Consider the following 115,343-nt stretch of genomic DNA (forward strand, 5'->3'; position numbering starts at 1 on the left):
GTTTATTTTCCCTATCGCTGCCATGTCAAACGTAGCGCAAGGAGCCGCGGCTTTAGCGGTTGGTATGAACACCAAAGATATCAAATTGAAAGGCATTGCGATTCCATCGGGTGTAACTGCTCTTTTGGGCATTACCGAGCCGGCTATGTTTGGTGTAAACCTGAAACTTCGCTACCCATTTATTGCTGCGATCATCGGTTCAGCTTGTGCTAGTGCATTTATCACCTTGTTTAATGTCAAAGCACAAGCGTTAGGCGCGGCAGGGCTTCCTGGAGTGATTTCTATTAACCCAGAGAAAATCAGCTACTACATGATTGGCATGCTTATTTCTTTTGTCATTGCCTTTACCTTAACACTTGTTTTGGGTGCCAAAGAGCGCACAAAGCTTGATAAGCAAGCAACAGCGTAACCCCCAAGGCTGTTATGCTCCTAAGCCTGCTCGATGTGAGTGGGCTTATTTCTTCAGCGAATAACACGGATATTGGAAGAAAAAATGAATCGAGTTTGGGTAACAGGCGACGCGGTCGTCGACTTAATTCCTGATGGTGAAGCACACTATCTAAAATGTCCGGGCGGCGCTCCGGCGAATGTGGCTGTTGCCATCGCAAGATTGGGGGGTAACAGCGCCTTTTTTGGCCGTGTGGGTAATGACCCTATGGGGCACTTTATGCAATCCACATTAACCGAAGAGAAAGTGGACACCCGATATTTGCAGTTGGATGAGCAGCAAAGAACATCGACTGTCGTGGTCGATTTAGACTCGCACGGCGAACGCAGTTTTACCTTCATGGTTAAGCCTAGCGCGGATCAATTCATCCAATACTCAGACATTCCAACCTTTTCCGCGGGTGAATGGCTGCATTGTTGCTCAATTGCTCTAGCCAACGAACCGAGTCGCAGCACTACCATTGAAGCGATTAAACGCATCAAAACCAACGGTGGATTTGTCAGTTTTGATCCCAATCTACGCGAAGAGGTTTGGCCTAACCCCGCAGAGATGATCCCGGTGGTGATGAGCGTGGTCGCAATGGCGGATGTGGTTAAGTTTTCCGATGACGAACTGCTCTTGCTCACGCAGCGCCCTAGCCTTGAGCAGGGATTAATCTCAGTGAAAGAACTGAACATTCCGCTGGTTGTCATTACTCAAGGCGCAAAAGGAGCACTGGTGATCACAACAGAGATGCAAACACTAATAGCAGGGAAAGCGGTCACGCCGATAGATACAACTGGCGCAGGCGATGCTTTTGTCGGTGGATTGCTTTGCCAGTTGTCATTACATAAAGAGTGGTTTACTAAGGGTACTATCATAAAGGCCGTGCAATGGGCTAATGGCTGCGGAGCATTAGCCACCACCCAGAAAGGGGCAATGACAGCGCTACCAGATAAGCACATGCTTGATCAATGGATTGGCTAAAATGATAATGCTGCCGTAAGCCACAATGGATAGAAAAACAAAATAGCTAGAGACAATTTTGTGATGTAAATCAATGTAAACTGATGGTTTTCTAAATCTATTTGCTACACTTACAGCATCAACACACAAACAACCACCAGACTTAATGCAAAGATTAGTAAAATATGAACGATGTAAACGATGGGTAGTTAGCTTTTTATATTGCTTGCTGCCTATTATCATTGCTAGCCCAATCATCGCTTGGCAGACACGATCTGATTTGAACAATTATATTAAAGATAAACTCAAAGTAGGTGAAATTCAGTTTAATCGGATCATTCGAAATGCTGAAGTCTCTAACCAACGTGCATCATATTACCTACAGATGGAATGCAAAGAGGTATTTCCATATTTACGAGAGCTTGTTGCCACCACACCCGATATCCGCACATTAAACTTGGCAAAAGATTCAAACGTTTATTGTAATTCATTAGACGGTGAAATCTTCCGTCAAGCTCGGCATTATGTGGAAAATGAACTCTATTTATCTAATAACAGTCGGTTAACTCCCTTTACACCAGTGCTCACTTTTCACCGTCACTATCCTCAAGGCTCAGTGATAAGTGCCGTTAATGGTTACCACATAACCAATATCATTGCTCTATTAAAAGATTATGGAGCGCTCTACTTTGAGGTTGGTGAAAATAATATCAATAGTAAAGGGGCGTTTTCAAACAAACAAACTCACTCAACGATCAGCCTCATCTCCTCCCGCTATCCTTACACATTTTCAGCTAAACTGACGTTAAATGACTATTGGCTTTATTTTAAAAACACCAAACAAACCAGTACGATGTTAGTTCTCCTTATGGGTATTGGTTTAGGCGGCTTTGCTTATTGGAAACTAGGCCAAGCTTCGTCAATGCAGGGAGAAGTGAAACGCGCTATTCAATCCAACGAGTTCATTCCGTATGTACAACCGATTGTTGATGGTAGTGGCCAGCTCAGCCATATTGAAGTGCTTGCCCGCTGGCAACATCCTGTTCATGGATTAGTGAGGCCCGATCTTTTTATTCCCTTAGCGGAGGAATCTGGGCTAATCATTCCTATTACGACTCAGTTAATGGCGCAAGTTGAGCATGAACTTTCATTGCATCAAGCACAATTTCCAGAGCATTTCAGTATTGGATTTAATATTTCAGCCAAGCACTGCGTAGCTTCCAATTTGTTTGATGATTGCAAACGTTTCATTGAAACCTTCAACAATCGTAAACATATTTTGACGTTAGAACTCACCGAAAGAGAGCTCGTCACTGACAGTGATGAAGCAAAAAAACTCTTCCAATCACTGGATAAGATAGGTGTGTTGCTAGCAATTGATGATTTTGGTACAGGGCACTCTAGTTTGAACTATTTGCAAGAGTTCAAGTTTGATATTTTAAAAATCGACAGAAGCTTTATTACCATGATCGGTAGCGATGCGATCTCTAGCCACATTGTTGAAAACTTAGTCGATTTAGCCAAGCGACTTGAGTTAAAAACCATCGCAGAAGGTGTGGAAACCCAAAAGCAGGTTGACTTTTTGAACGAAAGGGAGATTGACTATTTACAAGGTTATTTCTTTTATAAGCCTATGCCGCTCAGTGAGTTTATCACTCTGCTTAAAACCACCTAGATCAATCTCTGGCATTCCAATAGGATGATAACTGGAACTTCAGTGGTTATTTCTTATGACGAGAGGCCAACTGAGCACGGTAGCGAGCTAAATGAAAACGTTTTCGAACGGGCTGTTGAGCAGACAGTTGCTTTAACACTTGGTTGAGTTGTTTATTGTGATGCTGGCTATGATTCGCCGCTGATTGTTCATCATCTTCAATGAAGAAAGACGCAACGCTGGCCGTCAATAAACCAAAAAGTGTTATGCCCGTCAGCATTAAAAAGACCGCAACACCACGGCCAAACGGGGTAACAGGATACATATCACCATACCCTACCGTAGTAATCGTGGTCATTGCCCACCAAATCGCATCAGAAAAATCATTGATTGGGCTATCCGTTCCTTTTTCGACCAAATAGACAAAAGCCGCAGAAAGAAGCACTGTCGATAAACTGGTTAGCCCAATAAAGCTGAGCGTTTTTTGCCTTAATACAGCTTTGGTTTGACGCCATGCTCTTGGCAAAATCAGTAAAATACGCAAAAAACGGAGCGGACGTAGGAATGGCATGGCCACAATTAGCACATCTGGCCAGTTTTTTACCATGTAATGCATAGGGTGTGGGCTGAGTAAGACCTTAACCAGTAACTCCGTTGCAAACAATGCCCAAATAATCCAAAGCAGATGCTCCAGAAAATCAAGCTCTTCAGGCTGTAAAGGTGCAATATCTGGCAGTAATGCGACGATCACATACACTACCGATAGCAGCAGCATCGGAATTTCAGTTTTATGCTCGATCGCAGACAGTAGCTGTAAACGTGTTTTTAATTTCATGATTCAAATACCTTTTTCCGTTTACCTTAGCGCCAAAAATACCAAGAGAGAATCGTATAACCATCCCTTTCATTACCCAATTAGCACCCAACTCAAAATGGAACTCACTATAAACTAGGTAGTTGAGATGTAAAGAATGGTGACCTTAATAGAGCTTAATATCGCCTCGAGGATTATTTTAAGCTCTTCACTACCAACAACTCACTCACAAAAAATCCGAAAACACCATAGGAGCTAAGTTTCAATTGTGATACAATGCGCAACTTTATGGATATCTCTCTATTTTCATATGGACGTGACCCGATACCCAAGCCACTTAGGATGCTGTCGATGACCAGTAAGTGAGGCCGAAAAACATCAATAAAATGGTGTGATTGGCGTCAATGAACGTGATCAATACAACAATGCTGCAAGTGGGACAGGTATAACTCCGTTGTTTTACTCCGAGGTCACTTATTACCATGTCTTTTTTAAAAGATTTAGCCATTCGCAAAAAAATTGCGCTTGCCTTTACTATTATCGCGTTAGTCAATATCGCCTTCGGTTATTACCTATATCGTTCATTGAACGACATACAAGATGACCTACTTAATCTAACGGATGACACACTCCCATCAATGATGATGGTCAATAACGTCAAATACAATATGGCTTCTGTGCGACGTGCTCAAATCAGTTTGCTTTCCGCAACCGATCAAGCCGAAATTACGGAGGACATTCGTTGGATGCAAGAACGTTATGAGGAAATTGATAGTGCGCTAGCCACTTATGAACGCGCCGTTTGGACCGATCATGAACGGTCTATTTTTATGCCTGTTAAGAATCTGTGGCGCGATTATTTAACCGCATTAGGCTCTTTTAATGATGATATCCTCAGTCAAAACAAAGTAAAAGCTCAAGGCGATATTTCAGCCTCTTTGGTTACATTTGAACGTCTAGAGAGTGCGGTTGATGAACTGCTCAATTTAAACCAAACCTTTGTTACCCAAAATCGCTCTGAACTAATGACGCTTATCCAAGCTATCACCTCATTTTCAACCGGTAGCATTGTGGCACTAATAGCATTTATGGTCTTCATTACTCTGTTACTTTCTCGCTTAATCTGTCAGCCATTACACTTGGTTGTGCAGCAAGCGCACGCGATTGCAGAAGGTAATTTAAGCCATCGATTAGCACGTCAGCATATTGGGCAAGATGAGCTAGGTGAATTGGCCGATGCGTGTTCAAGCATGCAAGAGAATTTACGTTCAATGGTGGAAGAGATCATCGCCGGAGCAACTCAACTTTCCCACGCCGTCGACGAAGTCAGCGCCGTCTCTGAACAGACATCACAGGGTATGCAAGAGCAACAGGTCGAGGTCATGCACATTGCGACGGCTATGACACAAATGAAATCGACGGTTGCAGAAGTGGCAAGAAACACAGAAGTCGCCTCTGACGCCGCTCGTGAAAGTAACCAACAATCTATCCTTGGATCAAAACAGATGGATTCCGTCGCGAATGCTATCTCTCTTGTGACCCAAGAAATTGATCAAGCAGAACAACGCGTATTAGAACTTGAGCAGCAAGCGCAGCAAATTAACGTTGTCGTTGACGTGATAAGCAACATCGCCGACCAAACCAACTTACTGGCTCTGAACGCAGCAATTGAAGCGGCTCGTGCTGGTGAACAAGGGCGTGGTTTTGCTGTTGTTGCTGATGAAGTTCGTGCTTTAGCCGGCAAAACCCAGCAATCGACGGGTGACATCGTCAATATAATCCAAAGCCTACAAACATGCGCAGTGCGGGCTCGTGAAGCGACGTCACAAAGCAGTGTACTTATGGGGCAATGTGTTGAGCAAAGTGGCCAGACTCAAATCGCGATTGACCACATAAGTAATCAAAGCGCGCATATTGCTGATATGACCATCCAAATCGCCAGTGCGTGCGGAGAGCAAGATTCGGTTAGCGAGGAGCTCAGTCGCAATATCGAACGCATTAGTGAATCAGCTAAGCAAGTTGCACAAGGTTCTTCCAGCGCTGCTCAAGCGTGCGTCGAACTTAGCCAGTTGGCAGCAATGCTACAAAATACGGTACGTCGCTTCCAAGTCTAACCTCATATCGTGGGTTTAAAAATAACGGCCTCTTTTGAGGCCGTTATAGTATCCATTCTCTTGCTATTTATAGCTTAAATCTGTCGCTTTACCTTTAAAGATTCGGTAAACCACAAAGGTGTACAGCAAGATCATCGGCATCACAATCACGACACCAATGCCCACTACCAATAAGCTAGCCGTAGAGGCGGCTGATTCTTGAGCCGTCATTATCCCGGGGACGACATCAGGGAAGAAGCTATAGGCTAATCCAAGAAAGCTTAATGCAAAAATTAGCATCACGCCAAAAAATGGCCATTGAACTCCCATATCATTCACTACAGGCACTCTTTTTAAATAGCGATCAACCATAAAAATCGTGACTAACACCACCAGCGGAACAGGAGCTAATAACAGCATTTCAGGGAAACTAAACCAACGTTCCGCGACCAGTGGATTAAATAGCGGGTTAACAATACTGACTGAGAAAATACCCAGCGCGGCCAACCAACCCGCGCGGCGTGACCAGCGCGCCGCTCGAATTTGTAACGCGCCTTCGGTCTTTAACACCAGCCAAGCTCCACCGATATAAACATAAGCGGCCGTCACGCACAGCGAACTGAGTAGTGCAAAGCCATAAGCCTGCATCGACTCCTCAAAGCTCATCACATACCGTCCAATCATGTAACCTTGGGTTAATGCGGCAAGTAAAGAACCGGTTTTAAAACACAAGTCCCAGTGGTCTTTATGATCCGCTTTCGCTTTTGCACGGAAATCAAACGCTACACCACGCATAATCAATGCGATCAGCATCAGTGCGGTGGGCAAATACAGCTCTGTCAAAATCAAGCTATGTGCACTTGGAAACGCAATCAATAAAATACCAACACCTAGCACTAGCCATGTTTCATTGGCATCCCAGAAAGGACCAATGGAGGCGATCATTCTATCGCGCTGTTGCTCATTATTTTGGGGTAATAAAATACCGACACCCAAATCATAACCATCAAGTACCGCATACATGAAAACACTAAAACCAAGCAGTAAAAGATAAATTTCCGGTAGATAAGAGATCATAATGGTGCCTTTTGCTCGTCAATCGGTTGAATCGTTATGCCTGTAGAGAACTGCCTTGCTAAATAAAACAGTGTATGGATATAAGCAACTAGCAGCACGGCATAGATGGTTAAATACATCACTAATGACAGCACAACAGAACCACTTCCAATCGCAGTAACTGCATCAGAAGTACGCAATACACCACTAACAAGCCATGGTTGACGGCCAATTTCAGTAACATACCACCCTGCTAATGTGGCTACCCATCCTGAAAACGTCATCGCGACAACGGTATAAAGATAGAACTTGGGTAAGGTTTTTTTACGAATTAAACGCCATGCACCAAACCAACTCACTAGCAGCATCAGCACGCCAATTCCGACCATAATTCGAAAGCCGAAGAACAGTGGCTTAACCGGGGGATGATCCGGTGCAAATTGATTTAAACCCACAATTTCACCGTCGAGGTCATGTGTGAGTATCAAGCTGGCTAATTTAGGAATACCGAGTTCAAAGTGATTGCTACGCGTGGCTTCATCCGGCCAAGCGAACAAGAGTAACGGTGCTCCTTGCTCCGTATCCCACACCCCTTCCATCGCGGCAATTTTAGCGGGTTGGTGTTTTAACGTATTTAAACCGTGTAAATCGCCAACAAAAATTTGTATTGGTATAGCAATGGCCGCGAGAATAATGCCGACTCTAAGGCCCACTTTCGCTGCTTCCAGTTGTGAATTACGCAAAAATTGGTAAGCAGAGATCCCTGCAATGACAAAACTTGCGGTGAGTAAAGAAGCCAGCAACATATGTACAAGCCGATACGGCATAGAAGGATTAAAAATAACCTCCTTCCAACTGGTGACATGAACAATGCCTTCAATCACTTCATAACCAGCAGGTGTATGCATCCAACTATTTAAAACTAAAATCCAAAAAGCAGAGAGTGATGTGCCTATCGCCACCAGCACGGTTGCTAAGGTATGCACCCATTCAGGTACTCTTCCACGCCCAAAAAGCATCACGCCAAGGAAGGTCGCTTCCATAAAAAAGGCCGTCATCACTTCGTAGCCTAACAATGGCCCAGCGACGTTACCGACTCTCTCCATGAATCCTGGCCAGTTAGTCCCAAATTGAAAACTCATCGTGATACCAGAAACAACACCGAGCGCAAAAGTCAGGGCAAAGATCTTGACCCAGAAATAATATAAGTCCAACCACAACTGAGCTTGCGTTCGTACAAAACGCCACTTAAAAAACACCATCACCCATGCAAGCGCAATCGTAATGGTTGGAAATAAAATATGAAAACTGATATTGGCGGCAAACTGGATCCGCGACAACATGAGGGTCTCTAACATCACTCTTTCCTCAATCAAAAAAGACTAGGCAATCAAATAACAACAATTTACTTAATTGTTAATTACGTTGATCGACCTAATTAAGTTCACTGCCTGAGGATTTTCTTACTTAAATTAACTAAGCCTTCTCATCGATTAATGAAAATGAAAAATCCACAGCAGTGCAGCCAATGAGTTGTACCAATCATCAGCTGTAAGACCGAGGAAAAAGATGTATCAAATTACGGAAGAATTATGACAAAAAATAACCGTGCCCCATAACAAGCGTTAGGTTTGAGTAAGCCCCGCTTCAGCACCGCCCCGCGTTAGGGCTTTATCAGGATGGCTCTTAGCTATTGTTTCCTCACTACCTCAAGGTGCACAGCGCACCTCACGGCTAGTTAGTTCGTTAATTCGCTAGTTAGCTAGTTAGTTAGCTAGTTACTGAACACTACACTCGATTTTGTTGATCGGAATACTCGATTGACCAAAACAGACATAAGCGCTAATCGGTTGATTCGCTTTTATTTTAACGTAACCTGCTTGAACGTCATCTTCTCGAAATCGAACCATATTAGACGTCACTTCTGAACCATCGACATAAATCGCCGTGAAATCATCATTCATCCAAGCAACCACTTTGTCGTAACTCTGTTTTGTCTTAAACACGACCTCGGCGCAGCGAATAGGCGGATTGTCACGAACGCTGTACCCGCCAGAATGTTCAACCGCTTCAGAGCCATTGCTCACATCGTGTAACTGGCTGGAAATCACATCACACTGACTGTCAGCCGCATGGACATTAAATGCAATAAGCATGGGGATCACGTAATAGCTTGGCTTCATCATAAACATTACTGACATCACAGGTATTTGTTAAAAAATAATAGCTTTACCCTATTCAAAACCACCCAAAAATAACATCACTTAAAAGTAAACGTGGGTTCAATATCACTGAACACTGGAGTGATGCCGTTCTAAATAGAACATTTGTTATTTTTTTATGTGTATTAATTGGTTCTAGCTATACGGTGTAAACCTAGAATCTAACAGGCTTATTATTGCACCACATCACCATCGTTCAATTTAACTTAACCACAAGGTAAAAAAATCAAGATTGACCAAACAACCCCTTAAATCATATCTTTCACCTACACCTTGACGAAAATCAAAAATCTTGCACTTTTATCGCAAATCTCTTTTCGCTCTAGGTATCCACATATCATAAAAAAACCATCAAAAGGTAGTCAGCATGAAACAACCACTCAAGGCGCTGGTGCTCGCAATCAGTTTGTCGTGCGGTGCCATCGGTGCTTACGCAAACTCGTTAGAGCCGCTCGACAAAGAGTTCACTTTACAAGTTTTAGGATCGGGAGGGCCAATTTCCGATGATCTGCGCTCTTCTTCAGCGGAAGTGATTTGGTGGAAAGGCAAATCTAAAATCATGATTGATGCTGGCGGCGGTGCGTATCTGCGCTTTGGCCAATCCGGCTCTAAACTGGAAGATTTGGATTTTCTAGGCATTACCCATTTCCACACCGACCACGTCGCCGACCTGCCCGCGCTACTTAAAGGTGGCTACTTCTTTAACCGTCAAGATCCGCTGGATATTGCTGGGCCGCAAGCGGGCTCAGCCTTCCCTAGCCTATCGGGCTATATGGACGCACTCTTTAATAGCAAAGATGGCGCTTATGCTTATTTGAACGGTTTGTATGATGGCAGCGATGGTTTGTTCCCAGTCACCATCACCGATGTTCCCTACAAAACCACAACACCAACTAAAGTGTATCAACAAGACGGTTTAACCATTTACGCACTCGGTATTCCTCATGGTGACGTGCCATGTTTGGCTTACCGTATTGAAAGCGATCAGGGCGTTATTGTTATCTCTGCTGATCAAAACGGCAGTCATCAAGCATTTCTCGATTTTGCTCAAGGCGCTGACATCTTAGTCATGCCGATGGCAATTCATGAATCAGCCGATGAAGTTTCGGCATTTATGCACGCTAAGCCTTCAGTGATTGGCGAAATCGCCGCCAAAATCAATCCTAAACTGCTCGTGCTCAACCACTGGATGGGAGTCGGCCTTAAACATAAGTCAGAGTCGACCAAGATCATCAAACAGTTTTATCACGGCGAAGTTATTGCCGCCCGTGATCTCTCAAGCTACCCAATGAGTTCCGTGAAGGAGATAACCCATGAATTGTAAAATTGCTTTATCTATTGCGATGACTTCCGCCATTGCTCTGCATTCAGGTATGAGCTTTGCCGAAACGTCAACGGAAGCACCAGTGAGTGCGCAACCCACCTCGCAAAATGGTGGCAAATGCGCGGCTGGTAAATGTGGTACTGAAAAACGTTTTGAAAAGCAGGATTTAAAAAGCGATCCGCAAGGACGTTTAGTACGCGCCAGAGATGGTAAATGCGGTTTAACCGCAGAGGGAATCGCACCTTCCGCTGAAACCATTACTCTAACCAACAGCAAAATCACTGGTGGTGTATGCGGGCAATAGATCGCACTTCAAAAGGCATCGGCTTGCGTAGCGAACACGTCGATTTGCTATGCCAGTTGCCTGACCATCCCGACATTGATTTCCTTGAGCTTGCTCCGGAGAACTGGATGAATATGGGCGGCCTTAAACGCGAGCAGTTGCAGCAGATAGCAAAGCACTATCCTCTGGTTGCACATGGGCTGAGTTTGTCGATTGGCGATGGTCAGCCACTGAACAAAGCGTTTGTGAAAAAGGTAGCGGCATTTTTAGATGAATTTAACATCGACATTTACAGTGAGCATTTGAGCTTTTCGCGTGATGCCCAAGGGTACTTGTATGAACTGCTGCCTATCCCGCGCTATAAAGAGAGCATTGCTTACTTGGTCGATCGCATTCACTGCGTTCAAGATATTGTGCAACGCCCTTTGGTGCTGGAAAACATCTCCTACTACCACAGCTACGGTAAGGAGATCCCCGAAGGCGAATTTATTGCTGAGATAGTCGAGCGCAGCGGCTGCCAACTGCTGATTGATATCAATAATGTGTATGTAAATAGCCGTAACCACAATTACTGCCCGTTTGACATGCTGGCCACTTTACCGAGCGAAGCGATCGGCTATTACCACATCGCCGGTCACTTAAAAGAGCGCGAAGATTTCTTGCTCGATACCCATGGTAAACCAGTACAGCAAGAGGTGATTGACTTAGCTCGTTATGCTTACGCTCTGCAAGGTAGCCGTCCTTTGCTGCTTGAACGTGATCATCATGTGCCTCCTCTGGTGGTTTTGACTGAAGAGTTGCGCACTATCCATCACGATATTATGCAGCCAGCGCCATCATTAGTTATCGATGTGGAGCGTAGCCATGCTTAAACCACCGATGAACATGAGTATGTCAATGTACGCACTGACCTGCGTGATCCGCTCACCGATTGCGCAAGGCGAACCGCCCTGCCGTTATCGAGAGTTTATTCGAGAGAACATTTATTCTGTCATTACGCACACTTTTCCTCTGTTTTGCGCTCAACTTAACGAGGAAACACTCTACATTTTGACGGACGAATGGTTGGTAATACATGGCGCTATGGAGCCTGAGTTCCATCAGATTGCGACTGAATTTGTTCAGTTTATCCAACAGCATAATGGCCATAATGCCGACATTAACCTCAGTGCTGAGCAAATCGCACTGCTTGAATATGAATGGATCGCTTTCAACGCTGAAATGGATAGCGCCCATGTGCCGGATCTCAACGTGTGGTCGGATGACGCTGAAGCTCAACCGGAGGCGTTTTTCATACAGCTTAACCCAACGTTAAAACTGGTCGAAGTGCCTTTTCTTGTCCATCCAGAATCGGTCACTTTTCTAACTCAAGAACAGAAAACGGTCTGTTATGGGGTATTTCGTCATGCATCGCATCAGGTGGTATCACAAAAACTCAGAGAAGTGGATATCGCCCTGATTCAGATGATTCAAAACGCCCCAGCGCAGTCACTAACGCAACTAGAACAACAGATAGCTCAACACCTATCCAACTTCCATTTTTTGGCGTGGGTTCAAACGTTTCAGCAACAAGGACTCATCAGCCTGTATTTATTAGGAGAAACTCTATGATTCATTCAGCCCTCAATTGGTACGATGGCGTGATCGAAAAATTTAAAAAATTCGATTTTATCGTACTACTTGCGATTCGACTTTTTCTCGTGCCGGTGATTTTTGTCGGCGCTCATTCCAAAGTGGTTGGTTTTGCTGGAACCGTTGCCTGGTTTGGCGCCTCAACCGCCGATGGTGGTTTAAATCTACCTTTTCCTGAACTGCTGGCATTTTTAGCCGCCGCGACGGAAGTGCTCGGCTGTATATGCATCGCACTTGGTCTTTTTACTCGCATTATGGCGATTCCAATGATTTTCATGATGAGCGTGGCGAGCGCAATGGTGCACTGGAAACATGGCTGGGATGCGATTGCCACCAGCAGTATGGAAGCAACCGTGCGCTTAAATGGATTTATTGAATGGTTAGCCGTAAATTTCCCAGGCCGCTACAACTACATCACTGAGCTCGGTGACCCTGTGATGCTCAATAACGGGATGGAATTTGCGGCGACTTACTTTGTGATGCTGATGGTTCTTTTCATTTATGGTGGTGGCCGCTACGTCAGCCTCGACTACTGGCTAAAAAAACCATTCACTCGCACGCCTCAAACCGCTTAACACCTAATGATGCCGACTAACTTGAAGTTGCCACCCGCAGCTTCAAGTGGCAGGCGTTATCAATCACACATTCATCTCTGACTATCTTACCTGCCATTTTGCTGGCGGGAGGGAGACTTTATGCTTACAGATGTGGTGGAACTGTCACGGTTCCAGTTCGCCAGTACGGCGCTTTACCATTTTATTTTTGTTCCGCTGACCATTGGCTTATCATTTTTACTGGCGATCATGGAATCACTGTATGTCATGACCGGCAAAACCGTTTACAAAGACATGACTCGTTTTTGGGGCAAGCTGTTTGGCATCAACTTCGCCGTTGGCGTTGCCACCGGCCTCACTATGGAGTTTCAATTTGGCACCAACTGGGCGTACTACTCTCATTATGTGGGTGACATTTTTGGTGCTCCACTGGCGATTGAAGCTTTAATCGCTTTCTTCCTTGAATCAACACTCGTTGGATTATTTTTCTTCGGCTGGGAGCGCCTTTCTAAGCGTCAGCATTTAAGCGTGACTTGGTTAACCGCTTTAGGCTCTAACTTTTCTGGATTGTGGATTTTGATGGCCAACGGCTGGATGCAAAACCCCGTCGGCGCCGAGTTTAACTATCAAACCATGCGTATGGAAATGACCAACTTTACTGATGTCATTTTTAACCCAGTAACCCAAGTGAAGTTTGTGCACACCGTTGCGGCGGGTTACACCACAGGCGCACTGTTTATCATGGGTATCAGCGCTTACTACCTATTGAAAATGCGCGACCTTCCCTTTGCGCGTCGCTCATTTGCTGTGGCTTGCGCTTTTGGCATGGCATCCATTAGCGCCACTTTATTGCTAGGTGATGAGTCAGGTTACACCTTAGGTGAAGTGCAACAGGTGAAACTGGCCGCCATTGAAGCCGAGTGGGATACCGAACAAGCCCCTGCCTCTTTTACTCTGTTTGGGCTACCTAACCAAGAAACCATGCACACAGACGCGGCGATTAAAGTCCCTTATTTGATGGGTATTATCGCCACGCGTTCATTGGATGAGCCCGTCATCGGCTTAAAAGATTTGATGGCGCGCAGTGAAGAGCGCATTCGCAATGGCATGCTCGCTTACGGGTTATTGGAAGCCTTACGCAATGGTGACGATTCACCGCAAAACGTCGCTCAGTTTGAAACGCTAAAAGAGGATTTGGGATACGGTTTTCTGCTCAAGAAATACACCGATAAAGTAACTGATGCGACTGAAAGCCAAATCAAACAAGCCGCGCAAGATACCATTCCGCAAGTTGCACCTCTGTTTTGGAGCTTCCGCATCATGGTGGCCTGCGGTATGGCGATGTTCGCTGTGATTGGGCTCTGTTTCATCCAACTTTGTCGGCGAAAAATCGGCACTCAGCCTTGGTTACTTAAAGCGGCATTATTCGCCATTCCACTTCCCTGGATTGCCAGTGAAGCGGGATGGTTTGTTGCTGAGTTTGGCCGCCAACCTTGGGCTATCGGTGAAGTGCTTCCGGTTAATATGGCCGTATCTAACCTATCACCTAGCGATTTATGGATTTCACTGGGCCTAGTTTACTTACTCTATAGCGCATTTTTGGTGGTGGAAATGTACCTGATGGTGAAGTTTGCTCGGCGCGGACCAAGCGCCCTACATACCGGACGTTACCATTTTGAAACGCAAGATGGGCACGGATCTCTATCTCACGTACACCATTAAGGGAGAACACAATGTTTGATTACGAAACCTTACGTCTGCTGACTTGGGCGATTGTCGGTGTGCTATTGATTGGTTTTATCATCACCGATGGCTTTGATATGGGCGTTGCAGCGCTACTGCCCATTTTGGGACGCAGTGATGTTGAACGAAGAGTGATGATCAACAGTATCGCGCCTCATTGGGATGGCAACCAAGTATGGCTGATTACCGCTGGCGGTGCGATTTTCGCTATCTGGCCACTGGTGTACGCCACCGCATTTTCTAGTTTCTATTTAGCGATGATGTTGCTACTTGCCGCGTTATGGCTGCGCCCAATAGGTATGGATTATCGCTCGAAAATCGATAATCCCTCATGGCGCAAGGCGTGCGACAACGCACTGTTCATCAGTGGCGTTGTGCCGCCCCTCATCTTTGGCATTGGTTTTGGCAATTTATTGGTAGGAGTCCCTTTTCAGCTCAATAACTTATTGATGCTTGATTACCAAGGCCATTTTTGGGATCTATTCACGCCATTTCCGCTACTGTGTGGCCTGCTCAGCCTTGCCATCGTCGTCACTCAAGGCGCAACGTTTTTACAGCTCAAAACTTGTGATGCGTTACGTGAGCGAGCCCATAACGCGTCGGTGGTCAGTGCCAGCATTGCGGTGGCATTATTTCTCATCGGCGGATTCTTTGCCGCCAACATGACGGGTTATATTATCGTGAGCCCGATTGTCACGGATGCCGCTTCAAACCCCTTGCACAAAGAAGTGGTTAGCGTCGCTCGTCATTTACTGCATAACTATCAAGCACACGCCATGCTGTGGTTGATCCCTTGCGTGGGCATCGCGAGCTTATTGGCGTGCATATGGGCAAGCCTGAAAAGAGCATCTGGCTGGGCATTCTTATTCTCTAGCCTTGCTATTGCATGCATTATTTTAACGGCAGGCGTGGCGCTATTTCCGATGATCATGCCGTCAAGCTTAATGCCATCACACAGTTTGACGATTTGGGATGCCACATCCAGCCAAAAAACACTCAATATCATCACGCTTGTCGCCATCTTAGTGGTGCCAGTTATTCTCAGTTACACCGCGTGGGGTTACTACAAAATGTTCGGTCGATTGAATGATGATTATATTCGCAACCACAGCGTATCGCTGTACTAAAGGAGATGACTGATGTGGTATTTCTGTTGGGTTCTTGGCGTATTACTCGCCTGCGCATTGGGCATAATCAATGGATTGTGGCTTGAGCAAGCTGAGCATTTCGATGAATCGTAACTCACTCATATGCAAGCCGATAACCTGTTAACAAGGTTTAAGATCATCAAGCTTTGAGATAAAAAAATGGCGCAAATTGTAGCGCCATTTTTCATCACATCGTAAGAAACGTATTTACTGAAATTTTGGGCCAGCTGCGGCAACAAAAGCCATTTCAACCAGATAGTCAGGGCTTGCCAATTGCGCTTGAACGCAGGCTCGGCTTGGTGCGCATCCTTCTGGAAACCAGCTATCCCACACTTCATTCAAAGCGGCGAAATGAGCAAAATCCGTGACATAAATCGTCACCGATAACACACGGCTTCTGTCGCTGTCGATCGCCGTTAACTGCTGCTCAGCTTGGGCTAAGATCTGCTCAACCTGCCCTTTCATATCGGCTTTTGTATCGCTATCAGCCACTTCCACAAAGTGGGCAATGCCGTTGAATACGGTGATGTCAGACCAACGTTTACTTGGATTAATACGGTGAATAGTCATGAATGTCTCTCTGTCATAGTGGGGGCTACCAGGCTAAGTTGCACCAAGGCCCAAATCAATAACACATTGTAAAGAAGTCATTGATGGGAAGAAACCTAAGAACACCCCAACAGAGAAACGGATTTTCTAAGCTGCCTGTGCGGCAGTGAACAAAATGAATTGTTGAACATCCTTTACACACACTTTCTAAGCTGCCTGTGCGGCAGTGAACTATAACCAAGTACTTTCTGAAGACTTCATTCGTTTCTAAGCTGCCTGTGCGGCAGTGAACATGAGTTTTGAAAATAAAAGTTTTGTGCCACATTTCTAAGCTGCCTGTGCGGCAGTGAACTTGATTGAAGCATTACGTCAACATCAACTTAATTTCTAAGCTGCCTGTGCGGCAGTGAACCTAGCTCTCGTGTAGACATTACCGCCTCTACTTTTCTAAGCTGCCTGTGCGGCAGTGAACAAAAGCATTGAGACGGTGTCTAGCCTTGGATTTTTCTAAGCTGCCTGTGCGGCAGTGAACTGAACGGATAGCCATTGGCACTTTCATGCCTATTTCTAAGCTGCCTGTGCGGCAGTGAACCCGACTTGTCGGATTGTCCACACTTTTTAGGCTTTCTAAGCTGCCTGTGCGGCAGTGAACTTTAACGCATCTTTTAACCGGAGAAGAGAAATTTTCTAAGCTGCCTGTGCGGCAGTGAACAACGGAGATAAGAAAATGAACGCACTAGAAATTTTCTAAGCTGCCTGTGCGGCAGTGAACATTATTATCACATCAGCTAAGCAATGACGCGATTTCTAAGCTGCCTGTGCGGCAGTGAACCATTGGCTGAAATTGCATTGGGTGTTTTTGTAGTTTCTAAGCTGCCTGTGCGGCAGTGAACTACTCGAAAATGAGCGACCCGCTTTACTTTGATTTCTAAGCTGCCTGTGCGGCAGTGAACTATAGAATAACAACATAAAAATAAGTTACAACAAGCAGTTAGAGCAAAAAATGCATTTTTACCCTATTTTAAATCACCCGATGTAACTATTTGTATTTAAAGATTATTTTTAAAGAGCAAAAAAATAGGGTTAAAACCAAGGAACCGTAGTGGTATGACTTAGCCCATAGGAATCAAACTTTCCGGATACTGGCAGTGGCTGCTTTTCACCAAACTCAAAAAATTTACGATACGTTTGCCCTGTTGAGCCACTCTGTAAATCAAGATAAGGCGCGTTAATGCTCTGATTTGACATCTTCTCTTTATAGCGCTGCTCACCTTCTTTATTGATACTCCCTCGTGCAATTAAGCGCCGCAGCTTTGCACTGCTTAAATTGCGCCGCTTAGCTGAGATCACCCGGTATTGAACTTGCTCAGGAACGCTTAACACTTCACTGATTTGGCAATAACCGACGAGAGGCCCTAACCAGCATAAACCTTGTAGATCATTCAATAAGCTTACCGAACCATGCACACGAAACAACTGCCCGAGCTTTAGGTTTGCTTCTGGAAAGCTCATCGCAATTTGATTGGTATTTAACTTAACCAATGCTTTATGAAACTTCGTAAACACTTTACTGCCCAATTCAGCTTCATTCATCTCCGCATCTGGTCGTAAATGTATGTCAATGTATGAATCCATAGCTACTCCGTGATTTAGGCATTAGAACCGTTCTCTCATTCAGCACCAAACTGCTCCATTTCTGCATCAGTACAATCCACGATAAACTCTTGATTACCTTTTGTTTTTTGAGTTTCACATATTTGTTTACCTATAATAATAAACCTTTCCCTATCCATCTTAAAATTTGGTCCCCCAGTAACCATGCCGATATATCCCATAATTTCTGAGCGACAGAAATCCTTTCTACTCATCGGTGGGCATTTTATGTTTTTACGATTAGGCGATTTAAGTACAACGGTTATTTCATCATTTGTTTTAATAAGATCATTTAATCTATTGTCGATAAACCAATAGACAACACCAGCGGCGATTAGGCTTGTAGCAATAGAAATCAATATTGAGTAAATAAAACCCTCTGACTGTTGAGTACAAAACCCTATGCCAATAATTATTAATAACGGTACAACAAACATTACCAGTAAAAAAAGCCAAATGCGTTTAAGAGTATTCATTACTCCCCCTTCAATTGTTGTAATCGATCTTTGCTGATTTGATAGTTTTTCTTTTTCTTTCCCGGAATATAACCAGCCTCTTTTAAACATGATGCAAGTGATTTGCGATTATCGATATTCCATGCTTCGATAGCCCTATCAATCCATGCTTCAACTTTGTCGCGGAAGCTTTGATTATCACGTTGAGTTTGGTATTTCTCATTTATCACACTAATAACGAGTGATGGCGGCATTTCTAATTCGGCCTTAGCTGCCGCTTCCAATTGCTGCTCGTTTCGACGTTGAGCTTCAGCTTGCCTGTGTTCACGCACATCTTGCGGTAAGCGTTTTTCATATTCATCCAAAAGCCTTTGCATTAACGCTGGGTCAACCTTCATATACCCATAACCTGCGGCAGTTTTAGCACCTATGCCGTTATTTGCTAAGGCTTTTTCTAATAGGGTTTGGCAAAGCTCAATCGCTGCGGGCTCACCTTCGAGCACAAATAAAAAGCTGCCCTGCACTGCGAGTAAATGATTAGGGATCGGGCTGTCTTTATCAGATGGTTCCGCCTGAGTACCGTTGTAATAGGCTTGATGGTGTGTGGTAACGACATCGAGTACAAAGGGTTTATGCTCTTTTTTCGCAGGATCGGGGATCCACCATGCATCATGAAAAGTGACTAAGCCCGATACTCGATAAGGCTGCTCACTATCGGCGGTGCCAAACAGTTGTTCAAGTTCATCGCTATGCCCAGCCAAATGTTGATTTGCCCAAGCGCGAGCAATCCCTTTCACACTCGAACCCGGAATATACGGCATACCATAATTACGGCTAAGGCTACAGCCGGTTTCTAATGCGGCGTTACCCGTTAAGCCTATTAATAGACGGTTTTCCAAAGTCATTGCTGTTTGGCTAAAGCGATTCTCGTCTTGGGAGAGGTCAAACCAACGGTTAAAGGTGTTTTTGTACTCAGATGAAGCGGGCAGTTTTACGATTTCTTCTAAATGCCCTGTCTTCTGATTAGCCTCAAGCAGGCCTTTTTGCAGTAAAAGACTAGGATTGGCGCTATCCGTCTGGCAAAAAGCGGATTGTATTTTATTGCGCACTAAGGCTGTCATTACTTGGCCTCCGCAGGATTATGATGGTCATCATTCACCTCGCCTGTGGCATCAATTTTTAATACGCCTTGCACATAACGGCGCAACCAGCCTGCAATTTCCAGTGCTTCACGGGTATAGCGCATGATTTGATGCAAATCCGATTGAATAATTTCGTTATGTAACGCCTCACCCTTATCATCATCAGCGATATTGGCAAGCTTGGCATCCACCTGTTTAAACACTGCCGTAAGATCCTCAAGCAATGCTTTGTGATGATCTTCACTCTTGGCCAGTAAAAAACCTGTTGCCTGCGCTAAGCCATTTTGCAAAACCATGGTGGGTAATTTATGTGCGAGTGTGGCGTATTTTTTATTCTCTTCAATACTCTTGTCTTTACGGGAATTGATCCGCTCAAACGCGGCAGTGGCAACGATTTGACTGCGTGGTTGCATGCTTTATTCCCCTTTGCCTGACTGGGCAATAAACTGCACTAAGCCATTACCAGTACCCATATTGCCGCCCATTTGCAGCAGGGGTTTGTTATTGATAATGTCGTTAAACATAAGCCGTTTATCACCATTTTGATCGTTCAAACGGGGTGCATCTACCGAGTACACGCCCCATAAGACGCTTTCAGCAGGTAAGCTTTCTTCGGTCCATAATGCTCCTTTATCGACTACGCCAGTTTTTTGATTAATACGAATACGGGTGCGAATTTCGGTGGCGGTTTCGGCCAGAAAGGAGAAAACCGTATCAGGTAATACGATGATGCGCTTGCTGATGTCGCTATAGTAGGCGCTCTCTTTTGCATCAAGCGTTTGAGCAATGTATTCAGCCCATTGTTGGGTGTGTTCACACTCTTGGGCTTTGAGATCTAAATCTTCTAGCACCATCAAGTCATCTTGATGATTAGGATTGCCTTTAGGGTATAAAGCTTGATCTTTGGCAGGTGTTGGAACCGTTAAATCTGATTTTCGATCTTTTTTGTAGCGCTGCAAAATAAATGGACAAGTTGCATAGGCCAAAATACCGTAAACCGTTCGCACTGGTAGTAGCAACAGATGAGCATCGGTTATCGACAACGCACCCGTACAACTGAGCTTACCGTCTTGTTTGTCATAACCAAATAATGACTGACTTAAGTCTGATTCTTTCTGGCTAATATGCGCTTTTAACACGCCGCGCACGGTAGAGCCGGGGACGATCGGCAAATTAGAAGCTCGCTCGCGGGCAATAGGCTGATCGACAATTCCAACGGATTGGCCAGAGCCACAATGCAAAATGGTTTGACTGAATAAGTGATAAACATGAAACGACATAACATAGTCCTTTAAAAATAGCGTTAAATAGTAAATTGATAGGCAGCAGGCAGCGCCAAACCAAAGCCGTTAAGGTTGCTTTGTGGGTCATCACAAAAGTGCGCTAAGCAGAGTGAACGAATGTCTTCATCCGTTGCATCGCCTTTAATTTCAAACCAATAAGTGGCCCCAGCGGGGATCATTTTTTGCGCCGCACGTGGCGTGTTATTTACTAAATCCCAACCTGATTGCGGGATCCAACGCTCTAATGCGGCGGCGCGTAACTTGACGGTTAGGCTTTGACAGCATGGTGGCGTACCGACCAAATCATCATTCAACCAGCTTGGCAACCAACCCTGGTTAAATAACACTGGCGTTAAAAAGGTCAGCGTGAACCCTTTAGCTTTTGTTATTGATTGTGCCAAATCACTGGGTAAAGAGGGCCATAAAGTGCAAGCCTCAACCTCTGCTAAACGCCGCTCGCCGCCCAGATTAAGCAATGGCAAGGTTATGTCACCGTCAATACCAGCCAAAATGCTTACACAAGCGTCCGGAAATGGTTGATGATCAGCACGTTGCTGCCACATGCTTAGCCCTGTGGTTTGAAAAAGCTTGCCCGATTCCACATTGCGACTGTGATTATTAATAGCAATATGCGTGCGAATATCCGGCTCGGCAGGCATCCAACCGTTTTGGCAGATTCGCTCAAAACTGACCGCCTCCCCTTTTCGCCATGCGGCTAAATCGTTAAATGACCACCAGTTAGGGCCGGAAACTGGCTTGCCATCAGGTGCATTTTCAGCAAACAAGGGCAGCAAGCCATTGGGTAGATCGCAACCTTCACCTTCAGCAAACGCCATAGGTTTAGAACGCACTAAATGGGTGAGTTGAGTCTGTTGGTCATAAAAATACTGCACATCGGCAGGCTTAGGCACCAAGATATGTTCTTCGCTTGGGGCGTCGCCATTGATAGGCCGTTTAACCGCGAGCGGACCTGTGACGGCCAGTTTTAACAGCTCGTTATTCAAGGCTTTTCCGTTGCTGCGAGCATGGATATTACGCAGCGCCCCAGCAACCGTTGACGGTGGCGGAAATCGCGCCGCTTGTGCATCAGAGATTTCTTCAAATGGCCTGCCTGAGCGAATAATCAGAGGGTCTTTAGGTTCAATAAGGTAATACAGCATGATTATTCTTCGCCTCCAATATCTGCGGTGGTTTTAGCACTCAGCCAGCGCGCTAAGATAAGTAGATTGGCGAGTTCGTCTAGTGAGTAACCTGATGCTTGGGCGCGAAGTTGCGATTTGAGCTTCTCCAGAGCAGCCTTCTTTGACTCTTTAATTTGTTCAGGTGTCTTCCCTGATTCTTCAACACTTACATTAAAATCCGCTCGCGCTAACATTCGCTCGAGTTCACTTTCTCGAATGCCTGCTAACTCTTTTTGCCCAGTTGTCCACTTCAAATGAACTGCCATTTCTCGGACCTCTTGCATGATGCGAGTTGGCATCCAACCCTGTGCAAAAGCGTGAGTGAAATCGGTCAGCGCATTTAATGTCTCATCATCATCCCAGCGACAACGCCAGGTGATCTCATGACCTGAACGAATACCTAGATGTATGGCAAGTGCATTACGGGGCTTGTGTTCTTTATTACCTTTATTACCTTTATTACCTTTGGCGTGTTTTTCTGCCGCGATAGCCCGAGCACGCAGTTGGCGCATAGGTTGTACAAAATGCCCAATCGCTAAGCCCACGGATAAGGTTGGATAAAGCGCTTCACTCAGTTTCAACTCGGCTGCAATAACCTTCATCTTTTCTTTAAAATCATCGGCTAACTGTTTAGCACACGTCATTGCTTGAGCTAACGGCACAAAGGCTAATACATCATCACCACCCGCATAAATGGCATGCCCGCCGTGATCTTGTAGCGTTTTGCGCACACTGGTCGCAAATTTATGTAGGGCTTTAGAAATCGCTTTAGAATCATCATGAGTCTTGGCTTGAGCCAATAATTCCCCCATACGATCGCCATCCGCTTTAAGCAACACACCGTAGGTCATTGGCGAGCCTGACTCTTTGCCAATAGTCGATAAACAGTCAAGCAGCGCCTTTTTTGTACCTTTTTCTAAGTCTTTTTCTTGCTCAATACGACTAGTAAACAAGTATTCGCCATCATATGGGAAAGCCTGATACCTATCCCCATTACCCTTAACGGTTGTGGCTAGGCCTGCTTTTACAAATGACTGATAATTTGACTGAAGGGTATTGAGTTGTTCTGAGCTCAACGAGGATAACCAAGGTTCAACGACCACACGCGAAAACGGTGTGAATTGTTCAAAATGCCCCGCGCTGCGTTTTACTAAGCCTAATATGTCTAGCTCTTCTCCTTGACTAAGTCGCAACTGATGCTGGTATTCTTTGTTATTGACTTGCTCTGTCAGAGTATTATTCGCCCCGTCTAACGTGGATTTAAACAAACCCGACTTTGTGTCTTGAATTGGTTTAAAGTCTTTGGTCTGCTTACGTGCGGCAAGCAACTTTCCCAAACGCTCCGAGGCTTTGCCATACTGGCCTGCCTCAAACTTCACCCACGCGGCATAAATGTCGAGAATGCCGTCTTTTTGTTGTTCAAAACGCGCCCAGTCAATCGTAAAGCTCTCTAATTTTTTATGTCGTATAGTATCGAGAATCTGCATTAAACGCGCTTCGGCGGCCTGTTTTGCATTCTCTACAATGTCACGAACCTGACTAATATCATCGACCTGAATCACTGCCCGAACCACATTGGCAATATTTGCCTCTACTTCTATCTGGCTATCTGAATCGGGATCTTGTGGCTGTAGATCGATATCTGGATTCTTTGGGTTTGGAAAAATCAAACAATCGCTTTGTTCTTCGTGCAGCGACAATGCTACCGCGCGGGAGACTTCCGACAACAACCACGAGCCACACCATAAATCTTGGCTGCGCCGCCCTGCTTCAATAAAACTTTGCACGGGGCCAATGCTAATCGCGACTAAATACTCCATTGTTATTGTCCTTGTTTAAAATAGTCGAGGAAGGCCGAAAGAGGGTCGTCGCCACGTCCGTTCATGGGTTTATCTTTGTCAGCAAGCATCTTTTGCTGCTCTGGCGATGATGACCAATGCATAGGTTTAACGTTAATCTTTTTAGGCTTTGGTGATAGCTCTAACGATTGAGCTAACGCTTCTCGCCAATAGGGCAAAAGTAACGCTGCTGAATGCCATTTATCATTTAAATCTAAATACGATCGAATGATGAGCGGACTGGCCATACGTTCCTTATCTACATCAGCAACCGTCAATGTATGGTCATCAGGCTCCTGCCCCGGACCTTGGTCTTGCTGATAATGAAAAATAATTGGTAAGCCGAAAACAGCACGAGGGAAAAAGTTAGTTTTTACATCATCAGGGGGGTGTTTCTTACTATGTGTATTCGCTAAATTCCTGATTGAATTAGCTTCAGGCCAACGGCTTCTGCCAACTGGTGACTTAGAATTATTTGAAGGTAGGTTTCTGCCGACCTCTAGAGCCTGACGAAAATCTCTTAACTTATCGCAACCGTATTTCCAACAAGCAAGCGCATCACTACGCTCTTCCTTAGAAACCAGAGTCAATATACCGCCTTTCAAAGCCACTTCATCAGCACTAACAGGCTTAATATCAGAATTCTTAACATCAACAGCGCCTAGACCTCGACGTGTTCTACTACCAATACCGCCAAAACTTGCCCACCAACGTATAGCTTCGTTGACTTCGCTAATTTGTTCCTGGCTTAAAGGTTTTTTATCATAAATCTTATAGCGAATCTCCAAGTCAAAACACAGATCAGGTTTCGCTATTTTTTTAGGTTCCTCTCCTATTTTTGTTCCACGATCAATTAACTTTCCTTGTGCAGAAAAAAGCGCATAAGCATGACCAAATTTAGGGTCTGGTTTAGGCACGCTATTGTATTTACTTGGATCTTTACGATGTATTTCGTATTCAAAAGCAGGTACTTCACCATTGAACTTAACATTGGTAATTCTAATCTCCACTCGGCTCGCTTTAGCCTTATCGCTAATCCCCCCCCACATTGCTTCTTCATTTTCTCGCATGACTTTAGGGTCATCAAACGGCCCACAGGCAATACGCCACCAAAAACGTAATTGCCCACGAATAGCACTGGCGCGAATCGGCATGGCAGTATCGACTTTCCCCGCCTCGACTCCACCACCGTACATAGGTGTAACTAAAGTGCATGAATAGCTTTCCCATTCATTTAAATCATCGAGTTCTTCTTTCAATCTTTGCAGATCAATAGTGTTGTTCTGTCTTCGCATTCCACAGTTCCATTCTGCTGAATAAAAAACTAAAGGTGAGGATTTATCCCCTTTAGCCAACTTTATACCGAACGTAACATTGATTAATAAAATAAAGAATCGATACTTATCAATAACCTATTGCATATCAAAAAATAGGGGCATACGTTTTCTAAACTGTGTGGTGGTTAGCTAGTAAAGCAAGTTTGTACGTTTTGGAGGGGCGCAGCCACAACCTGACGAAGTGACCTTTAAAGGGTACAGCGACTACTCAAAATTGATCTGCATTTTTTCTCAGGTATTACTCCTGAGCGACATTTATCTTTCAATCAATAACGATCCATTTCTAAGCTGCCTGTGCGGCAGTGAACTATGAGGGTTTAGTTTCTGCTGCTGAGTTTCTTTTCTAAGCTGCCTGTGCGGCAGTGAACGGGAGGGCTCTAGATTGCTAACGCTTGGTAATTTTCTAAGCTGCCTGTGCGGCAGTGAACCAGGGCGTTTTTTGAGCGGTTTGATTTGGATTTTTCTAAGCTGCCTGTGCGGCAGTGAACATTAACGCAGAAATAGCGCGCTTGCTAGCAACTTTCTAAGCTGCCTGTGCGGCAGTGAACTCAATTGCTTGAAGCGCGGTTTCCGCCGTGGCTTTCTAAGCTGCCTGTGCGGCAGTGAACAAATGGAAAGTTTGTATTCCACGACTATCAATTTTCTAAGCTGCCTGTGCGGCAGTGAACAACTCGCCCACGTTGCCGGAGTTCGCCCACTGTTTCTAAGCTGCCTGTGCGGCAGTGAACTCATTCACCGCCCGTTTAACCACCGTTTAAAATTTCTAAGCTGCCTGTGCGGCAGTGAACTAGAGAAAGTGCCAGCAGGGTCAGTTTCTAGCTTTCTAAGCTGCCTGTGCGGCAGTGAACAAAATGAGTGGCAACAAGAGTTTGAGTGTGATTTTCTAAGCTGCCTGTGCGGCAGTGAACAAAATGAGTGGCAACAAGAGTTTGAGTGTGATTTTCTAAGCTGCCTGTGCGGCAGTGAACATTTTGTCATTGGAAGCCTGCTCTGACGAGATTTTCTAAGCTGCCTGTGCGGCAGTGAACAGAGCCAACACAAACATTTGCTTTCATGGAGTTTTCTAAGCTGCCTGTGCGGCAGTGAACTATAGAATAAATCAATAAAAATAAGTTACAACAGTTAGTTAGGATAAAAATCGCATTTTTACCTTGTTAAAAACCACCCACCGTAACTCTTTGTATTTAAAGCTTATTTTTAAAGAGCAAAAATAAAGGGTAAAAACTTACCCTTTTTAGTTCAGTTTAAAAGTGTGGCACTGTAGCCAATGCTGACTGCCGATTCGCTTTTGCACTCAAACCATAGCAATCGAACTGTCCAACTTGTGATGCGCTTTGTCGCTGCATTTCGATAAACAGCGGAAATTTGCTGTTTTTCTCTGGCGAACGCTGTTTGGTTTGTTGGCTGTGCAAGTAAATAAATGGTAAAGAGCAAAGCGTAGTGGGTTTGGTTTTTTCTAGCTCAAGCAAACACTCTTCTAGCGGTTTACCTGATTTTGCTGCCCAAAGCGTGGCTTTTTGCTGCATGTTTCGCTCTATTCTCTCTGGAGATTTTACGTGCTTACGCATAAAACTGGCGTAAGTGACTTCAGTTGGGACTGGCTTAATGGCTTTAACATGAGCGTAATCTTCCAGCCGAGCTAACCATTTTTCGATGGCTAACTTCTCTAGAATCGCTTGCTCCTTAGCAAACAGACGCAGTTTATTACCGAGCGGAAACCCAACCTTGCCGTATTCTGGAAAACCTATGGCTATTGCCGATTGATTTTCGTCAATTTTATGTTCAACAAAGGCAATATGCACTTGCTGAAACACGTTTTGCCAGATAAAGCCAAGTGAGATATCAACATCGGGTAATAAGGTGATTTCTTGGTAGTAGTTCATTATTGCCACCTACTTATCGCTTTCGCCAAAAACACCACCGCGCACCAATACCGCTACAACGTAATGCTCATCTTCTTCACGTGATAACTCTGATCCTCGCGCCCATTTATCAAAAAATGTATAAAAGTCTTGTTTATCTTTCGGGGTGCGGAAAGCTTTACCTAGGTTAGTAACCGCACCATAAGGTTCAATCGCAATCGCGCCTGCGGTTTGCTCTGGCAAGCTGTAATCAGGATACCAAGTATCAATCGAACGCAGCGCGTTACCGATTTTTTGTGAATGCATCGCAGCGTTATCATTCACTGCATACAAGATTTTGCTCTTCTTACTTTTACTATTGCCTTTGTCTAGTACCAGTTCTTCGCTTGGATACACTTCTTGTGCTTTACCCACTTTAGCGTAGCAATCAATTTGCAGCATCAAGTGATCGGCTTCACTGGTGAGTGCCTGAGCAATTCTGTCGGCCAAACTATTGATCTGTGAATCGTTGTGATCAAAGTGTCGAGTACTGAATTGTTTAGCATTAAAAGTCCACGCCTGCTCTGCCCCTTTGTTCAATGCCTTGACTTGCACTTCAATATCTTCTGCGCCAACGCGGTTGCGCCATAGAAAACGGGCATTGGCAAGGTTGGTGGCATAGCGTTTCGCCAGTTCGAAACAGCCATATTTGGTAATGTACTGCGAAACCGCAGCGCTATAGCTTTGTTTGAACAGCGCATTGTTACACGCCGACGGTTGGGCAAGCCCCCCTAATACTTTGAGTGTGAAATGCAATTTAAGTGTGTCTTGATCTTGACCTAAAGCACAGGCATCAACCCTTTGTAGGTTAGCTTTCTCTACTTCTGCATTAAGTTTTACAGGGTCATTTTGTACCGCCGCTTTTAAGCGGTTTGAAATGGTGCCTCGTACCGATTTTTCTTGTAGTGACAATGGAGTGATTTGTTCTTTCGTCTCCCAATTTGTGCCAAATAAATAAGCGTCGGATGGAACTAATTTCTTTTCAAATGCTAATACAGAAGCCGTGTCGTTATTTTTAGCCATGAGTTGATTCCTTATTGATGTTCATTAATGAGGTTGTTTTGCTGACAAAGGTAGAGGTTATTTTCTAAATCTGAGTGGTAATGCCAGAGCATGTCGTCGAGATGCTTGATTTTATACGCCATAACAAATTCACCTAGTGTGACCACGCTTTCGGCAAAGCGATGTGGCACTGATGGATCTCGCTGATTCTTCGCCTCACCTAATGGCGAAATACCCTGAAAACCAGTGGCAATCGGCACAATCCAACCCGCTGTTTTTCTCTGACTACGCCAAACCACAGTCTCATCCTTTAGTTGTTCACAATGATGATCGACTGTTAGATGACTCAGCAAGGCATCTAAAGCGTCATGGCCTTGTTTCATTGCTTCGATCATCAGATCTCGTCTTTCGAGCAAAACATAGCCGGGCATCAACTGGCGTAGCAGCTTTGCCGTTTCTAGCTCATCGTCGATTTTTACTGTGGTTAGAAATGGCAATTGCAAACTCAGTACATCACCACTCGCTACTTTCATTGTGGCAATCGTATCTTGCAGACGCACAACAAAGTTTTCGTGATCCAATTCATCGTCGTTACCATCACATTCGATCACTAACGACACGTCAAGATGACAACGAGCTTCTTCAATAAATGCCGAACGTGAACCATCCTTATCTAGTGGATTACCTGTCCCAATAATCGAATGTACAAAATCTCCTTCGCCTTTATGAGTTTGTAAATCAAATTGATGGCTCACTACGGCGGCACTACGGAACATTAATTCCTCCAATCCCGTCTGATTGAGTTTGCGCTCTAACGCATGGACAAAGCCTAACCATGCTGTCATTGCCGGAAAGCCAATGGTAAAAGGGCTCGATAAGGCGTTGGCATTATGAATTTTAATATGAGGTAAAATGAGCAATCTCATCGTAGTGCCTCCTTGTTGTTGGTGACAATGCGTTCAATCGCCAATAGTTCTTGGTCGGCTAAGGAAACGGGGTTGGTGATCACTTTTTGGTAGTGGTTAATTAAGCTGCGAGAGATCTGCCGGATAATACTGTCTAGCCATTCATCATCTTCAAAGCGTTGCTGCTCAAACTGAGGATAAAGCCAGATTTGTTGCTCGACCTTTAATTCACTAGACAATTCCCCGTGATACTCTGCGAGTAAAATTCTCACCTGCCACATTTTATCAATAACAAGGTCAACATATTCTTGAATCCGATAATCCCTGCCTTCACGGATATTGATATTGTTGTAATCGATATTAAATAAGCGATGTAGCGCTTCCAATACTTCTTTCCCCTGCCAAGGATTTAAGCTGTCTTTAAAAAAGTCGGTTTTAGGTAAACGTAGATTTCTGGGCTTAAGTTCTGGAGGGGCAGATGCGAGTAGATGAGCTTTACCCGCATTTTGGTTATTGAGTACGCTGATGTTTTGCGGTTTCGTTCCACCGAAACCTATCGTGGTTAAACCAAAAATTTCACGATACCCGTTCGGATGGTATTGGTTGGATTTCTTACACTCTCTTGCTTGTTTTAACTCTTCTCCAAATCGAAGATTATCAATGCGCTTACGTTGTTCAAATAAGTGCCCTGAATGCGTTAAGAGTGAAAGCAAATGATATTCACCATCTTCAATAGGGAAATAAACCTGTTTGATTTTTGAGCTTGAAACCACTTCTTCGTCAGACTCAATCATTTTTAAAAAGCCATCTCGTAACTCGTGGTAATTACAATTGGGTTGATTAAGTAATAATTGAGCGAAATCACTTTCCTGCTCGATGTGCTCCAATAGACGACGGTTATCAAACATCACTAAAGTCAGGAATTTATGTACATCCAGAGCTGCGGCGTTCCCTAATGCATCCAGCTCAACATTAATATTTCCGGAACGTAAAAAGCCGTCAGCTTGGCTTTTGTTTTGCGCGATGATCGACGAAACATATCCATTTTTATTTTTTCTTGCACTTGGGTGGCTAAATGTACAGGGGTGTGATGATAACGATATTTGTCCTGCCCTTTTTGCCGCGTCGGGTAACCAGTTTGCAAGCTGGAACTGCTGTTCGCAGACTCGCTCTTTTTCGCGTACTTCCCACTCTTCCATGTCCGCTTTGATATTTTTCTTTCGCCAAGCCTCTTTGCGTTCGGCAAAAAAGGTACTTATCGCTGGATCTAGCACTTTCGTTCCCTCCATCATTTCACCTTAACCAGCCCAAACTGGTCGTTATATGTGTATTCATCTTGTTCACCTCGATTAATCAAGCTGATTTCACCAAACTTTAGTGAGGTGATAAATTCATGTTCTTTACTTTGACTGTATTGGCTAATCAGATCGCCATAGTTACGTTGTAACCATAATTTTTGCTGTTGTTCAAGATTGATCGGTTGATGCTTAATATTGAGTGTTAACTCAATGGCATTTAAACCACCGTGGTCATCGCGTTGGCAGAACTCCAGACCACGATCCTTTTTCAGCAGGTAGAGCTGCATGCTCGGTTCACTTTTCCTAAAGCGCTTAAAATATTGCGGCAATGCGGTTAGCCACCAGTAACCGTGAATATGACCATGCAAATGATCGCACCAGTCGCTTCCTGACGAAGCAGAACGGCTTTCTCGATTAAACCGCTCTTTGCGAGTGGGTGCTGATTCAACCGGCTTGTTGATCTGTTCAACGCCGAATGTTCTGGCGGTGGCAAAATGTTCAAGGTCGGCAAGGTTATTCTTAGCGTCTAAATTCTCCCGTTTTTGAATACGAGGAATGGCATCGATTGAGCGTAAAAGTCGCTTTTCATTAACCAGTTGTTTTAGATCGTGGCTATTTAACTGGGTGGCTTTATCCGTCTCATAACCGGGATGATTAAACACCCTGTCCTCACTACCGCTAAAGCCTTTCACATTGTATTGCAGCAGGGCGATATTAGGTTTATCCACTTCACCAGAACGATGACGCCTTACCCGCCCCGCCATTTGGATAATGGAGCGGAAAGAGGATGGTTCAATCACCGCCCAATCAAAATCGTGGTCACGCCCCACTTCTTCAACTGGCGTTGCCACTAAGATAAAGATAAGGTTTTTCGCCTTACAAGCTTCTAAATGCTGGCGAATCACTGGATCTTTGAACGCTATAGGTTCTTCACCCTCTTTTTCTTTACGTTTCAACACTCCATCAAGGTGCTTTTCTTGCTCATGGCGTAACAATAAAACTTGCTGACTGTGGTAAGCCATGCCGCGTACTTCGGTATCTTCAGGCCAATCACACGAAAGCAAATATTGGGTTAATTTCACACAAGGTTGGATATTCGCCACCCTGACGACCCCAAAAGAAACCTTCGTTTGAGTCTGATGGTCAAGAGTGAAATGATGCAGATGCTTAGCTAAAATGGCCTGCTTAACGTGGTCAAAGTATTGCTCTTCAATGGACAACTCTGCATGTTTACTACAAATAAAAATTTCAGCTTTGCGTTTGGCGGGTTGCTGTTTCAACTTGGCAATTCGTTTAGTAATAAACTCTTGCTGAAGGGCTTGATATTGTTCTAAATCACTATCATCACTACCAACCAGATCAGGCTGAGTGCTAAACTCATCCACATAAACACAATTAACGCTTGCCGATTGATCACGGCTAGCAGCAAAAATCGCCCAGCCTTGTCGATATGCGTTGTATAAACCCAGTGCAAGATCCGGTGGAATAGTCGCAGAGGAGATCATTACTTTGCGCCCTAACATGGCCGCCAAATGGACTAAACGCCCAATCGCTATCAGATCATCTCCGGTAAAATCATCTATTTCATCGATCACTAAATCCGACGACATTAAACGTAAACAAGGCAAAATATAGCGTCCACCGCGTTTAGTTTCGGTAGCTGCCATAATGTGATCTATCGTGCAGACGAGCACGGGTGCATACAGCAATTTCCGATCTTTATCTTTAGTTAATACAGTCGTGAGTTCATCTTCTGGTAAAACCCCTCGCCAGTGCAGTTCGTCGGTTTCATCTTGCAAGCTTTCGAGTGATTCAGAACCTAGCTCCTCTTGCTCAAGATCTTTATCCTCTTTGTCTACGGGTTTGCCCGACTGGTGCAGCTCAAAAACCGCTTTGGATCCAATCAATACGGCTAAATCACTGTCTTTTAGCTTAAGCCGCTCTTGGTACTCATCCCCGGTTTGCAAAGTGAGTGTTCGCAAGCCAAGTGCCAAGATAAATCGCAGGCTTTCACACTCTTCAGATAACGCCTGCATAATTTTGGCGTTGGCGATGGTTTTGCCACAACCGGTACTGGCCATGTTCACCACAAAATAGCCTTGGCTTTTATCTTCTGTGTGTTCACGCCACTCATTGATTTTGCGTACCGCTTTGTCTTGCCAACGGAATGCTTTAGGTGTGTTGGCCTTAGGTGCAAGCTCGCTGAGCTCGGTGGCTTTTAGCGGCTCCGTTTCAAAAAACGGCAGTAACTTCACTGTGTTCACCGCGGCTTTAGCGACATTCACTAAGTGTTCGTCGAGCCTTTGTTTCAGCGCTTTGGTAGTTCGATCGGTATTGGCGTATAACTCACATTGAGTTTGCCACTGTGGATCATTTTCTTGGGAGGAATAAAAATGATCACCTAGCATCAAGCATAACCTTGCATGATGTAAAATAATTCGCCAGCTACCGTCCGCCATTGCTTGCTCAATTAACGGTAGGTGATGTAATAAATCTTTTGCTCTGCGTTGAAGCTGAGTCGTCCAATGTTTCGAATTTGATACTAAACCTTGGGGAAATTCAAAGCATTTTGATAGCAGGATACTGTAATCATCAAAGCGGTTTTCATAACCCCATGCTTGGGTTATTTTGCTGAGAAAATCCGTTAAGCTCGTATTACTTCTTTCTCTTTGTCGATTGCACAATTCCTTATCTTTAGGTAAAGGCAACCTGTGATGAGAAACAATTAACCAAATAATCAATGATGCTGCATTTGGCAACTCAGCCAATAGTTTTTCTTGTTTTACTAACTCAATTGGCCTTAGAAGAGATTCCTCAATACCATCGTTGACAATCATCGTGAGCCACTGTTCATCGCCGTTTTTACTGGTCACGCTATTCACAAATTGATGAAACAAAAGGCAAGAAATCCATTCGTGGCGTAGCGGGTCACCTTTATGCTTGGTTTTCATTTCTGGATTTAACTTTTCCTGAAAAAGTAACGATGCTTTACCCCAATCATGCAGCAAAGCGGCCATGCCGGTGATCGCCTTAATCAGGGGTAAATATTTCCAATCACTTTCGTATTCACTGTTTAAGAGATCTTTCTCAGTACTATTAACAGGCACCACACCTTCCACATTAAATTTCTTTTTATTGCCCACCACCCACAACAACTGGCTGCGGGAACGAGAGCGGATCCAATGGCAACTGACGGCGGTGCTGCGGGTGGCGGTTTGGCCTAGCATTTTTTTGACGGTTAATAGCCCTTCTTCGGTGATCAAAGTTTGCCAAGTGTTATCGCCAATTCGGTTGGCGAAGGCATCCAGTACGCGGCGGGTTTTCTTGAGGGCGTTTTTCTCACACTGAGAGACGAAGGTGACCATCATAAAGCGTGATCCTCACTCCCTTCTTCATCTTTGCCTTGCAGTGCGACGTGTTTCACTGTGTCGAACATAAAGTCGAGCGCTTTGTGTTCAATGAAGGCTTGCAGGATTTGCTGGCGAAACTCTTGTTCGGTGGCGTTTTCTTTGGCGCAAACGAATGCCCACGGCAGCACAATCGCATCTTTGATTAAATCCGCCACATCAAACACCAAAGCGCCGCGGCGGGTTTTGCCATGCATGACGGCAAAGCCGTGCGGAATGCCAAGCACCCACAAGCAGCTTGCCGCAAGCCCATAGGCTAAGTAGTTGCCGTGGTTTAAAAAATCGTTGGCTTTGTCGGTGGATTTTTTGTCCGGCTGATGCTGGCGAGTAAAACCGTCTTTACCGGTATTATTAGCGGCGTACTTGTATAAGGCTTTGGTCAGTTGTGCTTCGGTGAGCAATAAGTCGGATTGTTTGCTGGCGGCGTCAGTGCGTTGGTGAAAGGTTTCAAGAGATTGCTGTATCACTTCATCTTGAACATTAAATTTCTCTAGGGTTAATTCTCTGTCGGAGCGCCAAACGCGCTGTAAGTAATCAATCCGCGCATTTTGAAACTGCTTCGCGGCAGCCAAGCGTTTTTGATCATCAAACCAGAACGATAGCCAACCTTGTAGATATTCGGTGGGCCGGTATTCGCTTTGCGGCGTAAACCATTCTACTTCACACGCCATGTGCAGTGGCGTGCCACCCCCGCCACAAAAACCCACCAACACACCTGCCTGTGAGAGCATCCGCATCGCTGCCTGAGTAATGGAGGTGCCGTTACCGAGCATCAGTACGGTGGTATTGGCTATCGGGATATTGAAGTAGAGGTTTTCTTTATCAGCTTCCGTTAAATAGAGCACACGGCCATCTTTTTGCATCACTCGGCAATATTCCAAGTAATACATATTGGCGCGTTTGGAATGCAGTATGGTTTTTAAATCGGAGGGGGAGAAATCATCCATGTTATCTTGGTTGCACTCAAGCTAATTGCTATGAGTTAAATACCATATTATTTTTTCTAAACGATGACTACTATAAGATAAGCATTCGATGATCTAGGCTAAGGAATGCTTGATGATCTGCATCGTCTGAGTCACAAAAAGCTGACTCTGGCTACCACCATTTTTAGGTTTGAGCTTTTCAGAGAGAACTTAATCACTAAGATGACGTGCAACGGTTGATTCATGGATAGGAAGTGCTTGAGAAATCATGACCTGACTTCGCCCTCTGATCTGATGCCAGCAAAACGACTTTTATACGGTCACGTACTCGACCATCGCGATTGGAATCATGCAGCTGTTCGAGTTGCCGTTTTTGTTCAGGAGTGAGTATGATTTTTATGGTGCGTAGCATGATCTTGTTTTTGTTGGAAATCAAGCACCTTCATGATCACAGGTATACACCAGAAATGTGTCTATGGATTAAGAAATTTAATTTTCACAATTTATCAAAAAAATCCATAAATTTTATCGTGAACGTTTCCGTGTTGGATGCGATAATAAAACCACCATTATAAATGCATAGAGATTCTAATGAAAATAATATCAACGGCTTCAAGTTCTATATCTTCTATCACTCAAAAAAGCATTTCAAAAATAATTAATCTTGCTGAAAAAATAAAATCAATAAGGCAGCATAAAACAACATCATTGAATATTAATTTGAGTAAAAATGCTAAAAATGCCAAATCCCACGCTAATTTAATCAAGCTAGTGAATAACAGCAATGATTACCTATCAAGAAATAAAGGGGAAAATGTTACATTAATAAAATCGTTACCTACAGGTTCCAGCCATGGAAAAAGTTTAGCACCTCAAATACCAGAACAGCTTAAAACAGACAAATAAAAACCGCCTATCAAAAAACGGCCTCTTTCTAAAAGTGATTAAGAGGCCGTTTTTATAGGCGGTACTTATAGATTGAATGATTCAAATCATATATTTCTGCCTACCAGCTTTTAAATCAGTTCTTAACTTGATGAATAACATTATTAAAGAATCGTAATTTATCAGCTAACTCAATCTCAGCATTAAAAGTGTTTACAGGAAATTCCGATATCATAATAAGTTTATCTTTCTTTAAATTCATAAAAACACTTTCATCCAAAAACAATAATTCCATTATTTTCTGAGACTTAGCGCGAATAACTCGTTGATCAAACACTGGGATCTCCACAAAGGTCTGCAATAAGTTATCTTGTAAATGAATGAAAATCTCCTCACCTCCCACTAATTCAATACCAATGGGATCATCACCTTCAATTCTTGAAAGCAGATGAGGTTGAACACCTAAATTATCCACTAAAGCTTTATAAACAACTTCTCTCAGTTTTTTCATTTTCTAACCCTATAATTGATGAAAAAGCAGGTGGAACTGTTCATATATACTTCCTCCAACTTGTGTAAGTAAAATAATAAAAACCACTAATTTCGCAGCCATTGGCAATCCTGGATCTTGAACACTAAAGACTGTTTGCAATAAGCCAACAACTACACCAGTTATGACAAAGCTTAAAGAAAAAATAATAATTGCATTTTTCACAATATCTAGACATGCAGCCGTGACATCAAGTACGGTCATAATATTCCTCTAAAAAACTGGTTACTTTTTTATTTTCAAATGTAAATAGATAGTATTTTCTAGCAAAAAAAACTCGGTAACTATTTACCTGAGGATATTGCCAAAAAAAAGCTGGTGATAATGAGTAATTGAGATTATTTGAACTCATCACAGGAAAAGTTTGTAAGAACGAATGAGTGAAATTGCCACTGTCCACATACTTAATTTTTGGCTCTATTCCAAAAATATTTGTATGTGTACCATTCAAATGATTGGGCGCATCTATAGATATTTGAGGCGGTTGAATATCTTTTATTGCAGAGAAGGCTACCGGCCATTTCTGATTATGGGACGAATAGATCGATTTGGCATGAAGTGGCATAAAAGCAGAAGACTCAAGAGGTAACTTTACTCCTTGCGATTGGATGCTCACACGATTTAACACCATCAACGGTTTTTCTTTAAGAAGCGGATTTTCACTATGTCCGTACTGCTTTGTATCCTTTAACACCATCAACGGTTTTTCTTTAAGAAGCGGATTTTCGCTATGTCCGTACTGCTTTGTATCCTTTAATACCAATGATGATGTCTCTTTTGTGACAAGAGGCTGTGCGGCACTTTGTTTTGCGTTCGCTCCCGTCATTCTAGTTTTCCGGTCAATACTCTGAGTAGCATCGGTCGGTGTTTGAGGCTTAAGCGATATATCTCGTTGCTGGACTGACATTGTATTCGCGGTCACTTCGGGAGCTACCTCATCACGATGTCTTTTTAAAATATCTTTCTGCTTCTTTTTACTCTTAGTTACTGTGCTTTCACCAGCAAGAACCGGTTTGAGATCGTCTGTAAATTCATTCAGTAGATCCTCAAAATGATTATCTTCTGTCGCCAAAGTATTTAATGAGTTCTGATTAAGCTTATTTAACATTCTTTCTCATACCTTAACTCTTCTCTGATCTCATGAAGTGCATCTTTACGTTTTTCAAGACGTCGTTTTTCAGCTTCAACTTGCTCTATTTCAGAAGCTAAATCCTCTGCTTTTTGTCGAGTGACCGACGCATCGAAAAAAACCGATTCAATACTGGTTTTTATACTCTCTCGACGCATAAAAAGACGGCTCAACGCATTCGTTTCTTTTACCACAGCCAAACTTTTTAGCTCTTGCTGTAATACCTCAATACGCTGCCAATATTCGTCTATATGCTCTTCCAGTTCTTGGCTAAGTTTTCTCAGCTTAACCAAAATCCTCTGTTGTTTATTAATTCGAATATCAATGATCTCAATAATCTGACCAAATTCTTTCCATCGCTTCGAGTGTTTCTTCATATTCAACACCTTCAAAACCTTGTTTTAAAAACTCCATAATTACTGGGTAAAGGTCAATTGCCTTGTCAGTTTCTAAATCATTGCCTTTTTCGTATTCTCCGACTCGAATCAATAGCTCAACATTGAAATAGCGATATACCATATCTTTAATTTTTTCCGATAATCGAATGTATCTTTTATCTTGAATCTTATTTTGTAGACGACTTTTGCTCTTTAATACATCAATCGCTGGGTAACGTCCTGTTGAGGCGATAGTCGTTGAATAAACAAGATGGCCATCAATTAACGATTTCACTTCATGAGCAATAGGATCATCGTCGATTTCTTTTTCAATCAAGACGGTGAAAATACCTGTCACAGAACCGTGAACTGAGTTACCACAACTTTCGACCAAACGAGATAATGCAAGCGACACACCAATTGGAATGCCACCTTTAATTGGTGTCCCATCCAGCATGGCTTGCGCACGAGCAAAACGAGTCAATGAATCAAAATAAATCACCACTTTTTTGCCCTGCGCCATAAAATGGCGAGCAATGGATACGGCAACTAAACCAGAACGCACTTTTTCTAAGGGATTTGCTTCTGATGTGGAGACCACAGTGATTGATTTACGAATGACTTCAGGACCAATCTCTCCCTCTAAAAATTCAATGACTTCACGCGCTCGCTCGCCAATCATGGCAAAAATAACAACGTCAGCTTCCATGTTATTCGCCATAATGGATACCGTTGTTGTTTTGCCGGCTCCCGCGGGAGCAAATAAACCAACACGTTGCCCTTCACCAATAGTAAAAAGGCCATCGATAATCTTAAGTTTGGTCGGAAAAGCCGTTTCGATAGGCGCTCGCATCTGTAGTGGGATTGGCTCAACAATGATCGGTAAATCAATAAATTCACCAGGCTGAGTCAAGTAATCATCACCATAGAGCGACTCTCCGTAGCAGTTGATCACTTTTCCCACTAACGCTTGTTCATTGAGAGGGAAACAGAATCGGCGCGGTGTTATTTCTATTCGTCCACCACGCTGTACGGCACCGGGCTGAAGTAACTTTATCTCCACTCTTGGTTGAGAAACTTTCATCACTTCACCGCGAATTTTTTGCCCTGTAACAGTATGAATAAAACACTCTTGACCGACAAAGGTATTGATAGATACATGGCAGACAACCGTATCTTGATACAATTCTTTTACCTTAAAAAAGTGCTGTAGCATTACTCAATCACCTCAAATGAAACCGACACATAACGTTTGACTTTATGCTTTTTCTGAGAGGTATTTTTGAACAGTTCTCCGAGTAGAGGAATACTCGAAAGCACTGGCACACTGCTCGTTATCGATTGAGTGGCTGTATTATCAAACCCACCGAGAATCACCGTTTGATTTGGCTTAATATAAACTTCCGTTTCTAACGATTGTGAACTCACTTTAGGCGGCTCACTTTTCTTACTTTCACTATCCGTACCACCCAATGACTCTTCTATATATTCTACTTTTGCCTGCACATTGCCCGATGGTAATAGACGCCCAGTCACATACAGACTGTTATCTGCTTCTATTTTTTGAACCTCAACCTGCCGCTCAGAAATCAATGTAATGGTTGCCGTTTCTTTTTTACCAAAGTGGCCCTTTTGATTTTCAAGCACTAAAAGATTGGTTTGATAAACACTGCGAGCAACACCATTGGAAGATAATGCTTGGAAATTTCTTAAAAAATCAGTGGTTTGAGTAAAAGGAGGAACCACAATATCATAAATACCTTTGGTGCCATTCAACCAAGAGCTATCAATACCGAAATTCTCATTACGATCCACGGCCACGTCATACACTGTTAGTGAGAAAAGCAGTTGTTGCCGTTTAATGTCGATCAACGCCGCGATACGCTTTGCTAGTTTAATTTCTTCCGGAGTACCTCGGACTAAAAGTGCATTGGCTGCAGGTAAAGCCTGAACTTTAGACGTTTTTTCTTGCTCGTCTAGTTGCTGCTTTTCGCCTTCACTCAGCTTAACTTTATATGCACGCTGTGCCATTTCTCCATCACTGACATTCTGAAATTGCCCCATATTAGTTATGGCTGCAGCAATCAATGCTTGGGCTCCGGGGAATATGACCGTACTATCAAAAGAACTAACGCTGCGATCAATAACTGAGATAAAGTGAAATTCAATTCTCGCTAGTTCTAAGTTGTTTCCTTTTTCTAAAAACTGGTTTCTATCCACCATATTGGCATAGCTGACGGCATCATTAACGAATTTACGTGTACCGGAAAATAAAATTGAATTACCTCGCTCCGTTAATTTGAGCTTAGTAGTCAAGTTGGTATTAAAGGTTTGTTTCAACTCTTTTAGTAATGCTTGAGATGTAATATTACGCGGCTTATACGAATAATTGATGTAAGTCTTTCCCGCCTCAACCGTCAGCATTCCTCCATAGACATACCAGTCAAAATCATAAATCTCGGAAAGTTGCTTTAATAATTCAGGGCCTTCTCCAGAAAGTGTTTGAGTAAGGGTATAGCGTTGAGTTTTATCATCAAGATCATTGACTAGTTTGACTTGCATATCCTTGGCAATTGCCGATAAAGCCCCTTTTAAATCAATATCTTGCTGTTTAATTAGAAGGCTAGCTTGTGTCATTGTTGCACAAAAAAATAAAACGAGTGGTAGCCATTTAATCTTCATTGAGTATCTCTTTTAAACGTTCTTGACTTTGTTTCATTTGACGCGCAGTTTCATCCATAATCGACTGTGTTAATATCATATCCACAATTTCTTCGTCACTCAGCGTATCCTCTTCCTTGAAGTGAGTGGTTACTTCATTTTGTACTTTCGAAGATCGCAAAACTTCCTGAGCAACCGATGCAAAATCGTCCATATCATTATCAGCTTGAGAAACAACCGATCTATTTATTATTTCTACTCTATTCATAACCTACCTTTTGCATCATTTGTTTGAACACATAAAATTGATCACTAAACAACCAAAGATTGAGGATGATAACAATTACAATCGCTTTAATATTCATTGTAATAAACATAGAGATTGACGCTTTTTTAAAAAAAAGATCGATATAACCACAACCTACGGTTATCGCCATCATTAAAATAATATACTTACCCGATACAATCATCACCATCGATAAACTATCAACGATCATGAAATAAAGTGTTTCAAAAGGATGGTTGATATAGTCACTGTGGGCATGTGTAAACACATCGAAAAGAGGCTGAAAAAGAGTGCCAGCCTCAAGTGCGTACATCAAAAAAATAAGGCTACTGATTTTCGCAAGTGCTTCTGATTCATCGGTAAAACGACGATCCTGAACCGACTGTTCATTCAGTAATAATAACTGTTGAATAACACTACCTACCATACCGCTTAACCAATATGGGACGGAGGAAATAAGTGCAAAAAATACAACACTTAAGACCCACCAAAGCGTTGGGACTTGAGCTAGGTCACTCGCGCTTAGCCCAATCGCAAGTACTATGGAAATCGCTAAACATGTAGTGTTATCCAAATAAAGCCTAGTTGGGTTGTAAATTTTTAGAAACAAAAATAAACCGGTAAATAAACGCCAATCAGGAAAAAGTAATGCTTCCATCTCAAGCAAGCGCCCGGAATAAAAGAGTCCAACTATCTGAAAAATAAAAAACAGCTAGCTTAACTGGCGTTGATATTACCGTAGGTGACAACATCGTCATCCCTACCCCGCTCAGTACCACGGCAATTAAAAAGTCGATACTCACAAATACCATATATAACTTTAATCCGAGCTCAAATCCTTGGTAAAGATCCAAAACTAAACTACCAAAAAAATACTTGAATGTATCCGTGCTTTCATCAAAATTTATCGGGATATCAATCATAGAAAGCAATAGATTTGTCTTTACTTTGGCTCGCTCAAGCAACTCAGGAAAAAACTCAAACATGTGGCTCGCTAAATAGTACATTGTTATATTTTTAGGATTTTTTTCTTCTTCCATACTTGGATCATAAAACAAATCAAATACTTGTTCTTTTTCTGATTGTTCAGAAAAATAAGGTTTTATACGCTCAATCCCTGGTTTGACATCAGGCCATATACTATTCAACGCCATTAATGCGGCTAGCAAATTAACAACAATAGCAGGTGGGATCTGTTGAGTTCCCACAGCATTTTTTATGATATTCAATACAATGTTATATTTAACAAAGCCAGAAAAGCAGATAAAAAATACCGTTGATAGCAATACTAAAACTAATAATAATAGTAAATTTGCACCCGAGTAAGCATTGTCAGGACTGAGTAACTGGAGCATATTACACCGTTGTTTTTTTAAAGACTAACCAAGTGTTTTTTAAAGATTAACCAAGGCACAAGCGATGACGCCTTGCCTTGATAAAACTAGATATTTCTTGCTGAAGCAATAATTGAGTCTTTTACCGATTTTAAAGTTGTAGTTGCTGTTTGTGCTGCAATACTTTGGTCCGACATTAATTTTTGGAGTTGTAAAGAATCAGAAGCTGAAAGATTGAGTACATTACCGTCTTCATCCTTGCTGTGTTCAGTAAGAAACTGCTCAACAGCCTTATCTGCTTGTGAAATAAAAGACTTAAAAGTATCGGTAACTTCTCTTGTTGTTAAACGTCCATCGATTGTAGGTTTTACTACGGTATCGGCCATTATATTCCATCCTCTCTAATATCAGAAAACAAACGCATGAAAAGCGCTATATCCCTTAAGCTAACAGCATATAGCGCCAATTAAAAATGAATAATTGTGATTTTTCCATGACGGGAAAATTCACTTTTATTCACGCATCCGTTTATAAAATATAATGATGCATTAAAACCAAATTACAGTTACGGAAAATTATGTGGCACACTGATTAGTGATGGATCTAAACTGGATGTATCTAATTTTAACTTTTCCGAATTTGAAAGGGTTTCAATCGTCATAACACCTAAGTTTTCTGTCATGATTATCTGACTTTTTTGTTTTACTTTAACCATAGGTAAAATACCCAATGCATGTTGTTGCATTGAAGAAATACGTTGAAATGTAATTTCCGATAACTTAAAAAGATTGCGTTCAGCCAGGCTACTGCGAGAAAGTTGCTGCTCGAAATTATCTAAAATTTTAGAGGTAGATTTGATATTTTCACTTTCCTTAAGCTGTTTAATAAGATTATCCATCAAATGATTTAGCTGTTTTATATCCATCCGATATTTTGCTGTTGCTTTTATAAAAGACTCACGACCAACATTAAGTAGTTGGCTTTGGCTTTGGGATGATGCTTTTATATCCTTAAGTAACATATGATATGACTTTTCATCAATTAACTGACTTAGAGAGCGTGAGTATTTAGGTCTAATATGAATATAACGACGAATATTGTCAGCCCAACGAGAATGCCAGTTAATACTTTGATCATAGTTTATTTTCAAATGCTCTATCTTATCGGCTGCAATCTCTTTGCTAACTTCATGATAGCCAACCTCTATCGCTTTGAGTAATTGAGGCAGTATTTTAAACACCGATGCTTGTAATTGTGGTTTGTCTGTCAAATTTTCTTGTATCCAATGGCTAAGTTGGACCAGATTATCATTTGGGCTCCCCTGCTGCGTGGCTTCATTAGTCTGGTGTGCTGGTCGATAGATATGAACAAGTTGATCATGCCGAGCAGTTCTTAATTTTGCTCCTATGAATCCTTTTTCATCTATTGCAACAGGAAATGCATGGGTGGATGAAAGAGGAAATAGCATCGTTGTAACACCAGAATCTATTGCTATATTTAGACGGCGAATATAATCAATTTGATCATGCAATTTAGTCTCACCGCCAATCAAAAGAGCGCGTTCATGGCGTCTTTCCAGAGAAATTTCGGCTCCTGCTTTAGCATAAAATCGTGGCATTACCATTGACAAATTGGGGGTTGCATCAATACCTAACTGCATTCTGAGTTCGCTATTAGTCGATACGCATCCTTTTAAAGTTACGGTCCTACCACTCGTGTATTGGGGATTATTTAAATGGTAGTCCAGAGCCTTGTCCCAGTCTTCGGTTTTGAAAAGGTAGCTAAGTACACCTGGTAAGTCATCATCGTTCACATCAAATGCGAAACTTTGCTTACTCTCTTTCAGTGCGATTAACGCTAGTGTCGCCTCAAATGGCAATATCGTAACCAAAGAACCACGCTCATAGACTAAGAGTTTTGCTAGATCCTCCAGACCACCACCTGTACCAAGCATTGCAGTAGCGCTCTTTTGGCCCTGATGTATAAACTGAACTTGTGTTTTGCCATCGCCTTGAGCAACCAACTGACAATCATAATTTTTTTCATAATTAGCCACTACTCCTGCAAAATATCCACCTAAAAAGGGTAAGCCAAAATGAGCAATCCCAGCAAAACCAAAGACACCTTGCTGTGCACTTAATGTTAATGAATCTCCTTTAGGTAAAGATTGCATCCGTTGCGCAATTTGAGTGGCAATTTGATGGGTTTGTGAATGCCCTCCTAGAATTGTTGTCCACACTTTTCCTAAACCATTTTGGTGGTTATGGAGTGACTCTGCCATTCGAAATTGGACTTTCCTCATCTTGCGCCAAGCTTTCATAGAAGGAGAACTGATTTGTATCGCTTGCTGTAATTCATCTGTTTTCTCGCGTAATAACTTATGGCTCAAAGTCAGTAACGGGAGAGTTTGCTTATGGATAACCTCGGGAGCGGACTGACATGCAAGATAAAGTCGAACATTAATCAGCGTACGTTCAATATAGGAGATATAAAGCTCAATGTCTTGATAGTGGAACGAAGTGCATTTGGAGTTTATCAATCTTGTCAGGGTATTCTGCATTGTATTGAGAATGTTATTGAACATGAATGAATGCTCTTTGGCATTCGGATGGGTAAGTAAGCACGAAAGCTTAGAGTTTAACATCGACAAACGCTTAGCTAAGGGGGTATCCAATTGATTTGTATCGCTTGCACTCTCAATTACGATTTGTGCTAGTACTTGTTCACTCATTTTTAATGAGTCAAGTAGCCTTTGCTCAACTTGTTGTAAGGGGGATGATTCTCTGTCTGTACTAGTATCAACGTAGAGACTGAGCGCCACTCGAAGCTTTGAGTCAATAGCATCCAAACTCAACTGCGGATTGGTCAAAAACTGCTTATCCCATTCTCTAACTAAATACCGAGTTGTCGCCAACTGTTTGACCAAACGCTTTTCAGCCATTGCGATCTCAAGAGGTAAACGACGATGATCCCACCGCTGCTTCCCCCAAAGCGCCATGACTTGTAGGCCTGGGTCCATCGCTTTCGCGTAAGATTTAACGGCATCGACTTTTCTACCTAGTTGCCACTTTTCATTACCGCGAGATACTCGATGCTTGATTCCATCAATCCAGCTAGACAATGGGACTAATTGGTTGCCAATATGCTTTATTTTATGTCCAACAAATGGGTTCGCATTAGCAAAATGGTTACCGTTATTAACAGCGAAATGCGCAAATGTAACTGGGGGGGTATCAGAAAAAATCACTCGTGCTGTTTTCGATGAGATTGAATCAAAATCCACATGCTGCATATCAAGGTAACGAACCCGTTGTTCGACTATATTTTCTATACTCGCTGCAATGACAACCTGAAGCCACTTACCACACGGTTTAATATGCTGAATATATTCTCCCGTCGATAAAGGCAAAGGTAACTGCTCTTTACTACCGGTGATACTCAATCTTTGGCTATTTAATGGGTCAATACTGACTTGCGTTTCTACACCATCTTTCAAGGTGAGTTTCACTAAAGGATTACCATTAATCATCTTCTGATCAGGGTTTGCTTTTATATGTGTTTCAACCAAAATTTGATTAGTATTGCCCGTTAATTTTGGCTCAAGCTTAAGAGATGCTGGGTATGTGTTGCCAGTATTTATATTGTTATAAACAACTTGCAGGTTACCATGTTTATCAACCCATAAATGAGTAAAATGCTTATCAGGCAGCTCAATCGGAGCAAAAAAACAATCCGCTTTACGATGATGAAATGGCCGATGACGCCATATTTCTCGTAAAAAACCACGGTTTTTCCCCGCGATAAGAATGATTTGTCCATTTTGAATTGACGCCATCATTTTCAGTCCATGATGTTGCTCTACACAGGTAAGATCAACAAAATTTTGAGCGCTGATGTCCTCTCTGCAAATTGGATTGAAAATTAATCGATTGGTTGCTGAATGTGGCTCTGAACTGATACCAGAAAAAGGCTGTACTGATAGTGTTTGCATAGGGTTTACGGATCCAATTAGTCTATTAAAATCACAACCTACCCCTATTTACTTCACTATTAATAGTTACATAATATAATTTTTTAGGAAAATTTACAGTGGGAAATACTAAAAACTATGGCAACTGGTCAGGTACAGAGACAGCCATCATTCAAAACAAGCAATGAACTCTGAGATATTATTACTTGCTTTGAAATAAGCTAACTCGGCTACAGAAACACCATAAAAAACAGAGTAAAAAATGACGCTATCAATACCAGCATAGCCACAATTAAATAGCCTGAATTTTCTTTTAAAAATGAATAATTCTCGTTAATAGCTTCTGAAGAGAATTCATGATTCATTTTTGAATTCAGCGTAGGTCGGTCAATTAACGTCCTTTCACTGCTCACTACGTTTTTTATTTCGAACGCAGGTGGGGTATCAAGCCATAATGCATCGGTAAATGGTTCATCAGCTATCAACATGTACCCCTCTTTGGGGATAGTCTTAATTTCACAAGAAACCTCTTCAAACACAGCGAGGGATTTACGCAAATTTGAAATAGCTTTAGTCAGCGAAGTATCACTAACCAATACTTTACCCCATACTTTCTCATGGATCTCTTCTTTTAAAATAACATGATTACTCTTCTCGCAGAGAAGCTTCAAAATAGCGGCATCTCGACTACCAAGCCCTACTATTTTTTCATCCGTAAAAATCTCACCTTTCAAACTATCAAAAATGACTTGTTGCCCTAAAACATAGTTCCTTTCCATACACCTATTCTCTTCTATTATTTGATATTATTTTCTTTATAAAAGCACCTAAAGTTCTGATAATAATAAAGATATCCCCAATAAACATTGGAAACTTTCAAAAACAGCAATGTACTTTTCTAAACAAAGAAAATTAGTGTTCAAGCGTGTTCACTTTTTCAATAGAAACACAGTATTGATCATCAACTTTGACTAAAGTACCAATCGCAATCAATTCATTGCCACTTTTCAACATCACTTGTGACTGTGTAAAATCCGGAAAAGATTTTATTTGCCCTTTTTGTAACTGTTGGAGCTCATTTAGAGTCATAGTGCAGTGGCCAATAACAACATCAATAGCAATTTTCATGCTTTATCCCTTAGCGATAGCAACAATAGCTCGGCGTACATCACGAATTTCTTCTTGCGTAGAAGAGAGCTCCGTCATGACATTTTTAAACAACTGTTGGTGGCTGTCTAAATCAACTTGAATCGTGTCACAATAGGCGGTCATCGTAGCGTTCATCGCCTGTAGCTCATTATAATTTACCTCATGTTTCTTAGATTTATCGATGTCCTTTCCAGTAATAGCCGCTACTCCTTGGACATCATTCAAAGATGACGAGATAATTTTATTTATTTCATCTAGGTAATTACTTGAAACACTGTCTCCCAACGGAGTCTTTTTATTATTCTCTGTAGGATTGGTATGAGGTAAGTTATCTTGCATGATTAACCCCCATAAACGATTTATTTCAGCAATTGCTTTTGCTTTATTTTCAATATCTTTTGCCATGCGATCAGCCTTTAGAGTTTGATTGCTGGTATATTGTGATAAAATTTGGTCAATCAATGATAAAGCATCTTTTTTATTCGATGTAAAAAGTGTTTTAAAGAAACTCTCCTTTTCATCTTCATTAGACAATTGAGGGATCTCATTATTTAACAATGATATTTTTTCCTTGTCTGCTTCAGAGCTAGGAACAGTGGACATATAAGGGATAATCATTGACATGTTTTTTTCCTTCTATTTCTTAATTAAATAAATACGTGTGTTTAAACCATTTTTAAATACGACTTTATTGGGATTAATGCTTTGAATCACACCTAATAGTGGAACCTCGCTACCTTCCCAATAACGATCCATCGAATTATAAAGATAACGACCAGCAGTCGTTGAATAAAAAATTGAGTAAGGGAAGGCTTTTTCATCAATAATCTCCGCTTCTCCTTCTCGCGGCTTAACATGGCTTAAAACCTGATGTAATCCCGCTTCTCTTAAGAGCTGTGTTGCTATTTTATGATTAGAAACAAACCAGTCATTACCTTTTTTCTTGAAATCAAGTCCATATTGTCCAAGCAGCGCCATAACTCGGTTATCTATCTCGTTGGTTTCCACTTGTATCTGATCTCGTCCTTCGCGTTGAATAAGTTTCCCGACAAGAGGCTTGCCTGAGGATGCCGAGACTAATTCAAGAGTTAACTGAGATGCTTGCAAATAATCATCTTTACTCACAAGGTTGATATGATTAAGCCAGCTAGTAGGTAAACCCGCTAATGACTTTTCGTCAAAAACATACAGTTTGCCCTCTTTAAGATAACCCGAACCTAATTGTTGTAAGTAACCAACGATTACCGACTTCTCTTGCATCTGAAACAAAAAAAACACAAACCCAGTCAGTAAAATATTGAGTAGTAGACTTGATATGATCAAAGCTCGATACTCTCGGAAACGATAACGCCTTAAACTTGGACGACGCGAGCCTTCCTTAAATAAAAAGAAACTTAACCCTTTAAAGCAATACACTCGGTTGGCAACTAAACGCTTAACTTGACGACTTTTATTAAAGCCTTTGAGCACTGGGACTGCCCCATTCAGCTCAAGCAACAATGTTATATCCATTGGTAAACTTTCAGGCACAATTAATGCTTCAAGATTTTTACTCTCTTTGTTTCCTGTGATCTCAAGCGATGAATCAAGCGGCAAGGTGACCCCATGTAAATGTCCGCCAACAAACTCAATCAACCACATAATCTTTGATCTCTGTACTCAAATATTCCGCAAACTTTACACTTTCACTTAAATATCGAACAAGTTCTTGTGGATATTCAGTGATTGGGCGGTGGCGAATAAAATAAAAAGCTCCGTTACTAAGGCGTGCTAAATAGCCATCGGAACTAAGATGAAATTCGCCGTTCAAATGTAAAGCAAGCTCTGCTCGTGTTGTCAACTCAGGCATTTCCACCAAGATCAATAACTGATTGGCTAACCCTACTCGCTGAGCATCTTCAATACGACACTGGCGCTCACCATATTGACAAGACAAGGCTTCACCAAGCTCCACTTTCATTACTGTACCTTGAGTAAATTGAATAAACTCACTGGCTAACAAAGAGAATCGTCTATTTTGCATTGTTTTTTAGCTTTACCTCAATCATAAAACGGCGTTGAGCCACTCGCTCTTGCGCTGTTGAAAGTGCATTTTCAACACTTCCTCTAATATTAATAGGGATGTTTCTAATCCCTTCTTCGACTAAAAATTCACGTACGACTCGTGAACGTTTATCGGACAGTTGTCGATTCACTGCATATGAGCCCGACGAATCAGCAACGCCATAAACTAATAAGCTTTCAATGGGGAGGGTCTGTAGCTGCTTAACCATCCGCAGAAGAGTATGACGTCCTTGATCTGTTAATTGGTACTGGTTAACAACAAATAAGCTCTCAAACTTTAGTAACCAATGAGTACCATCCAGCTCTGTAACCGTAATTCCATCGCTGCGGCTCCATGCAGAAATATCAAATGCTCGGCTTTTTTTGGGAGCGATAATGTTACTAAATGCGGAATAATTGCCCTCACAATTTTTGACTTCGATCAGTCCATAGCTATTAAGATTAGCGATGTAAAATCGGTTAGACGTTCTAGGTTGAGCAATTTCAATGCATCCACGTTGATGGGGAGATCCGTCCTTATATTCGGGCGCTCTCCGTACCCAAAAATGCAGGTTATCTACATCGGCAACATGAGAATAAACCAGATTATAAATATCTGCTTCCCATTCATAGTCAAGTACTACGTTGTCATCGCGTATTTGATTACCACAAGCGGTCAGAGTGAGCAAACTTGAAAAAATAAAAATTGCCTTATATTTTCTTTGCATTCTTTTGCCTTTTAAGTGCAGATAAAATAATAGCGACATCGTGATAAAATTCCTTAGGGATAAAATCTTCACCATTTTTCATTTTTCGATAGAAGGCTCGGGCCAGCAGTTTATTTTCAATGATAGGTACATTCATTTCTTGCAAACGTTTCCGTTCTTCTTGAGCTAATAAATCTGTGCAAATCTGCAAGACAACGGGAGCCCTATCGATATTTAAGTCATAACATATTGGAACCAAAATATGCGTAGGATTGGCAAGAGCAAACGTCGGATGTCGACCTTTAACTATTGGAGAATCCATTACCTCTCGCATCTTACGTTTTCGCTCAGATTTAATTTCTGGTGACCCTTCGGTCTCCTTCATTTCATTCTTCATTTCCGTGAAGGTCATTCTATTTTTTTGATGAAAGTGATAGCGCTCGACCAAGAAATCAACACTGCCAACACATATACCATAAACGATATAAATAATTGAAACCAGAACAATATAAAACATAAACTTATAGAGAAAATCGCTACTATTGTTCGTTTCTTTTAGTATATTTAACTCACCATTAGTAATATCAAAAACATATTTAATCAAAAATAGAAGAAACAGTAATTCTAGAACCTTGCGTAATGCACGAGAAAGCGCTTCTACACCAAAAATATTTTTAAAACCAGTTACAGGATGGATCTTTTCTATTTTAAATCCTAATGATTCAGTATTGATCACCGTATTATTTATCAGCACCCAACTTATTGTCGCCATCACTAGTTTTATGATTAATACACTACCGATAAATAAACCAAGTATGGACATTACAAGATGAAAGCCAACTTGAGCATCGGCATAAAGCATGACTTCAAACCATTCGTCGTTATGCTTAAACATCAGAAAAATCATGCCACTGAATATCAATACAAAAGCGATTAATTCCAACGTTGGCTCGGCGAGCTCAGTTTTTGGGAACTGGCCCTTTTTTTTTAAATCACGTAATTTCTTGTCAGTCGGTGGATATTTTTTGGGTTCTGTTGATTCCATAAGATGTCCTTAAACTTTAACTTGTAAAGCTTCGGAAGAAGCCACATAAGCGGAATCAGCGATATCACCATGACTGCATATTGGTAAAGTTGAAATAACTTGTTGAAAAAAAGCTTTCACGACCGTTATCTCATTATCATTAACCACCAGAATCGGCTTGTTACCATTTAAGGTTGTTAAACGTAAAATTTCGCTTCGAAGCGCTCGTTGTATACCAAGCAGTTGATCAACGTCTTCCATTTCTCCCATCACAAAAGATTCAATTAACTCTGTTAATGATGGCTCCAAAAGCGCAACGTGAATTTGCCTTTCCTCATTAAGCAGTCGAGAGGTAATTTCATATTTAGCTTGATTACGAATGCGCGTCAGCCAATTTTTGGGTTCATTTTCCATCCGTGACCAATAGATCAATGCTTCAAAAAAACTAACCCGGTCAAGATAAAACTCTGGCGATCGAATCATCTCTTTTAATACATCATGAACTCGATTTAGCCCAATAGCGGCATCGACTTCATTCTTAATAACTTCACTTTCCTTGGCTAAATCTGAAATAATGTTGCTGGTGTACTGTAAATTATATTTCTCAATGAAACGCTTACGCATGAAGTAATCTACAATTTGCGAGATATTATTCAATACATCATCACTACGAATAAAAGCGTCGTCGTTCATTATCTCAACTAAATTATTCATATCAGATTGTGCAAAACTAAACATACGGATATCAGAAACAAACACTTCAATATCGTGCTCTTGTCCTTCATCTACGATAATTGCTGGCATACCAACATGTTGACGCCAGATAGACCGCTCCATCATTTCAAGCCGATGCTGAATAACCATTTGCGCCTGACTATCACGCAAAACGAATTTTAAAGTTTCAAAGACTCCACTTCCTTTGGGCTCAAAACTAATTACGATGCCCGAAACATCAGCATGCTTACTGCGTAAAACTAAAGCGAGAATTGTGCACAAGAATGACAAAGGAAGACAAACATACAACAAATTAAAATTGAATATGCCAAATAATAAAATTACAAACCCGATAATTAGTAAACTTTTCCAAAATGAACGAATTTGTGTCATTAGCTGCCCAATGAAAGGCCTAGACTCTTCTTCAGCACCTTTTATACGAGTTAAATAGACACCACACGCCAATGAGAGCAATAGACTCGGAATTTGAGAAACTAGGCCATCTCCAATCGTGAGGACTGAAAATCGGCTGACACTTTCCGATAATGAGAGATCGAATTGGTTAATACCAACATAAATCCCACCAAATAAATTAACTAAACTGATTAAAATTCCTGCGATCGAGTCACCTTTAACAAACTTCATTGCACCATCTAAAGAGCCAAAAAGTTTATTTTCTGTACTTAAATCTGCACGCAGTTTTTGTGCTTGTTCACCACTAATCAAACCGCTTTTTAGATCACCATCGATAGTCATCTGTCGGCCAGGTAATGCATCAAGTGAGAAGCGTGCCCCCACTTCTGCTACGCGTTCTCCTCCTTTCGTGACGACTAAAAATTGAACAATAGTGATGATGACAAAAATCAGTAATCCAGAAATAAGATTACCCCCCATAACAAACTCACCAACAGTTTCGATGACGTGGCCAACATCCTCGTTAGCGATGATGTTTCGAGTTGTTGCTATCGATAGTAATAGACGGAACGTTGTTAATAAGAGCACTACTGTAGGTAAAAAAGTGACTCTTAATGGCTGATCGTTTTCTAGCATAATAACTAACAGTAATATCGAACTGATAAAACTGAGTAAGATTAAAGAATCAATTACCACACCCGGTAAAGTCACCAATATAATAGTGGGCAACAACAGAGTAATAATGACACTACTCGGGTTAAACATTACTGGGTAACGTTTAAAAAACTGAATCATATCTGCCCCAAACCAATATAAAGCTCGTTAACCAGCTCTGCTGTATTGATACTGACGATACTATCTTGGTTTTCGATGGTAAGAGTGACACCGTTATTATCACGCACAAGCTCAACTTTCAGTGCTTTCATTTCATCTTCAACTTCACCATGCAATACCTCAGTAAGGTGACAAATCAAGTTATCGCTTTGACTAAATTTTGTCAGCCGTGATTGGATCGCTGAAATGATCGAATGCTTTATTTCATCTTTCAAAAAGACTAGGTTTTTTTCTTGCTCTAGTAGTAAAGATTCCAAACGCTCTTCTGCAGTATCTAACCAATGCTTTTGCTGTGCTATCCATTGATCAACGACTGCTTGATAAGTTTCATTAATATGAGAATTTAAAGATCGTTCCTTATCTTCAATCATCTCTATTACTTGTTGCTCGACTATCGCTTGATATTCAGACTGACGATCTTCCATTGCCATCAGTAAAGCTCGTGCTTCGTGGTATATATGCAGTTCAGCTTTTTTGATGACGTTACTGTTTCGGTTACGCTTAAAAGTGATTTGCGGAATACCTTTCTCGGCAGGTTCTATTTCGATATACAATGAGCACCTCTCTTTCATTATTGAGAAAGAGATTAATTAGGACTGCCCACCAAAGCAAAAGAAAAAAAAAGACCAAATCTGAACAAATATGATTTGGTCTTTTAATAAGAATTTTACTTATTGATGTTTTTATATTTTATGCACATAGTCACTTATGCTATCTTTAGATTTGCCTCTTGCAACGGCCAGGCCAACTTGCCATCGAGAACATTGAGCGCTTTGTAGTCCTTAGAGCTTAGGTTGCTCTGAAGGTTGTTAAGTCGATTTTTTTGATGTTCCTTTATATCGCATAGATTATTGAATTGACCTTGAGTATAGTTACCTCCAAGGCCGCTGACAGAACCTGCAGTTAACAGCACTATATCAGATGATTGAAATGCATTGTTCCACCTAACCCGGCCATCAGCAGTCACTTTAGTCCAGGAAGATGATATTTTTTTAGATAAATCCATCGGTGATATCGAAGGTGAAGATTCTGAAATTACCTGACTACCCTGGCTAACCGTTGGAGTCGTATCAAGATGAGTATTCTCCACCTTAATTGTTGAAATATCGTTTGTCACTTCTCTTGGGGCTGAACTCTCCCCCTCAGAATTTATCACCACACCAACGTCACCACCACGATGCAAAGCTGCTTTAGGCTGAGGGTTATCCTTTACGCTGGTACGATAGCTGCGCTTCACGTTATCAAATGCCGAAGTTGGTCGCTGAGCATCCGTTGCATCATCCATGCCCTCACTCGTTGGCGCGTTAATTGGGGTTGATTGTGGCGAACCTCCCATTGCTGATGCTGTTTGCGCTTGAACTGGGTTATTCGGCTGTAATACCCAACTTCCTTGCTCTGCTTGCTGCCAACGGTGAGTCCCCGTGGCCCCAATAACCGGCTTTTCTTGCAACTCATCCGCCACCAAACGAGCAGAAGCCTGAGAATGAGCGATTTGTGCACCAATCAACGTATCAAAGTCGCCGCCACGATGATGTTGGGGCGCGTTAGATTGGAGAGGCCCATTCTTTGTAACGCCAGTATCTTCAACACCTTGCACATTTCCCAATGCCGAAGTTGGTCGCTGAGCATCCGTTGCATCATCCGTGCCCTCACTCGCTGGCGCGTTAATTGGGGTTGATTGTGGCGAACCTCCCATTGCTGATGCTGTTTGCGCTTGAACTGGGTTATTCGGCTGTAATACCCAACTTCCTTGCTCTGCTTGCTGCCAACGGTGAGTCCCCGTGGCCCCAATAACCGGCTTTTCTTGCAACTCATCCGCCACCAAACGAGCAGAAGCCTGAGAATGAGCGATTTGTGCACCAATCAACGTATCAAAGTCGCCGCCACGATGATGTTGGGGCGCGTTAGATTGGAGAGGCCCATTCTTTGTAACGCCAGTATCTTCAACACCTTGCACATTTCCCAATGCCGAAGTTGGTCGCTGAGCATCCGTTGCATCATCCGTGCCCTCACTCGCTGGCGCGTTAATTGGAGTTGATTGTGGCGAACCTCCCATTGCTGATGCTGTTTGCGCTTGAACTGGGTTATTCGGCTGTAATACCCAACTTCCTTGCTCTGCTTGCTGCCAACGGTGAGTCCCCGTGGCCCCAATAACCGGCTTTTCTTGCAACTCATCCGCCACCAAACGAGCAGAAGCCTGAGAATGAGCGATTTGTGCACCAATCAACGTATCTAAGTCGCCGCCACGATGATGTTGGGGCGCATTAGATTGGAGAGGCCCGTTCCTTGTAACGCCAGTATCTTCAACACCTTGCACGTTATACGATGCAGAGATTGGTGTCTGAGCTCCGGTTTCATCTTGGTGTAACAAGATCTGGTGACGGAGCGATTCAGGAGCATCAACAATCGCGTTCATTCCATCATGGAAATCAACGTGTATGAGCTCAGCGCCATGAAACTGGTTAATAATATCATCCACATTTTCAACAGTTGCATTAAGCACTGATGGATGAGAAATTAGTTGCCGAGCTTCTTGTCGATTGATCAGTCTTGCGCCTCTCATCGCTGGAGTTGTATTCGTCTCCTTCTCAGTTTGAGAAAAGTTCGATGAACTTTTTGGCTCTGCTGACGAATCATTTTTTTGATCATTTTGATTAAAAAAGTAAACGTTACCATGAGTAGTCGTACTGTTGTCGTTATTAATGACAGGTGCAAAATTAATGACAGGTGCAAAAATAAAGATATTATCTTTACCTTTATTGTCTCGCTCTTTTTCTCGCCCTGCATCTGTCTCATCGGGGATTTTCCCTTCTTCTGAAGAGGGCACGTTAAGATTCCGAGGTGTTTTATGCGGTATATCTTTCAACTGAGGATCTGGTTCTGTCTTTGCTTGACTAGTTTTGTCGCCCGTAAAAAACTCAGAGCCTCCATACATAACCCCACACATCGCATTAATGTAAGCCGCTGCAAAAATTAACCCAAGCGGCCCTGCAAGAATTCCTAAGGTAATGCTACCCACTGCACAAGCGCCTAAATGGATTTTTGCTTTAGATTTGTTATCGTATTTATTCGACTTTGTGTTTACTTTCTTTTTGTTAGATTTTAGTTCAGGTGTTTCAACCGTTTCCGATCTTTCAGATGACAAATCGCTGTCCTGACTGCTCGCTAGTATAGAATCAGTAGGCGATGCACTATTAGGAGAAATGGGAGACGGATTCGTCATTAAATTAGCGGATTGATTTATAAGTAATGACGAACTTGGACTTACTTTTGTTATTTGAGCGTCGACTGCAGGCTGTGAAGAACCGGCCGGGAATATAGGGGAACTGACAGGTGTGAATGACGTCATATTAAAACCTCATTGTCTCTAGTAATTGAATAGTGATGCGGCGAAAATCATCATCTCTTATGCTGCGCTCTTCACAAGCTAAGGTCAGATAACCATCCACACGAATCAAAAAGCCATTTGATGCGGGTTCAAAACAATACAATCTATCAATAACCTGCAATGTATTCTGAACATGAATCAATTGAAAAAAAGGTATTACAGGAAGGAGTACATAATTTGGATACTGATCAAACACGATTCCTTCATTCTGTTCTATGTGCAGTAAGAACTGCTCTACATCATTAAGTTTCACTGGTATCTATTTCGGAAAAACAACAACGATATCGTCATCAGATAAGCCAATTATCTCGTTGGTATCGAGATAAGTTTCAAAAGGAGTGAAACTGACAGCCAAGCGAAGATTCCCATCAAGTTGGCAGGGCTGTATCTCAAGGTAGTCATCGTCAATATCTAACGATTCGATAGCTACATAAAGAGTAACCTGCCAATCATCACAGGTCAGAACACTCTCAAGCAATATAGTGCTGACCGCTTTATCAGGATGATAATGATATCCTTGGTAATGAATACCTTTTGTTGCAGCCGTTTGTGTCATTAGGTAGGCGAGATAATCGCCTTCTAAGTGTTTTACTGGAACGCCAATCAAGCGTTCCACCTCAGAAGCACGGACATAACCGATTGCTTCAATACCGATGTGCACAACACGTATTTCAAGCAGATCTTCTTCAAAATCAGGTTCCCAGCGTGGTGCAATAAAATCAAGCATTATCGATTGATTGTCAAACCGACAGCCTACTATGCTATTGATTTTTTTGCATAAATCAGATGTTAATTGATAGCGGGCCTCGATCATTACTTTTGTCTGTTGTTTCATACTCGTCACCGATTGCGTGAAAGGAGCGCAAGTACATCGCGACTCATTAGATAATCTTTTTCATCAATCCAATCTCGGATCCCTTGCGGTGTCTCACACACCATGTCATACAACAGTTGATAACTCTCTTTTGAGGTCATTGTTGTAAAGTCTGGGCTCTGAACCAGACGCAAAATAAAGGTAATGTTGTGGAACTGGTTTTCCAGAACTCCTTCAACAATGATGGCTTTAACCATTTCCTCTGAGTAATTTCTTAATCGTTCAAACCAAGAAATTACCGCTCTTTTATCGAGATATATCTCAGCGTCAGATAGCCGATTCCAGCTCAAACGTTGAGACTTACTTTTCAAAATCTCATAAGGGTCTAGTGGCTTATTTCCTAACTGACAATGAGTGATACGAGTCTTGTTATTTTTCATCATCTTGCCCATTTTTACGCATTACTTTCGGACCGCTACGTTCTCGTGCATCGTATTTCCGGCACAATGCTAACAACGAAAGCAGGCCTTCGAGATAATGTTCATAAGCAATTAATTGTTGTAACTTATCACTATCCGCTTCCAACCCTTCTTCTAAAACACCCAAAGAATCAATATACTGCTTAAGCTTCTTACGAAGATACTCGGGATATAAATGTTCAGAGTATAAGGCCGCTTGTAGAATAAATAGTTGCGCATCATTGAGTGATTTAAGGTCCACAATAGTGTCAGTAAAACCCTGCCAATCTTTCAAAGCTTTTAACTGATACCCCTGCAATAACCTAGCGAATTGACGCTGATTTTGCGGCGTCATCAACTTGCGACGAATACGAAATAGACGTGGATGCTTTTTTGTTCTTTTCGCTACTTGCTTAACATCTCTTACACGTTTGGGCTGACTTTCCTCTCGTGTCTGCTTAGTAGAAGAAACCTCTGAAACTCTCTCTGCTTTAGAGAAAATAGAAAATGATACACTACGCATAGGTTAAATGAAGCGAGCCGAAGCCCGCTCCTACTCCGTTATCGGTTAGTCGCCAAACTGGCTTTCGCGACTGCATCCAAGATTTCATTCAGCTTCACAGCTTCTTGAGTTAAATCTTGAATATATTGGTCAAGCTGGGCATCAAATTTTTCTTTAAGCTCTTTACTCGCTTGAGATTCTTCTTGTTGGCGAACTTGATCGGCATGCTGAATTTCATTGACATTACCGGTCATGTTGCTGCCCATTTCGCTCATTTGTGCAACTGAGCGATATTTAGCAGTACGAGCTTCTTGTAAGTTGGCCGTAAACTGATTAACCGACTGTGCATCTAGTGAACTCACTGAAGTGTTTTTGCCTTTAGTCAAATCAGTCACATGCTTATCAGTTAAAGTCTTACTCTGCCCCATACGCACTGTTGCAGCGGTAGACATTGCCATTGTTGCAACTCCAGCAGCAAGCGTAATAGCAAATTTACGCTGGGCATCGCCACATTTATCACCAGACATTTTTACCGCTAAGTCATTTGTTGCTACGGCTTCCGTGATACGGTTTTGCATCATTTGAGCACGCAAACGCTGGGATGACTCAATAATTTGCGCAAGTAAAGCCAATAACTCGCTCATTGAAACAGAGCCTTTCTCGACTTTATCGAGTGTGTCTCCATAGTTATTCCACTGTTTTTCGTTAAACGTCAGGCTGTTTTGAGCTTGAGATTTTTCTGAAAGCGTAATGTCTGAAGGCTGGGTATTGAATACAATTGAAGTCATTATTTATCTCCGGATCACATGTTGATCGAAATCATCTTGTCATTGAATTGACGGAAATCACTTTTGGTTTTAAATAGTGATTCAAAGGCATGAGTCACCGCTCGCATCGCTTGCGAAAGCAACATTAAAATCTGTTGTATCTGTGTCTCCAAAGCTTCCTGTTTAGCTTGAGAAATATCCATATCCTTCCTGATATCGGCTGATTTGATACTGTATCCCATGCTGACAACAGAGGTGGCATTAGAACTCACTTCAATCGCCTGATTCACACGAGTAGCACGTAACGCGGCTTTATCACTATTAGTCATCCAATTTTTGAGTGATTCAACCACATCGTCCAGCATTTGCTTGGCTTTAGTCAGCAGTTGGCTTGGTCGCATTGCTTTCATTGAACTCAGCAAGTCAGACATTTTTTCAACCATTTGTGACACTTTGTTCATCAGGTTTGCAGGACTCAAGCTTTTTAAGCTCGCTAACAAGTCATCCATCGAGGACGATACCTTGCCAATGGCTTGACTCAAGCTCGTCAGCTGTTCTTTAATTGCCGAACCGGCCGATTTAATCGCATCAGCCGTACTATCCAATACTTTCAGCAGTTGTGCTTTTAACTGCTTAATGGCATTCAATGCTTGCTCAATCACTTTAGATACCGCATCGGCTGCTTTTGATAAGGCCTCTTTAGTCGCATTCACAACCGTCGTTTTAAAGGCTTTAAGAGCATCGAGCGCCGTATCGAGTAACTTAGTCACTTTAGATGCACTATTTGCAGCTGATTTACCCAACATTCCAGCCAATTTTGCAGGATTCAAATTCACTAACACACTGCGTAACGCGATAATTGCTCGTTCAGCCATCGCTGCAGCTTTAATTGCAGTATCTGCAGCCATTTTTGCGACGTTTCTAACCAGTTGTGCCGGGTTAAAACTGAGCAACATACCAATAATGCCAATGCCAATTTCAAGCCCCATCTTAACTTTATCGCGGGTATCCTGAGGAACACCTTGCGCCTCCATAATTTTGTCCGCAATCTTGGGGATCACAATCGCAGCGACCATGGTAACGATCATAATAGCCGCCATCACTGGATTAAAGGGAGCAATAACAATGGCAGCAATAAAACCCAGTGCCATGGTAAACTTGCTCCAGAAATCTTGCTTCGCCTGGGCTTTTTTCTGGTCTTCAAGCTGCTTTTCACGATCTTTCAACTGATTGATTTGCGATTCTTTTTGTAAATCAATGAGCGATTTTTTCGCTGCAGAGTTTTCCTTCCCTGTCCCTGAAATAGCATTAGCCACCTCTTTCATCTGCTCTTCAACCAAACGCCATAACGCATTCAGAGAGATAGCGCTACCTGGTAGAGGTTGAGTTGGCTTAATTTCATCAGCCACTGAGGACGAGGCTGATTTAGCTTGGGCTTTTTCGTTATCCTCTTCTACCGCATTAACATAAACTTGCGGTGAGATATTATTCATGAATGTACTCATGCATTGTCCCTTCATATGATTGGCTGGGATTATGTGTTGAATATTATTACTACACATTTCTCTTTCTACGAGCGGTATATCCCCCAGCAATGGTATACCCTTTCATTTCATTGTTTACTCTTCGATAAATTAAATATTACGTGCAATTGAAAGTCGTTCATCACGCATGATTGATAACCAATACTTTAAAGTTTCTTGCAACATTTTGACTTGGTCACCAATTCGGTTAACTTCTTTCAGCTCATCTTCGGTTAATATTCGCTGTGGAAAATGATTATAAATACCTTCGAAGTACTTTATCGATAATCCAGCACCTACCCAGTCGATAACTTTTCTTCTATCTTGTTCCACAATTCGCCAGCCTTCACCAGGTGTGTTTTTTTCAAGAAACTCCATTGCCGATGAATATTCAGTATTACTCTTAATATATGCATTTAAATCAGCCATCGAGCCTGTTAGTAATAAATCAACATCCTTTAATTCAAGTGGATTATCTTTCAAATACGCTGCCGTAATGGCAATACGCAGCATAGGCGATAACCCATGTGATGGCTTTTCATCATATTTATCACTGCCAACAAAACCGCCCTCGTTATCAAAGTTGTTCTTTAATTGTGACTTTAAACTATCTTTATTTATAGTGTTCAGAGCCTTACGACAAAGGCTATCTTCCGGCGCATGTGTCAACATGAAATCAAATAATTTGTCAACGTTGTTGGCAAAGTGAGGACCATTCCATCCTTCATGTACACCATGAGACCCCGAACCTGTACTTTCAAGAAAATGACTCATAGTCGTTTTTAGATCTGATGATAAATCTTTATAATATCCATTGGACATAAAATCCATGATAGCCAGCTGAAATATATTTTCTAAATCATGTCCGCTAGGTATCCCCTTCTTTATCAGGCTATCAAACATGATTTGCAATGCGCTGCTAAACGCAGCCTTCCCACCGGTTGAGTCTTGAATTTCTTGCAGCCGCTTTGCATAGGTTTCTATACTTTTCGCAAGAAGCAGCGCAATCGCTTCTTCAGGATTTCCCTCTAGCATTGACTTCACAACTTGACTTTGATGTGCAGCAATCATCCCCATGAATTCAGGATTACTTGGCTGTTTATCCATGGAAGCAACGTGCTTGTCTATTTTTGTTAATGCATCTTGGGCTTGGTTAATTTTCTCTAGATCTTTATCTAAAGATCCATTCTCATCTTGAGCTGCGATATTTTGATAATCAAAATAATATGATGAATCTTCAAATGTATTCGTTTTCATAACACTTCCTACTGTTTATTTATGATTTAAGAACACTCATAACAAAACAGTATGTTAGAGTGACAATAACTCCAATGGTTTGGAATAAGAATCAAAGATATGGCCGCAGTTGCTTATGTAGATAAGTATACCTTTTTGAGTTAAACTCATTCAGATTCTCAGATTTAACGATAAGTAACATCGCCGCTGATTGTAAATGTTCCTTTAATTTATAATGGCATAACGCGATATTTAAAATTGTTTCATCCAAATCATTTGTTGGGTAGGTTTTTAAAATATTAAGTACATCTAGCGCTTTAGTAAACTGACCTTTTTCTAAGTAAATCGCAGCCAAAGAGCCAGGTCCTCGATGGTCATAGGGGTTCAATGATGTATAAGAAGAAAATACAATTTCAGCTTCTTTAAACTGTAATTCATTATAAAACCTTACACCTAAGTCAAAAATTTTCTTAAGTTCATCTATCGTCACTTTTTTAGACTGACGTAATTTAGATAGCTTATGTTCTATGCTTTTACTATCAAGAAGAGCTAAGCTTTCCTCATCTGAGGTATTGAAATCAATCTTTACTTCTTTCATATATATTACCCTGAATTATAATACCTAGTTTAAATTGACTAAATTGATGAGGAATTCATGACTCTTTGGATAAAATTACTCAAACGATAGGGATATTGAACACCAATTGATACCTCTGGTACGTCGATACCTAATCTCATCGCTAATATCAATGCATGTCTTTTGTTATGCTCTCTTAATAATAAAAGTCCAGACAAGATAGTAGATGATGCCGTCGGTATGTGATTTAAACCAAGTACATCTGACCAAAGGTATAGCTTTTGTTCTAACCTTGTTCGTAATAATACAAATTCTTTCTTTTTCGGATGCAAACGAAGTGCTTGGTACTCGACTACTAGCCCCAAAAGCAAGAGTTTCTCTCTAAGTTCATACCTAGACACAGAGAACCAGGCTTCGATTTCATCTTCAGTTAAAGAAGTTAAAACAAAAAACTCATGTGACAACAATCGTTTTTTACTTAGATAGTAATGAAGTATCTTTTGATAACGTTTTTTATATATTTTCATTTGAAAAATTCTGAACAAAATAACTGATTGTTAACTTGTCTTTTTCCGAAATCAATCCTTTTAGAAAATGCTCTATATTATTCTTATTTTCTTGTTCCAATTCTTGAAAACTCATGATGAGGACTGATATTTGTTTATTGACATCACCACTAACAACGACACTTGCTCGCATCACATTTGGAATAACACTTAATTTATTAAAAATCTCTCTACTTTGTAGTAGATTACTTTTAACAGTTTCTAATTTGCTTAAGCTGGCAAACTTAGATTCTAGAAGATCATTGAGATCTTCACGTTGGAAATAAAAATTAAACTTTGTCAATAAACCTCTCGCTTTTCCCTCTTGAGATTGATCGACAAATACTAAAAAATTTTCCTTTTGAGTAGATAACGTTGCTTGAACTTGATAATGAGAGAGCATAACAACAACCTTATTTGCAACATCAGCAGACTCAAAACTGGCAATTTGAGTTGAACCTTGATCACCACAGCCAAATAAAAAAAGCAGCAATAATGGGTAAAAAATTTTCATTACTGAGCCTTAGCTACTTCATTAATGGCGTTAGCCGATTTGGATGCAATTTTAGTTACTGTTTCTTGGAACATCGTATAATGAAAAACCGACTGCTGCAGTGCTAGCGTATCCTGGACGGTTAACGTCTGCCCATTTGCATTCGCTTTATCTAATGCATCGAGAATCTCTTGGAAACCTTGCCCAATATTGTTAAATGTATCTTCAAGCACTGATGGCTTTATTGCTTGGATATCTAACTCTGTCATTGTCTTACATAAACTCCGCTCGGTTGAGAAAAAAGAAGGTGACTATATGTGGTAGCTAGTAACAGTAACCCTATTTTTTCTAAAAAACTGCACACACTGATGAATAAATCCAACATGCCAGCTTTTACCTGCTTTCTCCAATGGAGAAAATGGAATTTTTCTGAAAAATCCAGACTAATCCGTCATTGATGTCATCAAATGAAGATACCGCAGTGTAAGAAGAAATGTATGTTATTAAAATGAGCAGATAACACTTAAATGATCTCATCATTTATAAATAATGAATAAGTGTCCTGAAAAATAGAGACTTATCTGTGTATATAAAGATAATAATGATGTACAGCGGCACTTAACATATCCTATAACTCCTCTCCCAAAATTAACGATATGTATGGCTAAGTCGCTTAGAGCATTTTACTGTACTCACTGGCGACTATCCTATCAGGATAGCCGAGTCGTATAAATGGCGACAATACGCTCTCACCATCTCATCTGAAGAATTAAGTTTCACGACATGAAAGATTACTCTAGATATTTCACAAATAATATCGTGAATTTAACTATTGCAAAGGGGATATTATCTTCTGTGTATAACAACTAGGATAAAAACCATGAATCCAACCATTGTTCAACCCCATATTAACAAAATGAAACCACTTGATATAAAGGAAAGCGATGGCGTTTTTCCTGTTAACAAAGTAACAACTGCGTGCTCAGAAAAAGTAATGAGCCTCATAAGTACCATTACTAACCTACACAAAGATACCGATAGTAACCATAAAACTATTCATAAGCTCACTTGTGATCTAGATAGGCTACTTAATCAACAGGAGGTCGATAGTAAGAAATCCAAACCGTCAAACACACTCCCACAAGCTACTCTTCCTACTCAAACGTTAGCACAGATCCGACAGTTTGGTGGAACTCAGGGGTTGACGACGTTCGTCAAATCTCAAGAAAATGATAATCGGGATCAAGTTACACCACCGCCACCACCACCAATGCCAATGCCAAGCCTCGGAAAATCACCGACTAAAGCTTCAGCCTCAAGCACAGGTAATAACAAACTGTTAGCAGAAATCCGACAGTTTGGTGGAACTCAGGGGTTGAAGACGTTCGTCAAATCTCAAGAAAATGATAATCGGGGTCAAGTTACACCACCGCCACCGCCACCAATGCCAAGCCTCGGAAAATCACCGACTAAAGTTTCAGCCTCAGGCACAGGTAATAACAAACTGTTAGCAGAAATCCGACAGTTTGGTGGGACTCTGGGGTTAAAGAAGTCAATCCAGTCAGAAAAAACCACACAACCAAATTCAAGCGAAAGTGAATTATCACCGGGTAAAAAACTTATATTAGAACAACCAGATAAAGTGTTAAGTCAATATTCATCCTTATCTGACAGCGACAAAGATATGGTAACTGGATTCATTAGTGATGCGATTATCCAGTCTGTAGAACTAGATATTTTAGCTAAAGTTAATGAACATATTGGCTCTTTACCAGCAAATAAAGTGACTCAGGCCCATATCGACAACATGCCAGATTACTGTCGTTCCTATTTCAATGTTATCAAGCCTTATACTCAAGATACAGAAACTGCACCATTATTTAGTCACTCAATATTTAAGAAATCAGATATCATCGCCAATAGCCATCAACCAATAAACATAAACAAGGAAATGAAACTTAATAATAAAACAAATGATATTGACTCCCCTGCATCATGGTTAACGGTAAATGAGGGGCTGAACAAAATGCAAAAGCAGCTATCACTCACATCAAGAAAAAGATATGACGATGGTTCTGTTGCTTCCACTACAGAAAAAACCAGCGAGATATTTGCCAAGGCTCAACAGGCTAGTATTGCATTAGTCAATGATTCAACTCGTGCTGAGCTACTAAGCAATGATTATCAGCGCCAAGTTACCTCGTCATTCAGAAACATTGATATATTTAATGGTTTTTTCTCTAATCTCGATAAAACCGCTGCTAGAAAATTGGAGCATGAGTTCAGTAAAGCAATTCAAAATCCAGAAAAACTGCAAGAAAGCGTTAAAGGCTTCCTTAAACAAAGGCTGCCAACAGGCTTCAGTGAGTTCACTTACAAATCTATATCTGCAGAGAATGAGCGTTTAAAAGCTGAGCTTGCACAACTAAAACTGGCTCATAAAAAATAGCATATGCTAAGCCAAATATATTTTTTGGTTTTTAATCATAGAAATCCATTGTATAAATAACTAACGTCGCTTAGTTATCTATAAAATCAGAATGGTTAAGCCTAGTTGAATTAAACTACAATCCCCAAAAGACCCCATAATATCGGGGTCTTTTTTAAAAGTATCTGAATATAAATTTGATTTACATTATTAAATCGGGCGATAAATATGATAGCGACCAGATTTCCTTTCCACCATTAATATCACACTGGTTAAAGTCGTACTTAATGGTTTTATCGCGCGACGACTACGACTAACAAGCACACTTTCCTCTATCCTTTTTAGAAAATTATTAGACACTTTCGCTGCAGAAAGTAAGGATTGATAATCTTTGTTAAATGACTCTGGATTATCTTTTGCTTTACTCAAAAAAGAGATATATTGAGCAATTGAGTCTGCATTTGTCAAACCTTTAGAACCTGAAACATTGATATTATCAATAGATCTTAGGTCTGCCCCTGCGTAAACACTTTGTGGCATATGACCTCGCTGATTTCGATAGAGGTTATTATTACCGAGGTTTATCAACTCAAAAACATCGACATCACCAGCTTTAACTTGTCGTTTAGTACCAATATAGACGAAGTCGAGAGTATTTGGTGCTCCATGAGATAATTCATGAATCAATAAATCAGCGACTGCTGATTTACTTTTTCCCATTCTCTGATAATAAGTATAAAAACCATCACGCCCTACATTGATAATCTTGCTCCCAGGCTTTTTATCTAACAATCTATACTGCTCTTTTGATAATTCAGCTACAGTGGTATGTCCGCCAGTATGATGCATAAAGTTGAAATTTTTCTTGCTGATACGCCCTAAGTCATAGTCCATTTTAAACAACGTATGATGTAACTTCGTTAAACTTTGAGAGTTTTCTGAAAAACCCCGCCCAAAGTATGCGGCTTGTGCTAGTCTGACATGTTCTTTAAATTGAGGATTATCCATAATTTCTAAGGTGTTTTTAATCTTTGTTTTCGCAATAGGTAGAGACTTATTAATCAACTGTTTTGCTATACGAGTTTTCCATGGTCCATTAATTAAAGGTACATCCGCTAAGTTAAATGCTTTTTTATCTGGTGGTGTTATTTCTGATAATCCTATATTGACTTCATGGTTGTTCATTGTACGCAAATAGATCGGAAGATTTTTTCGATGACCTAACTGCAGTTGCTTTCCCTGCTGAGTGACCAGATAATAATTTTCATCAATCTTTATCACAGATTTTCCACTCCGAGAAAACTGGATTCCAATATGATTTGGGCTAGATAGCTCATCTGAATTTATTATTAATGGTTCAATTTCATAATGATTAATTGAAGATTTTAATGCAGATGAGACATTAAGAGTATGCTTTGATTTAAGATGCCATTCACCAGACCTATACTCCACTTCATGCACAGAGGTTGGATCCATAAAATCATAAATAACTTCCTGGCCCGTGGTGAACTCACGTCTATATGGGACCAACCTCCCATATAGCTCTATAGCATTCAAGTATAAAGGCTTTGTAGAAAACGGATTTTTAACAGCATACACATGCCATTCTTCATTAATCTTCCTGTGATACTGAGTAGAATGGATAGACAACTCATGTGCTAAGCGTTGCTCTTGTTTACTAAAGCGATTAAGTTTACCGTTACCGGATATTTCCCATTCCTGATCTAAATAGTTGTAATAAACTTCACGATGATCATTAATACCATCTTCCACTTTTGGAAAAACCGCTAGTAACTTACCATTATTGACTTTTATTTGTGCTAAACTATATTTACCATTTATCTTTATCTGTATATGATTACTACCATTATTAATCTTAAACTTAGGAAGAGCTACTGACACAGGGCGAGACTCATCCAATGGACTCGTCTGTAGGTGTTGTTGTTCAATATGGCTAATAGAGCTAATAGAAACTTTTGCTTGTTGAATAATTTGTTCAATTAGATTTACTTCCTCAGCAGATGACGTTGGCTTACCTTCAAGATCATTTGCTGCGTGTATTAAAAGTGGACCAACAATATACTGAGCAATAGCCAAAGCATTACTACCCGGCAGCAAAGTTAAAACTTGGGATATGATTGAATCAATTTCTTCGGTAATACGAGTAATTTCCTGTATCTTTTGTTGCTGAGGGCAACCAAAGCCTTTATTCCAACTAATAATATTCTGACTTTCTATAGTCATAGTCGTTATCGGTTGTTGTAATGTTCTCCCAATTTGGCGTATTATCTTTGAGAAATTTAAATCTTCTCCATTATTTAAACAAGAGAAATCAAATAGTTTAACCATCTTTACATCATCTTTCGCCATTGGCTGAGCTGTAGTTCTCGATGTTAATATTGCATGGCGGGGAAAGCGATGGTTAACCTCTGAATTATGTACTCGATACTGGTTATTATCTATATCTGAGCTTCCATCACTAGCCTTATATGAAAGTGTTGTAGGCAGAGAACTCTGGATGAACAACCCTCCTAAGAGTAACTTTTTAAAGCTAAAAGGACTATCAGGATTAATAATCCTTGATAGTGGTGGTAAGTCTTTCTGTGCTTGTCCTGTTCTTATTTTTTTTATTTGTATAAATAAATTATTTACTTCAGAACGTTCGTCTTCTCTGGTTACATTTATTAGTTCATTCTCTAACGAATGGCGATGGTAATATGGATCTAAAGTCCGTGAAATCATATATCCACTCTAAATCATAGAAATTTAAGACAGATATGTACATTACCACATCACACATATATAAAAATTTAAAATGCCAATCATTCATAACATTTCAATTCGCTATCATAGCCACAAAATATTTATAAAAAATGTTATAGATGAAGATATAACTGATACCAATAAAATAGAATACAACATACTTTTTTGTAAGAAAATATCACTTGTCGCTTCTGTTGAATTTTGGTGAAACGTGACCTCTTCACTTGAATAATCTTCTTGAATAACATCAGTCGCTAAGTAAGCAGGCATTTTCATAGCGGAAAGATTATCTGATATTAGAGTATAACCTTCTTTTGGAATTGTTTTTATCTCACAAGCCAATGTGCTGATCGTACTAAGTAATTTCCTTAGGTTAGAGATAGCCTTAGTTAGTGAAGTGCCACTGACATAGATACTTCCCCACACTTTGATGTGAATGTCTTCCTTAGTGATAATTTTGTTTGGATTGTCACAAAGAAGTTTCAGTATTTCGGATTCTCTTCCCCCTAAACGCAACCGATCGTTATCTATCACTATTTCTCTTTTTAACGAATCAAATATTATCCCTTCGCCTAGAAAATAGAATCTTTCACTCATATTACAACCTATAGAATTCAAAAAGTTATTTACACTGTTTATAATATTTAACTGAAGCGGTATTCCATGCGTTACTAACTCACCGTTCTGTAATGTTCGATAAGCACGGAGACGCATAAAATCAATGGCACTAATGCCAAGTTAGACACTACAACACACTTAACTATTGACTGAAATGTTATTACTTATTGTGAACAATTGGTACTAGGCAGTAAGTAATTAGGAAAATTCCTACACAGCGGCTAGCAATAAGATAAGTACAGCATATAAGAGGCGTTGATCCAGGATCTGGACCCACACAGAGTTAGTTCTAATTGACTGCATGTTAAGCAATCGCTTTTCTTTCAGACATACTGAGTCTTATGACTTTGTTTATCGCTTTGATAGTGGCTAAGGCTTTCACTAACTTGACCATCCGTTGTAACTACGGAGTATCAACGCACCATTGGTTGACCCTTTGTGTTTCGATATGGCAGTTTTTGAGAGTGATCTGAAATGATACCTAGAGTCATTTTCCATTAAGCTAGATTATCCGTTTTCACTGTCTAAGCACATCGTTTCTTGGATGTTCATCTTCCTCTTCAGCTTGCTTTCAGTGGTGTTATTGCTAATAGTAGTAGTAAAATAAAAATCTATAGCATATATTTATATGTGTATACATATTGAATAATTGAGACTGCCATGATTGGAAAAATAAAATTGATATCCTTTTTTATTATTATATCATTCAATATAAATGCTAAGAATTTAACTTACGAATTGTATCCTAGTGAAATAATAACAAGGAATACAGTTTGTAAAGAAAGCAGTGTTCCAATAAATATTGGACTTTTACATCACCTAGATGAGCCATTTGGAATTAAATTCGGAAATTATATTTCCGGAATGGAACCTGATCACATCAATCTACTCATCCCATGTTCTGAAGGAAAAATAAAATATGTGTTCTATGAGTCAATTGATGAAATAGAAAAAGATCTTAAGGATGGGTCGCTCCAATTTATTGTATCAAATGATGATCCTATACTGAATGGTATGACATATGAGAAATTGAAATTTCGTTCAGATCAATATGTTGCATTAACGACTAAAGAACTAACGAAATTAAATGATGAAATTGTAGTTGGTTATGTGAAGGATTGTTTTATTGATGAGCTTAAAAATGCTGGATACAACAATATAAAGTGTCTTAAATTTACACATAACCGAGATGCTTACATATCTATGATAAATCATGACGTTGATATCACTATAATTGAAAAGACATCAGCAACTTATATTAAAAACAGAATAAAAAGTAAAAATCTAAAATTTTTACTTTATTTTGATAGAACATTTAATCGATATTTAATATACAAAAATTCGGACCAAGAAAAGACATTAGACTTAAAAAAATTAAAATATAAATATCAGCTAGTAAAATCAATATGGTCTATTGACACGAGTAATGATCAATTAACCACATTAACAGAAGATGAAAAGAGATGGATCAAAGATGAAGAACCTATTATTAAAGTAGCATTTAACAATTCTTTTCCACCTTATACTTTTTATGACTCAAATGGTGATGAAGCAGGAGTAATACCTGAGCTTCTGACATCGATTGGTATTAAAACCGGGCTTCGATTTCAATGGATTCAAATGAATAACTTGCCTGATATAACAAAAAGCCTAGAAGAGGGTATTATTGATATAGTAGCTCTTGCAAGTTATAATGATAATTTCAAAGAAAGAGCATCATATTCCATTCCATTTTCTTTTACAGATATCTCTTCCGTAAAAAGAATCAAAGATGATAAAGAGTCGATAATTGCAATTTCTAGTAGTTACAGCCTTCAGGATCACATTAGACATAAGTTTCCAGATTCAAAAATAATTATCGCTAAAAATACATTATCGGCAATAGAAATGGTTGCAAAAGGCACAGCCGATGTTGCTTATGGGTATAGTGAGGTTATGAGTTTCCTAGTCAAAGTTTATTTTAAAGATCATTTGACACATCAAATAGTTCAATTATCTTATCCCGGCGACCTCAGATTTGCTATTAGTAGAAAAAATAAAAATGAACGTATATTAAAAATTATATTAGACAAGTCTATAGAAAACTTAGGCTTCTCTTATGTAGATAGGCTAACCGGAAAATGGAATGCTGACATAATTAATGCAAATGAGGTTTGGGTAGAAAAAAATCGAATGATAAGCAATTATTACTATATAATATTAATATTAATATCATCGATATTAATATACATTATTTTTTATTTTATTAATGAAAAGAAAAAACAAAAGATTTTATTAGAATGGGAGTTTAAGGCCTCTATAATAGATGGGATTCCCATTCCAATCATAGTTAGAAATCACGAATCTAGGCTTATACATTTTAATAAAGCATTCTCTGATTTTTCATTATACCCTAATGATATTATTTTGGGTAATAAAACATCAGAATACCATAATTCATATTTAGATAAAGAATTTCTTATACGTGAAGAAGAACGATTTTATGAAATGCTTAAAAATTCAAAATCGGTTCAAAGAAGCTTTACATTAGAACGTAATGGTAAAGAGTTAATATTAGATGAATGGTCAGTTCCGTATTATATAAATGGTAAAATAGCAGGAATGATAACTGGTTGGACAGACATGACCGAGATTAACTTTCTTAATTCTCAATTAATAATATCAAGGGATGAAGCAATAAAAGCAAATAAAGATAAGTCTGATTTTATAGCCATAATGAGTCATGAAATAAGAACACCTTTAAATGCTATTATTGGTTCATTAGAAATCTCATTTATAGATAATGAGAAAAAATATACTAAGCAAGCATATAATGCGTCATTAGATCTCATTGATATTGTAAATAATGTTCTAGATATATCAAAAATAGAAATGGGCGACAATAACTTAAATCTAGAATATGTTGAAATAAAAAAATCACTCACTAATATTTCAAGCCTATTCGTATCACTATGTGACAAGAAGAAATTAGATTTATTTTTTGATCTTAAAATTGATGATACAATCTATGTTTATACAGACATTATTTATCTTAGACAGATATTAAATAACATACTTAGTAATGCAATAAAATTCACTCCATCCGGTTCTATAACCGTCAACGGTTATATAGAAAATGACAATGTTATTGTGAATATTATTGATACGGGTGTCGGTATGAATGAAAAACAAATTAATGATTTAAAAATCCCATTTGTAACTGATTCAGAAAAAGAGGATTGCTATGGCTTTGGTTCGACAATTATATATCGTTTATGTTCGATACTAAATATTAAAGTAAATATAGAAAGTGTTGTTGGGATAGGTACGAAGGTAAGTTTAATCATTCCAAAGATATCAAAACTAGAAAGTGAAATTTTAGATAAAAATAATAACTCAAACTTTCCAGAACATGAAAATAATCATGTTAATTTTTATGGTAAAAACATTATTGTCGTTGATGATTATCATATAAATTGTAGCATAATAAAAAGGCAACTTGAAATTATTAAGATGAATGTCACTACATGCAGCAATGCTCTAGATGCTTGGAATTTAATCAACCAATCAAGTGGAAATTTCGATATTTTGATTACAGATTGTCATATGCCGGAGATAACAGGTTTTGAACTAACGAAGATTATTCGATCTTGGGAAATAAAAGAAAATAAGAAATCAATGCTAATTTTGGGATTCACAGCAAACTCTCAATCAGAAATAATGGATCTGTGCATTAGTGCAGGCATGAATGACTGTCTATTTAAACCGGCAACGCTTCGAGGTTTACAGGAAAAAATTCACTTTCATCTGACGCTAGCAGATAATAATATCGATATAATAAAACTACGTCACGCATCTATGGAGATGGGCCTCTCTTTCGAAGATGTTATTAATCTGCTATACACTGCTCTAGATGATGCTAATAATCAATTTTTTGACAAGGATAGTATAAATGATACTCTATCCACCCTACATAAACTAAAAGGAATAACTAAAATCATCGGTGAAAATGATTTATTAAATTTGATTGATGATTTTGAGAAAAATAACAGTCCAAAAATATTCAAAAAAATATCATCAAGGATAATTAACTTAAAATCATGCATTAAAAAATTAAAAAATTAAATTTATATCTTAGGTGGGTAATTATGGCAAAATTCTTATTAGTAGATGATCATGAAATAATATTGGAATTCTTGAAAGGCATAATCACTTCTATGGGGCATGAAGTGATTTCTGTAGCAAAAACAGGGGTCGAAGCTATAAAAGAAATAAATAGATTAAATCCTCAATTTATCATTTTAGATATTGGAATACCAAACCTCGATGGATTCGAAGTCATCAAACGCTGTCCACCCTCAGAGGACCGCACCTATATTATATTTTCATCTATACAACAGGAGCTGCTTAAAGACATTTTTCATAAGATAAATATGGTTAAATATATTTCTAAACAGGAGGACATCTCGAATATAAAATTAAAACTAGAATCTTATATTTATGGAGATCATAGTAAACTTACAGAACAGCAGGAGACTTCTCATCTAGATGATTTAGTTACAAATCTATCTTCTCGTGAACTGCTGGTTTTGAAGTACTTATCTCAAGGCTATAGAAACAAAGAAATTGCAAAAATGCTAATTATAAGTGAAAAAACCGTCAGTACATATAAAAAAAGGTTAATGGACAAACTAGGCTGCTCTTCTATGTCAAGCCTTATCCTTTTTGTACACAGAAGTAACATTCTATAAATATCAGAAGTAGGCTGATTGTTTTTGTGATATACCCGAGATCATTGCAGATACTTGATTTACAACAAAAATCATCTGTTCTCACTCCGGAATAAAAGCTGCAACTCGAACTGATGCATGATTCCAATCGTGGTGGTCCTGCACATGACCGTATAAAAGCCGTTTTACTGGCTTATAAGGGTTCGAGTTGTCGTCATTGACCAATATCAACTGGATATCACCAAATAAATATCAGCTATGCTGGTCACACAAGATCCGAAACCTACAACCGATCGCGGATTACACCGGTAAAGGACATACTGCTAAGGTATGTCAGCGCCTTGCTCTGCTGAGTAAATTAGTTTTTCGGACTCGACACCATTATTGAACGCTTACTTTGAACCTTTCTATCGAATGATTTGTTCAAGGCGCAGAAGTAACGAATTTACTTACCCAAGGCTTCTTTATAGTGCTGACGACATACCGACACGTATTTATCGTTACCACCAATAGATACTTGATCACCTTCGGCAATCGCCACACCATGCTCATCGGTGCGAATGACCATATTCGCTTTGCGGCCACAATGACAAATTGTTTTCAATTCCACCAGCTTATCGGCCCAAGAAAGTAGGTATTTACTCCCTTCAAATAGCTCACCTAAAAAATCGGTACGCAAGCCATAGCACAGTACCGGAATGCCGATTTTATCGACCACTTCAGTCAATTGATAGACTTGCTCTTTGGTTAAGAATTGGCACTCATCAATCAAAATGCAGTGACGCTTTTGTTGCTCGTGCAGTGCGTTGATCTCATCATACAAATTCGTTTCAGCAGTAAAAAGCTGAGCGTCCGATTCCAATCCTATTCTTGAGCTGACTTTACCAACACCATAGCGGTCGTCGATGGCGGCGGTATAGATCACGGGTGTCATACCACGCTCTTGGTAGTTGAAAGAAGATTGTAAAAGAGTGGTTGATTTACCTGCATTCATCGCAGAGTAATAGAAATACATTTGAGCCAAAAGAGAGATTCCTGTCACTAAGTCAATTGGCGAGAGAACAAGGTTCACTCAAATAAAAAAGGATAACCCTACGCAGGGGCAAAAAAGAGGGTGACTTGCGCCACCCTGTTACCGTTGCGTTTATTGCGCTTTTTCTTTTGCGACCGTCACCGCAATCGCCAACTCTTCGAGCGACGCTGGGTTAGCTAGACTCGGTGCATCCGTTAGCAAACAAGCGGCTGCGGTTGTTTTAGGGAAGGCAATCACATCGCGAATATTTTCCGTACCACACAGCAGCATCACCAAACGGTCAAGACCGAATGCAAGACCTGCGTGTGGTGGCGTACCAAATTTCAGCGCATCCAATAGGAAGCCAAATTTCAGTTGTTGCTCTTGCGCATCGATACCTAAAATATCAAACACCACAGATTGCATTTCAGCATTGTGAATACGCACCGAGCCACCGCCCACTTCATAGCCGTTTAGTACCATGTCGTAAGCATTTGAATTTGCAACCGCTGGGTTGGCTTGCAGCTCTTGCGCGGTTAAGTTAAGTGGCGCGGTAAATGGGTGATGCATAGCATGCAAGTTACCTTGGTCATCTTCCTCAAACATCGGGAAATCAACAACCCATAGTGGAGCCCATGAATTTTCATTGGTGATCGCCAGATCTTTACCCAATTTCAAACGCAACGCACCCAAGGCTTCAGTCACCACTTTTATTTTATCGGCACCAAACAAAATGATGTCGCCAGACTCAGCGTGAGTACGGGCCAAAATGCCTTCCACAATGTCAGCCGAAAGGAATTTCGCGACCGGAGATTGAACGCCCTCTAAGCCAGCAGCGCGGTCATTGACTTTCATCCACGCCAAACCTTTCGCGCCATAAATACCAACAAACTCAGCGTAGCTATCAATTTGCTTACGAGTTAATGCCGCACCACCCGGTACACGAATAACCGCAACGCGTCCTTTAGCATCATTAGCTGGGCCAGAGAAAACATTGAAATCCACATCTTTCACAAGGTCTGCAACATCAACCAATTCCAGTGGGTTACGCAGATCCGGCTTGTCACTACCATAGCGACGCATCGCTTCGCTGTATGGCATCACAGGGAAATCGCCTAGATCAACGTTTAGTAGTTCTAGCCACATGTTGCGAACCATTTTTTCGGTCACTTCACGCACTTGATCGGCCGTCATAAATGACGTTTCAATATCGATTTGAGTAAATTCTGGTTGACGGTCAGCACGTAAATCTTCATCACGGAAACATTTTACGATTTGATAGTAACGGTCAAAACCTGACATCATCAGCAACTGTTTAAACAGTTGTGGCGATTGAGGAAGTGCATAGAAACTGCCTTTGTGCACACGACTTGGTACTAAGTAATCACGCGCCCCTTCCGGCGTTGCTTTCGTCAAGACTGGCGTTTCAATATCGAGGAAACCGTGTTCGTCAAGGAAGCGGCGCACAAAGCTAGACGCTTTAGCGCGCAGTTTAATGCGATCACTCATTTCTGGACGACGTAGATCTAAGTAACGATATTTTAGACGTTGCTCTTCTGAGTTCTTTTGGTTGAAATCCAGTGGTAAAACATCACTGCGGTTGATAATCGAAATACCACTCGCGAGAATTTCCACTTCGCCGGTCGCCATCTCTTTATTGATTTGACTTTCTGGACGCGCGCGTACTTCACCAGTGAGCTTAATGCAGAATTCATTACGCAGTTGGTTAGCTACTGCAAATACATCCACCATATCTGGGTCAACCACCACCTGAACGATGCCTTCACGATCTCGCATATCAATAAAGATAAGACCGCCTAAATCACGACGGCGATTAACCCAGCCGCACAACTCCACAGTTTGTCCTGCGAGGGACTTGTTCAGGTGACCACAATAATGGCTACGCATAATGAATTTCCCAATCTCTAATTAGTTATCAATTCTAAGCTACTCAGCGTCATTATCTGAGCAGCGCAAAGTTCCATTTATACGCTGAAAGATGTGCAAAATCGACCTTCCAGAATACAATTTGTTATGTTTTATCAAGAGTTGCTGCTTTTTAAATCAATAATCAACCAAAATAACAACACCGCTGAAAAATTGGGGCTGATTATAGCGTTAAAATATCAAAATCATCAAAACTCTCGTAGAGTATTTATTTTTAGTAATGGGTGATACCAACAACAGCAACAACGCATAACATTGCCTAAACTCACCAAGTTTCCAGCCCAGGATGACCAGCGCCAAATCACCCTATTTTGATGATCACGTGCGAGGTTAATGACACGCGCACGCTTTTCTCTTAGAATGTGCGCCTTTTTTAAGGTAGCGCCACGGTCAGCCTTGCTTTTTACGCATCGCCATGAGGTACATTATGAGCCATCATAAAGACATCATCTTTTCTGCCCCAATCGATAAGATTGGTGATTTCACCTTTGATGAACGAGTTGCTGAAGTCTTCCCTGATATGATTCAGCGCTCTGTGCCGGGGTACAGCAATATTATCTCTGCAATCGGCATGTTAGCTGAGCGCTTTGTTAAGCCACACTCTACCATTTACGATTTGGGTTGCTCTTTAGGCGCGGCTACGCTTTCGATGCGTCGTCATATTCGCCAAGAAGGTTGTAAAATTGTAGCGGTTGATAATTCGCCTGCTATGGTTGAGCGTTGTAAACTGCACATTAACGCCTATCGTTCGGATACGCCTGTCGAGGTGATTGAGGCCGACATTCGTGAGATTGAAATTCGTGATGCCTCAGTGGTGGTGCTCAATTTTACGCTGCAATTTCTATCGCCAGAAGATAGGCTCGCACTACTTGAAAAAATCTACGCGGGCCTTCGCCCCGGTGGCATACTGATTTTATCTGAAAAGTACATTTTTGAAGATGAAACAGCGCATGATTTGCTAATTGACCTTCACCATGACTTCAAGCGAGCCAATGGTTACAGCGAATTAGAAATCAGTCAAAAACGCAGTGCGATTGAAAATGTGATGCGCCCAGACTCCATCACAACACATAAAGCTCGCTTTAAACACATTGGCTTTTCAAGTTATGAAGTGTGGTTCCAGTGTTTCAACTTTGGCTCGATGTTCGCTATTAAATAATAGTTCGCTATCAAATAATAGAATGGCATTTTAGCTCTTTTCCCTAGAAGGGCCAAAACCTGACCAGCCATTTATCTAGGGTCTTTTTACCTAATCTAGGAATACGCTTTGCATGTTTAACTTTGCCAATTTTTATCAACTGATCGCTCAAGATACCCGTCTTCAACCTTGGCTAAACGTTTTGCCACAGCAGTTGACGGACTGGCAAAATGCAGAGCATGGCGACTTTGACCGCTGGGTTCGTGCGTTAAATAAAATCCCCTCGGGTACACCTGAGCTGATCGAGCTCAAACAGTCAGTCACTCTCTCAAATAGCACACCGCTGACGTTCGGCGAACAGAAGAAATTAGAAAGTTTGCTTAAAACTTTTCATCCTTGGCGCAAAGGCCCCTATCACTTACACGGTATCCATATCGACACTGAGTGGCGATCCGATTGGAAATGGGACCGCGTATTGCCCCACATTTCACCGCTGAAAGACCGTTCCGTGCTGGATGTCGGCTGTGGTAATGGTTATCACATGTGGCGTATGCTTGGCGAAGGTGCTCGCCTGTGTGTGGGTATCGACCCTTCGCACCTGTTTTTAGTGCAGTTTGAAGCGGTGCGTAAACTATTGGGTGATGACCAACGTGCTCATCTTCTGCCACTAGGCATTGAACAGTTACCCGAATTGAACGCCTTTGATACCGTATTTAGCATGGGTGTCCTATACCATCGCCGCTCACCGCTAGATCATCTGATCCAATTGAAAAATCAGTTGGTCACAGGGGGCGAATTGATTCTTGAGACGCTGGTGATTGAAGGCGATGAAAATGCGGTGTTGGTCCCTGTCGACCGCTACGCACAAATGCGTAACGTCTATTTTTTCCCTTCCGCCAAAGCGCTCAAAGTGTGGCTTGAGAAATGTGGTTTTGGTGACGTGCGTATCGTTGATGAAAGCGTCACCTCTGTTGATGAACAACGGACCACTCAATGGATGACGCACAACTCATTGCCCGACTATCTTGACCCAAACAACCCAAGCAAAACCGTAGAAGGGTATCCCGCACCACGACGCGCTATTTTGGTAGCAAAAAAACTATAATTGACACAGTTTTAACGCTTGGCTATGCGTATAATACTACCCTTGTCAAAGGATGCCGTACGCATCCTTTTTTATCAGCTAAATTTTGTTAGCTAAACTTCGGTTTATCCGTATTCATTCATTACAAACACATAAGGTCGCAAATGTTTAAGTCTGTAGCCCCCGTCATTGCCATTGCCTTACTGTCAGGTTGCACTCTAACCAATGGTGAACAATACCACCAAGCTACCCTCGCAGCGATTCAAACTGCCGAATCAAACCTCAGCAACACAATGACCAACCTTGAGCTTCAGCTAAGTAACCAGAATGATTACATTGAAAGCCTTGAAAACCAAATATCAAAGCTCGATCGAAAACTGACCAAACTTAAGCAGACCACGACCAATACACAACAAAAACGTGTAGAAGCAACCAGTAATGATGATGTGATAATTCCAGTCGCTACAACCTCTATTCAAAAATCACGCTATGACGTCATTTTAGGTGAAGTCGAAAAAGTTACGATTGATTCGATCAAACAAACCTTTGATGCTCGAGTTGATACAGGCGCCGCCACCTCTTCGCTCAATGCGATTGATATTGAAGAGTTTGAACGTAATGGGAAAAACTGGGTGCGCTTTCATCTTTCCGATGGAGATAGAGCAACAGACGAAAGTAACTGGATTGAATCACCCATTATTCGCTACGTTAAAATTCGCCAATCGACCAACGATGAGATGGAACGCAGAGCCGTTGTTGAGCTGTGGGTAAAATTAGGCAGTATTCACGAAAAAGCACAGTTCACCTTGGCTGATCGCTCTCAAATGAGCCATCCTATTCTTCTAGGTCGCGAGTTTATTCGTGATATCGCGTTAGTCGATGTCAGTCGCAAGTACATCCAAACCGAAACTAAATAGTAGCAAGGACATTTATGACGTCACGAGTTCCATTTTATCTATCCGTTTTATTGCTGATAGTGGCAGGAATCACACTGAGTGTAGTTCGCCACCAAACTTACGGGGTGCCATGGACACCTGGAGAAACTCGCCAAATTTGGGATATTGAAGCACGCGTCGAATTCAATGCGTTAGCTAAAGAAGCCAAAGTCTCTTTAGCCGCACCTCATACTCAAGATGGGTATACCTTAATCAATGAATCGTCATCGTCGCCGGGTTATGGCGTCGCTTACGTTACGACTGACACAGGCAAACGTGTTGAATGGTCAATCCGCAAAGCAACTGGCCCACAAACTATTTACTATAAAAGCCAATTTTTAGTTGATCCCCAAGCGAAAGCGACACCTATCCCTCCGGTAGGCGATGTGGTTCAACCGACCTTTAACGGTCCAGAAGAAGCCGCAGCTATCGCATTAATTGAGCGAGCGAACCAACGCTCGGCGGATAACATCACTTTTACCCGTGAACTGATTAAAAATCTCAATGACAACGACAGCCAAAACGCCTCTTTACTACTCAATAAAATGAGCAAAGTAGACGCCACGCAAAAACTGCTGTCATACTCTCAAATTCCCAATAAAGTCGTTGGTGTTATTCAGCTCGAAGATGGTCGCCGCCGTCAAACGATTCAACACATGAACGAAATATGGAATGGCGATCAGTGGGTGCTTTTTAACCCTGAAACGGGCACGCAGCCCAACCACCCTAACATACTGGTTTGGGATGAATCCAACGTTTCACTGCTGGATGTCACGGGTGGACAAAATAGCCAAGTTCACTTCACTATGCTGTCTCAAGATGTTTCACCTCAAACGGCAACCAATAATAAAATTGAGGCCGACAAACTCTTAAACTTCTCTATTCACAGCTTACCGCTTGAAGAGCAAGCGATGTTCAAGACCATCATGTTGATCCCTATCGGCGCATTAATTGTGGTGTTCTTACGCGTTATTATTGGGCTAAAAACCTCAGGTACTTTCATGCCGGTACTGATCGCCGTAGCCTTTGTTCAAACTCAATTACTGACTGGTATCGTGGGCTTTCTGCTTATCGTCGGAACGGGTTTAATCATTCGTAGCTATTTATCGAAATTAAACCTGCTGCTGGTGGCACGAATATCGGCGGTGATCATCACTGTAATACTCATTATCTCTGTCTTCACGGTTGTTGCCTTTAAGATCGGCCTCACCGAAGGGTTATCTATTACTTTCTTCCCGATGATCATTCTCTCTTGGACCATCGAACGTATGTCGATTCTGTGGGAAGAAGAAGGGGCGAAAGAGGTTATCTTACAAGGTGGCGGCTCACTGTTTACCTCCGTATTGATCTACTTAGGTATGACTAACTCTTATGTGCAACACCTAACCTTTAATTTTATTGGCTTACAGCTGATCGTATTGGCTGCCATTCTGCTATTAGGAACCTATACGGGATACCGTTTAACTGAACTTCGTCGCTTTAAACCGTTAGCCGAGGAGTAACGATGTTTTCATTATCCGAATACACTTCTCCATTTAAGCTGCGCCGTAAAGGTATTATGGGCATGAACAAGCGTAACCATAGCTACATTGGTCGCTATAACGATCGCTCAAAATACCCATTGGTTGATGATAAGTTACAAACCAAATTGATTGCGCAGCGTGCGGGTTGTACTGTGCCAAAACTGATTGGTGTGATCAGTAACCAAGCGAATGTAAAATCAATTCATGCCATGGTCAAAGAGTGGCCGGGCTTTGTGATAAAGCCTGCACGCGGAAGCGGTGGTAAAGGCATTTTAGTGATTATGTCGCACAAGGATGGTGTGTACACTAAACCTTCTGGTGCGACCATCAACCAGCAAGATGTTGAGCGCCATATTAGTAATGCCTTGGCCGGACTATTTTCACTAGGCGGTAAAAATGATGTGGCTGTGGTTGAAAACCTGATTAAATTTGACGATTGTTTCGAAGGCTTTAGCTATGAAGGTGTGCCTGATGTACGCATTATTGTCTTCAAGGGCTACCCCGTCATGGCGATGATGCGCCTCTCGACTTCGGCTTCTGATGGTAAAGCCAACTTACACCAAGGTGCTGTTGGCGTAGGTCTTGATATTGCCACAGGAAAAGCAGTACGAGCCGTGCAGTTTAATTTACCCATCACTGAGCACCCAGATACCGGCAAAGATCTCTCAACGTTGCAAGTACCACATTGGAAAAAGCTACTCACCTTAGCCTCTAGTGCTTGGGAAATGACCGGCCTTGGTTATATGGGAACCGACATGGTACTGGATAAAGAAGAAGGCCCGATGGTACTTGAGCTTAACGCTCGCCCTGGGCTTGCTATCCAGATAGCCAATGGCGCAGGGCTGCTGCCACGTTTGCAGCATATCGAAAGTTTAGGATCGCAACTTATCTATCCTAGCCCAGAAGAACGTGTGGCTTATGCCGCTAAGCAATTCGGCTCTGATGAGTTAAGCGAGTAACTCTCACCAAATTTAATCACTAAAAAGCCCAATCTCTATCAGGAGTATTGGGCTTTTTTTATTAGCGATGGAGGCGATGCTTACAGCATTTCGGCCATCTGCTGTGCTTCTGATTTTGGTTTTTCAGTTTGACCAAAACCTCGCAGACCGACCACATGAACGTGTTCGTGATCTTTAAACACTTTGCGCACCAATTTATAAGTCGTGCCTTTCTCAGGGCTAATGTTCTCTGGCGCAGCAATTAAAAGTTGCATATCCAGACGCTCGCACAGTTCAAACAAGGTTGAAATGGATTTGGCATCCAAACGCGCCGCTTCATCTAAAAACAGTAAACGGCATGGAACGATGTCTTTACTGCGTAGACGACGAGATTCCTCTTCCCAACTTTGAATTACCATCAATAAAATAGACTGCCCAGTACCAATCGCTTCACCAGTCGATAACGCGCCCGATTCCGCTTGCAACCAGCCATCGGATCCGCGATTTACTTCAACACTCAACTCTAAGTAGTTACGGTAATCCAATAGCTCTTCACCCAATACTTGCGGTGAACGCTGCCCCATATCGATATGCGGGTTAACACGCTGGAACAGTTTCGCCATCGCTTCGGAGAAGGTATAACGAGTACTCTCAAACAGATCTTTATGCTGACTCTGTTTTTCAGATAATCCCGCGAGTAGGATTTCATGGCTCTCGCGTACTTTCACGTTAAGGCGAACGCCTTTCACTTGACCAAAGTTAATGTTAGACAAACCTTGGTTGAGCATCCGAATACGATTTTGCTCACGTTGAATGGTCTTTTTGATGATGCTGGCCACCGATTCAGAGCTGATCGCTAAACGGTTTTCACGTTGAGTCAACTCTTCAGTTAAACGCGCAAGCTCCACTTCCATCTCTTCAATCGCTTCAACAGGATCATCAGTGCGAATGATGTCTTGGCGAATACGCTCACGCAGATGTTGATACACGGCGATGTAGAACAAGACTTTGCGTTCTGGATGTGCGTTATCTTCCGACAAACGCAGTGCATCGCGTAGGTCGTCATTGTTTGCCACCGCTAAACGCAGCGCGCCCAACGATTTATCCGACATGGAACGCAGTTCATCGGCCGATAGATACGCTAGCTCACGTTTATGTAAGCGGCGCTCAACATCGTGATCACGCGCCAAACGTAATACAGAGCACCACCCTGCTTTTGCATTCACCACAAATGTGCGCAGATCTTGATAATCTTTCTGCACCTTTTTCAACCGTTTAACTAATGCTTTCATTTCAAGATCAGTTGCGGTCAGTGTACGTTCATACTCGCTCTTACGGGTACGTGAGGCATGCAGACGCTGTTGCAATTCATCACGACGACGTTCAGCACGCTCTTGCGCACCTTCATCGGCATGCACACCAAACTCTTGTAGCTCCTGCTTGAACTCTTGAACCGTTTCCAACTTAGCTTGATGTGAGCTTTTTAAGGCCGCTAACACTTGGTTATATTGGTTCATTTGGCTTTGAGCCTGTTTGAGCTCATCACGAGTACGGGTACGGGCGCTTTCTGCCTCAACCAATTTGTTTTTGAGCTGCTCACTTAGCTCGCTGCTTTTACTGAGCAGATCAACCGAATCGGAATAGCTAAAATAGTGGCGGCGTTCAATCACGTCTGAGAGTGCAAAGATCTGCACTTTCAATGTCTGAAGAGCTTGATCCGCTTGCTGATATTGTGCGGTGAGTGCATCAAATTGCTGCGGGTCAACCTCAAGCGCTGAAGCCAGCTGCTCTAACTCCGCGATGGCTTTACCGTGCGAGCTTAAAAACGCTTTCGCTTCCGCCAGTTGATTAATGTTCAGCTCAGCTTCATCGAAACGTGCTTGCAATGCCTCATCTTCAATGAGCAACATGTTAGGAGCCAGCTTATCGAGCATCGTTAACGCGTGTTTGCTTAGCTGTAACTGGCTGCGCTGCTGCTGCTCTTTTGCGTCCAATTCAGCCAATACACGGACCAGTTGATTGCGTTGCTCACGCGCCGCTTGCAACGCTTGTTCTGGATCGGCTTCAAAAGCAACTTGGATGTGTGAAGCAACAAATTGGTTAAAGCTGTGGTATAGACGTTGCAGTTTTTGTGAATCAAACGCCGCTTTTGCGTGCTCTTCCACCACTTCTTCGCGCTCGTTACGCAGTAACTCTAAACGTTGTTCGCGCGCGGCGCGGCCAAAGAGTGGGATCTCAGGTAAACGAGAATAACGCATTTGGCGGTTATTGAGCTGAACACATACCGCACCTTCCAATTCGTCAGCATTGAACGAGCTATCATCAAAGGCATCGACATCCCCTTCAATGATGTACAGATCTTCTGGGCAGTCATCAAGCTCGACCAGCTTCTCTTTGATGCCAGATAAATCCGAAACCACAATCGCATGGCGAGCTGGGCCGTACATGGCACTGAAATAAGGTGCATCGTCAATCGTGATGTCATCGTAAATTTCAGACAGTAAAACGCCGCCTAAGCTATCTGCTAATCCTTTCAAGCGAGGATCATTTGAACCACCAGGAGACGCCAAGCGCTCGATTTCATTTTCAAGCTGCGCGCGACGTTCTGCCAGCTTATCTTTAGCGATTGATTGTGCTTTTTCTTGCTCAAGCACTTGCTGCATCTGCGCCATCACAGCTTGGCTATTTTCTAATGTTGCACCACTTTGTTCGCGTAAAGTATGCAATGCATCGTTGGCAGCAATCCAAGTCGGAGCGATCGATTCCAGTCGTTGAATTTCAGCCTGTTTATCTTGCTCGGTACGGCGCTGCTCACTGCGCTGTTCACGCAGCGCTTCTTGTTCATATTCCAGCGATTCAATCAGAGCGGCGTGGCGCTCGCGCTCTTGCTCTAGTGTTAGCTCATCGTGCAAGTCAATATGGTGTTGCTTTTGGTATTCAGCCACGGACTGACGCGCCACTTGCTGCTGATTTAAACGACGTTCCAGATCTCGCTGCTGCGCATACCACTGCGCTTCATTTTGGCTAATTTGCTGGGCGTTACGCGCTTGCTGCATGATGGCTTTTGCATGCTGAGCGGCATCGTGACGAGGCACCTCACCCACCACACTGCGCACCAGTTTCAGTGCCTGCTCAAACTGTTCGACTGCGGCCGAAGACATGTCCAATTTATGCTTTAACGCTAATAAGGTGGTGGTGTTAGCGTCTTGCTGATGCTTGAGATCAGAAACCTGCGCTTGGGCACGCTCTGGTGTTAACTGCTCATCATTTAGCAACTGTTTGGCTTTATCGAGCGCCTGCACGGCTTGTTGATATTGCAAGGCTCGCGTTTGTTGAACATCTAATGCTTGTTGGTAATCGGCCAGTTGACTCTTTAAGCTATCGACCTCATCTTCAGAGATAATCGCTTGCTCTTCAGCCATCATGACGCGCTCTTGCGCCTCTTCTACCACCATCATCTGCTCTTCAAGGCGAATAGTGAGCTCTTGCAAATCCTCTTGATAGCGTTCAATTTTCTCTTGCTGACGCAGTGCGTTTTGCACCAGTTGCAAATGATCAGAAGCGGCTTGATAATCTTGCTCTAAGGTAGATTCTTGCTCTAACAGCAGTTCAAGCTCTTCTTGAACTTGATTGAGTAATCGATTTTGCTCAATCAATGTATGGCGGGAGCCAAACAACTCATTACGCAACGCGAGCGTTTGCTCTAGCTTATTGTGGCGATCGTTGGCGTGACGCATGTAATCCGCGGCCACGTAATTTGTCGATTCGGTAATCAGGTGCTTGAAGAGATCGCGATCCGCTTGCGTGGTTTTGATCGCTTCTAATGTCATGCGGTTTTCACGTAACGCCGATTCCATATCTTGGAATGCTTTCTTCACACCACCATTTTGTGGCAACAGATAATCACGCAACGAGCGAGTAATGGCACTGGAAATACCGCCGTATAAAGAAGCCTCAATCAAGCGATAGAATTTTGAGCGGTCACTACTGTTACGCAATTTTTTCGGCACCACGCCAAATTCAAACATCTGCGCGTGATAATCAACAATGGAGCTAAACGCTTTAAAATGCGCCCCTTCAATTTTCGCGACAATCTCTTTCACTTCATTGAGTTGACGCACGCGCGCGTGGTTGTCTGAGACGTTTTCAATCAGTACATCGGTTGGTTTGACATGGCTTGGCAAGCCTTGAATCACAAACGGTTTGATATCCACTTTCTTATCACGCCCCGCCACCTGTTGTAGCTTAACGCCAAACAGTAAACGCTGTTTGCGTGAATTCACTACATCCAACGCGGCGTAGCATGCGCCCGCTTGCAGTTTACCGTATAAGCCTTTATCGCGAGACGCTTGTGAGCTGCCCGCTTCGGTGGTGTTTCTAAAATGGAGCAAACTTTGATCTGGGATCAAGGTGGTGATAAATGCCGCCATGGTGGTCGATTTGCCCGCACCGTTACCGCCCGATAAGGTGGTAACTAATCCATCAATATCAAAAGTACGAGCAAAAAAGCCGTTCCAATTGATCATGGTTAGCGATTGATATTTACCTCTCTCAATCATGCTTCACCTTCCCATTCTGTTTGCTCGTTAACATTTTGTTCTTCAATCCCGTCTTCGTTATCCAGCAAGCTGCCTTGATTCGGTTCTTGGGCGTGGACAACCGCTTCACCATCGCGGATCAAACGCAGTTGCGCTTCACGCATGTCGTCACCAATACGCACATCGGCACCAAAACGAAATACGGCTTCGCTAATGCGGAATTTATTGGTATCACCTAAATGGATGATCATCCCCAAACGACGTAAACGACGCAATGAGGTACGCACTTTTTCAAACAGCTTTTCTTTGTCTAAGTCTGAACCGCTGGCTCGGTTGGTGACGAGCTTCATCAGTTTTTTTTCATCGGCCAGAGACAGTAGCTCTTCGTACAATTCTTGATTAGTAAAGATGCCTTCGTGCGCAAGGCGTTCAGGACTCAAATACAGAAAACAGAGCACTTTGCCGACCAGCATATCCAACTCAGACAGCACGCTACGATTGATTAAAGCAGTAGAGCGAGGACGCAGGTAAAAAAAGCCTTCCGCCGCTTTGACTAATTCGGTGTTATAGCGTTGGTAAAACAGCGCTAAATCGGGCTCAAAATCCAATAAAAAGGTGTGATTATCCAAATCATCACTAGCAACATGACGCCCAGCTCGCAGCTGGCTATCTAGCGCAGGAAATAAAGGATTTGAAATTGCTTTAGCCAGATTTTCTGGCATGTATTCATTAATATCTGTCGATGACATTTGCTTGTACCTTTGCACCAAAATCGTTGATCGCTTGCCAGTCAGGTTGGATGGCTTGGTAATCTTGCTCTGAGTAGCCAAGCCTCACCGCTTGATCAACAATAATTCGCGCTAAATCAAAATGATGTGTATGGGGATGAGTGGCGAGGTAATCTCTCAGTACTCGTCCTAAATCAATTGGCATCCCTTGATCTTTATGACCTTTGAGCATGCTGCCGATACGCAAGGAGAGCTCATCATTGACTTGCTGGAACTCTTCGTACTCCACTTCTGGAGGCACTTGCCCCATCACCTCATCATCTCTTAAGACGAGAGCTTCATCACGCAGGTCGGTTAAACGCTCAGCATCGGCATAAGTGAGGTACCAAGGCGCGTCAAAATAGTCGCTGAGCGATTGACGTAAACGCTGGCTAAACGCTCGGTTTTGGTCCATATCAATGGCGGTACGAATGAATTTATGGACATGGCGGTCGTAGCCAATCCAGAGATCGATCGCCTGTTGTCCCCAACTGGTGATGCGATCAAGTTTCATCTGTAATCCAAACAGGATTTCTTCAATGAATTCGAGTTCAGTTTCGCCATAAACCAATTCTTGGATATCCAAAATTTGCGTTTGCAGCTCATCCCCCGCCGCTTGTAAAGTGTCTTGCAGTTCACGCAGCGTTGAAGAGGTTTCAGACAATAACGATTCACAGTTGTTGATCGCTTCACGCCAATCTTTATTCAGCAGCTCAGCAATTTGCAGTTTGACCGATTGCTGCTGCTCATCCATCACACGTTGGTTTAAATCGATACGATCAAAAATTTCCCCTACCGAGTATTTTAATACGCCGTAGACGTTCTTTTTCCAATGCCCTGGGGTACCGCCTTTATTCGCGGCTTCAATCGCCTTGGCCATTTCATCGGCAACCATAGAAAGCTGAATTGAGAGCTTCAGCTTGGAAAACTCTCTATGACGGACGTAATAGTCCGTAATACCAATAGCCAACGGTGACAAACGGTAAATACTAACGCCATCAGTCATCTCGCTGGTGAAGCGGCTCATTAAGCGCTGTTTTACCAACTCATTGATCGCATTATTGGCACGAAACGCGGAGGCTTCACCGGTTTCTTCAAATAAGCGAGTTACGATGGCAAACGCATCGTGTAACTCACCTTCACCTAATTCTTCATCAAACCTTTCGTTACTCAATACTGCAATGGCAATAAGGAACGCCAGTCGTTCTGTCGTCAGGTTCAATGAGAAATCATGCTGTTTTACCCAGCTAACCAATTCATCAATAGGTTGCTGTGCAGCGTTCTGAGTCATCTCACTCATTGTTATTCCTGCTCTATTTTCTTTTTCGCCCATACATGAATGTATCGACCTAGCGAGAGGTACGGCTCTTGTCTACATAATTGTTGTTCGAGTGCCAGTACATCTTCATATTGGTAGTCACCCATATTTTTCACATTCCCAATATAGTCACTGAATGATCGGATGCCCGATTTTCCACAAATCTCAAATCCTGATTCTTCGATCCATTGATACACTTCTTCAGGTTTTAGCCCTTGCTGAGGCTGGAGCTTAAACCGCTTGCGATGCGGCATGCCCTCCAATACATGGGGAATGTTGCCACAGACAACGTTTTTGTACACCAAGCCATGATGGTTATAGAACATGATTGATGCCATACCACCTGGCCTAACTTGCTCTAACAAATTCTGCAATGCGGGTTTTGGCTCGGCTAACCATTCCATCACCGCGTGAAACAACAACACATCGACTGGCGCACTAAGGTGCGATTGGATGGATTGCACGGGGGAATGTACCAACCGATACTGCTCAAGCAGACCATTTTTGCAGATCTCTTGTTCCGCAAGTTGAAGCATTTCAGAGGATAAATCACACAGCGTGATTTGGTGTCCAAGCTTGGCTATTTTTTGTGACATTTGTGCCAAACCGCCGCCAGCATCAAGCACTTGCAAAGGTTTTGGGTGGTTGCTCAACAAAGCGAGCAGTTGCTCAAGATCTTGCCAAACAATGACTTGACGAATTTCACCTTTGTCAGAGCCGTATATGTTTTTTGCAAATTTGTGGGCAATATCGTCGAAATTCCGGTCTTCAGTCACAGTGGCTTGAGTTATGATAGCGAATCGTGCTGCTATTCTGTCATAGGAATGGCAGGAATAAAGAGGCTTTGTTCCTTTTTATTATCAAGTGGTGGTTTTTCGGACTATTTTGTATATGTTTGAGCTGAAAAAAGTTATTTCCTCATTATTAATGCCTCTTCCGGCGATGCTAATCCTCGGTTTTGTCGGATTAATGCTCATAATGTTCACCGTCAGACGTAAGACTGGCTGTATGTTTGTCCTCTTCTCTTTAGTGGGGATATTTCTTATCTCTTTCCAACCCTTCGCAACACGCATGCTAATGCCTTTGGAAAGACAATACTCGGCTTTTCTCCCCGTTGATGGCAGCATCGATTATGTGATGGTTTTAGGCAGCGGTCACGTAGTGGATGACCAAATCCCCCCGACCTCTGAACTCAGCCGCACTGCGTTGGTACGCTTAAACGAAGGCATCCGCGTCATGCGTATGTACCCCGGCTCAAAGTTGATTTTATCTGGCTACTCCGGCGGCTCTGAATTTAGCCATGCACGTATGTTGGCCGTCATGGCATTGGCGCTTGGAGTGAGTAAATCTGATATTATATTGCTCGAAACAGCCAAAGATACTTGGGAAGAAGCGCGACAAGCGGCCGCATTTGTCCAGCAGCGCCGGCTGGTTTTGGTAACATCGGCCAGTCATATGGAAAGAGCATTGAAGGAGTTTCATTCAGCAGGTATTGACCCAATACCTGCGCCAACCAATTTCTTAGCGCAAACCAATATTGCACAAGCTTGGGAAAAATACGCTCCTCGAGCGCGTTATTTAGAACAAACTGAGCGTTACTGGTATGAGACGTTAGGCTTATTATGGCAAGGCTTGCGTGATTGGGCCTCCGGGCATGGTGATACAGAGTTAGACATCAATAGCAATTAGCTATTAGCTATTAGCTATTATATTCAACCCAAAACGGAGCCACTTATGTGCTCCGTTTTTCTTAGTAATCGCGGCTAGAAAAAATCATGGGAATAAAAAAGCACGGCCCAACGCCAATTTTACACACGCGACCACTCAGCTAATCACCAGCGAACATATAACCTTCACCGTGCACAGTCACAAAGATTTGCGGATTCTTAGGATCAAACTCCATCTTCGCCCTCATGCGTCGAATCAGTACATCAATCGTTCGATCGTTAGGTGCATCCACACGATGGCTGATCATATTTAAAATACGCTCACGGCTAAGGACTTGATTCGGATATGACGACAAGGCAACTAAGAGCTCATATTCCGCTTTGGTCAGTTTTACGGGTTCACCATTACGGCTCAGCGCACGGCGCTGAATATCAAAGGTCCACTCGCTAAAGCGCACTAAATTCGCATTGTGAGATACACAGCTCTCTTCACTCAGTTTGTTTTTTACTGCCGAGATCCGCCACAGCAAGTTTTTCACTCTCACCAGTAACTCGCGCAATTCAAAAGGTTTAGTCACGTAATCATCGGCCCCCATTTCAAGACCAACAATTTTATCGATACTGTCCGTACGTCCTGTCACTAGGATGATGCCAATATCAGACTGGCTGCGTAGCTCACGCGTTAACATTAAACCGTCTTCACCGGGTAAATTAATGTCTAGCATAATCAAATCTATATCGTTGCTTTTCAACGCTTCTCTCATCTGAGTACCGCTTTCCGCTTGTGTTACTGTATAACCTTCATTTTGAAAGTATCCAGTCAGCTTGCTGCTGGTAACTGCGTCATCTTCAACGACTAATACGTGATAGCTCATTTACACCACTTTACTCTATAGAAAGGTTCAAACCTCGGCTCGAGATTCTGTACAAAGTCATTCTATTCATAAATAGTCATAATTCTAGTCGTACAACTTTTAAAATTAAGAAAGATGAGAGTTTATTGATTCAAAACAACCTTCCGGACATCCATTAACTTAATGAAAAAATCACTCATATTTTTTCATTTTCTTAGTGACTGCTATTCATTTTTATTAGTTACACTTACAGCAGTTACTTTTAAAAAACGATTTTCGCAAAACCACACCCTTGGAGAGCCAGTACTATGCAAGACATAAAAGCTTTTAATGAACAGCGTGCCGAGATTTATTGGTGGCTTTCGAGCTTATTTGTGAAAGAACTTTCGGAACATGAATTAGGGCAATACCATACGTCCGCTATTCGTACATTTCTTTCAGGGTTGGCTGAAAATACGACACTTAAACCTGCTATTGATAAATTAGTTGATGCACTAAACCGATTGCAAGACAAAGAAGACGCACAGCTTGAGCTCGCAGCCGATTTCTGTGATCTTTTTTTAAAATCCAATAAGGAGTCCGCGCTGCCCTATGCCTCAATTTACATTGGAAAATCAGGGTTGCTCAATGACGAACCAGCCAGAGCAATGTCGGATTTGATGGCAGCCCATCACATTACAGTCAACGATGCACTCAACGAACCCGCCGACCACATTGCGATTGAACTGGATTTCTTAGGTAACTTGGTCATTCGCTCCAATGAACTTGAGCAAGAAGCACACTTTGAACAAGCCTTTACGCAGCAGTGTGATTTTATTGAACAACATTTGCTCTCTTGGATCCCACAATTCCATCTTCGTTGCCAACAAATTGATCAATTTGGTTTTTATGGTGCCGCAAGCGAATTGTTAGTCGCATTTCTTCACTTAGACCGCGATTATTTATCAAACCAATGAGATAACCTGGTTAATATCTATTACTAAATCGGTCAGTTGTGACTGTTGACCGATTTATTCGGTGGATTTTTCGTTGCTTGATCGACATTTGCGGACTAGAATCTTGGCCGCAAACGATAAAAAAATGAATTGAAGATGCAACCGCTGTCTAGAGGCGGTTTTTGTGTTTTTACTACTTTTAGGCTTCAATATGACACTGATAGGCCTAATACCGCTGAATTGCTCTTCGTGACTACCACTTTCAGCAGTTATCGACAGGACAGAGAATTTATGGCTACGATTAAAGACGTTGCACGCTTAGCGGGCGTATCAACCACCACGGTATCGCATGTAATCAATAAAACTCGCTTTGTGGCTGAAGCAACCCAAGAACGAGTGATGGAAGCGGTATCAGAGCTCAACTATGCACCAAGTGCAGTCGCTCGCAGCTTAAAATGCAACACCACCCGTACCATTGGTATGTTAGTGACCCAATCGACAAACTTATTTTTTTCTGAGGTTATCGATGGTGTTGAAAGTTACTGCTACCGCCAAGGCTACACACTTATTTTGTGCAATACCGGCGGTATTTACGAGAAACAACGCGACTACATCCGCATGCTAGCGGAAAAACGTGTCGATGGTATGTTAGTCATGTGCTCGGACCTCACCCAAGAACTGCTTGAGATGCTTGATCGTCATTCAGACATTCCGAAAGTTATCATGGATTGGGGCCCTGAAAGTTCTCAAGCGGATAAAATTATTGATAACTCAGAGGAAGGCGGATATCTCGCCACCAAATACCTTATTGATAATGGACATACTGACATTGCTTGCTTAAGTGGACACTTTGAAAAAGCGGCGTGCCAAGAGCGAATTCAAGGGTTTAAGCGTGCGCTTGCCGAAGCAGGCCTTAAAGCGCATGACGATTGGATTTTAGAAGGTAATTTCGAATGTGATACGGCGGTTCTCGCCGCCGACAAGATCGCCGCCATGGACAAACGCCCAACGGCTGTTTTCTGCTTTAACGATACAATGGCTCTCGGTTTAATGAGTCGCTTGCAACAAAAAGGCATCCGTATTCCTGATGACATGTCTGTTATTGGCTATGACAATATAGAACTGGCTGAATACTTCTCGCCACCGTTAACCACGGTTCACCAGCCAAAGCGACGAGTAGGGAAAAACGCCTTTGAAATCCTATTGGAACGCATTAAAGACAAAGAGCATGAACGTCGTGTGTTTGAGATGCACCCCGAGATTGTTGAACGCAACACAGTAAAAAATATCACAAAATAGTGTCATTATTTAAAGCAAGCGACAAATGTCAATTTTAGGAATTTTCCTACACTTGAGACAGAACGCCGTATCAAATAATAGTAAATTTGGAATAAGCATCACGCAAATAATAAATAAACGTGATGCTCATCCAAAAATTTATATATTCTTATTATTAGAAGTCACGCACAGGGCAAACCATTTGAAAGGATGGGACGCAAAGCCTCCGGCCTAAACTGAATATTCAATAGGTAGCGGGGTTGCCGATGGCAAATATGCAAACGTTAAGTTTACTCCTTACTGACACTCTTTCTGCATAAGTTTGCTAATCTCTCGGACCTGATTTTGGTGGCGTTTTTCCCATACACCGAGAATTTACAGCATGGATAAACCAATACTTAAAGATTCTATGCGACTCTTCGAACAACTTGGACGTGTTAAGTCTCGTTCAATGTTTGGCGGCTTCGGCATTTTTGTCGATGACACCATGTTTGCTTTGGTCGTAAACGATAAACTTCATATTCGCGCAGACGATTTGTCAACCTCTCGCTTTAAAGAGCAAGGCTATGAGCCCTATATCTATAAAAAACGCGGGTTCCCTGTCGTCACGAAATATTTTGCATTGCCTGACAATTGTTGGCAAAACCCTTCGCTCATTTTACGAGATGCTGCTGTCGCACTCGAAATCGCAAAACAAGAGCGAGAGATTCAAGCCCAAGCCAAGCCAGATCGTCTAAAAGATCTCCCAAACCTTCGTCTCGCCACCGAACGTATGCTCAAGAAAGCTGGGATTGAATCTGTGACAGATTTGCAAAGCAAAGGAGCCTTGGAAGCCTATAAAGCGATTCAGCAAACCCATTCTTCTTCAATCAGTCTTGAATTGCTATGGGCCCTTGAAGGTGCGATTGAAGGCAAGCATTGGTCGGTTATCCCACAATCTCGACGCGATGAATTAGCTAAAAGCCTTTAACCTCCGAGTAAATAAATATCTCGATTAAATAATCAAATACGCTCGCATCACCATGCGGGCGTTTTTTTTCATCCCGTTTTGAAATATAAATTCGACTTCCTCTGTCTTCTTCACTATATCTAGTAAAATATGTCGTTTTGAGGAATACCATGAATAAAAAACTTCTCTTAGGCTTGGCTTTATTGGCCTTTATTGTCTTTTTGATTGTAAATTTTGGCCACTATCTAACGTTAGATAATGCCAAAGCACAGCAAATGCTATTAAACGAATACATTAGTCAAAACGTGATCAGCGCTGCTTTGATCTATTTTTCACTCTATATTGTGCTCACTGCTTTCTCTATCCCTGGAGCGGCGGTCGTCACGTTATTGGGCGCTGCGCTGTTTGGTTTTTGGACGAGTTTACTACTTGTCTCCTTTGCCAGTACCATAGGTGCAACAATCGCCTTTTTGAGTAGCCGTTTCTTGCTACGAGAGTGGATCCAAACAAAGTTTGGTCAAAAGCTGCAAACGATTAATCAAGGTGTCGAAAGAGATGGCGCATTTTATCTATTTTCACTGCGCTTAATTCCTGTTTTCCCTTTTTTCTTGATTAATTTATTAATGGGCCTAACTCCCATATCTGTGGCTCGCTTTTACCTGATTAGCCAACTCGGTATGCTACCCGGCACTGCCGTTTATCTGAATGCTGGAACTCAACTAGCTGAAATTGAAAATTTGTCTGGTATTGTGTCTCCTTCGGTTTTGTTTTCATTTGCTCTACTCGGTCTTTTCCCACTTATCACTAAGTGGATTATGACCAAATTAAATAAAAACCCTACTTCTGCTTGAAGTGAATGGCAATGAAGATTTTCGTTTCAAGCCATCCGATAGAAGCCTACATCGTTTGCCAGTATTTACAGCAATTCAACATCCACTGTGAAGTGAAAGGTGAAAATTTATACGGTTTAAGTGGAGAGTTGCCTTTTACAGAAGAAACTTTGCCATATGTATGGCTATTAGATGAAACCCAAATAGCCGATGCTCAAGTACGACTAATGGCTTATCAGAGCGAAGAAATAAGCGAAAAAACGTATTGGATTTGTAAACAGTGTAGTGAAGAAAACGAGCCGCAGTTTGCAGCCTGCTGGTACTGCGGTTGTTTAGATTCAAACTAACGGCTCTGATGCTGGCGTATGAACTCAATTGAATGGTGGTTAAACATCTCAGATTGTTCAACGTTGCACACGTGACCGCAATCTGGGATCTCTAGTAGCATGCTTTGTGTATGCGTTGCCACCATCTCTTTAACAGGCTGAATGAACATGTAGTCACGCTGCCCCATAAGATAAAGTGTAGGAATATGCAGCTCTTTCTCTTTGAAGCATTTCATCAGAGGATTGACTTCTGATGTCAGCATAAACCAGCGTTTAAACTCTTTTTGGCACAACTTCTTCGCTTCTCGAATAAAAAGATGCCGCGACTCTTTTTGGTTGCGTTGTGGCATCACAATGTAAGCAAACAGACGATAAAGCCACATGTAAGGAATAATGTGTTTACTCAAATTGCCTAACTTTACGAGCACCTGAGAGCGCACATTCAAACGGGTTACAGCGCCACCAAGAACCATTGAACGAACTCGTCCTGCTGCCATTTCAGCAAGGTTACGCACGATAATAGTACCAAGTGACATTCCAACAAAATGGGCAGAGTGAATTTTCAAATGATCGAGCACTTTGAGAATATCAAGAGTGACCGATTTAAATGTGTAACGATTTGCCATCAACTCTTGAAACAGTTGATTTGACTTTCCGTGACCTCGTAAATCAACCAGTAACAAGTTGAAATGCTCACGATAGGCCTTGATTTGCTTAAACCAGATAGATGAACTTCCCCCTGCACCATGCACAAAGACAACCCATTCATCACTGGTAGCATGGAGGTAAGTTTTATGGAAAAGTAAGCTATGAGACATACAAAACCGTTAATCATCTTCAATTTAAGAAGTTTAAGACTACCACAAAACTCGCTGTTAAGAGTGAAAAAACGCACGGGTCTATTAGGCTGCACAGTTAACAAATAAGGCGCCGAAGCGCCTTATTTATTATAAAACATCAGCCATGAATCGCCAGATGATACATCTTAATATACTCTTTCGCTGAATCCTGCCAGTTAAAATCTTGCCGCATTGCTCTTTGCTGAACTTCCAACATAACATCAGGATGCTGTAAATAAAACAATACCGCTCGTTGCATCGCAATTAACAGTGCTTCAGGAGAAGGTTCATGAAACCCAAACCCTGTTGCCTCTTGAGGAAATTTATCATAATCACGTACGGTGTCTTTTAAACCACCGACTTCACGAACGATGGGCAGCGTGCCATAGGCCATACTGTAGATCTGATTCAAACCGCAAGCTTCAAATTCGGAGGGCATTAAGAAGAAATCAGAACCAGCTTCAACCAAATGTGCAAAACGGTTGCTATAAGCTTCAACAAATGCAAATTTGTCAGTATGCTTCGCCGCTATTCTGTTTAGCTGAGCAGCAACTTCTGGCTCTCCTGTACCAACAATAATCAGTTGGACATCATTGCGTAAGAAAGACTCAAGTATAGGTAATATATAATGAAAACCTTTTTGATGAGTGAGTCTGCAGACCATCCCGAACAAAGGCACTTCGCGCTGAGGTAATTGCAGCTCTTCTTGCAGCATGCGCTTACTCGCCCGCTTACCCGCTTGAAGTGACTCAGCCTCATCGTTGTAGCAAAGAGGAAGAAATTGATCGTTTTGTGGATTCCACTCACTATAATCACACCCATTAACGATGCCGTGCAAATCTCTAGTTCGGTGAACAAAATCATCTACCAACCCATGAGAGCCAAGCGGTGTTAGCAGCTCGGAAGCATAATTAGGGCTAACGGCATTGATTTTGTCAGCAAAGGCAATTCCGGCTCTGAGCATACTGACGTGATCGTGTCCGTAGCGTAAAAATTCCATGCCAGATAAGTTCAATTCTGGGATGATCTCTAATTGATGATAAGAAAAAATACCTTTAAAAATCGCGTTGTGAACAGTCAATACGCTTTTCATATCAGAAAAATAAGCGTCATGCTGGTAACGCGTTTTCAACAAAAATGGAACCAACCCTGTATGCCAATCATTTGCATGGATAATCTTTGGTTTTTTACCGAGCTTAGGTAAAACATCTAGGCTAGCTGCTGAAAAGAAACCAAAACGCTCGCCATTATCAGCGTACGCTTGGTTATTCTCGCCATACATTTGTGCTCGGCCAAAATATTGTTCACATTCAATTAGGTAAACAAGGACTCCATCAAGTTCCATTTGACGAACCGAATAAGAGGTATGCGGCCAATGAGTAAGCTCAGTTTCAAGCACGATAGGGGCATCAGAGATGCCCGAGATAGAACGATAAGCCGGTAGCACAATAGCTATCTGATGACCTAACTCTTGCAGTGCTTTAGGCAGTGCTTTGGCCACATCAGCCAAACCACCACTTTTGATCAAACCTTGAGCTTCTGAAACGGTAAACCAAACATCGATTTTTTCCATTCTAGAATCCAACTTTTGTTCCTTTTGCGATAACAACGATGCCCTCATCAGAAACATGGAAACGTTGTCTATCAAGTTCTAAATCTTCACCAATCATGGTACCAGGTGCTATTTCGACGTTTTTATCAATAATCGCACGCTTAATTGTGCACCCTTCACCGATTTTAACATCACCTAAGATCACAGATTCACTCACTAAAGTGTTGGCTCCAATGTTACTGCGGTAACCTAGTACAGATTTGTAAATCTTCGCACCTTGAATATAGCTTCCACCAGAGATTAAGCTGTCTGTGATCTGTACTTTACGATCGTGTGAATCAACAAAGGTTGCAGGTGGTAATGGTGGATAATAAGTATGCAGAGGCCAGCTACGGTTATACAACGAAAAATCGGCATCATGCTCTAATAGATCCATGTGCGCTGCCCAATAGGCCTCAATCGTACCAACATCACGCCAGTAAGTTGTGTCTTTTTCGCCTTTAATTTTATTGGTTGAAAAATCATAGACATAAACCTCTCCTTCCGGGAAAAGTTTAGGGATAATATCTTTGCCAAAATCATGGCTGGATTGATTATCCTCAGCATCACGACGCAGTTCTGCACAGAGCTTATCTGTATCAAATATGTAGTTACCCATAGAAACAAGTGCAAGGTCTGGGTGCCCAGGGATCGCTTTGGGGTTACAAGGTTTTTCTTCAAAGCCGACCATTTTTCCAGCTTCATCAACTTCAATTACACCAAACTGAGACGCTTCTTTCAATGGCATTCTCAGCGCAGAAACGGTCAGTTTTGCGTCTACACGTTTATGGAAATCGAGCATCTGGCGGATATCCATTTTATAGATATGATCAGAGCCAAAAATACATACTTGGTCGGGGGTAGAGAGTTCAATAAAGCGGATATTTTGATAAATAGCGTCTGCAGTGCCTTCATACCAGCGCTTGCCATCACGCATCTGTGCAGGGATTGAGTCGATAAACCGATCGGTGATGCCCGAAAGGTTCCAACCTTTCTTCATGTGTAAATATAGAGATTGAGATTTAAATTGTGTCAGTACATAGATGCGCATCAGATCCGCATTTACAAAATTATTCAAAGCAAAATCGATTAAACGATAACTGCCACCAAATGGCACAGCAGGCTTACTACGCGATTCCGTTAGAGGCATCAAGCGAGAGCCTTCGCCACCAGCGAGGATCATACCTAAAACACCAGCCATTTTAATTCTCCTTATTTCATTCTTATATTTGCATTCCATGCCTTAATTTACAGGGGATGTATGGATGCTATCCTTATTGACCACTTGCAGTGGGCTGTATGAAACTCCCTCACCACCCTAAATGCAATGGGTTGTTTATACGTTATCGAATTAAAGAAATAATACAATTTTAAATACGCTGTTCTGACTTGTCTGAGCCCTTTAGTTTGCTAACTCCTAACCTAGCTCACATTTACAGCTCGGTGTAGCATATAAACATAACAATGTATTAACTAATCATTTTTATTCACCTGATTGATGCATTCTTAATTTTATATACACTCTCTTTTTATTAAAAATACAACGAATTTATGACGCTATGTTTATTAGGTTAAAGACATAAGTATTAATTACACCAAATAGCTCCATTTTAGTTGTTGAACCGACTGAACAATTCACAACATGCTGGTGCAATAGGGCTATCTCCTGCGCACAAGACTCTGAACATCCGACACCCCCGCCCGCTCACGGATAGTTAATCAATACTGCCTTACACATGGAATGTCAAAATATTGGCGACACATTCTCCATGAATAGTATGAATAGTTGAACTTGCTCAAACTCCAGCCAAAAAAAAGTAGCCCGAAGGCTACCTTTTCGCATTGATCACATTAAAGGCTATTTTTTAGCGTTTTTACGCTTATCGGTAATTTCCCACCGCCCATTATCGTACAACGCCGTCCAACCTGAGGGTTTACCGTCTATCTCAGTGCGTACATAGTGTTCTTTTGACTTACGACTAAAGCGTACAACCGCAGCCACACCATCAGGATCATGTGTAGGCGCATCAGCTAAGTATTGATACTTTGGTGCTAGGCGCTCTTTGAAACGAGCCAATTCTTCAACCAATGGCGCACGTGTCTCGCGAGATTTCGGGAAATTGCTCGCCGCAAGAAACAGGCCTGAAGCGCCATCACGCAGTACAAAATACGCATCCGAGTTTTCACAAGGCAATTCAGGGAAATGGATAGGATCTTCTTTTGGTGGAGCAACTTCGCCGCTTCTTAAGATCTTACGCGTATTTTTACAGTCATCGCTGGTGCAATCCATGTACTTACCAAAACGGCCATTTTTCAGTACCATGTTTGACCCACACTTGTCACACTCGACAACTGGGCCATCATAGCCTTTAACTTTAAACTCACCGAATTCTACAACGTAACCTTCGCAGTTCGGATTGTTCCCGCACACATGCATTTTACGTGTGTCATCGATTAGGTACGCATCCATCGCCGTTTCACAGATAGGACAACGCTTTTTAGCGCGCAGTGCAGCCGTTTCAACATCTTCTTCCAAGACATTGATGACGCCTTCTTCGTCACCTAGGTTAATGGTGGTTTTACAACGCTCTTTAGGCGGCAGTGCATAACCAGAACAACCGAGGAACACCCCTGTAGAGGCTGTACGAATTCCCATTGGACGTGAACATGTCGGACATTGAATGTCGGTCATCACGATGTGGTTGGGTTTCATACCACCTTGTTCTTCATCCAGTTCAGCCGTTTCTAAATCTGCAGTGAAATCTTTAAAGAAATCGTCCAAGACTCCTTTCCAATTTGCAGATCCTGCTGCAATTTGGTCCAGCTTTTCTTCCATTCGCGCGGTGAAGTCATAGTTCATCAAGTCATTGAAACTGTCATCCAGACGATCGGTGACGATTTCACCCATTTTCTCAGCATAAAAACGTCGCTGATCCACTTTCACATAGCCGCGATCTTGAATGGTAGAGATGATAGAAGCATACGTCGATGGTCGGCCGATACCACGCTTTTCAAGCTCTTTTACCAACGCAGCTTCCGTATAACGTGCCGGTGGCTTAGTGAAATGTTGTTTTGGATCTAACGTTTGCAATAACAACGTTTCGCCCACTTTCACTGGAGGTAAAATTTGGTCTTCATTCTTACCCATTGGACGTTGAACTCGTGTCCAACCATCAAATTTAAGGATGCGACCTTTCGCCTTAAGGGTAAATTCTGCCGCTTTCACGCTCACAGTGGTCGAATCGTATTGAGCTGGAGTCATTTGGCAAGCAACAAACTGATTCCAGATTAGCGCGTATAGCTTATGAGCATCCGCTTCCATACCTTGTAAATCATCGGCTTTCACATCCACACTGGATGGACGAATCGCTTCGTGCGCTTCTTGAGCGCCCTGCTTACTTCCATAAGCTAACGGATTCTCAGGTAAGTAGGCTTGTCCAAACTCACTACCAATATAGCTGCGAACCGCTTCGACCGCTTCAGCACTCAAGTTGGTTGAATCGGTACGCATATAAGTGATGTAACCCGCCTCATACAAGCGCTGAGCTAGCATCATCGTTTTCTTCACTCCGTAACCCAAGCGAGTACTGGCTGCTTGCTGTAACGTCGAGGTGATAAAAGGAGCGGAAGGTTTACTACTGGTTGGGCGGTCTTCACGTTTACACACTTCGTAAGAAGCTTTTTCTAAAATCGAAACCGCTGATTTAGCTTCCGCTTCGTTGACAGGCTTAAACGCTACATCATTTTTTTGCGCGACCAACAGACGGAAATCCGTTTTATCTTGCGTTTTCGTATCAGCATGGATATCCCAGAACTCTTCAGGGACAAACGCGTTAATTTCACGCTCACGCTCAACAAGTAATTTCACCGCCACCGATTGGACGCGGCCCGCAGACAAGCCACGCGCCACTTTTTTCCAAAGTAATGGAGAGACCATAAAACCCACCACACGGTCCATGAAACGGCGCGCTTGTTGGGCGTTTACACCGTCGATATTCAATTCACCCGGTGTTTGGAAGGCTTGTTGGATTGCATTTTTAGTAATTTCGTTAAATACAACTCGTTTGTATCGCTGTTCATCGCCACCGATGATCTCACGAAGGTGCCAAGCGATGGCCTCTCCTTCGCGGTCCAAATCGGTTGCGAGATAAATGCAATCAGCATCTTTGGCAAACTTTTGCAATTCCGCCACTACTTTTTCTTTACCCGGCAAAATTTGGTAATTCGCATCCCAACCGTGATAAGGGTCGATACCCATCTTCTTAATTAACGAACTGCGGTCTTTCTCGCTTTTCAAGCGTGCTTTCTCTTCCGCGCTAAGGTTCTTTGAAGAAGAACTAGGCGTTGCTTTTTTAGTGGTACTTTGACCTGCGGTTGGAAGATCACGAACATGCCCTACGCTCGACTTCACAATAAAATCTTTACCAAGATATTTATTGATCGTTTTAGCCTTGGCTGGCGATTCCACTATAACGAGTGATTTACCCATAATTGACTCAAATGCCCTTAATCATTACGCGAAAGTAAATCGCATGACGTTCTAAATTATTGCTTCTTTTTTTACTATCGAGCCAGTTAACAAGAAGATCAACATGTTTTTTAAAAATAAAATTCAACCACTCAATAATTGGTCAAAATGCAACCAGAGCTCAGTAACCTATTTTCGGCCAGCCTTCAAACTTAAATTGAGAAGTTTAAAATCGAGTCCTGTGATGCTTGTGAGCTTGACTTTCATTGCTGCAGCACTCTACTAAACCTGCTTTGGCGCTCATACTAAAGTGAGTATTATCAGTTCGCGAAATAAATCCAATGAAATATGCCGTAAGTCACACATTCTCATTGCATAAGAAATCGGCTTTCTTGATTAAGCTTAGACATGACTTCTCTCTTTGGTCAAAGCTTGAGAATCCACTTCATCGAATTTTGCGCCGAATTCTATTTGAAATCATTGAAATTACCTACCCTTTTACGGCACTATCCTCGCACATCTACTCATAGGACCGTAAAAAGATGAGCGAAAAACAATCTATTACTGAATTTGATTTGTTACTTATTGCAAACCAAATCATTCAAGAACATGACGCTTATATGGTTGGCATGCGCGCCGATAGCGTTGAAGAGAAAGAGGATGTATTAGTTTTTAAAGGCAACTACTTTTTAGACGACAGGGGGCTGCCAACACCTAATACCACTGCGGTATTTAACATGTTCAAGTACCTTGCCTTGCATTTATCAAAGCAATTCACTCTCGTTCAATCGTAATTCTTGATGAAAAAAGCCTCATTCGAGGCTTTTCATTATTGGGTTTAAACGCTCAATGCCTAGTGGCTTAGTTGTGCAAGCTGTTCAAAATAATCAGGAAACGTTTTCGAGGTACATTTAGGATCATTAATCGTCACTGCGGTATCGCTCAGTGCAACCAGCGAAAAACACATCGCCATTCGATGATCGTCATAAGTGTCGATTGCCGCATGCTGTAATGACGTTGGTGGTGTAATGATAATGTAATCATCCCCTTCCTCAACCTCTGCACCCACTTTACGCAGCTCCGTCGCCATTGCGGCTAAACGATCGGTTTCTTTAACACGCCAATTATATACGTTGCGAATGGCTGTGGTGCCTTTGGCAAATAATGCGGTCGTCGCAATGGTCATAGCTGCATCAGGAATGTGATTAAAATCGAGATCAACCGCATTAAGCTCTCCACGACGAGCGATGACATAATCATTCCCCCATTCGATGACTGCGCCCATTTTTTCTAGCGCATCGGCAAATTGAATATCCCCTTGGATACTGTTTTTACCAATACCAGTAACTTTTACTTCGCCACCTTTGATAGCCGCCGCCGCGAGGAAGTAAGAAGCAGAGGATGCATCTCCTTCCACCAAGAACTGCCCAGGAGAAACATACGATTGCCCAGCTGGGATCACAAATTGAGTGTAGTTATGGTTGATCACTTTTACACCAAACTGCGCCATGATGTGCAACGTGATATCAATGTAGGGCTTAGAGACCAAGTCACCAATGATGTTGATCGTCATTTCACCATCAGACAGTGGCGCAGCCATTAAAAAAGCGGTCAAAAATTGACTCGAGATTGAACCGTCAATCGCCACGGTTCCAGCTTTAAGGCCCGTTGCCGTAATTTTTAACGGCGGGAAGTCTTGATTTTCCAGGTACTCAATATCAGCGCCCGCTTCACGTAACGCCGTAACGAGATGACCGATTGGACGCTCTTTCATCCTCGGCTCACCAGTCAAAATGAACTCACCCTGCCCAAGGACTAATGCTGCCGCAAGTGGACGCATTGCCGTCCCTGCATTACCTAAAAACAGCTCAACGGATTGCTCGATGCTAAAAGGCCGACCCAAGCCTTTTATCTCACACACCGTTTTGTCGTCTGACAAACGATACTCCACGCCAAGTTTTGCTAGTGCGTTGAGCATGTGGCGAATGTCGTCACTGTCTAACAAGTTCGTTAGCTTGGTCGTACCACTTGCCAGAGCGGCAAGCAGTAGCGCTCGGTTTGAGACACTTTTGGAACCGGGTAAATTGACTTGCCCATTAATTTTTTTTATTGGTTGTAACGTGAGGCTTTCCATTCGAGTTGTGTTTCCTTGCATCTTCCAAAGAGCTCCTGTTTGCTCTGGGAAAATGAAAATTCTTCGTACTTGCAGCCTATCTAAAAATAAAAGCGAACTCCAGTACAAATATGGCCTGATAGTAATGATTGGCAAACTATTGAAAAATCCCTACTATCCTCATTCCGTGGCCTTATCTTGATGGTTAACCCAGATCGGATCGAACATGACTATTTACCTTCCTCAACTTGCGCTTGATGATTTCTCTTTTCCTTCCGCTGATGAGGCGCTAAAAGAGCCAAATGGACTGCTCGCGTTTGGTGGAGATTTACAGCCAGAACGTATTTATAATGCTTATCGACACGGAATTTTTCCTTGGTATGGCCCACAAGAGCCGATTCTTTGGTGGAGCCCCGCTCCGCGAGCTGTGTTTAACCCACAAACTTTTTCTCCAGCTAAAAGCGTTAAAAAATTCCAGCGAAAACATCAATATAAAATAAGCCTTAACCATGCAACTAAAGAGGTAATTACAAGTTGCGCCAACGTAAGACCCGCAGATCAAACTTGGTTAAATGAAGAGATGCGCAGCGCCTACCTCGCCCTTGCGGCTTCTGGCCGTTGTCATTCGGTTGAGGTGTGGCAGGAAGATAAATTGATCGGCGGGCTCTATGGCATACAAATGGGCCAAATGTTTTGCGGTGAGTCGATGTTTAGTACCAAAGCCAATGCATCAAAAATTGCGCTTTGGTATTTTTGCCAGCATTTTCAATCACACGGTGGACAGTTGATTGATTGTCAGGTGATGAATCCGCATCTGGCATCATTGGGAGCTTTCGAATTAGAGCGCGACGATTTTCTCAAATCCTTGCTATCTTTTAGGGATAGCTCTGTCGATGAGCGCTGCTTTAAACCCCAGTGGATCACCTTGCCTAATGAAGGATAACCATGAGCTCAGATTTACAGCAAATACGCATCGGTTTAACCAATAACCACCCTTGTAGCTATTTAAAAGATAGGCAAGAACGTGTCGCTGTGACTTTAGACTCCGCCATGCAATCGCCTGAGAATTATGAAATTCTGCTCGCAAATGGTTTTCGACGCAGTGGGGATACCATTTACAAACCTCACTGTGACAATTGCAACTCCTGCCAAGCATTGCGTGTTTTTGTTGACCAAGTCAAGCTATCAACCAGCCAAAAGCGGTTACTCAAAAAGGCACACGCTTTTCAGTGGCAGTTGAAACCGAGCATGGATTCGGGTTGGTTTGCACTCTATGCCCGCTATATTGAAGCGCGACATAAAGAGGGCAGCATGTACCCTCCCAACGAGCAGGAGTTTGCAACCTTTTCCGCTTGTCGTTGGCTAGAGACTCAATACCTGCATATTTATCAAAACGGACAACTGGTCGCGATTGCGGTGACGGATATTTTACAAAACAGTGCCAGCGCCTTTTATACCTTTTATGATCCAGGGTCAGATCTGTCACTCGGGACACTGGGCGTTTTATTTCAACTGCAATATTGCCAAGCCACACAGAAACAATGGTTATATTTGGGTTATCAAATTGATGAATGCCCAGCAATGAACTACAAAGTACGCTTTGAGCGCCATCAAAAGCTAGTAAATCAACGTTGGCAAGGGTAGAATACGCCCCAACTTTACATATTTATCTTTTAGCGGCAGAATGCGTCCGTTAAAAATCGCCAAGTTTCTAAAGAGGATTAAATGGCTAAAGAAGACGTAATTGAGATGCAAGGCACTGTCCTTGATACTCTTCCAAACACAATGTTCCGTGTTGAGCTAGAAAACGGCCACGTAGTAACAGCTCACATCTCTGGTAAAATGCGTAAGAACTACATTCGTATTCTTACTGGTGACAAAGTAACTGTAGAGATGACTCCATACGACCTAACTAAAGGCCGCATCGTCTTCCGTGCTCGTTAATCTCTGATTTTCGAACGCAACAAAAAACGGAGCTAAATGCTCCGTTTTTTGTTGCTTATAGAACTGGATTAAATGCAATGCATAGAAGAAAGCACGCCTCAGCGTGCTTTTGTTATTAGGTGATAAGCATCGGGATTACCGATTAGTGAACCGCTTCCTCACGAGAACCAATGTACTTAAACTTAAGCTCTTCGCCATCTAAATCCACTTTCACTGTGCCACCATCGACCAGCGAGCCGAACAACAACTCATTCGCTAATGGTTTTTTCAGCTTATCCTGAATCACGCGGCCCATCGGACGAGCGCCCATCTCAATGTCGTAGCCTTTCACAGCCAACCAATGACGAGCATCCTCCGAAACCTCTAACGATACCCCTCTCGCATCAAGTTGAACTTGTAGTTCAACAATAAACTTATCAACCACTTGATGGATAACACGCTCATCCAAACGATTAAACCAGATGATGTTATCTAAACGGTTACGAAATTCGGGTGTGAATACTTTTTTAATCTCTGACATCGCATCGAAACTGTTGTCTTGTTGGATAAGACCAATCGATTTTTTCACTGTCTCTGCAACACCTGCGTTGGTTGTCATCACCAAAATGATGTTACGAAAATCTGCTTTTCGCCCATTGTTATCGGTTAAAGTGCCGTTATCCATGACTTGAAGTAACAAGTTGAAAATATCAGGGTGCGCTTTCTCAATCTCATCAAGTAGCACCACTGAATGTGGATGTTTGATTACCGCATCAGTTAGCAAGCCACCTTGGTCATACCCAACATAACCAGGAGGAGCACCAATTAAACGACTCACCGAGTGACGTTCACCATACTCAGACATATCAAAACGCAGCAGCTCAATGCCAAGTAGCTTCGATAACTGAACGGTCACTTCCGTTTTACCCACACCCGTTGGGCCAGCAAACAAGAATGATCCCACCGGTTTATTATCGGCACCTAAGCCAGCGCGTGAGAGTTTGATCGCCTCACTCAATACATCGATAGCGTCATCTTGTCCAAATACCAACATTTTCATTTTTCTATCAAGGTGTTGCAAAATGTCTTTATCGGAAGAAGAGACCGATTTTTCTGGAATACGCGCCATTTTAGCAACCATCGCTTCAATATCGGCCACTCCAACGGTTTTCTTGCGGCGACTTGCAGGTGCCAACCTTGAACGCGCACCCGCTTCATCAATCACATCAATCGCTTTATCTGGCAAATGACGTTCATTGATGTATTTTGCCGAAAGCTCTACGGCCGCACGTAACGCTTTATTGGTGTAACGTACATCATGGTGCGCTTCATATTTTGTTTTCAGGCCCATAAGTATCTTAGTGGTGTCATCCAACGATGGCTCAACCACATCGATTTTTTGAAAACGGCGAGCCAGCGCGCGCTCTTTTTCAAAGATGTTGTTGTACTCTTGATAAGTTGTTGAACCGAGGCAACGCAATTTGCCACTACTAAGCAGCGGTTTGATTAAGTTAGCCGCATCAACTTGGCCACCAGAAGCCGCACCCGCACCGATGATGGTATGAATTTCATCAATAAATAGAATCGCGTCTTGCTCTTTTTCAAGCTGTTTCAAAATGGTTTTAAAACGCTTTTCAAAATCGCCACGGTACTTGGTTCCGGCGAGCAATGAGCCGATATCCAGTGAATAAATAACGCTATTTTGAATTATTTCAGGCACTTGGCCTTCCACAATGCGCCACGCCAGCCCTTCCGCAATCGCCGTTTTACCGACTCCCGCTTCTCCCACTAACAGCGGATTATTTTTACGGCGACGACACAACACTTGAATGGTTCGTTCTAGCTCTTTATCACGCCCAATTAGCGGATCAATCAACCCTTGCTTTGCCAATTGGTTGAGGTTGCTGGCAAAGCTTTCCAAACGTTCATCAGAACTGACTTCATCAGCTGATTCGCTGCTAAAAGAGTCGGAAGAGGCTGAATTATCACTTGCGCTGGAAGCTTTAGTGATGCCGTGCGAAATGTAGTTGACGATATCTAAGCGACTGATGTCATTTTTTTTCAGTAGGTAAGCCGCATGTGACTCCTGCTCACTAAAGATTGCAACCAGTACATTCGCCCCGGTGACTTCATTGCGGCCAGAGGATTGCACATGAAACACAGCACGTTGCAGCACACGTTGAAAACTCAATGTAGGTTGCGTTTCACGTGTTTCGTCACTTTCAGGAATAAGAGGTGTGGTTTGATCAATAAAAACATCAAGCTCTTGGCGTAAGGCATCCAAATCCGCTTGGCAGGCTAATAAGGCCTCTCTGGCTGCATCATTTTCCAATAACGCAAGTAGGAGGTGCTCGACGGTCATGAATTCATGTCTTTTGTCTCGCGCTCGAGCGAACGCGCCGTTTAGACTCGACTCTAGTTCTTTATTAAGCATAAGTACCTCCTTAAGGAACCACTTTGTTGCTCCAGCAAGCGACTACGCTTGCTCCATAGTACAAAGCAGTGGATGCTCATTTTCCCTTGAGTACAAAGTAACTTGAGCTACTTTGGTCTCTGCAATCTCAGCACTAAACGTGCCACAAATTGCTTTCCCTTCATAATGCACCTTGAGCATTATCTGTGTTGCTTTGTCGATATCCATCGAGAAGAATCGCTCAAGGATTTCAATCACAAACTCCATCGGCGTGTAGTCATCATTATTGAGAGCTACGTTGTACATCGCTGGTGGTTTAATTGCTGTCTTCTCTTTCTCCAGAAGATCTGAGTCTGGAGTCACCCATTCAAAATGTTTACTCATGATGACCGTATTTAGAGTGCTTCTCTACCTAGTGGAACCGTGTGCCTCTCAGTAACCATTGTGTCGTTCGAATCTATTAATGTTATTAGTGCTACCGACACAGTTGAAAAACAACCCTTACTTAGAGACTAATGCAGCAATTGTATCGCTGCAAATAAAACATTGCTATTCCGAACTATCAACGGCGTAGTTGATTAAAAAGAAAACAAAAGCAACTGCTTTCTTTAACTATTTCATTCTTAACGCCCTATTTAATCGTTACAACAATGTAAACCTTAAAAATGATTTATTTGCAAATATGTCGAGTATCATACCTTTTGCCTATTGACTGCGCCGAATCATTGACTACATTGGTCAATTAGTGACTAAAAATTTGGCAGCGTCTGAATTGATATTCACATTCGGGTAACGTTTTTAAGATAAGTTTCTCGATAACAACATCAGTAACTAAAATGCAATGAGGGATGTAAAGCATGGCTACAGGTACAGTAAAATGGTTTAACAACGCCAAAGGATTTGGGTTTATTTGTCCAGAAGGTGAGGATACCGATATTTTTGCTCACTATTCAACCATTCAAATGGAAGGCTACCGCACACTCAAAGCGGGCCAACAAGTTTCCTATGAGATTGAACAGGGGCCGAAAGGTTATCACGCTAGCGCTGTTGTTCCAATCGAAGGTCAACTTGCAAAATAATCGCTGCCAAACGTGTATTTGATGAAAAACCCGCCGAACTGGCGGGTTTTTTATTACTTAGAGGTGAATAACTGAAGGTTAAGCGCCAATGATCGCGTTCAAGGTTTGGCTTGGACGCATTAGTGCTGATGCTTTTTCAAACACTGGCGCATAGTAACCACCCAAATCACCAGGAGTACCTTGTGCTTGATTCAGCTCAGAGACGATAACCTGTTCATTTTCTTGCAGCTGCTTCGCAATCGGTGCGAATTCCGCCGCTAAATCAGCATCCGCCGTCTGCTCTGCTAAGGCCCCAGCCCAGTAGGTTGCAAGATAGTAGTGACTGCCACGGTTATCAAGCTCACCAACTCTGCGCGATGGTGATTTATTGAGATCAAGGAACTTACCAGTGGCTTTATCAAGCGCATCGGCTAGTACTTTCGCTTTTGCATTTCCAGTGACAACACTCAAATGTTCCAAAGACGCCGCCAGCGCCAAAAACTCGCCTAACGAGTCCCAACGCAAGTGGTTTTCTTTCTCAACCTGCTGAACCGTGTTTTGGTGCAGAACCACCAGCACCTGTTTCAAACAAGCCACCGCCATTCATTAAGGGAACAATCGACAACATTTTAGCCGAGGTACCAAGCTCGAGAATGGGGAATAGATCTGTGAGGTAATCACGCAGTACGTTACCCGTAACTGAGATGGTATCTTTACCCGCTTTGAGACGCTCAAGTGTGAACTGAGTCGCTTCAACAGGTGATAGGATCTGAATATCTAAGCCAGCCGTATCATGATCAGCAAGGTAGACGTTGACTTTTTTGATCAATTCACGGTCATGCGCACGCTGATCGTCTAACCAGAAAATCGCAGGAACACCAGTAGCTCTGGCACGAGTCACGGCCAGTTTCACCCAGTCTTGGATCGGTGCATCTTTTACTTGGCACATGCGGAAAATATCACCAGCTTCAACAGTTTGCTCTAGCAATACTTTGCCGGAGGTATCCACAACACGTACCGAACCCGCGGCATCGAGGATAAAGGTTTTATCGTGCGATCCATATTCTTTCAGCTTTTTGCGCCATAAGGCCCACGTTTGGCACACTGCCCATCGTTGTTGGGTCAAATGCGCCATGCTTTTTACAAAAATCAATCACCGCTTGATAAACGCCAGCGTAGCAGCGATCTGGGATCAGTGCTTTGGTGTCTTGTTGCTTGCCATCTGGCCCCCACATTTGACCAGAAGCGCGCAGCATTGCTGGCATTGACGCATCAACAATGATATCGCTTGGGACATGTAGGTTAGTAATGCCTCGGTCAGAATCAACCATCGCAAGTGGTGGTTGCGTGTTATAAACCGCTTGAATCGCGGCTTTCAATTTCTTCTTTCTGTGCTTGTGGCAATGCTTGAAATTTTCGCGTAAACATCGCCTAGGCCATTGTTGACATCAACACCTAATGAGTCAAACAACGCGCCATACTTCGCAAATACGTCTTTGTAGTACACTTTAACGGCATGGCCGAAAATGACTGGGTCAGACACTTTCATCATGGTTGCTTTCATGTGTAAGGAAAGCAGCACATCTTGCTGTTTCGCTGCTGCGATTTGTTGCTCGAAAAACTCAACTAACGCTTTTTTGCTTAGAACTGAAGCATCGATAATTTCTTTATCAAGCAGCGCAAACTCTTTCTTTAAGACTTTAGTCGAGCCATCATGGCCGACAAACTCAATTTTGACCTTAGTGTCACCTTCAATGGTGACTGACTTTTCTGTCCCATAGAAATCTTTGTCTTGCCATGCTGGCAACATGTGAACGGGATTGCGGTGACCATGCGCCCATTGAATGTGGGTTTTTCTTCGCATAATTCTTGACTGATAATGGTGCACGGCGATCGGAGTTTCCTTCACGCAACACTGGGGTTAACCGCACTGCCTTTGATTTTATCGTAAGTCGCTTTAATCGCTTCTTCTTCGTAGGTACTTTGTTCTTCAGGATAATTTGGTAGGTCGTAACCTTTTTCCTGCAACTCTTTAATCGCGGCTTTCAATTGTGGGACCGATGCCGAAACGTTAGGCAGTTTAATAATATTCGCTTCTGGTTTGGTCGCCAGTTCACCTAATTCGGCAAGCGCATCACTTACACGTTGATTTTCTTTTAAATGTTCTGGGAAGCTGGCAAGGATACGCGCAGCCAGTGAAATATCGCGGGTTTCAACGCTAATGCCTGACGAGGCGGTAAAGGATTGGATAATCGGCAATAAAGAATAAGTGGCCAGTGCTGGTGCTTCGTCTGTGATGGTATAAATAATTGTAGGTTTTTCTGTAGGCATGAAAAATTTCCCTATTTGTTCTAGCAGCACCATTGGATGAAACAGCGCTGTGTGATTGTCCGTGTCAAGTGGGTTAGCATCCTCGCGACTTGAACACGATAGCGTCACTCTTTCAAAAACTGAATCGAATGTCGTTGAGCGTTATCCGATTTTAGTCATTGAGTGAAAATACGTATACACCCAAACCCTTTATTGATACTGAATCCAAATAGCATGGGTTGAGTATAATTAAACAAAACTAGGATAATAGTCTATTATCTTGTGCGTCAATCCTGTTTCTGGGCGCGCAAATCATAGCTTAAATCCAAAGTTCAGAAAACTTTCAAACACACTTCATTTACATTTTTGCAAGGTAGTTAACATGTCATCCCGCTTGCGTCGTGATTCTTCATCAGTATCAAAACCCTCAGGCTCTTCTCATTTTAAACGGCGCGATCCACATCAGCGTTCAACCACCCGCACCTCTTCATCTGCAGAAGAGGTAAAAAAACGAGTATCACTTGCTGATCGAAAAGTCATTATCTTTAATAAACCTTTTGATACGCTAAGCCAGTTTACCGATGGTGATGGGCGCAAAACTCTCGCTGATTTTATTCCCGTAAAAGAGGTGTATGCCGCAGGTCGTTTGGACAGAGACAGCGAAGGCTTGATGGTGCTCACCAATGACGGCATCTTGCAAGCGAGACTAACGCAGCCGCAGTCAAAATTACCAAAAACGTATTGGGTGCAAGTAGAAGGAGAACCCGCTCAAAACGATTTAGATAAATTGCGCCAAGGTGTAGAGCTAAAAGATGGCATGACGCTGCCTGCCAAGGTTGAGATTTTGCAACCGCCTACCTTGTGGGAACGTAATCCACCGGTTCGTTTTCGCGCACAAATCCCAACCACATGGCTTGCGATTACCATTACTGAAGGTAAAAACCGGCAAGTACGACGTATGACAGCGCATATTGGCTTTCCAACACTGCGCTTAGTGCGCTACGCGATGGGCGACATTGTTTTAGGCGATCTACAACCCGGTGAGTGGAAAGAAATTACCCTATAACACCGCTCTCAAAAAACGGAAGCCTCTTTATTTAAGAGGCTTCACTGTGTTTATTTATGGCGTTCTTTAAGCTTATCAATCACATCACTCAACGCTAATCCTTGGTCTTGCAATAGCACCAATAAGTGATAAATCAAATCAGCAGACTCACACACTAACTCCGCCTTATCGCCCGACGTCGCCGCAAGCGCAACTTCAACGCCCTCTTCGCCCACTTTCTGCGAAATACGCTTGGTTCCACGGGCATAAAGGCTGGCAGTATAAGAGGAATCAGGGTCGGCACTCTTGCGGGCAGCCAATAGCTGCTCAAGCTGATGAAGCCACACCATTTGAGACTCTTCTTGTGCATCGTTATCCCAACAGGTTGTAGTTCCGGTATGGCACGTTGGCCCAATGGGATTCACTTTGACCAATAAAGTGTCGTTATCACAATCGAGCGCCATGTTTTTCAACTGTAACACATGACCAGAGGTCTCTCCTTTGGTCCAAAGGCGCTGCTTGCTGCGAGAAAAGAAAGTCACTTGGCCTGTTTGCGCGGTTTTTTGCAACGCATCTTGGTTCATATAACCCATCATGAGCACTTGACTCGATTGAAAATCTTGCACTATCGCCGGAACAAGGCCATCAACTTTGTTCCAATCGATACGCTCAGAAAGTGCAACCGCACTCGATACTTGAAAACTCATCGTCTTACCTCTACACCTTCTGCTTGTAAATATTGTTTTAATTCGCCGATATTGATGATCTGCTTGTGAAAAACCGATGCCGCCAACGCGCCATCGACATGAGCTTGTTGGTAAGCTTGCGCAAAGTGCTCCATCGTCCCCGCCCCGCCAGAAGCGATAAGTGGCACGCGACACACAGCACGTACCTTCTGGAGTTGCTGTAGATCATAACCATTACGCACGCCGTCTTGGTTCATCATATTCAATACGATTTCACCCGCACCACGTTTTTGTACCTCTTGTACCCAATCGCAAGTTTGCCACTGTGTTGCTTTGGTGCGCGTCTCATCGCCAGTAAATTGATAGACCTGGTACTGACCCGTGTCTTGATCGAAGTAAGAGTCGATGCCGACCACAATACATTGCACGCCAAATTTATCCGCCAAGTCAGTAATCAACTGTGGGTTAGCGAGTGCTGGAGAGTTAATGGAGACTTTATCTGCACCAAATTCTAAAATTCGCGCAGCATCTTCGGCAGATTTAATACCGCCCGCGACGCAAAATGGAATATCAATCACTGCCGCGACACGCGCAACCCAACTTTTATCCACCACTCGGCCATCACTCGACGCGGTAATGTCGTAAAACACCAACTCATCCGCGCCCTCTTCGGCGTAGCGTTTTGCAAGCGGTACGATATCACCAATGATTTCGTGATTGCGAAACTGCACCCCTTTCACTACTTGTCCATCGCGGACATCCAAACAAGGAATTATGCGTTTTGCCAACATTCGAATGCCTCCTGAGCGGTGAACTTACCATCTAATAAGGCACGACCGACGATCACGCCAGCAACACCACTGCCTGTTAAGGCTTTGATGTCCGCTAAGCTACCGATACCACCTGAGGATTGAAACTGTACTTGTGGGTACTGTTTGCATAAATCGATATACAACTCAACGTTAGAACCGGCTAGTGTGCCATCGCGGGAAATATCAGTGCACAATACGTGCGTCAAACCGACCGTTAGGTAATCATCAATCAAGGCTTCTATCGTTACACCTGAATCTTCTTGCCAACCTGAAATGGCCACTTTACGTGTGCCGTATTGATCAATGTTGATGTCGAGCGCTAGCACAATTTTTTCTGCGCCATATTTTTCCATCC

At 42.1% G+C, this 115,343-nt stretch carries 106 protein-coding genes, 5 pseudogenes, 2 CRISPR repeat arrays and 1 riboswitch (2 of these 114 only partly in view); of the genes and pseudogenes, 35 read left to right on the forward strand and 76 right to left on the reverse strand.

The window, feature by feature from the left end:
• The 3 genes from CCZ37_RS07125 to CCZ37_RS07135 form a co-directional block, all read left to right on the forward strand.
• Positions 1 to 409, forward strand: partial view of a sucrose-specific PTS transporter subunit IIBC gene (locus tag CCZ37_RS07125; protein ID WP_094500138.1) — the 3' portion only. Its footprint begins 1,031 nt before the window's first position; 409 of the gene's 1,440 nt are visible here — the last part of the coding sequence; its start codon lies beyond the left edge, outside the window; the stop codon is at positions 407 to 409.
• Between the two features lie 84 nt (positions 410 to 493).
• Positions 494 to 1,414 (forward strand): aminoimidazole riboside kinase, encoded by a 921-nt coding sequence (locus CCZ37_RS07130; protein ID WP_094500139.1) that lies wholly within the window; start codon positions 494 to 496, stop codon positions 1,412 to 1,414.
• Between the two features lie 259 nt (positions 1,415 to 1,673).
• Entirely contained in the window at positions 1,674 to 3,068 is a 1,395-nt protein-coding gene (locus tag CCZ37_RS07135) for an EAL domain-containing protein (protein WP_244187256.1), read from the forward strand.
• A gap of 46 nt (positions 3,069 to 3,114) precedes the next feature.
• Here the strand turns inward: CCZ37_RS07135 and CCZ37_RS07140 are convergent, their stop codons facing one another.
• Entirely contained in the window at positions 3,115 to 3,882 is a 768-nt protein-coding gene (locus tag CCZ37_RS07140; protein ID WP_094500141.1) for a potassium channel family protein, read from the reverse strand.
• A 461-nt stretch (positions 3,883 to 4,343) separates the two neighbouring features.
• Here CCZ37_RS07140 and CCZ37_RS07145 point away from each other — a divergent pair, with 461 nt between their 5' ends.
• Positions 4,344 to 5,975, forward strand: coding sequence for a methyl-accepting chemotaxis protein (locus CCZ37_RS07145; protein ID WP_094500142.1), 1,632 nt, complete (start codon positions 4,344 to 4,346; stop codon positions 5,973 to 5,975).
• Positions 5,976 to 6,038: 63 nt separating this feature from the next.
• Here the strand turns inward: CCZ37_RS07145 and CCZ37_RS07150 are convergent, their stop codons facing one another.
• From CCZ37_RS07150 to CCZ37_RS07160, 3 genes are all read right to left on the reverse strand, one after another.
• Complete coding sequence (locus tag CCZ37_RS07150; protein ID WP_017042970.1) at positions 6,039 to 7,031, reverse strand: cytochrome d ubiquinol oxidase subunit II; 993 nt, start codon at positions 7,029 to 7,031, stop codon at positions 6,039 to 6,041.
• On the reverse strand, positions 7,028 to 8,368 hold the full coding sequence (locus CCZ37_RS07155; RefSeq protein ID WP_010318140.1) for a cytochrome ubiquinol oxidase subunit I: 1,341 nt from the start codon (positions 8,366 to 8,368) through the stop codon (positions 7,028 to 7,030). Before CCZ37_RS07155 ends, CCZ37_RS07150 begins: the two co-directional genes overlap by 4 nt.
• Positions 8,369 to 8,788: 420 nt before the next feature.
• Positions 8,789 to 9,202 carry a hypothetical protein gene (locus CCZ37_RS07160; protein ID WP_094500143.1) on the reverse strand — a complete coding sequence of 138 codons (414 nt, stop codon included), beginning with the start codon at positions 9,200 to 9,202 and terminating at the stop codon, positions 8,789 to 8,791.
• A 397-nt stretch (positions 9,203 to 9,599) separates the two neighbouring features.
• On the opposite strand from CCZ37_RS07160, the gene CCZ37_RS07165 reads away from it, so the two are divergent.
• From CCZ37_RS07165 to cydX, 8 genes are all read left to right on the forward strand, one after another.
• Positions 9,600 to 10,556 carry an MBL fold metallo-hydrolase gene (locus CCZ37_RS07165; protein WP_094500144.1) on the forward strand — a complete coding sequence of 319 codons (957 nt, stop codon included), beginning with the start codon at positions 9,600 to 9,602 and terminating at the stop codon, positions 10,554 to 10,556.
• On the forward strand, positions 10,546 to 10,860 hold the full coding sequence (locus CCZ37_RS07170) for a hypothetical protein (RefSeq protein ID WP_094500145.1): 315 nt from the start codon (positions 10,546 to 10,548) through the stop codon (positions 10,858 to 10,860). The genes CCZ37_RS07165 and CCZ37_RS07170 overlap by 11 nt, the downstream gene beginning before the upstream one ends.
• Positions 10,848 to 11,711 (forward strand): MbnB/TglH/ChrH family RiPP precursor modification enzyme, encoded by an 864-nt coding sequence (locus CCZ37_RS07175; protein WP_094500146.1) that lies wholly within the window; start codon positions 10,848 to 10,850, stop codon positions 11,709 to 11,711. Before CCZ37_RS07170 ends, CCZ37_RS07175 begins: the two co-directional genes overlap by 13 nt.
• The gene (locus CCZ37_RS07180; protein WP_094500147.1) at positions 11,704 to 12,450 is read left to right on the forward strand and encodes an HvfC family peptide modification chaperone; all 747 of its coding nucleotides are present in this window, start codon (positions 11,704 to 11,706) and stop codon (positions 12,448 to 12,450) included. Before CCZ37_RS07175 ends, CCZ37_RS07180 begins: the two co-directional genes overlap by 8 nt.
• Positions 12,447 to 13,046 (forward strand): HvfX family Cu-binding RiPP maturation protein, encoded by a 600-nt coding sequence (locus CCZ37_RS07185; protein WP_010318151.1) that lies wholly within the window; start codon positions 12,447 to 12,449, stop codon positions 13,044 to 13,046. Before CCZ37_RS07180 ends, CCZ37_RS07185 begins: the two co-directional genes overlap by 4 nt.
• A 120-nt stretch (positions 13,047 to 13,166) precedes the next feature.
• Positions 13,167 to 14,747, forward strand: coding sequence for a cytochrome ubiquinol oxidase subunit I (locus CCZ37_RS07190; RefSeq protein WP_094500148.1), 1,581 nt, complete (start codon positions 13,167 to 13,169; stop codon positions 14,745 to 14,747).
• An 11-nt stretch (positions 14,748 to 14,758) separates the two neighbouring features.
• Positions 14,759 to 15,895 carry a cytochrome d ubiquinol oxidase subunit II gene (gene cydB / locus CCZ37_RS07195; RefSeq protein WP_094500149.1) on the forward strand — a complete coding sequence of 379 codons (1,137 nt, stop codon included), beginning with the start codon at positions 14,759 to 14,761 and terminating at the stop codon, positions 15,893 to 15,895.
• A gap of 12 nt (positions 15,896 to 15,907) precedes the next feature.
• A complete protein-coding gene (cydX, locus tag CCZ37_RS07200; RefSeq protein WP_094131687.1) occupies positions 15,908 to 16,009 on the forward strand; it encodes a cytochrome bd-I oxidase subunit CydX in 102 nt (33 codons plus the stop codon).
• 114 nt (positions 16,010 to 16,123) lie between these two features.
• Here cydX and CCZ37_RS07205 read toward each other — a convergent pair whose 3' ends face one another.
• The 16 genes and pseudogenes from CCZ37_RS07205 to CCZ37_RS07280 form a co-directional block, all read right to left on the reverse strand.
• A complete protein-coding gene (locus CCZ37_RS07205) occupies positions 16,124 to 16,486 on the reverse strand; it encodes a RidA family protein (RefSeq protein ID WP_013856709.1) in 363 nt (120 codons plus the stop codon).
• Between the two features lie 123 nt (positions 16,487 to 16,609).
• A CRISPR array of direct repeats spans positions 16,610 to 17,418; the repeat unit is 28 nt; unit sequence TTTCTAAGCTGCCTGTGCGGCAGTGAAC.
• Between the two features lie 130 nt (positions 17,419 to 17,548).
• Positions 17,549 to 18,100, reverse strand: a complete 552-nt coding sequence (gene cas6f / locus CCZ37_RS07210) for a type I-F CRISPR-associated endoribonuclease Cas6/Csy4 (RefSeq protein WP_094500150.1) — start codon at positions 18,098 to 18,100, stop codon at positions 17,549 to 17,551.
• A 35-nt stretch (positions 18,101 to 18,135) separates the two neighbouring features.
• The gene (locus CCZ37_RS07215) at positions 18,136 to 18,594 is read right to left on the reverse strand and encodes a hypothetical protein (protein ID WP_094500151.1); all 459 of its coding nucleotides are present in this window, start codon (positions 18,592 to 18,594) and stop codon (positions 18,136 to 18,138) included.
• Entirely contained in the window at positions 18,594 to 19,694 is a 1,101-nt protein-coding gene (gene cmr6, locus CCZ37_RS07220) for a type III-B CRISPR module RAMP protein Cmr6 (protein WP_094500152.1), read from the reverse strand. The genes CCZ37_RS07215 and cmr6 overlap by 1 nt, the downstream gene beginning before the upstream one ends.
• A complete protein-coding gene (gene cmr5 / locus CCZ37_RS07225) occupies positions 19,694 to 20,128 on the reverse strand; it encodes a type III-B CRISPR module-associated protein Cmr5 (RefSeq protein WP_094500153.1) in 435 nt (144 codons plus the stop codon). Before cmr5 ends, cmr6 begins: the two co-directional genes overlap by 1 nt.
• Before the next feature lie 3 nt (positions 20,129 to 20,131).
• Positions 20,132 to 20,995: a type III-B CRISPR module RAMP protein Cmr4 gene (gene cmr4 / locus CCZ37_RS07230; RefSeq protein WP_094500154.1), complete on the reverse strand. Its 864-nt coding sequence runs from the start codon at positions 20,993 to 20,995 to the stop codon at positions 20,132 to 20,134.
• A gap of 23 nt (positions 20,996 to 21,018) precedes the next feature.
• Entirely contained in the window at positions 21,019 to 22,158 is a 1,140-nt protein-coding gene (locus tag CCZ37_RS07235; protein WP_094500155.1) for a type III-B CRISPR module-associated protein Cmr3, read from the reverse strand.
• Positions 22,159 to 22,160: 2 nt separating this feature from the next.
• Positions 22,161 to 23,999 (reverse strand): type III-B CRISPR-associated protein Cas10/Cmr2, encoded by a 1,839-nt coding sequence (gene cas10, locus CCZ37_RS07240; RefSeq protein WP_094500156.1) that lies wholly within the window; start codon positions 23,997 to 23,999, stop codon positions 22,161 to 22,163.
• A gap of 2 nt (positions 24,000 to 24,001) precedes the next feature.
• Entirely contained in the window at positions 24,002 to 25,372 is a 1,371-nt protein-coding gene (cmr1, locus tag CCZ37_RS19195) for a type III-B CRISPR module RAMP protein Cmr1 (RefSeq protein WP_208613906.1), read from the reverse strand.
• Positions 25,373 to 25,634: 262 nt separating this feature from the next.
• Positions 25,635 to 26,442: a CRISPR direct-repeat array (repeat unit 28 nt; unit sequence TTTCTAAGCTGCCTGTGCGGCAGTGAAC).
• Positions 26,443 to 26,598: 156 nt separating this feature from the next.
• Positions 26,599 to 27,237 carry a type I-F CRISPR-associated endoribonuclease Cas6/Csy4 gene (gene cas6f, locus CCZ37_RS07250; RefSeq protein WP_094500157.1) on the reverse strand — a complete coding sequence of 213 codons (639 nt, stop codon included), beginning with the start codon at positions 27,235 to 27,237 and terminating at the stop codon, positions 26,599 to 26,601.
• Positions 27,238 to 27,246: 9 nt separating this feature from the next.
• On the reverse strand, positions 27,247 to 28,278 hold the full coding sequence (csy3, locus tag CCZ37_RS07255; RefSeq protein WP_094500158.1) for a type I-F CRISPR-associated protein Csy3: 1,032 nt from the start codon (positions 28,276 to 28,278) through the stop codon (positions 27,247 to 27,249).
• Between the two features lie 11 nt (positions 28,279 to 28,289).
• Positions 28,290 to 29,183: a type I-F CRISPR-associated protein Csy2 gene (gene csy2 / locus CCZ37_RS07260; RefSeq protein ID WP_094500159.1), complete on the reverse strand. Its 894-nt coding sequence runs from the start codon at positions 29,181 to 29,183 to the stop codon at positions 28,290 to 28,292.
• Positions 29,180 to 30,454 carry a type I-F CRISPR-associated protein Csy1 gene (gene csy1 / locus CCZ37_RS07265; RefSeq protein ID WP_244187257.1) on the reverse strand — a complete coding sequence of 425 codons (1,275 nt, stop codon included), beginning with the start codon at positions 30,452 to 30,454 and terminating at the stop codon, positions 29,180 to 29,182. The genes csy2 and csy1 overlap by 4 nt, the downstream gene beginning before the upstream one ends.
• The gene (gene cas3f / locus CCZ37_RS07270; protein ID WP_094500160.1) at positions 30,451 to 33,828 is read right to left on the reverse strand and encodes a type I-F CRISPR-associated helicase Cas3f; all 3,378 of its coding nucleotides are present in this window, start codon (positions 33,826 to 33,828) and stop codon (positions 30,451 to 30,453) included. Before cas3f ends, csy1 begins: the two co-directional genes overlap by 4 nt.
• The gene (gene cas1f, locus CCZ37_RS07275) at positions 33,825 to 34,814 is read right to left on the reverse strand and encodes a type I-F CRISPR-associated endonuclease Cas1f (protein ID WP_094500161.1); all 990 of its coding nucleotides are present in this window, start codon (positions 34,812 to 34,814) and stop codon (positions 33,825 to 33,827) included. The genes cas3f and cas1f overlap by 4 nt, the downstream gene beginning before the upstream one ends.
• Before the next feature lie 105 nt (positions 34,815 to 34,919).
• A pseudogene (locus CCZ37_RS07280) lies at positions 34,920 to 35,205 on the reverse strand (IS630 family transposase); the annotation flags it as partial.
• 179 nt (positions 35,206 to 35,384) lie between these two features.
• Between CCZ37_RS07280 and CCZ37_RS07285 the strand changes: the two are divergent.
• A complete protein-coding gene (locus CCZ37_RS07285; RefSeq protein ID WP_094500162.1) occupies positions 35,385 to 35,699 on the forward strand; it encodes a hypothetical protein in 315 nt (104 codons plus the stop codon).
• A gap of 115 nt (positions 35,700 to 35,814) precedes the next feature.
• Here CCZ37_RS07285 and CCZ37_RS07290 read toward each other — a convergent pair whose 3' ends face one another.
• The 32 genes from CCZ37_RS07290 to CCZ37_RS07445 all read right to left on the reverse strand — a co-directional run bounded on the left by CCZ37_RS07290 (position 35,815) and on the right by CCZ37_RS07445 (position 63,442).
• Positions 35,815 to 36,189 (reverse strand): hypothetical protein, encoded by a 375-nt coding sequence (locus CCZ37_RS07290; protein WP_094500163.1) that lies wholly within the window; start codon positions 36,187 to 36,189, stop codon positions 35,815 to 35,817.
• Positions 36,190 to 36,198: 9 nt separating this feature from the next.
• Positions 36,199 to 36,432, reverse strand: a complete 234-nt coding sequence (locus CCZ37_RS07295; RefSeq protein ID WP_094500164.1) for a flagellar biosynthetic protein FliQ — start codon at positions 36,430 to 36,432, stop codon at positions 36,199 to 36,201.
• Positions 36,419 to 37,336, reverse strand: coding sequence for a hypothetical protein (locus tag CCZ37_RS07300; RefSeq protein ID WP_094500165.1), 918 nt, complete (start codon positions 37,334 to 37,336; stop codon positions 36,419 to 36,421). Before CCZ37_RS07300 ends, CCZ37_RS07295 begins: the two co-directional genes overlap by 14 nt.
• On the reverse strand, positions 37,330 to 37,734 hold the full coding sequence (locus CCZ37_RS07305) for a hypothetical protein (RefSeq protein WP_010317947.1): 405 nt from the start codon (positions 37,732 to 37,734) through the stop codon (positions 37,330 to 37,332). Before CCZ37_RS07305 ends, CCZ37_RS07300 begins: the two co-directional genes overlap by 7 nt.
• A complete protein-coding gene (gene vscN2 / locus CCZ37_RS07310) occupies positions 37,688 to 38,950 on the reverse strand; it encodes a type III secretion system ATPase VscN2 (RefSeq protein WP_094500166.1) in 1,263 nt (420 codons plus the stop codon). The genes CCZ37_RS07305 and vscN2 overlap by 47 nt, the downstream gene beginning before the upstream one ends.
• Positions 38,950 to 40,416 carry a secretin N-terminal domain-containing protein gene (locus CCZ37_RS07315; protein WP_094500167.1) on the reverse strand — a complete coding sequence of 489 codons (1,467 nt, stop codon included), beginning with the start codon at positions 40,414 to 40,416 and terminating at the stop codon, positions 38,950 to 38,952. Before CCZ37_RS07315 ends, vscN2 begins: the two co-directional genes overlap by 1 nt.
• A complete protein-coding gene (locus CCZ37_RS07320; RefSeq protein WP_094500168.1) occupies positions 40,406 to 40,663 on the reverse strand; it encodes a hypothetical protein in 258 nt (85 codons plus the stop codon). Before CCZ37_RS07320 ends, CCZ37_RS07315 begins: the two co-directional genes overlap by 11 nt.
• A complete protein-coding gene (locus CCZ37_RS07325) occupies positions 40,656 to 41,339 on the reverse strand; it encodes a type III secretion system apparatus protein VscT2 (protein WP_094500169.1) in 684 nt (227 codons plus the stop codon). The genes CCZ37_RS07320 and CCZ37_RS07325 overlap by 8 nt, the downstream gene beginning before the upstream one ends.
• Before the next feature lies 1 nt (position 41,340).
• Positions 41,341 to 42,036 carry a flagellar type III secretion system pore protein FliP gene (locus tag CCZ37_RS07330; protein WP_094500170.1) on the reverse strand — a complete coding sequence of 232 codons (696 nt, stop codon included), beginning with the start codon at positions 42,034 to 42,036 and terminating at the stop codon, positions 41,341 to 41,343.
• Positions 42,037 to 42,122: 86 nt separating this feature from the next.
• Positions 42,123 to 42,401, reverse strand: coding sequence for a hypothetical protein (locus CCZ37_RS07335; RefSeq protein WP_094500171.1), 279 nt, complete (start codon positions 42,399 to 42,401; stop codon positions 42,123 to 42,125).
• Between the two features lie 179 nt (positions 42,402 to 42,580).
• A complete protein-coding gene (locus CCZ37_RS07340) occupies positions 42,581 to 46,006 on the reverse strand; it encodes a hypothetical protein (RefSeq protein WP_094500172.1) in 3,426 nt (1,141 codons plus the stop codon).
• Positions 46,007 to 46,215: 209 nt separating this feature from the next.
• Positions 46,216 to 46,764 (reverse strand): winged helix-turn-helix domain-containing protein, encoded by a 549-nt coding sequence (locus CCZ37_RS07345; RefSeq protein WP_094500173.1) that lies wholly within the window; start codon positions 46,762 to 46,764, stop codon positions 46,216 to 46,218.
• Positions 46,765 to 46,897: 133 nt separating this feature from the next.
• Positions 46,898 to 47,113 carry a FliM/FliN family flagellar motor switch protein gene (locus tag CCZ37_RS07350; RefSeq protein ID WP_094500174.1) on the reverse strand — a complete coding sequence of 72 codons (216 nt, stop codon included), beginning with the start codon at positions 47,111 to 47,113 and terminating at the stop codon, positions 46,898 to 46,900.
• Positions 47,114 to 47,116: 3 nt separating this feature from the next.
• The gene (locus CCZ37_RS07355; protein WP_094500175.1) at positions 47,117 to 47,758 is read right to left on the reverse strand and encodes a hypothetical protein; all 642 of its coding nucleotides are present in this window, start codon (positions 47,756 to 47,758) and stop codon (positions 47,117 to 47,119) included.
• Between the two features lie 12 nt (positions 47,759 to 47,770).
• Positions 47,771 to 48,775 (reverse strand): hypothetical protein, encoded by a 1,005-nt coding sequence (locus CCZ37_RS07360; RefSeq protein WP_094500176.1) that lies wholly within the window; start codon positions 48,773 to 48,775, stop codon positions 47,771 to 47,773.
• Positions 48,762 to 49,157 carry a hypothetical protein gene (locus CCZ37_RS07365; RefSeq protein WP_094500177.1) on the reverse strand — a complete coding sequence of 132 codons (396 nt, stop codon included), beginning with the start codon at positions 49,155 to 49,157 and terminating at the stop codon, positions 48,762 to 48,764. The genes CCZ37_RS07360 and CCZ37_RS07365 overlap by 14 nt, the downstream gene beginning before the upstream one ends.
• Positions 49,147 to 49,905, reverse strand: a complete 759-nt coding sequence (locus CCZ37_RS07370) for an OmpA family protein (protein WP_094500178.1) — start codon at positions 49,903 to 49,905, stop codon at positions 49,147 to 49,149. The genes CCZ37_RS07365 and CCZ37_RS07370 overlap by 11 nt, the downstream gene beginning before the upstream one ends.
• Positions 49,889 to 50,929 carry an EscU/YscU/HrcU family type III secretion system export apparatus switch protein gene (locus tag CCZ37_RS07375; RefSeq protein ID WP_094500179.1) on the reverse strand — a complete coding sequence of 347 codons (1,041 nt, stop codon included), beginning with the start codon at positions 50,927 to 50,929 and terminating at the stop codon, positions 49,889 to 49,891. The genes CCZ37_RS07370 and CCZ37_RS07375 overlap by 17 nt, the downstream gene beginning before the upstream one ends.
• A 9-nt stretch (positions 50,930 to 50,938) precedes the next feature.
• The gene (locus CCZ37_RS07380) at positions 50,939 to 52,831 is read right to left on the reverse strand and encodes an FHIPEP family type III secretion protein (RefSeq protein WP_094500180.1); all 1,893 of its coding nucleotides are present in this window, start codon (positions 52,829 to 52,831) and stop codon (positions 50,939 to 50,941) included.
• The gene (locus CCZ37_RS07385) at positions 52,828 to 53,424 is read right to left on the reverse strand and encodes a hypothetical protein (protein WP_094500181.1); all 597 of its coding nucleotides are present in this window, start codon (positions 53,422 to 53,424) and stop codon (positions 52,828 to 52,830) included. The genes CCZ37_RS07380 and CCZ37_RS07385 overlap by 4 nt, the downstream gene beginning before the upstream one ends.
• A gap of 152 nt (positions 53,425 to 53,576) precedes the next feature.
• Positions 53,577 to 56,015: a hypothetical protein gene (locus CCZ37_RS07390; protein WP_094500182.1), complete on the reverse strand. Its 2,439-nt coding sequence runs from the start codon at positions 56,013 to 56,015 to the stop codon at positions 53,577 to 53,579.
• 205 nt (positions 56,016 to 56,220) lie between these two features.
• Complete coding sequence (locus CCZ37_RS07395) at positions 56,221 to 56,511, reverse strand: hypothetical protein (RefSeq protein ID WP_244187258.1); 291 nt, start codon at positions 56,509 to 56,511, stop codon at positions 56,221 to 56,223.
• 6 nt (positions 56,512 to 56,517) lie between these two features.
• Positions 56,518 to 57,093 (reverse strand): hypothetical protein, encoded by a 576-nt coding sequence (locus CCZ37_RS07400; RefSeq protein WP_094500184.1) that lies wholly within the window; start codon positions 57,091 to 57,093, stop codon positions 56,518 to 56,520.
• A 5-nt stretch (positions 57,094 to 57,098) separates the two neighbouring features.
• Complete coding sequence (locus tag CCZ37_RS07405; protein ID WP_094500806.1) at positions 57,099 to 57,512, reverse strand: hypothetical protein; 414 nt, start codon at positions 57,510 to 57,512, stop codon at positions 57,099 to 57,101.
• The gene (locus CCZ37_RS07410; protein WP_094500185.1) at positions 57,502 to 58,053 is read right to left on the reverse strand and encodes a hypothetical protein; all 552 of its coding nucleotides are present in this window, start codon (positions 58,051 to 58,053) and stop codon (positions 57,502 to 57,504) included. Before CCZ37_RS07410 ends, CCZ37_RS07405 begins: the two co-directional genes overlap by 11 nt.
• A 38-nt stretch (positions 58,054 to 58,091) precedes the next feature.
• The gene (locus CCZ37_RS07415; protein WP_094500186.1) at positions 58,092 to 58,820 is read right to left on the reverse strand and encodes a type III secretion system protein; all 729 of its coding nucleotides are present in this window, start codon (positions 58,818 to 58,820) and stop codon (positions 58,092 to 58,094) included.
• A 14-nt stretch (positions 58,821 to 58,834) separates the two neighbouring features.
• A complete protein-coding gene (locus tag CCZ37_RS07420; protein ID WP_244187259.1) occupies positions 58,835 to 60,304 on the reverse strand; it encodes a hypothetical protein in 1,470 nt (489 codons plus the stop codon).
• Between the two features lie 129 nt (positions 60,305 to 60,433).
• Positions 60,434 to 61,579, reverse strand: coding sequence for a hypothetical protein (locus CCZ37_RS07425; protein ID WP_208613907.1), 1,146 nt, complete (start codon positions 61,577 to 61,579; stop codon positions 60,434 to 60,436).
• Positions 61,580 to 61,670: 91 nt separating this feature from the next.
• Positions 61,671 to 62,156, reverse strand: coding sequence for a regulator (locus tag CCZ37_RS07430; RefSeq protein WP_094500188.1), 486 nt, complete (start codon positions 62,154 to 62,156; stop codon positions 61,671 to 61,673).
• Between the two features lie 38 nt (positions 62,157 to 62,194).
• Positions 62,195 to 62,662, reverse strand: a complete 468-nt coding sequence (locus tag CCZ37_RS07435) for a hypothetical protein (RefSeq protein ID WP_094500189.1) — start codon at positions 62,660 to 62,662, stop codon at positions 62,195 to 62,197.
• The gene (locus CCZ37_RS07440) at positions 62,649 to 63,194 is read right to left on the reverse strand and encodes a type III secretion protein (protein ID WP_094500190.1); all 546 of its coding nucleotides are present in this window, start codon (positions 63,192 to 63,194) and stop codon (positions 62,649 to 62,651) included. The genes CCZ37_RS07435 and CCZ37_RS07440 overlap by 14 nt, the downstream gene beginning before the upstream one ends.
• On the reverse strand, positions 63,194 to 63,442 hold the full coding sequence (locus tag CCZ37_RS07445; protein WP_094500191.1) for an EscI/YscI/HrpB family type III secretion system inner rod protein: 249 nt from the start codon (positions 63,440 to 63,442) through the stop codon (positions 63,194 to 63,196). The genes CCZ37_RS07440 and CCZ37_RS07445 overlap by 1 nt, the downstream gene beginning before the upstream one ends.
• A 611-nt stretch (positions 63,443 to 64,053) precedes the next feature.
• Between CCZ37_RS07445 and CCZ37_RS07450 the strand changes: the two genes are divergently transcribed.
• On the forward strand, positions 64,054 to 65,622 hold the full coding sequence (locus CCZ37_RS07450) for a hypothetical protein (protein ID WP_094500192.1): 1,569 nt from the start codon (positions 64,054 to 64,056) through the stop codon (positions 65,620 to 65,622).
• A gap of 189 nt (positions 65,623 to 65,811) precedes the next feature.
• Here the strand turns inward: CCZ37_RS07450 and CCZ37_RS07455 are convergent, their stop codons facing one another.
• Together CCZ37_RS07455 and CCZ37_RS07460 are read right to left on the reverse strand one after the other, a co-directional pair.
• Complete coding sequence (locus CCZ37_RS07455) at positions 65,812 to 68,343, reverse strand: hypothetical protein (protein ID WP_094500193.1); 2,532 nt, start codon at positions 68,341 to 68,343, stop codon at positions 65,812 to 65,814.
• A 105-nt stretch (positions 68,344 to 68,448) separates the two neighbouring features.
• Positions 68,449 to 68,961 carry a winged helix-turn-helix domain-containing protein gene (locus tag CCZ37_RS07460; protein ID WP_094500194.1) on the reverse strand — a complete coding sequence of 171 codons (513 nt, stop codon included), beginning with the start codon at positions 68,959 to 68,961 and terminating at the stop codon, positions 68,449 to 68,451.
• A gap of 681 nt (positions 68,962 to 69,642) precedes the next feature.
• On the opposite strand from CCZ37_RS07460, the gene CCZ37_RS07465 reads away from it, so the two are divergent.
• The 3 genes and pseudogenes from CCZ37_RS07465 to CCZ37_RS07475 form a co-directional block, all read left to right on the forward strand.
• Positions 69,643 to 73,086 carry a response regulator gene (locus CCZ37_RS07465; protein WP_094500195.1) on the forward strand — a complete coding sequence of 1,148 codons (3,444 nt, stop codon included), beginning with the start codon at positions 69,643 to 69,645 and terminating at the stop codon, positions 73,084 to 73,086.
• 23 nt (positions 73,087 to 73,109) lie between these two features.
• Positions 73,110 to 73,712 (forward strand): response regulator transcription factor, encoded by a 603-nt coding sequence (locus CCZ37_RS07470; RefSeq protein ID WP_094500196.1) that lies wholly within the window; start codon positions 73,110 to 73,112, stop codon positions 73,710 to 73,712.
• A gap of 208 nt (positions 73,713 to 73,920) precedes the next feature.
• Positions 73,921 to 74,076, forward strand: a pseudogene (locus CCZ37_RS07475) (IS66 family transposase); the annotation flags it as partial.
• Between the two features lie 60 nt (positions 74,077 to 74,136).
• Here CCZ37_RS07475 and CCZ37_RS07480 read toward each other — a convergent pair.
• A complete protein-coding gene (locus CCZ37_RS07480; protein WP_094500197.1) occupies positions 74,137 to 74,715 on the reverse strand; it encodes a thymidine kinase in 579 nt (192 codons plus the stop codon).
• 120 nt (positions 74,716 to 74,835) lie between these two features.
• Positions 74,836 to 76,611, reverse strand: coding sequence for an aspartate--tRNA ligase (gene aspS / locus CCZ37_RS07485; RefSeq protein ID WP_094500198.1), 1,776 nt, complete (start codon positions 76,609 to 76,611; stop codon positions 74,836 to 74,838).
• 454 nt (positions 76,612 to 77,065) lie between these two features.
• Between aspS and cmoA the strand changes: the two genes are divergently transcribed.
• The 6 genes and pseudogenes from cmoA to CCZ37_RS07510 all read left to right on the forward strand — a co-directional run bounded on the left by cmoA (position 77,066) and on the right by CCZ37_RS07510 (position 82,289).
• Entirely contained in the window at positions 77,066 to 77,809 is a 744-nt protein-coding gene (gene cmoA / locus CCZ37_RS07490; RefSeq protein WP_094500199.1) for a carboxy-S-adenosyl-L-methionine synthase CmoA, read from the forward strand.
• Between the two features lie 112 nt (positions 77,810 to 77,921).
• Positions 77,922 to 78,893: a tRNA 5-methoxyuridine(34)/uridine 5-oxyacetic acid(34) synthase CmoB gene (gene cmoB / locus CCZ37_RS07495; protein ID WP_094500200.1), complete on the forward strand. Its 972-nt coding sequence runs from the start codon at positions 77,922 to 77,924 to the stop codon at positions 78,891 to 78,893.
• Positions 78,894 to 79,036: 143 nt separating this feature from the next.
• Positions 79,037 to 79,241, forward strand: a pseudogene (locus CCZ37_RS19720) (ATP-dependent Zn protease); the annotation flags it as partial.
• Positions 79,242 to 79,363: 122 nt separating this feature from the next.
• Positions 79,364 to 79,789 (forward strand): annotated as a pseudogene (locus tag CCZ37_RS19725) (ATP-dependent zinc protease family protein); the annotation flags it as partial.
• A 14-nt stretch (positions 79,790 to 79,803) separates the two neighbouring features.
• Positions 79,804 to 81,309 (forward strand): inactive transglutaminase family protein, encoded by a 1,506-nt coding sequence (locus tag CCZ37_RS07505; protein ID WP_010319463.1) that lies wholly within the window; start codon positions 79,804 to 79,806, stop codon positions 81,307 to 81,309.
• A 2-nt stretch (positions 81,310 to 81,311) separates the two neighbouring features.
• Complete coding sequence (locus tag CCZ37_RS07510) at positions 81,312 to 82,289, forward strand: alpha-L-glutamate ligase-like protein (protein WP_094500202.1); 978 nt, start codon at positions 81,312 to 81,314, stop codon at positions 82,287 to 82,289.
• Positions 82,290 to 82,369: 80 nt separating this feature from the next.
• Here the strand turns inward: CCZ37_RS07510 and mukB are convergent, their stop codons facing one another.
• Genes mukB through cmoM form a run of 4 tightly spaced genes read right to left on the reverse strand, consistent with a single transcriptional unit; the run spans position 82,370 to position 89,667 of the window.
• Complete coding sequence (gene mukB / locus CCZ37_RS07515; protein WP_094500203.1) at positions 82,370 to 86,827, reverse strand: chromosome partition protein MukB; 4,458 nt, start codon at positions 86,825 to 86,827, stop codon at positions 82,370 to 82,372.
• Positions 86,824 to 87,555, reverse strand: a complete 732-nt coding sequence (gene mukE, locus CCZ37_RS07520; RefSeq protein ID WP_167372396.1) for a chromosome partition protein MukE — start codon at positions 87,553 to 87,555, stop codon at positions 86,824 to 86,826. The genes mukB and mukE overlap by 4 nt, the downstream gene beginning before the upstream one ends.
• Positions 87,536 to 88,873 carry a chromosome partition protein MukF gene (mukF, locus tag CCZ37_RS07525; protein WP_010319459.1) on the reverse strand — a complete coding sequence of 446 codons (1,338 nt, stop codon included), beginning with the start codon at positions 88,871 to 88,873 and terminating at the stop codon, positions 87,536 to 87,538. Before mukF ends, mukE begins: the two co-directional genes overlap by 20 nt.
• 2 nt (positions 88,874 to 88,875) lie before the next feature.
• On the reverse strand, positions 88,876 to 89,667 hold the full coding sequence (gene cmoM / locus CCZ37_RS07530; RefSeq protein ID WP_094144912.1) for a tRNA uridine 5-oxyacetic acid(34) methyltransferase CmoM: 792 nt from the start codon (positions 89,665 to 89,667) through the stop codon (positions 88,876 to 88,878).
• Positions 89,668 to 89,782: 115 nt separating this feature from the next.
• Between cmoM and elyC the strand changes: the two genes are divergently transcribed.
• A complete protein-coding gene (gene elyC, locus CCZ37_RS07535; RefSeq protein WP_033197426.1) occupies positions 89,783 to 90,580 on the forward strand; it encodes an envelope biogenesis factor ElyC in 798 nt (265 codons plus the stop codon).
• 139 nt (positions 90,581 to 90,719) lie between these two features.
• Here the strand turns inward: elyC and torR are convergent, their stop codons facing one another.
• Entirely contained in the window at positions 90,720 to 91,433 is a 714-nt protein-coding gene (torR, locus tag CCZ37_RS07540; RefSeq protein ID WP_010319455.1) for a two-component system response regulator TorR, read from the reverse strand.
• 287 nt (positions 91,434 to 91,720) lie between these two features.
• On the opposite strand from torR, the gene torD reads away from it, so the two are divergent.
• From torD to CCZ37_RS07565, 5 genes are all read left to right on the forward strand, one after another.
• The gene (gene torD / locus CCZ37_RS07545) at positions 91,721 to 92,368 is read left to right on the forward strand and encodes a molecular chaperone TorD (protein WP_094500205.1); all 648 of its coding nucleotides are present in this window, start codon (positions 91,721 to 91,723) and stop codon (positions 92,366 to 92,368) included.
• A 270-nt stretch (positions 92,369 to 92,638) separates the two neighbouring features.
• Positions 92,639 to 93,646, forward strand: coding sequence for an HTH-type transcriptional repressor PurR (gene purR, locus CCZ37_RS07550; RefSeq protein ID WP_094500206.1), 1,008 nt, complete (start codon positions 92,639 to 92,641; stop codon positions 93,644 to 93,646).
• A gap of 161 nt (positions 93,647 to 93,807) precedes the next feature.
• Positions 93,808 to 93,893, forward strand: a riboswitch (cyclic di-GMP riboswitch).
• 114 nt (positions 93,894 to 94,007) lie between these two features.
• On the forward strand, positions 94,008 to 94,595 hold the full coding sequence (locus tag CCZ37_RS07555; RefSeq protein WP_094500207.1) for a TfoX/Sxy family DNA transformation protein: 588 nt from the start codon (positions 94,008 to 94,010) through the stop codon (positions 94,593 to 94,595).
• Positions 94,596 to 94,744: 149 nt separating this feature from the next.
• A complete protein-coding gene (locus CCZ37_RS07560) occupies positions 94,745 to 95,425 on the forward strand; it encodes a TVP38/TMEM64 family protein (protein WP_094500208.1) in 681 nt (226 codons plus the stop codon).
• Positions 95,426 to 95,436: 11 nt separating this feature from the next.
• Entirely contained in the window at positions 95,437 to 95,751 is a 315-nt protein-coding gene (locus CCZ37_RS07565; protein WP_010319449.1) for a putative signal transducing protein, read from the forward strand.
• Here CCZ37_RS07565 and CCZ37_RS07570 read toward each other — a convergent pair.
• The 4 genes from CCZ37_RS07570 to topA all read right to left on the reverse strand — a co-directional run bounded on the left by CCZ37_RS07570 (position 95,748) and on the right by topA (position 102,649).
• The gene (locus CCZ37_RS07570; RefSeq protein ID WP_010319448.1) at positions 95,748 to 96,548 is read right to left on the reverse strand and encodes an alpha/beta fold hydrolase; all 801 of its coding nucleotides are present in this window, start codon (positions 96,546 to 96,548) and stop codon (positions 95,748 to 95,750) included. The two genes, CCZ37_RS07565 and CCZ37_RS07570, sit on opposite strands and share 4 nt — an antisense overlap.
• A gap of 139 nt (positions 96,549 to 96,687) precedes the next feature.
• Positions 96,688 to 98,142, reverse strand: coding sequence for a glycogen synthase GlgA (glgA, locus tag CCZ37_RS07575; protein WP_094500209.1), 1,455 nt, complete (start codon positions 98,140 to 98,142; stop codon positions 96,688 to 96,690).
• 1 nt (position 98,143) lies between these two features.
• A complete protein-coding gene (glgC, locus tag CCZ37_RS07580) occupies positions 98,144 to 99,361 on the reverse strand; it encodes a glucose-1-phosphate adenylyltransferase (protein ID WP_094500210.1) in 1,218 nt (405 codons plus the stop codon).
• A 657-nt stretch (positions 99,362 to 100,018) separates the two neighbouring features.
• On the reverse strand, positions 100,019 to 102,649 hold the full coding sequence (gene topA / locus CCZ37_RS07585; RefSeq protein WP_094500211.1) for a type I DNA topoisomerase: 2,631 nt from the start codon (positions 102,647 to 102,649) through the stop codon (positions 100,019 to 100,021).
• A 521-nt stretch (positions 102,650 to 103,170) separates the two neighbouring features.
• Between topA and CCZ37_RS07590 the strand changes: the two genes are divergently transcribed.
• The gene (locus CCZ37_RS07590; RefSeq protein ID WP_010320023.1) at positions 103,171 to 103,422 is read left to right on the forward strand and encodes a YciN family protein; all 252 of its coding nucleotides are present in this window, start codon (positions 103,171 to 103,173) and stop codon (positions 103,420 to 103,422) included.
• 59 nt (positions 103,423 to 103,481) lie between these two features.
• Here CCZ37_RS07590 and aroA read toward each other — a convergent pair whose 3' ends face one another.
• On the reverse strand, positions 103,482 to 104,762 hold the full coding sequence (aroA, locus tag CCZ37_RS07595; protein ID WP_094500212.1) for a 3-phosphoshikimate 1-carboxyvinyltransferase: 1,281 nt from the start codon (positions 104,760 to 104,762) through the stop codon (positions 103,482 to 103,484).
• Positions 104,763 to 104,967: 205 nt separating this feature from the next.
• On the opposite strand from aroA, the gene aat reads away from it, so the two are divergent.
• From aat to infA, 3 genes are all read left to right on the forward strand, one after another.
• A complete protein-coding gene (gene aat, locus CCZ37_RS07600) occupies positions 104,968 to 105,684 on the forward strand; it encodes a leucyl/phenylalanyl-tRNA--protein transferase (protein WP_010320025.1) in 717 nt (238 codons plus the stop codon).
• Between the two features lie 2 nt (positions 105,685 to 105,686).
• Complete coding sequence (locus tag CCZ37_RS07605; protein ID WP_094500213.1) at positions 105,687 to 106,385, forward strand: arginyltransferase; 699 nt, start codon at positions 105,687 to 105,689, stop codon at positions 106,383 to 106,385.
• 81 nt (positions 106,386 to 106,466) lie between these two features.
• Complete coding sequence (gene infA, locus CCZ37_RS07610; protein ID WP_006075347.1) at positions 106,467 to 106,685, forward strand: translation initiation factor IF-1; 219 nt, start codon at positions 106,467 to 106,469, stop codon at positions 106,683 to 106,685.
• A gap of 142 nt (positions 106,686 to 106,827) precedes the next feature.
• Here the strand turns inward: infA and clpA are convergent, their stop codons facing one another.
• Together clpA and clpS are read right to left on the reverse strand one after the other, a co-directional pair.
• Positions 106,828 to 109,098, reverse strand: a complete 2,271-nt coding sequence (gene clpA / locus CCZ37_RS07615) for an ATP-dependent Clp protease ATP-binding subunit ClpA (RefSeq protein ID WP_094500214.1) — start codon at positions 109,096 to 109,098, stop codon at positions 106,828 to 106,830.
• Between the two features lie 42 nt (positions 109,099 to 109,140).
• Positions 109,141 to 109,461, reverse strand: a complete 321-nt coding sequence (gene clpS, locus CCZ37_RS07620) for an ATP-dependent Clp protease adapter ClpS (protein ID WP_094500215.1) — start codon at positions 109,459 to 109,461, stop codon at positions 109,141 to 109,143.
• 473 nt (positions 109,462 to 109,934) lie between these two features.
• On the opposite strand from clpS, the gene cspD reads away from it, so the two are divergent.
• Positions 109,935 to 110,156, forward strand: a complete 222-nt coding sequence (cspD, locus tag CCZ37_RS07625; RefSeq protein ID WP_013857087.1) for a cold shock domain-containing protein CspD — start codon at positions 109,935 to 109,937, stop codon at positions 110,154 to 110,156.
• A gap of 78 nt (positions 110,157 to 110,234) precedes the next feature.
• Here the strand turns inward: cspD and CCZ37_RS19570 are convergent, their stop codons facing one another.
• From CCZ37_RS19570 to CCZ37_RS19595, 5 genes and pseudogenes are all read right to left on the reverse strand, one after another.
• Complete coding sequence (locus tag CCZ37_RS19570; RefSeq protein ID WP_279627426.1) at positions 110,235 to 110,714, reverse strand: NADP-dependent isocitrate dehydrogenase; 480 nt, start codon at positions 110,712 to 110,714, stop codon at positions 110,235 to 110,237.
• Positions 110,674 to 111,240 (reverse strand): NADP-dependent isocitrate dehydrogenase, encoded by a 567-nt coding sequence (locus tag CCZ37_RS19575; protein ID WP_279627402.1) that lies wholly within the window; start codon positions 111,238 to 111,240, stop codon positions 110,674 to 110,676. Before CCZ37_RS19575 ends, CCZ37_RS19570 begins: the two co-directional genes overlap by 41 nt.
• Positions 111,182 to 111,514, reverse strand: coding sequence for an NADP-dependent isocitrate dehydrogenase (locus CCZ37_RS19580; RefSeq protein WP_279627403.1), 333 nt, complete (start codon positions 111,512 to 111,514; stop codon positions 111,182 to 111,184). Before CCZ37_RS19580 ends, CCZ37_RS19575 begins: the two co-directional genes overlap by 59 nt.
• Positions 111,511 to 112,066: pseudogene (locus CCZ37_RS19585) on the reverse strand (NADP-dependent isocitrate dehydrogenase). Before CCZ37_RS19585 ends, CCZ37_RS19580 begins: the two are co-directional and overlap by 4 nt.
• Positions 112,041 to 112,466, reverse strand: a complete 426-nt coding sequence (locus CCZ37_RS19595; protein WP_279627405.1) for an NADP-dependent isocitrate dehydrogenase — start codon at positions 112,464 to 112,466, stop codon at positions 112,041 to 112,043. Before CCZ37_RS19595 ends, CCZ37_RS19585 begins: the two are co-directional and overlap by 26 nt.
• A 361-nt stretch (positions 112,467 to 112,827) precedes the next feature.
• Between CCZ37_RS19595 and CCZ37_RS07635 the strand changes: the two genes are divergently transcribed.
• On the forward strand, positions 112,828 to 113,511 hold the full coding sequence (locus CCZ37_RS07635) for a pseudouridine synthase (RefSeq protein ID WP_206743894.1): 684 nt from the start codon (positions 112,828 to 112,830) through the stop codon (positions 113,509 to 113,511).
• 50 nt (positions 113,512 to 113,561) lie between these two features.
• On the opposite strand, the gene hisIE is transcribed toward CCZ37_RS07635, so the two are convergent.
• The 3 genes in view from hisIE to hisA are tightly spaced (each overlapping or abutting the next) and all read right to left on the reverse strand, a layout consistent with a single transcriptional unit that may run on beyond the window.
• A complete protein-coding gene (hisIE, locus tag CCZ37_RS07640) occupies positions 113,562 to 114,197 on the reverse strand; it encodes a bifunctional phosphoribosyl-AMP cyclohydrolase/phosphoribosyl-ATP diphosphatase HisIE (protein WP_017043909.1) in 636 nt (211 codons plus the stop codon).
• Positions 114,194 to 114,967: an imidazole glycerol phosphate synthase subunit HisF gene (hisF, locus tag CCZ37_RS07645; RefSeq protein WP_094500216.1), complete on the reverse strand. Its 774-nt coding sequence runs from the start codon at positions 114,965 to 114,967 to the stop codon at positions 114,194 to 114,196. The genes hisIE and hisF overlap by 4 nt, the downstream gene beginning before the upstream one ends.
• Positions 114,949 to 115,343, reverse strand: partial view of a 1-(5-phosphoribosyl)-5-[(5-phosphoribosylamino)methylideneamino]imidazole-4-carboxamide isomerase gene (hisA, locus tag CCZ37_RS07650; RefSeq protein ID WP_017043907.1) — the 3' portion only. 343 nt of this gene lie beyond the right edge of the window; the window shows 395 of its 738 coding nt (coding positions 344–738); its start codon lies off the right edge, out of view; it ends in the stop codon at positions 114,949 to 114,951. Before hisA ends, hisF begins: the two co-directional genes overlap by 19 nt.

The sequence above is a fragment of the Vibrio qinghaiensis genome (assembly GCF_002257545.1).
Lineage (GTDB): Bacteria > Pseudomonadota > Gammaproteobacteria > Enterobacterales > Vibrionaceae > Vibrio > Vibrio ordalii.

Coding starts and splice junctions, on each gene's coding strand:
- CCZ37_RS07130 (WP_094500139.1), top strand. CDS start 494: ATGAATCGAGTTTGGGTAACAGGCGACGCGGTCGTCGACTTAATTCCT.
- CCZ37_RS07140 (WP_094500141.1), bottom strand. CDS start 3,882: ATGAAATTAAAAACACGTTTACAGCTACTGTCTGCGATCGAGCATAAA.
- CCZ37_RS07145 (WP_094500142.1), top strand. CDS start 4,344: ATGTCTTTTTTAAAAGATTTAGCCATTCGCAAAAAAATTGCGCTTGCC.
- CCZ37_RS07150 (WP_017042970.1), bottom strand. CDS start 7,031: ATGATCTCTTATCTACCGGAAATTTATCTTTTACTGCTTGGTTTTAGT.
- CCZ37_RS07155 (WP_010318140.1), bottom strand. CDS start 8,368: ATGTTAGAGACCCTCATGTTGTCGCGGATCCAGTTTGCCGCCAATATC.
- CCZ37_RS07160 (WP_094500143.1), bottom strand. CDS start 9,202: ATGTTTATGATGAAGCCAAGCTATTACGTGATCCCCATGCTTATTGCA.
- CCZ37_RS07165 (WP_094500144.1), top strand. CDS start 9,600: ATGAAACAACCACTCAAGGCGCTGGTGCTCGCAATCAGTTTGTCGTGC.
- CCZ37_RS07170 (WP_094500145.1), top strand. CDS start 10,546: ATGAATTGTAAAATTGCTTTATCTATTGCGATGACTTCCGCCATTGCT.
- CCZ37_RS07175 (WP_094500146.1), top strand. CDS start 10,848: ATGCGGGCAATAGATCGCACTTCAAAAGGCATCGGCTTGCGTAGCGAA.
- CCZ37_RS07180 (WP_094500147.1), top strand. CDS start 11,704: ATGCTTAAACCACCGATGAACATGAGTATGTCAATGTACGCACTGACC.
- CCZ37_RS07185 (WP_010318151.1), top strand. CDS start 12,447: ATGATTCATTCAGCCCTCAATTGGTACGATGGCGTGATCGAAAAATTT.
- CCZ37_RS07190 (WP_094500148.1), top strand. CDS start 13,167: ATGCTTACAGATGTGGTGGAACTGTCACGGTTCCAGTTCGCCAGTACG.
- cydB (WP_094500149.1), top strand. CDS start 14,759: ATGTTTGATTACGAAACCTTACGTCTGCTGACTTGGGCGATTGTCGGT.
- cydX (WP_094131687.1), top strand. CDS start 15,908: ATGTGGTATTTCTGTTGGGTTCTTGGCGTATTACTCGCCTGCGCATTG.
- CCZ37_RS07205 (WP_013856709.1), bottom strand. CDS start 16,486: ATGACTATTCACCGTATTAATCCAAGTAAACGTTGGTCTGACATCACC.
- cas6f (WP_094500150.1), bottom strand. CDS start 18,100: ATGGATTCATACATTGACATACATTTACGACCAGATGCGGAGATGAAT.
- CCZ37_RS07215 (WP_094500151.1), bottom strand. CDS start 18,594: ATGAATACTCTTAAACGCATTTGGCTTTTTTTACTGGTAATGTTTGTT.
- cmr6 (WP_094500152.1), bottom strand. CDS start 19,694: ATGACAGCCTTAGTGCGCAATAAAATACAATCCGCTTTTTGCCAGACG.
- cmr5 (WP_094500153.1), bottom strand. CDS start 20,128: ATGCAACCACGCAGTCAAATCGTTGCCACTGCCGCGTTTGAGCGGATC.
- cmr4 (WP_094500154.1), bottom strand. CDS start 20,995: ATGTCGTTTCATGTTTATCACTTATTCAGTCAAACCATTTTGCATTGT.
- CCZ37_RS07235 (WP_094500155.1), bottom strand. CDS start 22,158: ATGCTGTATTACCTTATTGAACCTAAAGACCCTCTGATTATTCGCTCA.
- cas10 (WP_094500156.1), bottom strand. CDS start 23,999: ATGGAGTATTTAGTCGCGATTAGCATTGGCCCCGTGCAAAGTTTTATT.
- cas6f (WP_094500157.1), bottom strand. CDS start 27,237: ATGAACTACTACCAAGAAATCACCTTATTACCCGATGTTGATATCTCA.
- csy3 (WP_094500158.1), bottom strand. CDS start 28,278: ATGGCTAAAAATAACGACACGGCTTCTGTATTAGCATTTGAAAAGAAA.
- csy2 (WP_094500159.1), bottom strand. CDS start 29,183: ATGAGATTGCTCATTTTACCTCATATTAAAATTCATAATGCCAACGCC.
- csy1 (WP_244187257.1), bottom strand. CDS start 30,454: ATGATGGAGGGAACGAAAGTGCTAGATCCAGCGATAAGTACCTTTTTT.
- cas3f (WP_094500160.1), bottom strand. CDS start 33,828: ATGATGGTCACCTTCGTCTCTCAGTGTGAGAAAAACGCCCTCAAGAAA.
- cas1f (WP_094500161.1), bottom strand. CDS start 34,814: ATGGATGATTTCTCCCCCTCCGATTTAAAAACCATACTGCATTCCAAA.
- CCZ37_RS07285 (WP_094500162.1), top strand. CDS start 35,385: ATGAAAATAATATCAACGGCTTCAAGTTCTATATCTTCTATCACTCAA.
- CCZ37_RS07290 (WP_094500163.1), bottom strand. CDS start 36,189: ATGAAAAAACTGAGAGAAGTTGTTTATAAAGCTTTAGTGGATAATTTA.
- CCZ37_RS07295 (WP_094500164.1), bottom strand. CDS start 36,432: ATGACCGTACTTGATGTCACGGCTGCATGTCTAGATATTGTGAAAAAT.
- CCZ37_RS07300 (WP_094500165.1), bottom strand. CDS start 37,336: ATGTTAAATAAGCTTAATCAGAACTCATTAAATACTTTGGCGACAGAA.
- CCZ37_RS07305 (WP_010317947.1), bottom strand. CDS start 37,734: ATGAAGAAACACTCGAAGCGATGGAAAGAATTTGGTCAGATTATTGAG.
- vscN2 (WP_094500166.1), bottom strand. CDS start 38,950: ATGCTACAGCACTTTTTTAAGGTAAAAGAATTGTATCAAGATACGGTT.
- CCZ37_RS07315 (WP_094500167.1), bottom strand. CDS start 40,416: ATGAAGATTAAATGGCTACCACTCGTTTTATTTTTTTGTGCAACAATG.
- CCZ37_RS07320 (WP_094500168.1), bottom strand. CDS start 40,663: ATGAATAGAGTAGAAATAATAAATAGATCGGTTGTTTCTCAAGCTGAT.
- CCZ37_RS07325 (WP_094500169.1), bottom strand. CDS start 41,339: ATGGAAGCATTACTTTTTCCTGATTGGCGTTTATTTACCGGTTTATTT.
- CCZ37_RS07330 (WP_094500170.1), bottom strand. CDS start 42,036: ATGCTCCAGTTACTCAGTCCTGACAATGCTTACTCGGGTGCAAATTTA.
- CCZ37_RS07335 (WP_094500171.1), bottom strand. CDS start 42,401: ATGGCCGATACCGTAGTAAAACCTACAATCGATGGACGTTTAACAACA.
- CCZ37_RS07340 (WP_094500172.1), bottom strand. CDS start 46,006: ATGCAAACACTATCAGTACAGCCTTTTTCTGGTATCAGTTCAGAGCCA.
- CCZ37_RS07345 (WP_094500173.1), bottom strand. CDS start 46,764: ATGGAAAGGAACTATGTTTTAGGGCAACAAGTCATTTTTGATAGTTTG.
- CCZ37_RS07350 (WP_094500174.1), bottom strand. CDS start 47,113: ATGAAAATTGCTATTGATGTTGTTATTGGCCACTGCACTATGACTCTA.
- CCZ37_RS07355 (WP_094500175.1), bottom strand. CDS start 47,758: ATGTCAATGATTATCCCTTATATGTCCACTGTTCCTAGCTCTGAAGCA.
- CCZ37_RS07360 (WP_094500176.1), bottom strand. CDS start 48,775: ATGTGGTTGATTGAGTTTGTTGGCGGACATTTACATGGGGTCACCTTG.
- CCZ37_RS07365 (WP_094500177.1), bottom strand. CDS start 49,157: ATGCAAAATAGACGATTCTCTTTGTTAGCCAGTGAGTTTATTCAATTT.
- CCZ37_RS07370 (WP_094500178.1), bottom strand. CDS start 49,905: ATGCAAAGAAAATATAAGGCAATTTTTATTTTTTCAAGTTTGCTCACT.
- CCZ37_RS07375 (WP_094500179.1), bottom strand. CDS start 50,929: ATGGAATCAACAGAACCCAAAAAATATCCACCGACTGACAAGAAATTA.
- CCZ37_RS07380 (WP_094500180.1), bottom strand. CDS start 52,831: ATGATTCAGTTTTTTAAACGTTACCCAGTAATGTTTAACCCGAGTAGT.
- CCZ37_RS07400 (WP_094500184.1), bottom strand. CDS start 57,093: ATGAAACAACAGACAAAAGTAATGATCGAGGCCCGCTATCAATTAACA.
- CCZ37_RS07405 (WP_094500806.1), bottom strand. CDS start 57,512: ATGAAAAATAACAAGACTCGTATCACTCATTGTCAGTTAGGAAATAAG.
- CCZ37_RS07410 (WP_094500185.1), bottom strand. CDS start 58,053: ATGCGTAGTGTATCATTTTCTATTTTCTCTAAAGCAGAGAGAGTTTCA.
- CCZ37_RS07415 (WP_094500186.1), bottom strand. CDS start 58,820: ATGACTTCAATTGTATTCAATACCCAGCCTTCAGACATTACGCTTTCA.
- CCZ37_RS07420 (WP_244187259.1), bottom strand. CDS start 60,304: ATGAGTACATTCATGAATAATATCTCACCGCAAGTTTATGTTAATGCG.
- CCZ37_RS07425 (WP_208613907.1), bottom strand. CDS start 61,579: ATGAAAACGAATACATTTGAAGATTCATCATATTATTTTGATTATCAA.
- CCZ37_RS07430 (WP_094500188.1), bottom strand. CDS start 62,156: ATGAAAGAAGTAAAGATTGATTTCAATACCTCAGATGAGGAAAGCTTA.
- CCZ37_RS07435 (WP_094500189.1), bottom strand. CDS start 62,662: ATGAAAATATATAAAAAACGTTATCAAAAGATACTTCATTACTATCTA.
- CCZ37_RS07440 (WP_094500190.1), bottom strand. CDS start 63,194: ATGAAAATTTTTTACCCATTATTGCTGCTTTTTTTATTTGGCTGTGGT.
- CCZ37_RS07445 (WP_094500191.1), bottom strand. CDS start 63,442: ATGACAGAGTTAGATATCCAAGCAATAAAGCCATCAGTGCTTGAAGAT.
- CCZ37_RS07450 (WP_094500192.1), top strand. CDS start 64,054: ATGAATCCAACCATTGTTCAACCCCATATTAACAAAATGAAACCACTT.
- CCZ37_RS07455 (WP_094500193.1), bottom strand. CDS start 68,343: ATGATTTCACGGACTTTAGATCCATATTACCATCGCCATTCGTTAGAG.
- CCZ37_RS07460 (WP_094500194.1), bottom strand. CDS start 68,961: ATGAGTGAAAGATTCTATTTTCTAGGCGAAGGGATAATATTTGATTCG.
- CCZ37_RS07465 (WP_094500195.1), top strand. CDS start 69,643: ATGATTGGAAAAATAAAATTGATATCCTTTTTTATTATTATATCATTC.
- CCZ37_RS07470 (WP_094500196.1), top strand. CDS start 73,110: ATGGCAAAATTCTTATTAGTAGATGATCATGAAATAATATTGGAATTC.
- aspS (WP_094500198.1), bottom strand. CDS start 76,611: ATGCGTAGCCATTATTGTGGTCACCTGAACAAGTCCCTCGCAGGACAA.
- cmoA (WP_094500199.1), top strand. CDS start 77,066: ATGAGGTACATTATGAGCCATCATAAAGACATCATCTTTTCTGCCCCA.
- cmoB (WP_094500200.1), top strand. CDS start 77,922: ATGTTTAACTTTGCCAATTTTTATCAACTGATCGCTCAAGATACCCGT.
- CCZ37_RS07505 (WP_010319463.1), top strand. CDS start 79,804: ATGACGTCACGAGTTCCATTTTATCTATCCGTTTTATTGCTGATAGTG.
- CCZ37_RS07510 (WP_094500202.1), top strand. CDS start 81,312: ATGTTTTCATTATCCGAATACACTTCTCCATTTAAGCTGCGCCGTAAA.
- mukB (WP_094500203.1), bottom strand. CDS start 86,827: ATGATTGAGAGAGGTAAATATCAATCGCTAACCATGATCAATTGGAAC.
- mukE (WP_167372396.1), bottom strand. CDS start 87,555: ATGTCATCGACAGATATTAATGAATACATGCCAGAAAATCTGGCTAAA.
- mukF (WP_010319459.1), bottom strand. CDS start 88,873: ATGAGTGAGATGACTCAGAACGCTGCACAGCAACCTATTGATGAATTG.
- elyC (WP_033197426.1), top strand. CDS start 89,783: ATGTTTGAGCTGAAAAAAGTTATTTCCTCATTATTAATGCCTCTTCCG.
- torR (WP_010319455.1), bottom strand. CDS start 91,433: ATGAGCTATCACGTATTAGTCGTTGAAGATGACGCAGTTACCAGCAGC.
- torD (WP_094500205.1), top strand. CDS start 91,721: ATGCAAGACATAAAAGCTTTTAATGAACAGCGTGCCGAGATTTATTGG.
- purR (WP_094500206.1), top strand. CDS start 92,639: ATGGCTACGATTAAAGACGTTGCACGCTTAGCGGGCGTATCAACCACC.
- CCZ37_RS07555 (WP_094500207.1), top strand. CDS start 94,008: ATGGATAAACCAATACTTAAAGATTCTATGCGACTCTTCGAACAACTT.
- CCZ37_RS07560 (WP_094500208.1), top strand. CDS start 94,745: ATGAATAAAAAACTTCTCTTAGGCTTGGCTTTATTGGCCTTTATTGTC.
- CCZ37_RS07565 (WP_010319449.1), top strand. CDS start 95,437: ATGAAGATTTTCGTTTCAAGCCATCCGATAGAAGCCTACATCGTTTGC.
- CCZ37_RS07570 (WP_010319448.1), bottom strand. CDS start 96,548: ATGTCTCATAGCTTACTTTTCCATAAAACTTACCTCCATGCTACCAGT.
- glgA (WP_094500209.1), bottom strand. CDS start 98,142: ATGGAAAAAATCGATGTTTGGTTTACCGTTTCAGAAGCTCAAGGTTTG.
- glgC (WP_094500210.1), bottom strand. CDS start 99,361: ATGGCTGGTGTTTTAGGTATGATCCTCGCTGGTGGCGAAGGCTCTCGC.
- topA (WP_094500211.1), bottom strand. CDS start 102,649: ATGGGTAAATCACTCGTTATAGTGGAATCGCCAGCCAAGGCTAAAACG.
- CCZ37_RS07590 (WP_010320023.1), top strand. CDS start 103,171: ATGAGCGAAAAACAATCTATTACTGAATTTGATTTGTTACTTATTGCA.
- aroA (WP_094500212.1), bottom strand. CDS start 104,762: ATGGAAAGCCTCACGTTACAACCAATAAAAAAAATTAATGGGCAAGTC.
- aat (WP_010320025.1), top strand. CDS start 104,968: ATGACTATTTACCTTCCTCAACTTGCGCTTGATGATTTCTCTTTTCCT.
- CCZ37_RS07605 (WP_094500213.1), top strand. CDS start 105,687: ATGAGCTCAGATTTACAGCAAATACGCATCGGTTTAACCAATAACCAC.
- infA (WP_006075347.1), top strand. CDS start 106,467: ATGGCTAAAGAAGACGTAATTGAGATGCAAGGCACTGTCCTTGATACT.
- clpA (WP_094500214.1), bottom strand. CDS start 109,098: ATGCTTAATAAAGAACTAGAGTCGAGTCTAAACGGCGCGTTCGCTCGA.
- clpS (WP_094500215.1), bottom strand. CDS start 109,461: ATGAGTAAACATTTTGAATGGGTGACTCCAGACTCAGATCTTCTGGAG.
- cspD (WP_013857087.1), top strand. CDS start 109,935: ATGGCTACAGGTACAGTAAAATGGTTTAACAACGCCAAAGGATTTGGG.
- CCZ37_RS19595 (WP_279627405.1), bottom strand. CDS start 112,466: ATGCCTACAGAAAAACCTACAATTATTTATACCATCACAGACGAAGCA.
- CCZ37_RS07635 (WP_206743894.1), top strand. CDS start 112,828: ATGTCATCCCGCTTGCGTCGTGATTCTTCATCAGTATCAAAACCCTCA.
- hisIE (WP_017043909.1), bottom strand. CDS start 114,197: ATGAGTTTTCAAGTATCGAGTGCGGTTGCACTTTCTGAGCGTATCGAT.
- hisF (WP_094500216.1), bottom strand. CDS start 114,967: ATGTTGGCAAAACGCATAATTCCTTGTTTGGATGTCCGCGATGGACAA.